At 44.9% G+C, this 115,343-nt stretch carries 111 protein-coding genes and 1 riboswitch (1 of these 112 only partly in view); of the genes, 9 read left to right on the forward strand and 102 right to left on the reverse strand.

What is annotated here, in order from left to right; all coding sequences use genetic code 11:
* Nucleotides 1–381: 381 nt before the first annotated feature.
* The 7 genes from ccsB to L7D49_RS18865 form a co-directional block, all read right to left on the reverse strand.
* Nucleotides 382–1,569: a c-type cytochrome biogenesis protein CcsB gene (gene ccsB / locus L7D49_RS18835; protein WP_238083839.1), complete on the reverse strand. Its 1,188-nt coding sequence runs from the start codon at nucleotides 1,567–1,569 to the stop codon at nucleotides 382–384.
* The gene (gene resB / locus L7D49_RS18840) at nucleotides 1,569–3,230 is read right to left on the reverse strand and encodes a cytochrome c biogenesis protein ResB (protein ID WP_238083841.1); all 1,662 of its coding nucleotides are present in this window, start codon (nucleotides 3,228–3,230) and stop codon (nucleotides 1,569–1,571) included. Before resB ends, ccsB begins: the two co-directional genes overlap by 1 nt.
* Before the next feature lie 17 nt (nucleotides 3,231–3,247).
* Nucleotides 3,248–3,778, reverse strand: coding sequence for a thiol-disulfide oxidoreductase ResA (gene resA, locus L7D49_RS18845; RefSeq protein WP_238083843.1), 531 nt, complete (start codon nucleotides 3,776–3,778; stop codon nucleotides 3,248–3,250).
* 103 nt (nucleotides 3,779–3,881) lie between these two features.
* A complete protein-coding gene (locus L7D49_RS18850) occupies nucleotides 3,882–4,616 on the reverse strand; it encodes a pseudouridine synthase (RefSeq protein ID WP_238083846.1) in 735 nt (244 codons plus the stop codon).
* Between the two features lie 150 nt (nucleotides 4,617–4,766).
* Entirely contained in the window at nucleotides 4,767–5,765 is a 999-nt protein-coding gene (locus L7D49_RS18855; RefSeq protein ID WP_238083848.1) for a D-alanyl-D-alanine carboxypeptidase family protein, read from the reverse strand.
* Nucleotides 5,762–6,373 carry an SMC-Scp complex subunit ScpB gene (gene scpB / locus L7D49_RS18860; protein WP_238083850.1) on the reverse strand — a complete coding sequence of 204 codons (612 nt, stop codon included), beginning with the start codon at nucleotides 6,371–6,373 and terminating at the stop codon, nucleotides 5,762–5,764. Before scpB ends, L7D49_RS18855 begins: the two co-directional genes overlap by 4 nt.
* Nucleotides 6,366–7,124, reverse strand: coding sequence for a segregation/condensation protein A (locus L7D49_RS18865; RefSeq protein WP_238083852.1), 759 nt, complete (start codon nucleotides 7,122–7,124; stop codon nucleotides 6,366–6,368). Before L7D49_RS18865 ends, scpB begins: the two co-directional genes overlap by 8 nt.
* 56 nt (nucleotides 7,125–7,180) lie before the next feature.
* On the opposite strand from L7D49_RS18865, the gene L7D49_RS18870 reads away from it, so the two are divergent.
* The gene (locus L7D49_RS18870; RefSeq protein WP_238083855.1) at nucleotides 7,181–7,684 is read left to right on the forward strand and encodes a DUF309 domain-containing protein; all 504 of its coding nucleotides are present in this window, start codon (nucleotides 7,181–7,183) and stop codon (nucleotides 7,682–7,684) included.
* Here the strand turns inward: L7D49_RS18870 and L7D49_RS18875 are convergent.
* The 12 genes from L7D49_RS18875 to L7D49_RS18930 all read right to left on the reverse strand — a co-directional run bounded on the left by L7D49_RS18875 (nucleotide 7,681) and on the right by L7D49_RS18930 (nucleotide 18,849).
* Complete coding sequence (locus tag L7D49_RS18875) at nucleotides 7,681–8,043, reverse strand: GNAT family N-acetyltransferase (RefSeq protein WP_272493186.1); 363 nt, start codon at nucleotides 8,041–8,043, stop codon at nucleotides 7,681–7,683. The genes L7D49_RS18870 and L7D49_RS18875 overlap by 4 nt on opposite strands.
* A 352-nt stretch (nucleotides 8,044–8,395) precedes the next feature.
* Nucleotides 8,396–9,724 carry a diaminopimelate decarboxylase gene (gene lysA / locus L7D49_RS18880; RefSeq protein ID WP_238083856.1) on the reverse strand — a complete coding sequence of 443 codons (1,329 nt, stop codon included), beginning with the start codon at nucleotides 9,722–9,724 and terminating at the stop codon, nucleotides 8,396–8,398.
* 79 nt (nucleotides 9,725–9,803) lie between these two features.
* Nucleotides 9,804–11,252 carry a spore germination protein gene (locus L7D49_RS18885; RefSeq protein ID WP_238083858.1) on the reverse strand — a complete coding sequence of 483 codons (1,449 nt, stop codon included), beginning with the start codon at nucleotides 11,250–11,252 and terminating at the stop codon, nucleotides 9,804–9,806.
* A gap of 3 nt (nucleotides 11,253–11,255) precedes the next feature.
* Entirely contained in the window at nucleotides 11,256–12,053 is a 798-nt protein-coding gene (locus L7D49_RS18890) for a SigF/SigG family RNA polymerase sporulation sigma factor (RefSeq protein WP_238083860.1), read from the reverse strand.
* Between the two features lie 3 nt (nucleotides 12,054–12,056).
* On the reverse strand, nucleotides 12,057–12,503 hold the full coding sequence (gene spoIIAB / locus L7D49_RS18895; RefSeq protein WP_238083862.1) for an anti-sigma F factor: 447 nt from the start codon (nucleotides 12,501–12,503) through the stop codon (nucleotides 12,057–12,059).
* Nucleotides 12,493–12,843: an STAS domain-containing protein gene (locus tag L7D49_RS18900; protein WP_238083864.1), complete on the reverse strand. Its 351-nt coding sequence runs from the start codon at nucleotides 12,841–12,843 to the stop codon at nucleotides 12,493–12,495. Before L7D49_RS18900 ends, spoIIAB begins: the two co-directional genes overlap by 11 nt.
* A 657-nt stretch (nucleotides 12,844–13,500) precedes the next feature.
* Entirely contained in the window at nucleotides 13,501–14,799 is a 1,299-nt protein-coding gene (locus tag L7D49_RS18905) for a pyrimidine-nucleoside phosphorylase (protein ID WP_238084339.1), read from the reverse strand.
* A gap of 14 nt (nucleotides 14,800–14,813) precedes the next feature.
* Nucleotides 14,814–16,007, reverse strand: a complete 1,194-nt coding sequence (deoB, locus tag L7D49_RS18910; protein ID WP_238083865.1) for a phosphopentomutase — start codon at nucleotides 16,005–16,007, stop codon at nucleotides 14,814–14,816.
* Between the two features lie 106 nt (nucleotides 16,008–16,113).
* Nucleotides 16,114–17,010, reverse strand: a complete 897-nt coding sequence (gene xerD / locus L7D49_RS18915; protein WP_238084341.1) for a site-specific tyrosine recombinase XerD — start codon at nucleotides 17,008–17,010, stop codon at nucleotides 16,114–16,116.
* 184 nt (nucleotides 17,011–17,194) lie between these two features.
* Entirely contained in the window at nucleotides 17,195–17,653 is a 459-nt protein-coding gene (gene fur, locus L7D49_RS18920; protein WP_184206555.1) for a ferric iron uptake transcriptional regulator, read from the reverse strand.
* Nucleotides 17,654–17,741: 88 nt separating this feature from the next.
* Nucleotides 17,742–18,254 (reverse strand): hypothetical protein, encoded by a 513-nt coding sequence (locus L7D49_RS18925; RefSeq protein ID WP_238083867.1) that lies wholly within the window; start codon nucleotides 18,252–18,254, stop codon nucleotides 17,742–17,744.
* Between the two features lie 58 nt (nucleotides 18,255–18,312).
* On the reverse strand, nucleotides 18,313–18,849 hold the full coding sequence (locus tag L7D49_RS18930) for an NUDIX hydrolase (RefSeq protein WP_238083869.1): 537 nt from the start codon (nucleotides 18,847–18,849) through the stop codon (nucleotides 18,313–18,315).
* 90 nt (nucleotides 18,850–18,939) lie between these two features.
* Between L7D49_RS18930 and L7D49_RS18935 the strand changes: the two genes are divergently transcribed.
* Both L7D49_RS18935 and L7D49_RS18940 read left to right on the forward strand, forming a co-directional pair.
* Nucleotides 18,940–19,842, forward strand: a complete 903-nt coding sequence (locus tag L7D49_RS18935) for an aldo/keto reductase (RefSeq protein ID WP_238083871.1) — start codon at nucleotides 18,940–18,942, stop codon at nucleotides 19,840–19,842.
* Nucleotides 19,843–19,973: 131 nt separating this feature from the next.
* On the forward strand, nucleotides 19,974–20,252 hold the full coding sequence (locus L7D49_RS18940) for a hypothetical protein (protein ID WP_238083873.1): 279 nt from the start codon (nucleotides 19,974–19,976) through the stop codon (nucleotides 20,250–20,252).
* A gap of 87 nt (nucleotides 20,253–20,339) precedes the next feature.
* Here L7D49_RS18940 and L7D49_RS18945 read toward each other — a convergent pair whose 3' ends face one another.
* Nucleotides 20,340–21,653: a nucleobase:cation symporter-2 family protein gene (locus tag L7D49_RS18945; protein ID WP_238083875.1), complete on the reverse strand. Its 1,314-nt coding sequence runs from the start codon at nucleotides 21,651–21,653 to the stop codon at nucleotides 20,340–20,342.
* Nucleotides 21,650–22,234, reverse strand: a complete 585-nt coding sequence (locus tag L7D49_RS18950; RefSeq protein ID WP_238083876.1) for a xanthine phosphoribosyltransferase — start codon at nucleotides 22,232–22,234, stop codon at nucleotides 21,650–21,652. The genes L7D49_RS18945 and L7D49_RS18950 overlap by 4 nt, the downstream gene beginning before the upstream one ends.
* 133 nt (nucleotides 22,235–22,367) lie before the next feature.
* Nucleotides 22,368–22,469: riboswitch (purine riboswitch) on the reverse strand.
* A gap of 230 nt (nucleotides 22,470–22,699) precedes the next feature.
* Between L7D49_RS18950 and L7D49_RS18955 the strand changes: the two genes are divergently transcribed.
* A complete protein-coding gene (locus L7D49_RS18955; RefSeq protein WP_238083878.1) occupies nucleotides 22,700–22,999 on the forward strand; it encodes a KGG domain-containing protein in 300 nt (99 codons plus the stop codon).
* Between the two features lie 55 nt (nucleotides 23,000–23,054).
* Here L7D49_RS18955 and L7D49_RS18960 read toward each other — a convergent pair whose 3' ends face one another.
* On the reverse strand, nucleotides 23,055–23,810 hold the full coding sequence (locus tag L7D49_RS18960; protein ID WP_238083880.1) for an exodeoxyribonuclease III: 756 nt from the start codon (nucleotides 23,808–23,810) through the stop codon (nucleotides 23,055–23,057).
* A 27-nt stretch (nucleotides 23,811–23,837) separates the two neighbouring features.
* Nucleotides 23,838–24,950, reverse strand: a complete 1,113-nt coding sequence (locus L7D49_RS18965; RefSeq protein ID WP_238083881.1) for an NAD(P)/FAD-dependent oxidoreductase — start codon at nucleotides 24,948–24,950, stop codon at nucleotides 23,838–23,840.
* 232 nt (nucleotides 24,951–25,182) lie between these two features.
* On the opposite strand from L7D49_RS18965, the gene L7D49_RS18970 reads away from it, so the two are divergent.
* Nucleotides 25,183–26,277 (forward strand): branched-chain amino acid aminotransferase, encoded by a 1,095-nt coding sequence (locus L7D49_RS18970; protein WP_238084343.1) that lies wholly within the window; start codon nucleotides 25,183–25,185, stop codon nucleotides 26,275–26,277.
* A 78-nt stretch (nucleotides 26,278–26,355) separates the two neighbouring features.
* On the opposite strand, the gene L7D49_RS18975 is transcribed toward L7D49_RS18970, so the two are convergent.
* From L7D49_RS18975 to L7D49_RS18995, 5 genes are all read right to left on the reverse strand, one after another.
* Complete coding sequence (locus L7D49_RS18975; protein ID WP_238083883.1) at nucleotides 26,356–26,517, reverse strand: aspartyl-phosphate phosphatase Spo0E family protein; 162 nt, start codon at nucleotides 26,515–26,517, stop codon at nucleotides 26,356–26,358.
* Nucleotides 26,518–26,717: 200 nt separating this feature from the next.
* Nucleotides 26,718–26,984, reverse strand: coding sequence for a hypothetical protein (locus L7D49_RS18980; protein WP_238083885.1), 267 nt, complete (start codon nucleotides 26,982–26,984; stop codon nucleotides 26,718–26,720).
* Nucleotides 26,985–27,491: 507 nt separating this feature from the next.
* A complete protein-coding gene (locus L7D49_RS18985) occupies nucleotides 27,492–28,316 on the reverse strand; it encodes an ankyrin repeat domain-containing protein (RefSeq protein WP_238083887.1) in 825 nt (274 codons plus the stop codon).
* 158 nt (nucleotides 28,317–28,474) lie between these two features.
* Entirely contained in the window at nucleotides 28,475–28,732 is a 258-nt protein-coding gene (locus tag L7D49_RS18990; RefSeq protein WP_238083889.1) for a YqkE family protein, read from the reverse strand.
* A 23-nt stretch (nucleotides 28,733–28,755) separates the two neighbouring features.
* Nucleotides 28,756–29,940 carry an acetyl-CoA C-acetyltransferase gene (locus L7D49_RS18995; protein WP_238083891.1) on the reverse strand — a complete coding sequence of 395 codons (1,185 nt, stop codon included), beginning with the start codon at nucleotides 29,938–29,940 and terminating at the stop codon, nucleotides 28,756–28,758.
* 109 nt (nucleotides 29,941–30,049) lie between these two features.
* Here L7D49_RS18995 and L7D49_RS19000 point away from each other — a divergent pair, with 109 nt between their 5' ends.
* A complete protein-coding gene (locus L7D49_RS19000) occupies nucleotides 30,050–30,952 on the forward strand; it encodes a hydroxymethylglutaryl-CoA lyase (RefSeq protein WP_238083893.1) in 903 nt (300 codons plus the stop codon).
* Between the two features lie 14 nt (nucleotides 30,953–30,966).
* Nucleotides 30,967–31,899, forward strand: a complete 933-nt coding sequence (locus L7D49_RS19005) for an alpha/beta hydrolase (RefSeq protein WP_238083894.1) — start codon at nucleotides 30,967–30,969, stop codon at nucleotides 31,897–31,899.
* A 194-nt stretch (nucleotides 31,900–32,093) separates the two neighbouring features.
* On the opposite strand, the gene L7D49_RS19010 is transcribed toward L7D49_RS19005, so the two are convergent.
* From L7D49_RS19010 to yneA, 6 genes are all read right to left on the reverse strand, one after another.
* Nucleotides 32,094–32,318: a YneF family protein gene (locus L7D49_RS19010; RefSeq protein ID WP_238083897.1), complete on the reverse strand. Its 225-nt coding sequence runs from the start codon at nucleotides 32,316–32,318 to the stop codon at nucleotides 32,094–32,096.
* Between the two features lie 221 nt (nucleotides 32,319–32,539).
* Nucleotides 32,540–32,989, reverse strand: a complete 450-nt coding sequence (sirA, locus tag L7D49_RS19015) for a sporulation inhibitor of replication protein SirA (protein WP_238083899.1) — start codon at nucleotides 32,987–32,989, stop codon at nucleotides 32,540–32,542.
* 211 nt (nucleotides 32,990–33,200) lie between these two features.
* Nucleotides 33,201–35,204 carry a transketolase gene (gene tkt / locus L7D49_RS19020; protein WP_238083902.1) on the reverse strand — a complete coding sequence of 668 codons (2,004 nt, stop codon included), beginning with the start codon at nucleotides 35,202–35,204 and terminating at the stop codon, nucleotides 33,201–33,203.
* Between the two features lie 165 nt (nucleotides 35,205–35,369).
* Complete coding sequence (locus L7D49_RS19025) at nucleotides 35,370–35,603, reverse strand: DUF896 domain-containing protein (RefSeq protein ID WP_238083905.1); 234 nt, start codon at nucleotides 35,601–35,603, stop codon at nucleotides 35,370–35,372.
* 75 nt (nucleotides 35,604–35,678) lie between these two features.
* Nucleotides 35,679–36,326: a YneB family resolvase-like protein gene (locus L7D49_RS19030; RefSeq protein WP_238083907.1), complete on the reverse strand. Its 648-nt coding sequence runs from the start codon at nucleotides 36,324–36,326 to the stop codon at nucleotides 35,679–35,681.
* 11 nt (nucleotides 36,327–36,337) lie between these two features.
* Complete coding sequence (yneA, locus tag L7D49_RS19035) at nucleotides 36,338–36,652, reverse strand: cell division suppressor protein YneA (protein ID WP_238083909.1); 315 nt, start codon at nucleotides 36,650–36,652, stop codon at nucleotides 36,338–36,340.
* 191 nt (nucleotides 36,653–36,843) lie between these two features.
* On the opposite strand from yneA, the gene lexA reads away from it, so the two are divergent.
* A complete protein-coding gene (lexA, locus tag L7D49_RS19040) occupies nucleotides 36,844–37,464 on the forward strand; it encodes a transcriptional repressor LexA (protein ID WP_184206596.1) in 621 nt (206 codons plus the stop codon).
* A 39-nt stretch (nucleotides 37,465–37,503) separates the two neighbouring features.
* Here the strand turns inward: lexA and L7D49_RS19045 are convergent, their stop codons facing one another.
* On the reverse strand, nucleotides 37,504–38,763 hold the full coding sequence (locus L7D49_RS19045) for a methionine gamma-lyase family protein (RefSeq protein ID WP_238083911.1): 1,260 nt from the start codon (nucleotides 38,761–38,763) through the stop codon (nucleotides 37,504–37,506).
* 116 nt (nucleotides 38,764–38,879) lie between these two features.
* Here L7D49_RS19045 and L7D49_RS19050 point away from each other — a divergent pair, with 116 nt between their 5' ends.
* Nucleotides 38,880–39,482 carry a trimeric intracellular cation channel family protein gene (locus L7D49_RS19050; protein ID WP_238083913.1) on the forward strand — a complete coding sequence of 201 codons (603 nt, stop codon included), beginning with the start codon at nucleotides 38,880–38,882 and terminating at the stop codon, nucleotides 39,480–39,482.
* Nucleotides 39,483–39,549: 67 nt separating this feature from the next.
* Here L7D49_RS19050 and hfq read toward each other — a convergent pair whose 3' ends face one another.
* The 67 genes from hfq to flhB form a co-directional block, all read right to left on the reverse strand.
* Nucleotides 39,550–39,774 carry an RNA chaperone Hfq gene (hfq, locus tag L7D49_RS19055; protein WP_238083915.1) on the reverse strand — a complete coding sequence of 75 codons (225 nt, stop codon included), beginning with the start codon at nucleotides 39,772–39,774 and terminating at the stop codon, nucleotides 39,550–39,552.
* Between the two features lie 25 nt (nucleotides 39,775–39,799).
* On the reverse strand, nucleotides 39,800–40,759 hold the full coding sequence (gene miaA / locus L7D49_RS19060; RefSeq protein ID WP_238083918.1) for a tRNA (adenosine(37)-N6)-dimethylallyltransferase MiaA: 960 nt from the start codon (nucleotides 40,757–40,759) through the stop codon (nucleotides 39,800–39,802).
* A complete protein-coding gene (locus L7D49_RS19065) occupies nucleotides 40,756–41,667 on the reverse strand; it encodes an alpha/beta fold hydrolase (RefSeq protein WP_238083920.1) in 912 nt (303 codons plus the stop codon). Before L7D49_RS19065 ends, miaA begins: the two co-directional genes overlap by 4 nt.
* Entirely contained in the window at nucleotides 41,648–43,309 is a 1,662-nt protein-coding gene (locus L7D49_RS19070; protein ID WP_238083922.1) for a glycerol-3-phosphate dehydrogenase/oxidase, read from the reverse strand. Before L7D49_RS19070 ends, L7D49_RS19065 begins: the two co-directional genes overlap by 20 nt.
* A gap of 14 nt (nucleotides 43,310–43,323) precedes the next feature.
* Entirely contained in the window at nucleotides 43,324–44,817 is a 1,494-nt protein-coding gene (gene glpK / locus L7D49_RS19075; protein ID WP_238083924.1) for a glycerol kinase GlpK, read from the reverse strand.
* Nucleotides 44,818–44,836: 19 nt separating this feature from the next.
* The gene (mutL, locus tag L7D49_RS19080) at nucleotides 44,837–46,762 is read right to left on the reverse strand and encodes a DNA mismatch repair endonuclease MutL (RefSeq protein WP_336246409.1); all 1,926 of its coding nucleotides are present in this window, start codon (nucleotides 46,760–46,762) and stop codon (nucleotides 44,837–44,839) included.
* A 26-nt stretch (nucleotides 46,763–46,788) separates the two neighbouring features.
* Nucleotides 46,789–49,350 (reverse strand): DNA mismatch repair protein MutS, encoded by a 2,562-nt coding sequence (gene mutS, locus L7D49_RS19085; protein ID WP_238083926.1) that lies wholly within the window; start codon nucleotides 49,348–49,350, stop codon nucleotides 46,789–46,791.
* A 353-nt stretch (nucleotides 49,351–49,703) separates the two neighbouring features.
* The gene (gene cotE, locus L7D49_RS19090) at nucleotides 49,704–50,273 is read right to left on the reverse strand and encodes an outer spore coat protein CotE (protein WP_309295951.1); all 570 of its coding nucleotides are present in this window, start codon (nucleotides 50,271–50,273) and stop codon (nucleotides 49,704–49,706) included.
* A 72-nt stretch (nucleotides 50,274–50,345) separates the two neighbouring features.
* The gene (locus tag L7D49_RS19095) at nucleotides 50,346–50,780 is read right to left on the reverse strand and encodes a YlbF/YmcA family competence regulator (protein WP_238083929.1); all 435 of its coding nucleotides are present in this window, start codon (nucleotides 50,778–50,780) and stop codon (nucleotides 50,346–50,348) included.
* Entirely contained in the window at nucleotides 50,780–52,330 is a 1,551-nt protein-coding gene (miaB, locus tag L7D49_RS19100; RefSeq protein WP_238084349.1) for a tRNA (N6-isopentenyl adenosine(37)-C2)-methylthiotransferase MiaB, read from the reverse strand. The genes L7D49_RS19095 and miaB overlap by 1 nt, the downstream gene beginning before the upstream one ends.
* Nucleotides 52,331–52,590: 260 nt before the next feature.
* Nucleotides 52,591–52,860: a stage V sporulation protein S gene (locus L7D49_RS19105; protein WP_207961955.1), complete on the reverse strand. Its 270-nt coding sequence runs from the start codon at nucleotides 52,858–52,860 to the stop codon at nucleotides 52,591–52,593.
* Between the two features lie 88 nt (nucleotides 52,861–52,948).
* Nucleotides 52,949–53,746 carry a TIGR00282 family metallophosphoesterase gene (locus L7D49_RS19110; protein ID WP_238083931.1) on the reverse strand — a complete coding sequence of 266 codons (798 nt, stop codon included), beginning with the start codon at nucleotides 53,744–53,746 and terminating at the stop codon, nucleotides 52,949–52,951.
* Nucleotides 53,747–53,809: 63 nt separating this feature from the next.
* Nucleotides 53,810–55,366, reverse strand: a complete 1,557-nt coding sequence (rny, locus tag L7D49_RS19115; protein WP_238083933.1) for a ribonuclease Y — start codon at nucleotides 55,364–55,366, stop codon at nucleotides 53,810–53,812.
* A 328-nt stretch (nucleotides 55,367–55,694) separates the two neighbouring features.
* Entirely contained in the window at nucleotides 55,695–56,756 is a 1,062-nt protein-coding gene (gene recA / locus L7D49_RS19120; RefSeq protein ID WP_269136064.1) for a recombinase RecA, read from the reverse strand.
* A 211-nt stretch (nucleotides 56,757–56,967) separates the two neighbouring features.
* Nucleotides 56,968–58,203: a competence/damage-inducible protein A gene (locus tag L7D49_RS19125; RefSeq protein ID WP_238083936.1), complete on the reverse strand. Its 1,236-nt coding sequence runs from the start codon at nucleotides 58,201–58,203 to the stop codon at nucleotides 56,968–56,970.
* A 17-nt stretch (nucleotides 58,204–58,220) separates the two neighbouring features.
* On the reverse strand, nucleotides 58,221–58,799 hold the full coding sequence (gene pgsA / locus L7D49_RS19130; protein WP_238083938.1) for a CDP-diacylglycerol--glycerol-3-phosphate 3-phosphatidyltransferase: 579 nt from the start codon (nucleotides 58,797–58,799) through the stop codon (nucleotides 58,221–58,223).
* A 68-nt stretch (nucleotides 58,800–58,867) separates the two neighbouring features.
* On the reverse strand, nucleotides 58,868–59,755 hold the full coding sequence (locus L7D49_RS19135; protein ID WP_238083940.1) for a RodZ domain-containing protein: 888 nt from the start codon (nucleotides 59,753–59,755) through the stop codon (nucleotides 58,868–58,870).
* A 20-nt stretch (nucleotides 59,756–59,775) separates the two neighbouring features.
* Nucleotides 59,776–60,573 carry a YmfK family protein gene (locus L7D49_RS19140; protein ID WP_238083942.1) on the reverse strand — a complete coding sequence of 266 codons (798 nt, stop codon included), beginning with the start codon at nucleotides 60,571–60,573 and terminating at the stop codon, nucleotides 59,776–59,778.
* A gap of 131 nt (nucleotides 60,574–60,704) precedes the next feature.
* On the reverse strand, nucleotides 60,705–61,430 hold the full coding sequence (ymfI, locus tag L7D49_RS19145) for an elongation factor P 5-aminopentanone reductase (RefSeq protein WP_238083945.1): 726 nt from the start codon (nucleotides 61,428–61,430) through the stop codon (nucleotides 60,705–60,707).
* Nucleotides 61,431–61,434: 4 nt separating this feature from the next.
* Nucleotides 61,435–62,733, reverse strand: a complete 1,299-nt coding sequence (gene yfmH, locus L7D49_RS19150) for an EF-P 5-aminopentanol modification-associated protein YfmH (RefSeq protein WP_238084353.1) — start codon at nucleotides 62,731–62,733, stop codon at nucleotides 61,435–61,437.
* Nucleotides 62,733–64,004: an EF-P 5-aminopentanol modification-associated protein YfmF gene (yfmF, locus tag L7D49_RS19155; RefSeq protein ID WP_238083947.1), complete on the reverse strand. Its 1,272-nt coding sequence runs from the start codon at nucleotides 64,002–64,004 to the stop codon at nucleotides 62,733–62,735. Before yfmF ends, yfmH begins: the two co-directional genes overlap by 1 nt.
* A gap of 230 nt (nucleotides 64,005–64,234) precedes the next feature.
* Nucleotides 64,235–65,200 carry an ABC transporter permease gene (locus L7D49_RS19160; RefSeq protein WP_238083950.1) on the reverse strand — a complete coding sequence of 322 codons (966 nt, stop codon included), beginning with the start codon at nucleotides 65,198–65,200 and terminating at the stop codon, nucleotides 64,235–64,237.
* 1 nt (nucleotide 65,201) lies between these two features.
* Nucleotides 65,202–66,248, reverse strand: coding sequence for an ABC transporter permease (locus L7D49_RS19165; protein WP_238083953.1), 1,047 nt, complete (start codon nucleotides 66,246–66,248; stop codon nucleotides 65,202–65,204).
* Nucleotides 66,238–67,806, reverse strand: a complete 1,569-nt coding sequence (locus L7D49_RS19170) for an ABC transporter ATP-binding protein (RefSeq protein ID WP_238083954.1) — start codon at nucleotides 67,804–67,806, stop codon at nucleotides 66,238–66,240. The genes L7D49_RS19165 and L7D49_RS19170 overlap by 11 nt, the downstream gene beginning before the upstream one ends.
* A 153-nt stretch (nucleotides 67,807–67,959) precedes the next feature.
* Nucleotides 67,960–69,030 carry a BMP family lipoprotein gene (locus tag L7D49_RS19175; protein ID WP_238083957.1) on the reverse strand — a complete coding sequence of 357 codons (1,071 nt, stop codon included), beginning with the start codon at nucleotides 69,028–69,030 and terminating at the stop codon, nucleotides 67,960–67,962.
* Nucleotides 69,031–69,120: 90 nt separating this feature from the next.
* Nucleotides 69,121–69,849 (reverse strand): GntR family transcriptional regulator, encoded by a 729-nt coding sequence (locus L7D49_RS19180; protein ID WP_238083960.1) that lies wholly within the window; start codon nucleotides 69,847–69,849, stop codon nucleotides 69,121–69,123.
* A 142-nt stretch (nucleotides 69,850–69,991) separates the two neighbouring features.
* Nucleotides 69,992–72,340 carry a DNA translocase FtsK gene (locus L7D49_RS19185; RefSeq protein ID WP_238083961.1) on the reverse strand — a complete coding sequence of 783 codons (2,349 nt, stop codon included), beginning with the start codon at nucleotides 72,338–72,340 and terminating at the stop codon, nucleotides 69,992–69,994.
* Nucleotides 72,341–72,451: 111 nt separating this feature from the next.
* A complete protein-coding gene (locus L7D49_RS19190; protein WP_238083963.1) occupies nucleotides 72,452–74,119 on the reverse strand; it encodes a ribonuclease J in 1,668 nt (555 codons plus the stop codon).
* A gap of 163 nt (nucleotides 74,120–74,282) precedes the next feature.
* Entirely contained in the window at nucleotides 74,283–75,173 is an 891-nt protein-coding gene (gene dapA / locus L7D49_RS19195) for a 4-hydroxy-tetrahydrodipicolinate synthase (protein WP_238083965.1), read from the reverse strand.
* A 79-nt stretch (nucleotides 75,174–75,252) separates the two neighbouring features.
* The gene (locus L7D49_RS19200; RefSeq protein WP_238083967.1) at nucleotides 75,253–76,281 is read right to left on the reverse strand and encodes an aspartate-semialdehyde dehydrogenase; all 1,029 of its coding nucleotides are present in this window, start codon (nucleotides 76,279–76,281) and stop codon (nucleotides 75,253–75,255) included.
* A 158-nt stretch (nucleotides 76,282–76,439) separates the two neighbouring features.
* Nucleotides 76,440–77,030 (reverse strand): dipicolinate synthase subunit B, encoded by a 591-nt coding sequence (locus L7D49_RS19205; RefSeq protein WP_238083970.1) that lies wholly within the window; start codon nucleotides 77,028–77,030, stop codon nucleotides 76,440–76,442.
* Between the two features lie 19 nt (nucleotides 77,031–77,049).
* Nucleotides 77,050–77,826, reverse strand: coding sequence for an NAD(P)-dependent oxidoreductase (locus tag L7D49_RS19210; RefSeq protein WP_238083972.1), 777 nt, complete (start codon nucleotides 77,824–77,826; stop codon nucleotides 77,050–77,052).
* Nucleotides 77,810–78,088, reverse strand: coding sequence for a YlmC/YmxH family sporulation protein (locus L7D49_RS19215; protein ID WP_238083976.1), 279 nt, complete (start codon nucleotides 78,086–78,088; stop codon nucleotides 77,810–77,812). Before L7D49_RS19215 ends, L7D49_RS19210 begins: the two co-directional genes overlap by 17 nt.
* Nucleotides 78,089–78,170: 82 nt before the next feature.
* On the reverse strand, nucleotides 78,171–79,412 hold the full coding sequence (locus L7D49_RS19220) for a M16 family metallopeptidase (RefSeq protein WP_238083978.1): 1,242 nt from the start codon (nucleotides 79,410–79,412) through the stop codon (nucleotides 78,171–78,173).
* A gap of 72 nt (nucleotides 79,413–79,484) precedes the next feature.
* On the reverse strand, nucleotides 79,485–81,617 hold the full coding sequence (gene pnp / locus L7D49_RS19225) for a polyribonucleotide nucleotidyltransferase (RefSeq protein WP_238083979.1): 2,133 nt from the start codon (nucleotides 81,615–81,617) through the stop codon (nucleotides 79,485–79,487).
* A 219-nt stretch (nucleotides 81,618–81,836) separates the two neighbouring features.
* A complete protein-coding gene (gene rpsO / locus L7D49_RS19230) occupies nucleotides 81,837–82,106 on the reverse strand; it encodes a 30S ribosomal protein S15 (RefSeq protein WP_207961988.1) in 270 nt (89 codons plus the stop codon).
* 216 nt (nucleotides 82,107–82,322) lie between these two features.
* A complete protein-coding gene (locus tag L7D49_RS19235) occupies nucleotides 82,323–83,273 on the reverse strand; it encodes a bifunctional riboflavin kinase/FAD synthetase (protein WP_238083981.1) in 951 nt (316 codons plus the stop codon).
* 25 nt (nucleotides 83,274–83,298) lie between these two features.
* Nucleotides 83,299–84,210, reverse strand: a complete 912-nt coding sequence (truB, locus tag L7D49_RS19240) for a tRNA pseudouridine(55) synthase TruB (RefSeq protein ID WP_238083984.1) — start codon at nucleotides 84,208–84,210, stop codon at nucleotides 83,299–83,301.
* An 81-nt stretch (nucleotides 84,211–84,291) separates the two neighbouring features.
* Nucleotides 84,292–84,639, reverse strand: coding sequence for a 30S ribosome-binding factor RbfA (rbfA, locus tag L7D49_RS19245; protein WP_238083986.1), 348 nt, complete (start codon nucleotides 84,637–84,639; stop codon nucleotides 84,292–84,294).
* 23 nt (nucleotides 84,640–84,662) lie between these two features.
* On the reverse strand, nucleotides 84,663–84,941 hold the full coding sequence (locus tag L7D49_RS19250; protein ID WP_238083987.1) for a DUF503 domain-containing protein: 279 nt from the start codon (nucleotides 84,939–84,941) through the stop codon (nucleotides 84,663–84,665).
* Nucleotides 84,938–87,376 (reverse strand): translation initiation factor IF-2, encoded by a 2,439-nt coding sequence (gene infB / locus L7D49_RS19255; RefSeq protein WP_238083990.1) that lies wholly within the window; start codon nucleotides 87,374–87,376, stop codon nucleotides 84,938–84,940. Before infB ends, L7D49_RS19250 begins: the two co-directional genes overlap by 4 nt.
* Nucleotides 87,324–87,701 carry a YlxQ family RNA-binding protein gene (locus tag L7D49_RS19260; protein ID WP_238083992.1) on the reverse strand — a complete coding sequence of 126 codons (378 nt, stop codon included), beginning with the start codon at nucleotides 87,699–87,701 and terminating at the stop codon, nucleotides 87,324–87,326. Before L7D49_RS19260 ends, infB begins: the two co-directional genes overlap by 53 nt.
* Nucleotides 87,698–87,976, reverse strand: a complete 279-nt coding sequence (gene rnpM / locus L7D49_RS19265) for an RNase P modulator RnpM (protein WP_238083996.1) — start codon at nucleotides 87,974–87,976, stop codon at nucleotides 87,698–87,700. The genes L7D49_RS19260 and rnpM overlap by 4 nt, the downstream gene beginning before the upstream one ends.
* A 19-nt stretch (nucleotides 87,977–87,995) precedes the next feature.
* On the reverse strand, nucleotides 87,996–89,201 hold the full coding sequence (gene nusA, locus L7D49_RS19270) for a transcription termination factor NusA (protein WP_238083998.1): 1,206 nt from the start codon (nucleotides 89,199–89,201) through the stop codon (nucleotides 87,996–87,998).
* A 24-nt stretch (nucleotides 89,202–89,225) separates the two neighbouring features.
* Nucleotides 89,226–89,702 (reverse strand): ribosome maturation factor RimP, encoded by a 477-nt coding sequence (gene rimP, locus L7D49_RS19275; RefSeq protein WP_238084000.1) that lies wholly within the window; start codon nucleotides 89,700–89,702, stop codon nucleotides 89,226–89,228.
* A 260-nt stretch (nucleotides 89,703–89,962) separates the two neighbouring features.
* On the reverse strand, nucleotides 89,963–94,273 hold the full coding sequence (locus tag L7D49_RS19280) for a PolC-type DNA polymerase III (RefSeq protein WP_238084001.1): 4,311 nt from the start codon (nucleotides 94,271–94,273) through the stop codon (nucleotides 89,963–89,965).
* A gap of 265 nt (nucleotides 94,274–94,538) precedes the next feature.
* The gene (locus tag L7D49_RS19285; RefSeq protein ID WP_238084003.1) at nucleotides 94,539–96,221 is read right to left on the reverse strand and encodes a proline--tRNA ligase; all 1,683 of its coding nucleotides are present in this window, start codon (nucleotides 96,219–96,221) and stop codon (nucleotides 94,539–94,541) included.
* A 132-nt stretch (nucleotides 96,222–96,353) separates the two neighbouring features.
* On the reverse strand, nucleotides 96,354–97,616 hold the full coding sequence (rseP, locus tag L7D49_RS19290; protein ID WP_238084004.1) for an RIP metalloprotease RseP: 1,263 nt from the start codon (nucleotides 97,614–97,616) through the stop codon (nucleotides 96,354–96,356).
* Nucleotides 97,617–97,716: 100 nt separating this feature from the next.
* Nucleotides 97,717–98,874, reverse strand: a complete 1,158-nt coding sequence (locus L7D49_RS19295) for a 1-deoxy-D-xylulose-5-phosphate reductoisomerase (RefSeq protein WP_238084006.1) — start codon at nucleotides 98,872–98,874, stop codon at nucleotides 97,717–97,719.
* A 22-nt stretch (nucleotides 98,875–98,896) separates the two neighbouring features.
* Nucleotides 98,897–99,691, reverse strand: a complete 795-nt coding sequence (locus L7D49_RS19300; RefSeq protein ID WP_238084008.1) for a phosphatidate cytidylyltransferase — start codon at nucleotides 99,689–99,691, stop codon at nucleotides 98,897–98,899.
* A complete protein-coding gene (locus L7D49_RS19305; RefSeq protein WP_238084010.1) occupies nucleotides 99,688–100,482 on the reverse strand; it encodes an isoprenyl transferase in 795 nt (264 codons plus the stop codon). The genes L7D49_RS19300 and L7D49_RS19305 overlap by 4 nt, the downstream gene beginning before the upstream one ends.
* A gap of 365 nt (nucleotides 100,483–100,847) precedes the next feature.
* Nucleotides 100,848–101,405: a ribosome recycling factor gene (gene frr, locus L7D49_RS19310; protein ID WP_238084013.1), complete on the reverse strand. Its 558-nt coding sequence runs from the start codon at nucleotides 101,403–101,405 to the stop codon at nucleotides 100,848–100,850.
* The gene (pyrH, locus tag L7D49_RS19315) at nucleotides 101,405–102,130 is read right to left on the reverse strand and encodes a UMP kinase (RefSeq protein WP_238084016.1); all 726 of its coding nucleotides are present in this window, start codon (nucleotides 102,128–102,130) and stop codon (nucleotides 101,405–101,407) included. Before pyrH ends, frr begins: the two co-directional genes overlap by 1 nt.
* Nucleotides 102,131–102,229: 99 nt before the next feature.
* Complete coding sequence (gene tsf / locus L7D49_RS19320; RefSeq protein ID WP_238084019.1) at nucleotides 102,230–103,114, reverse strand: translation elongation factor Ts; 885 nt, start codon at nucleotides 103,112–103,114, stop codon at nucleotides 102,230–102,232.
* 94 nt (nucleotides 103,115–103,208) lie between these two features.
* On the reverse strand, nucleotides 103,209–103,943 hold the full coding sequence (gene rpsB / locus L7D49_RS19325; RefSeq protein WP_238084021.1) for a 30S ribosomal protein S2: 735 nt from the start codon (nucleotides 103,941–103,943) through the stop codon (nucleotides 103,209–103,211).
* A 143-nt stretch (nucleotides 103,944–104,086) separates the two neighbouring features.
* The gene (locus L7D49_RS19330) at nucleotides 104,087–104,578 is read right to left on the reverse strand and encodes a DUF6115 domain-containing protein (protein ID WP_238084024.1); all 492 of its coding nucleotides are present in this window, start codon (nucleotides 104,576–104,578) and stop codon (nucleotides 104,087–104,089) included.
* Between the two features lie 6 nt (nucleotides 104,579–104,584).
* Nucleotides 104,585–104,893: an RNA polymerase subunit sigma gene (locus tag L7D49_RS19335; protein ID WP_238084027.1), complete on the reverse strand. Its 309-nt coding sequence runs from the start codon at nucleotides 104,891–104,893 to the stop codon at nucleotides 104,585–104,587.
* Entirely contained in the window at nucleotides 104,890–105,669 is a 780-nt protein-coding gene (locus L7D49_RS19340; RefSeq protein ID WP_238084029.1) for a FliA/WhiG family RNA polymerase sigma factor, read from the reverse strand. The genes L7D49_RS19335 and L7D49_RS19340 overlap by 4 nt, the downstream gene beginning before the upstream one ends.
* Before the next feature lie 127 nt (nucleotides 105,670–105,796).
* Nucleotides 105,797–106,291 carry a chemotaxis protein CheD gene (locus L7D49_RS19345; RefSeq protein ID WP_238084031.1) on the reverse strand — a complete coding sequence of 165 codons (495 nt, stop codon included), beginning with the start codon at nucleotides 106,289–106,291 and terminating at the stop codon, nucleotides 105,797–105,799.
* 1 nt (nucleotide 106,292) lies between these two features.
* Nucleotides 106,293–106,925, reverse strand: coding sequence for a chemotaxis protein CheC (locus L7D49_RS19350; RefSeq protein WP_238084035.1), 633 nt, complete (start codon nucleotides 106,923–106,925; stop codon nucleotides 106,293–106,295).
* Nucleotides 106,915–107,382, reverse strand: a complete 468-nt coding sequence (locus tag L7D49_RS19355; RefSeq protein ID WP_238084038.1) for a chemotaxis protein CheW — start codon at nucleotides 107,380–107,382, stop codon at nucleotides 106,915–106,917. Before L7D49_RS19355 ends, L7D49_RS19350 begins: the two co-directional genes overlap by 11 nt.
* 15 nt (nucleotides 107,383–107,397) lie before the next feature.
* On the reverse strand, nucleotides 107,398–109,461 hold the full coding sequence (locus tag L7D49_RS19360) for a chemotaxis protein CheA (protein WP_238084041.1): 2,064 nt from the start codon (nucleotides 109,459–109,461) through the stop codon (nucleotides 107,398–107,400).
* A 14-nt stretch (nucleotides 109,462–109,475) separates the two neighbouring features.
* Nucleotides 109,476–110,600, reverse strand: coding sequence for a protein-glutamate methylesterase/protein-glutamine glutaminase (locus L7D49_RS19365; protein WP_238084043.1), 1,125 nt, complete (start codon nucleotides 110,598–110,600; stop codon nucleotides 109,476–109,478).
* Between the two features lies 1 nt (nucleotide 110,601).
* Nucleotides 110,602–111,468: a MinD/ParA family protein gene (locus L7D49_RS19370; RefSeq protein WP_238084045.1), complete on the reverse strand. Its 867-nt coding sequence runs from the start codon at nucleotides 111,466–111,468 to the stop codon at nucleotides 110,602–110,604.
* On the reverse strand, nucleotides 111,461–112,576 hold the full coding sequence (flhF, locus tag L7D49_RS19375) for a flagellar biosynthesis protein FlhF (RefSeq protein WP_238084047.1): 1,116 nt from the start codon (nucleotides 112,574–112,576) through the stop codon (nucleotides 111,461–111,463). The genes L7D49_RS19370 and flhF overlap by 8 nt, the downstream gene beginning before the upstream one ends.
* Complete coding sequence (flhA, locus tag L7D49_RS19380) at nucleotides 112,576–114,606, reverse strand: flagellar biosynthesis protein FlhA (RefSeq protein WP_238084049.1); 2,031 nt, start codon at nucleotides 114,604–114,606, stop codon at nucleotides 112,576–112,578. Before flhA ends, flhF begins: the two co-directional genes overlap by 1 nt.
* Before the next feature lie 26 nt (nucleotides 114,607–114,632).
* Nucleotides 114,633–115,343 carry the 3' portion of a flagellar biosynthesis protein FlhB gene (gene flhB, locus L7D49_RS19385; protein ID WP_238084051.1) on the reverse strand. It continues 381 nt past the right edge of the window, so 711 of the gene's 1,092 nt are visible here — the last part of the coding sequence; its start codon lies beyond the right edge, outside the window; it ends in the stop codon at nucleotides 114,633–114,635.

Below are 115,343 nucleotides of genomic sequence, written 5' to 3' on the forward strand. Positions count from 1 at the left end.
CTTTTGTGGCTTATCGACTTAGCACTCCTTGGTCAGCAATCTCCTTTTAAAGCCGATAGAAAATGTGCTCAAACAGGTCCATGCATGTTCATGCTGGTTAATCTGATTTTCCTTCATCTATCACCGCATTTATTTTTAAAGAAAAACTGTTGATTAGAGCGAATGCTAGCTACTTCAGCGGGACCATGGTCGGTGCATAGCAAAAGCCGTGACGAAGAACGGCTTTTGCGACAAAAAGCAGAGCGTTTGTAGCAAGAGCTGTTCGATTGGCTGAAGCCGTGACCGCGGAAAGCATCCAGCCGTAGCGGAAATCAACTTTTCTATTTGTTCTTTCATTATAAAAAAGGACTGCACAGCTTTTACACTGCACAGTCCGTTTAATTATTTCGCGTAGGAATGCAATCCGGCGAGAATGAAGTTTACGAAGATCAGGTTGAACATGATGATGATGAAACCGATCACCGCCAGCCAAGCTGAATTTTTCCCTTCCCATCCGCGGGATAAGCGGAGATGGAGGAATGCTGCGTAAAACAGCCAAGTGATGAGGGCCCATACTTCTTTCGGGTCCCAACCCCAGAATCTTGACCAAGCTTCATGTGCCCAGATCATTGCAAAGATTAATGCTCCCAAAGTGAATACAGGGAAGCCGATTAAAACAGAACGATACCCGATTTCATCCATGAGCTGTGAGTTAGCTCTCTTCGCAAGCGGCTGGACGAACTCAGCAAGCCGTTTCCTTACAATTAGACGGAGCAGCCCATAGAGGATAGAACCAATGAACAGAGACCAAACGAATGTCGTCAATGTTTTACCATTTAGAATAGCCGGTAATTCCACCCACGGTTTCATCGTATCAGGCGATTTGGCTACCGATTCATTCATCCCGAAAAGAGGCGGATAATTGTATACGATAGAAGCAGGTTTGTCGTTTTTATCGATGTAATCAAATTCCGCTTCATAGCCGGCCAATTTAAATGTACTCGAAGATAAGACAAATCCAATAACTAACATGATGACAAACATGACAAACTCGATCCAGAAGCGTTGTCTGGACTTCTTAGACATATCAATGTTCTTCAGCAAGTAAATCAAACCTGCAACGGCACTGATAGCCAAGATGGATTCACCAAGCGCTGCGGTAATAACGTGAATCGTCAGCCAATGACTTTGCAAAGCAGGAATCAAAGGCGTTACTTCTTTCGGGAACATGCTTGCATAAGCAATGATTAAAATCGCGATCGGCAAGGCAAACAGTCCAAGCGATGGTGTCCGGTATAAGAAAAAGATAAGGATGAATGCACCGACTAACATCATCCCGAACGCCGTCGTAAATTCGAACATATTACTGACCGGGGCATGCCCCCCTGCTATCCATCTCGTAATGAAATAGCCGACATGCGTCAGGAATCCGATGATCGTTATGAAGATTCCGATGGTACCCCATTTATTATTCCTATAGGAAGCCTCCGATTTAGCTCCCTTGACCGCTCCTCCGAAGAAAGCGGTCGCAATTAAATAGGCGATAAAGGAAATTTCAAGTAAAGTCGCACTGATATTAGCTAATCCCATTATGATTCAGCTCCTTCCTCTTGCTCTTCTTTCGACTCTTTATCCTGTCGATCTATATAAGCAGGCAACTCGGATGTTTCTTTTACTATGTCTAATTCCTTTTTCAAAGAAAACCAGTTCTTATTCGTATGGGCTGCGACCATTACTTGCTGGTCTGCCCCTTTTTGAATCCAAATTCTTCGATGATTCCAATAAGAACCCATAATGACGCCAATCATAAAGATGATTCCGCCCAATAGCAAGATATATAATGTCTTGTCCTTGCGTATTGTAAACCCTGAAATATCGCGAGTATCCGCGCTCACAAATTTCACTTTATAAGCGTTTTCTTCGGTTTCCAGCGTCTGCCGGATGGCCACGAAACTTTTTTCACCCTCCGGTTTTTCCGGAGTCGACATTTTAAAGATGAATGCGGGATTGTTCGGAATCGGCGATTTTGAAACCGGTTCTCCGTCTTTGATTCCATCATAATCCGCATAGTACTCCAGCAATTCCACTTTCGCGCCGTTGTCTAATTCGTATGTTCCTTTAGGATCATCTAAATCGATTGTAAACTCTCCGAATGACTTATCTGTCGATTTCTCAATCAATTGCATCGTCATGGATTTCAATTCACTTAAGCGATAATCCATTTGGAATACATTATACCCATCGAATTTAAGTGGTTTATTCACAACAATCGAATAATCTTTTACAAACTCCAGGTCCTCAGAACCAGGCAAGGATCCTTCTTTTTCTTTATAAAGCGTAACGTCCGTCTGGAAGTTCTTCACGATGGGACCAACGCGATCAAGGGCTTCCCCGAAAACTGCATTGGCATCCTCTTTCGTATACGTTTCTAAAATGAAATCATTGCTTTTCAAGAAGTAGCCAGGCGCACCAGTAATATTGCGCAATTCTCCTTCCCGAATCCACATCGTCTCGTCCACATAAAATCCTGGGATGCCGCGTAACAATACGCCGAATAAGAAGATAATAAGTCCGGTATGATTTACGTAAGGACCCCAGCGTGAAAAACGGTTCTTCTCAGCGAGAATTGCTCCGTCTTCGGCCTTGACGTTATATTTCATTTCCTTCAAGGCAACTTCCGCTTTTTTCAACGAATCCTCTGGATCGGCCGCTTTGCCCTCACCAAAGATACGCTGACGCTTCATAAAGGACACATGGCGTTTCGTCCGCTGCTTTTTTAAGGATTTATAGAGCGGAACGACACGGTCGATACTTGCGATAATGATGGATGTCCCCAGCATGCCGATAAGAATTTTAAACCACCAGCTGTTGTACATATCATAAAAACCAAGTTTATAATACAAGGTTCCAAAGATCTTATATGTCTTTTCATAATACGCCAAATATTCCGCATCCGTGGCATTAACCGAACTAACCGGTGCGTACAATTTCTGCGGGAAAATCGTACCGATAGCGGAAGTGCTCAATACTAAAACAATGATAGTGACTCCAACTTTGACGCTCGAGAAAAAATTCCAGATCTTATCAATGATCGACTTGTTATACGTCTGAGATCTTCTTGCCGATCCTTCATATCTCATATCGACCACTTGACTTTTTTCTGCCTCTTCGGTCAACGGCCGGCCACAAGCCTCGCATAAGACCGTACCAAATGGGTTTTCATGGCCGCATTGACATTTGATTTTGCTCATAGCTAACGTACTCCTTATCAGGGTTGGATACTTTCCATATACGACTTGATTTCCTCCTTGGACATTTCACTCTTTAGAATTTTGACGATCTTGCCGTTTTTATCAATCAAGAAAGTCGTTGGAAGCGGCTGGATATTGTATGCTTCCTTCACATCTTTTGTCTTGTCAATCAAGACCGGGAATGTCAAATCGTACTGATTACGGAATGAATCCACCTTCAGTTTTGGCTCTCCGACATTAACGGATAACACGTGAACTCCCTTGTCCTTGAATTCCTTGTAATAATCTTCAATAAATGGCATCTCTTTTTTACAAGGAGGACACCAAGTTCCCCAAAAATTCAGGAACACTCCTTGTCCTTCATAGTCAGACAGGCGGTGTTTATTGCCTTCCAAGTCAACGAGCTCAAAGTCAGGAGCTTTGTCCCCTACTTCCAGTACTTTGACTTTGTCTTTCGAAACGATGGAAAAAATAATTGCCGATGCCAGCAATATGAGGACGACAGCTCTGATGATCAAGCGTTTCGTTTTTTTATTCGCCTTGGCCACTGTTCAGCCTCCTAACGATAAATGAGTTCTAAATTCGATTATAACAAATGAAACCTGTTAAAAAACTTGAAGTCGTGATAGCTTTGTGAACATTTCGGGAAACTCAGTTACCGATTTTGCCTGTCTCCGCAAGGACTCGCAGCTGTTTCACTTCATGGGTTGTCAATTCGCGCGCTTCGCCCGCATTTAAGCCATAGGTCGTTAACGTGCCGAATGACTCCCTCTTCAATTTCAGAACAGGGCAGCCGATTGCTTCGAACATACGGCGCACTTGCCGGTTTCTGCCTTCATGAATGGTAATTTCAATAATGGCAGTACCTGTTTTTTTGTCTACTGACTGCATTTTCAACTTTGCAGGAGCTGTCATTCCATCTTCGAGTTCAATGCCCCGCTCCAATTTTTTCAGCAGTTCCCGGTTCGGGATGCCTTTTACCTTCGCCACATATGTCTTATGGATTTTAAATTTCGGATGCGTCATCAAGTACGAGAACTCTCCGTCATTGGTCAACACAATGACTCCTGATGTATCATAATCCAGTCTTCCGACAGGGAAAATACGTTCTTCGACATGTGGGAGCAAGTCCAGTACCGTCTTTCTTCCTTTGTCATCTTCAACCGTTGAGATATAGCCGCGAGGTTTATAAAGCAAATAATAAACATTCCGTTCTTTAACTAGCTCTACGCCTTCCACTTCGACAGAATCGGATTTGGAAACCTTCGTTCCGAGTTCCCTAATGACAACTCCGTTCACTTTCACTTTACCTTCCAGTATGAGTGTCTCCGCTTTTCTGCGAGAAGCGACTCCTGCCTGCGCCAATACTTTTTGTAGTCTTTCCAAACTTCGTCACCTTCCTTCTTTCCTCAAAAAATTATGTCACACTTCCATGAAAATGAAAAGAAGACTGTCCTAAAGAAGGCAGTCTTACGGAATTTGTCATAATTACGACGTATTTAAGTAAGTTGTATTGATTAGATGTCCATTTAATTATTATTGATGAATAGTAATGTCGGTTGTGATGATCGGCTGATTATCAAACGAAACTGTCCATGAGCCGGTGCTGATTTTCTCTTTACCGCGAGGTATCCTGACAAAATGGGTGATCCGTTCTTTTTCATCCGGCGATAAAAGTACTTTGATCGGCTCATCCAATTGTCCCTCTACGCCAGGCAGTATGGAATATTTCCCTTTCTTGGCGACCGTCACTAAATCATAATCCTTGAATGTCTGATTGGCGAGATCCGTGTGATCCTTCCAGTCGTCCCCGTCATTCAAAGTTACGATAATTATTTTCTTTCCATCCCTCTCGAAGTAAGTGGCCAATGTCCGGCCTGCCACTTTCGTGAAGCCGGTCTTCCCAGCCACGACATCAGGATTTGTATGAATGAGGCGATGTTTGTTGCTCCAGCTCCGAACATCCCCATCCTTCCCTTTGTAAATATAGGATTTGGAAGAGGCGATTTTCTTGAATTCATCATTTTGCATGGCGAAATAAAGCATTTTTGCTGTGTCATAAGCTGTTGATAGATGTTCCTCATGGTGAAGACCGGATGGATTCATGAATTTCGTATCCTTCAGTCCAAAATAAAGGGCTTTTTCATTCATCATATCGACAAAGCCCTCCAACGAGCCCCCCGCATGTTCCGCAAGGGCATAGGCCGCGTCATTGCCTGACCTTAGCATAAGGCCGTGCAGCAATGCTTCGCTTGGCATCTTAGCCCCCTGCACTGTGTAGATGGATGAGCCCTCGGCAGAAGCTGCTTCCGGTGAAATGGTAATATCGCCAGAAGCCCCGCTTTCTACAATCGTGAAGGCAGTCCAAATTTTTGTCAAACTTGCAATCGGCAATCTCGCATTCTCGTTGTGGCCTTGCAATAGTCTTCCCGTCTCTGCGTCAATTACCGCCCACGCCTGCCCTGAGGCCGCTTCCTTCGGTGTTGCAGCAAAAAGAACAACTAGAAAAAGCACGACAGCAAATGCTCGCCTCAATCCATGATTCCCCCTTCATCTTCTTGCATATTAAACGCTTCTTGGAATTTCGTCATGAATAAATCGGTATCTTCCTGCTCCCCTTCCTCCGCTTCGGTCAGCGGCGGCAGTCCGTCGATGGACTCCAGCCCAAAACGGTCCAGAAACAGCTCGGTCGTCCCATAGAGAATTGGACGGCCGCTTCCTTCCAGTCTCCCTTTTTCCATAATGAGCCCCTTGGCCACCAATGTCTGCAACGGACCTTCCGACTTGACCCCGCGCAAATCATCTATTTCCACACGGGTGACCGGCTGCTTATAAGCGATGATGGCCAGCACTTCCATTGAAGCTTGTGTCATGGATTTAGGCGAAGGATTTTCAAGCATCTTGGTGATGTCGCCTGCAAATTCTCCTTTTGTGACTAGTCTGTACCTCCCTCCATATTTCCGCAAGGTGATACCAGCATCCTGGCGATTTTCATAACGATCCTGCAATTGATCAAGCAGCGTTTCTGCGTTCGCTTTCGTGGAATCTATAATTGCTGCTATTTGATCGGGTGCTAGCCCGTCATCACCGGCAACAAATAGTAAACTTTCAATTCTTCCGAGCATCACTTCGTCTTCATTCATTTCCGCTGCCCTCCTGTCCAAAAGAAATTGTTAATTGCTGAAAGTTTTCATTCTGCCAAACTAGCACGTCCATACGCTTCATCAGCTCGAGCAAGGACAGAAAAGAAACGACCAGATCCGTCAGATCCCCTTCAACAAATAGTTCATCAAAATAGCAAGTCCCACCTTTTTTCTTCAGTATGGCGACAATGTCATCCATTTTCTCATCTACGGATAACTCCGCCTTGGTAATACTGGCGGTAAGCGGCACCCGCAGCCGTTTCCGTTGTAGCATTTTCTGAAACGCTCCAATCAGATCAAACACATTCAGCTGTTCATCTGGTGGAGGAGCAGCCACTTCCCCGTAATGAGACAGATCTTCGGGCATTTTCGTGAAATGTACGGCCCGTTCGTCAGCAGACTCCTTTAAATGATTTGCCGCTTCCTTATATTTCTTATACTCCATCAGCCGGGCAACCAATTCTTCCCGCGGATCTTCTTCAAACTCGAAATCCTGATGTTCGTCCAGTCCATCTTCCTCGTGGACCGGCAATAGCATTTTACTCTTGATTTCAATCAATGTTGCTGCCAATACTAGGTATTCACTTAATTCATCCAATTGAAGGACTCGCATCGTATGTATGTGTTCGATGTATTGGTTCGTCAATTCCGCCATCGGGATATCATAGATATCTATTTCAAGTCGGTTGATTAAATGCAATAATAGATCAAGAGGCCCTTCAAAAACCTCTAGCTTTACTTTATAGGCCATATGCCCATCCCACCCTAATTACGAAATTGATAGATGTACCGGAAGGGAGAAGTACAATGCACCCATACCATCATCCACTGTTTATACATTTTATTGTTTATTTCAACCGGAATCAAGATTACTTTGAATGTCATGAAGTACTTGAGGAATATTGGAAATCCATTCCTGAAGCTGACAAAGAGCATCCTCTCACCGCTTACATCCTTCTGGCAACTGGTTTATATCATTGGCGGCGGGGCAATTTAAAGGGGGCCATCCGCACACTCGTCAAAGCAGAAAGACGAATGCTTGCATTCCCTCCTTTATTTCGCCAAGAAATTGATTTTGAACAGCTTTTGCACGATCTGAAGCATTCGATCGAGTCCGTTCGCGCGGAAAAACCATTCAGCGCATTTCCACTCCATCTGCACTCCAGCATGCTGCTTACAAGTACCACGATGGCCGCATCTCAAATGGATCTGTTGCCTGCTGGCAGCAATACTATCATTCATAAACATATGCTGAGAGACAGGACTGATATTCTCATAAGCAGACAAAAAAAGAAAAGGGGCAGAAATTAATCTGCTCCTTCCTTTTCCATACACTTTTTCATGAATCGTTCTGTCTGCTCAGTGCTTCTGCATTCCAAATCCGGAAAAAGTTCATGCAGCTTGGACACCATCGCTGTGCCAATTCCTTCTCCCCGGTAGGATGGATTAACAGAAAGATGCTTCACCGTGTAGGCGTCATCTTCCAATTCAATCCCTATCACACCGATATAATCGTCATGATCTTTCAATAAAAATAACTGAGATTGTTCATCCGTTTCATATTGCTGCATCGTTTCCTGCAGTTTTTTAACGGATTTCTCACCCGGCATATAGGACAGTAAACCCATGGCGATTTTCTCATGTGCTTTTTTATACCGCAAAAGTATCAATTGAATCCCTTCTTTTCAAAAATCCTTTGTCTTTCTACAGATAAAAATAAACCCCGGTCAACAATCGGGAGTTCAACAGGCATTGTCGAATGCAAATCGCCCACCTTATCGCCTGCTTCGCTTTCCACTTTGTTTCCTACGACCACTTTCTTAGATGTTTTACTGGATGCCTACAAACAGATTATGGAATTTATTAAGTTCATTTTATCGTACAAGAATGGCAAAGGTTTTTCAATGAGCGAGAACGTTCATTTATTCGGTCCGGCAAAAGGGGCAATAAAGTACCAGTACACGACACCCCAAATGGCCGCTGCCAAAATGATGAAAAGAAAAAGCATGACATTACGGCGTCTCATATTCTTTCCTCACGCCCAACCTTCTGAAGTGGAATATCCAAACGGATAATATCTTCATAAGTCTCCCGGCGCACAACAAGCTGATGTTCCCCATTCTCACAGAAGATAATTGCCGGCCGTTGAAGACGATTGTAATTGCTTGCCATTGAATAGGTATAGGCGCCTGTACAAAAAACCGCTACAAGATCGCCTTCCTCCAGCTCAGCAAGATATGCATCCTCAATCAGCTTATCTCCTGATTCACAACATTTTCCGGCAATCGTCACCTTATCGGTGTGCGGCTCCAGCATTTTATTCGCCGTTGCTGCTGAATATTTTGCGCCGTACAACGCAGGCCGGATGTTGTCGGACATGCCGCCATCCACTGCCACATAAGTGCGGACATTCGGTACTTCTTTTCGGCTTCCCGCCGTATAGAGTGTCGTGCCTGCATCCCCTACTAAAGAGCGTCCCGGTTCGATCCAGACTTCTGGAAGCGGGTACTGATGCTTCCTTGTCATTGAAAGAATGACGGATTCCATTTCTTCAACATATTGAGATGGATGCAGTGGCGCATCTTCCTCCGTATACCGGATACCGAAACCGCCGCCGAGGTTTAATACGGGACAAATGAACTTGAAACGCTCCCGCCACTCGACCATCTTATTCATCAATGCTTCCGCCGCCAGACGGAACGCATCTGTTTCAAAAATTTGAGAACCAATGTGGCAGTGCATGCCTAACATCGTAAGATAAGGATGATTATATAGCTGCAAAAATGCATCCTCAGCCTGTCCATTATTCAAATCAAAACCAAATTTAGAGTCTTCTTGCCCAGTCGTAATATAATCATGTGTGGAAGCATGGATGCCAGGCGTTACACGCAATAGTACATTCATGTTTTGTTGTCTGGATTCGGAAATTTCCTTCAGCAATTCAATTTCTGAAAAATTATCGACGACAATGCAGCCGATCTTTTCGTCAAATGCAAATTGCAGTTCGGTATAGCTCTTGTTGTTCCCGTGAAAATGAATCCGTTGCCGTGGAAAATCAGCTGCCACTGCCGTATACAGTTCTCCGCCCGATACTACGTCGAGTGAGAGGCCGAGTTCAGCAGCAATTTCGTATATCGCGATAGACGAAAATGCTTTACTCGCATAAGCAACTTGCGCAGGAATCCCCATTTTTTTGAATGAATCAATGAATGCGGCTGCCCGTTCCTTAAACAATTCAATATCATAGATGACGAGCGGGGTGCCATACGTATGAGCTGCGTCGACTGTATCGACCCCGCCAATCGTCAAATGCCCTTTTTCATTAACCGATTGCGTTCCATAAAGATGCATATCACATTCCTCCCGTCTTTTTGTTTCTCCTTACTAAACCATAGAGAAACTTTACCATAACAGAGAGGGAAGAAGCAATCTACGATAGCCTATTTCGATTCGGAGAATCCGTAATGAACGGCCTTGGCGCATCGTTCGTCATCGGATATCGGATCAGCACCCGTTTCATCGCATTCGGGAAGAATGGGACAAGCGGCCACATGTATGGCATGCGCATTGGATGCAAAGAACATAAATAATAAAAGACAGCTGCGACGCCAAGGAAGAATCCTGGAGCTCCCAATATGGCGGTGCATATTAAAAGGAACAGGCGGAAGATTTTCGTCGTAATACTTAATTCATAGGAAGGAATCGCAAATGTCAGTATGGCACAGACGGCCACATAGAGAACCACTTCTGCTGTAAATAAACCGACATCGATTGCCACCTGTCCAATTACGATTGCAGCGACCAATCCCATGGCCGTTGTCATCGGAGAAGGAGTATGGATGGCTGCCATCCGTAATATTTCGATTCCTACGTCAGCAATTAGTATTTGTACGAACAGGGGAATTTCCCCCGCATCATTTGGGCCAATATAGTTTAAGGCGGCAGGCAAGTAATGCTGCCTGCTGGCCAGTAAGTACCAGAAAGGCAATAGGAACAGACTGGCTGCCGTCCCAATAAGCCGCAGCCATCTGACGAATGTTCCAATGAACGGCGCTTGCCGGTATTCCTCCGCGTGTTGTAAGTGGTGAAACAAAGTGATCGGGACCATTATGACGGAAGGAGATGTATCGACAATAATGGCGATATGGCCTTCCAGCAAATGGGCGGAACAAATATCCGGACGTTCAGTGTACCGGACGAATGGCATTGGATGAAATCTTTGTTTAAACAAAAACTCCTCCAATTCCTTATCCGTCATAGTCAGCCCGTCATGTTTCACTTTGTCCAGCCGTTCCCGAACATAATTCAGATGTTCTTCACTCACCGCCCCCTTAATGAAAGCGATGGCGATATCCGTTTTGCCATTTGTAGAAGTGTGATGCATCTCGAATCGGAGATTTTCCGTTCGCAGCCTTCTGCGAATTAAAGCGGTGTTTAATACGATATTTTCTGTAAATCCGTCTCTCGATCCACGAATCACTTTTTCGGTATCCGGCTCTTCCGGCTGTCGGCCGGGATAGCTGCGAATATCTCCAATGAAGGCGAATCCATCCGGCATGACAAAGCCCACTTGGCCACTCAAAATAGCAGTCAAAAATTCATCGCGGTCTTTGGCATCTGTCAATGCATGGTACGGAAAATAAGTTAAAAATCCTTTTGGATCTTCCCTATGGGCTTCTCCCGTCTCATAATTTTGCTGCATCTCTGTTAAAAGAGTGGTAATAATCGAACCGTCAACAAGGCCATTAATATAAAATATTAACGTTTTCATTCCCCAAAGATGAACCGTTTTTGCTGTTGCGTCATATGTCTCTTCTACGCCAAACAATTCCTGGAACCATTGCTCGCCTTCTTTAGTCGATTCGAATAATTTTGACATTCTTTAGTCTGCCCTCACTTTTAATTCCTGCTCCTCCGACTGTGATAGTACGGGGCCCATCCAATTTTTTAACTGGGCCAGAATTTTCTTTTCCAGGCGGGATACCTGCACTTGTGAAATCCCGATCCGTTCTGCAATATCACTTTGGGTATAATCCAAGTAATAACGCATGTAAATGATTGTCTGATCCCGCTTGCTCAATTTTGACACGACATCACGAAGTGGAATATGATCAAAAACCCGTTCAGACCGGTCATCACGCAATTGATCCATCAACGTGAGGCTGTCCCCTTCATTTTCATATAATTGTTCGTGCAATGATGCTGGATCACGAAGTGCATCTGATGCAAGGATGACTTCATCAACTGTAACATCAAGCACTTCCGCAATATCGGAAATGGATGGTGATTTTCCATGGTTTTTAATGAAGTTATCCGTCGCATGCCGTATTTTAAAACTGAGCTCCCGGATGGATCGGCTCACTTTCACCATTCCATCATCACGAAGAAAACGCTGGATCTCCCCGACAATCATCGGCACAGCATACGTAGAAAATTTAACATCATACGAGAGGTCGAATTTATCAATTGATTTCATAAGGCCGATACATCCAATTTGGAACAAATCCTCCAAATCTGCCCCTCGGGAAGCAAAGCGCTGGACAATGGACCAGACGAGCCTCGTATTTCCTTCCACCATGAGCCGGCGCGCATCTTTATTGCCATTCTGTGATTCTTGAATGAGCAACCTCATTTTTTCCTGGGTCAGCAGCGTGTCTTGTTTTTCAAGGGAAACGTCCATAGGTCACCTCATACTGCTTGCTTCCGTCACCGGAGAAAATGTTTTTTCGAACTTCACGACAGTTCCATGACCTACCGTAGATTCGACGGTTAATTGATCCGAGAAGCTTTCCATGATCGTAAAGCCCATTCCGGATCTTTCCATCATAGGCTTGGTTGTGAACATCGGTTCCATCGCCTGCTCCACATCAAATATTCCGTTACCTTCATCTTGAACAGTCATTGTCACCTTGTTTTCATCCATAATGGCATGGATTGTCACTAAGCTTGTGCCATCGCATTCATACCCATGAATAATCGCATTGGTCACCGCTTCTGATACGATAGTCTTAAACTCTGAAATCTCTTCAAGAGTCGGATCAAGCGGCGTAATGAAACAGGTCATTGCCATTCGAGCCAGCGCCTCGTTTTCCTCAATTGCGACAAAAGATAATGTCATTTCATTTCTCATGTAAAACCCCTCCGATTTCACCTAGTGCAGTCTCCACCGTGCAATGTTTGATCATTGAACCTAAACCGGAAAAATTGAATATCTTTTCCATTGTGGCTGACGGATTCAGAATGACGGTCTCTCCGTTATACGGCACCAGGTCCCGCATTCTTCCGAGAATCAGGCCGATCCCCGCGCTGTCCATGAATGCTAACCTTTCCAAGTTCCAGATAATCGCTCGTACTTGTCCGGCATAAATCGAAGAGGAGATCGTCGAACGGATCCGGTTTGCCTCATGATTGTCCAACTCTCCAGATAATGTAACCACAACAATTCCATCAATAGTATTAATCTCAGCCATGCTGAATCCCTCCTTGTAGCGGAACATTCAACATCCGTCAGGCGAAATCCTTCCACGTGACAGAACTAGTCATACTACTTTCCAACCTTCTATATTTCGACACGAATCTGTTACGTATTCAAGCATGTCCATTTCCTAAATCTTTTACACATGTTGGGAAAGAAATTGGAACTTATTGAATATCTGCCGTTAGGACGCTTTTTAAAAGCAGTTATGCAGCCATGGAAATCTCATCGACTGCGCAAGTCGGCAAGGTGCAATAGATAAGATTGGTGTCGAAGGATGGATTTTTGTCCAATCAGAAAAACTGTGATGCATATAATGTGCCATCACAGTCCAGATCGTAGAGATAAGCTATTAATTTGTTGTGACATTTAAAATATCATACAGCCGTTACCTACATTGGATTTCTACTAAAGTTGATCTCCCCTCCTGGTGGTCGCTTTCCGGTCCGTGCGGTGAACCACTTGAACAACGAAGTGTACGATTGGATGAAGCCGTGACGGATAAATGCATCCAGCCACATATAATTGACTTTTTCTTGTTGATCTTACTTGGTAAACGGAAAAAGACTGCAGGCAAACTCCGAAATTACAGGAGTTTGCCTACAGTCTAAACTGAGGAACACAATGTGTCTTCACAGTTTCCAATCACTCTTTAGTTCATAATGGTTTTATATATTAATGTCGGTCTATCGACTTGCTCCTGGCCGATATGGATATGTTTTTGAAGCATCTCAAGTGAAGATGTGACATCTGTCCGGTTGGAATGGATAATCGCGAGAGGTTCGCCTTTTTCCACATGATCACCGATCTTCTTATTTAAGACAATTCCTACAGCTAAGTCAATTTCATCTTCTTTTGTCGCTCTTCCTGCACCCAGCAGCATCGCCGCCACTCCGATTTCGTCGGCTTCCATCTTAGTAATATAACCTGCCGCTGGTGCAGGCACTTCAATTTGGTACTTCGCCTTAGGCATTAGCTCCGGATTGTGTACAATTTCAGAATTTCCGCCTTGCGCTGCAATCATTTCGCTGAAGAGTTTAAGAGCTGAGCCATCTTTAATGACTTTCTCCAGCATCGTTTTCGCTTCTTCCATGGAAGATGCTTTTCCGCCTGCCATGATCATTTTGGAACCGAGAGCGATGCATAGCTCCGTCAGATCATCCGGCCCTTCCCCCTTTAGCGTATCGATCGCTTCTTTTACTTCCAGCGCATTGCCGATCGCGTAGCCAAGGGGCTGATTCATATCCGAAATGACCGCCATGGTCTCTCTGCCCACCTGCTTGCCAATTGCAACCATCGCAGAAGCAAGCTTCTCAGCATCTTCCAGCGTTTTCATAAATGCGCCTTCACCTGTCTTGACGTCTAAGACAATCGCGTCAGCTCCAGCTGCAATTTTCTTGCTCATGATTGAGCTTGCGATCAGTGCAATACTTTCCACTGTCGCTGTGACATCCCGAAGAGCATATAGTTTCTTGTCTGCCGGTGTCAAGTTACCGCTTTGCCCGATCACCGCCAGTTTCAATTGATTTACTTGGTTGACAAATTGATCTTCCGTCAACTCAATATGGAATCCTTCAATCGACTCCAGTTTATCCAGCGTACCGCCCGTATGGCCCAGTCCACGCCCGCTCATCTTGGCTACCGGAACACCGCATGCCGCTACTAACGGGGCAAGGATCAGTGTCGTCGTATCTCCAACACCGCCAGTTGAATGCTTGTCGACTTTGATCCCTTCAATAGCAGACAAATCAATCTGATCGCCTGATTCTACCATCGCCATCGTTAAGAAGCCTTGTTCTTCGGCATTCATCCCTGAGAAGTAAATCGCCATCAAAAAGGCACTCGCCTGATAATCTGGAATGGAACCATTCGTATAGCCTGTCACAAAAAATGTAATCTCTTCTTTTGAAAGGACTTCTCCATTTCGTTTCCTTTCAATTATATCCACCATCCTGAACAATCGAATCACACCTTTTCAATTAATGAAGATAAGAAACTATCGCCGAACTCAGGCAGCTTGACGCCGAAATTCTCTGCAATTGTCGCACCGACATCAGAAAAAGTATTGCGAAGCGGCAATTCTGCCCCAGAAGCAAATGATGGCGAATAAACTAACAATGGAACAAATTCTCTCGTATGGTCTGTGCCGCTATGGACAGGATCATTGCCATGGTCCGCTGTGATGATTAATAAATCGTTCTCACGGAGTGCACTGAAGATTTCCGGCATACGGGCATCGAAATCCTGCAATGCGTTACCATAGCCAATCGGATCTCTCCGGTGACCGAATAAGGCATCAAAGTCAACTAAATTCGTGAAGCTCAGTCCGCTGAAGTCCTGATTCATTTCTTCCACGAGCTTATCGACACCATCCATATTGCTTGTCGTACGGACAGCTTTCGTCACGCCTTCGCCATTAAAAATATCAGAGATTTTACCGACTGCCACGACATCATAACCTGCATCCTTCAATTCATTCATCACAGTTCGGCCAAACGGTTTCAGTGCATAGTCATGCCGATTGGAAGTCCGAGTAAAATTACCAGGCTGGCCAACGAACGGGCGGGCAATGATGCGTCCAACTAGGAATTCCGGCTGCAGTGTCAATTCCCTTGCAATTTCACAAATACGGTACTGTTCCTCGATTGGAATGATTTCCTCATGGGCAGCTATTTGCAGCACAGGGTCAGCAGATGTGTAGACAATAATTGCCCCTGTTTTCATATGCTCCTCACCAAGCTCATCTATAATAGCCGTACCGCTTGCCGGTTTGTTTCCTATTACCTTACGTCCTGTTCTTTCTTCCAGCTCGTTAATGAGTACTTCCGGGAAGCCTTCCGGATACACTTTAAATGGCTTATCGATATTGAGACCCATCAATTCCCAGTGACCTGTCATCGTATCTTTACCTACAGAAGCCTCCTGCATCTTTCCATAGAAAGCAGTAGGCGATTCCACTGTTGGAACCCCTTCAATCTCTTTAATATTAGATAATCCCATTTCAGCCATATAAGGCATATTTAATCCGCCCATGCGTTCCGCGATATGGCCGAGAGTATCTGCTCCAACATCTCCGAATTCCGCGGCATCCGGAGCTTCACCTATACCAACAGAGTCAAGAACAATCAGGTGTATTCTTCCAAATTTCCTGTTTTCCATATAATAACATCCTCCTATGAATACTGTTTCTGTTTTACGATAAATCGCTTTCATAACGAATATAATCTTCTCCTAAATGCACTGCTTCAACCGTTCACAATTTATATTAGGCACGGGGATGGTACTTGACGTAGACATCCTTCAGTCTGGCCCTGCTGACATGTGTGTAGATTTGAGTCGTTGATATATCCGAATGACCTAACATTTCCTGCACCGCCCGCAAATCAGCCCCATTTTCAATTAGATGAGTCGCAAAAGAGTGTCGCAAAATATGGGGTGTTAATTCTTGCTGGATACCTGCCTCCAATGCATGGCCCTTTAGTATCTTCCAGCATCCTTGACGGGTCAACCGGGTGCCTCGCATGTTCAAAAACAGCGCATCGGCTTTTTTTTCCTTCAATAACTCAGGACGAGCCATCTCCACATACATCTGGCAAGCCCGGATTGCTCCTGACCCTAACGGGACAATTCTCTCCTTCGAACCTTTCCCAAAGATCCTGACAAATCCCATGGATAAATGAAGATCTTCCATATTAAGTCCAATCAATTCGCTGACCCGCATCCCGGTCCCATACATCAATTCGAGCAGAGCGACATCCCGTTTTCCCAGTGGTTTCGAAGAATCAGGTGAATTGATCAGCGCATCAATTTCTGATATTGAAAGGACACGAGGCAATTTTTGTTCCAATTTCGGCATTTCCAAGTGGACAGTAGGGTCATGTGATGATACTTTCTCCCTTACAAGAAATTGATGAAAGGAGCGGATGGAAGAAATATGTCGCGATATGGTTCTTGTCGACTTTCCAAGGTCTTTTAGCTTCTGAAGATAAAGAAGGATAACTGCCCGGTCAATCTGTTCAATTGATTCGTACCCCTGCCCTTCCAAATGGAGGATATAATCCAGCAAATCTCGTTGATAGGATACGAGAGTGTTTTTCGCAAGCTGCCTTTCTACCCGCAGGAAATGTAAATAGTCCTCTAAAGCAAATCTGGCATCTTTCAAAATAGCTCCGGCTGTTTCCAATGATATCCCTCCTTTTTTCCTAAAATAAGTGAAGGCCATGAACTCCAGTGGCACGCACGAGCTTTGCTTGCTCTACTGGAAAACAAGAGCCTTGTCCGCTACTTAGGCGCAAATGGAATTACAGTATGAAACGACAAAAGGGACAGCATAACGCCATCCCATATCACTTCTTTTTGTCGGGGCCTGCAGTTCGGCATCTTTTACATATGCCATGGAATGTAAGCCAATGATCTTTTACGTTGAAGCCATATCGGCTTTCCACGATCTTCTCGACATCTCCTAATAAATCTTCTTGGATTTCGTCCACTTTACCGCATTCAAGACATATTAAATGATGATGAAAACGAGAGGCACCTTCCTGGCGCAGATCGTAACGCGAGACCCCATCTCCAAAATTTATTTTATCGACGATTTTCAGTTCAGTTAACAATTCCAATGTACGGTATACTGTAGCAAGGCCAATTTCAGGTGCTTTTTCTTTTACTAGAAGAAATACGTCCTCTGCACTTAAATGATCTTCTTCGTTTTCCAAAAGGACCATAACGGTCGCTTCCCGCTGTGGCGTCAACTTATAGCTGGCCCCGTGCAGTTGTTTTTTTATCCGTTCTATCCGGCTTTCCATACGACGCCCCCCTCAACACTGAAACCATTATAGCAAATGGTCAATCCGTGTGACAACAGAAAGGAAAACACCAGGACAGGATGACAATCTATTTAATGAAGATTTGGTAAATAAGCGCCTCCACAATTTGAATACAAACAAAAAATGTGAGCAAAACTGGCAGCGGACGTAGATTCCGACGCTTGCGGGAATGCATTCTCTCAAAGTATGGTGGGCTTAGCACCACACAATATATTAATAGCAGAAAGCATATGATGAATTGGAAAGGAAACCACCAAACGGCATACTGGAACATGCCCATACCTGTTGATAGCAAGTATGAGGATGATAACCCAAAGATAACACCCTTCAATGCGCCAATCAGCAAAACAATGGGACGAGTCTTACGCTGGATCGAGAAAAGATAAGCGACAGCGAAGAACATTACAACCGACAGCAAGGTCCATAAAATAGACGCTTCCTGATCAATAATCCTTCTATCTAGGAAATATAATAAGCTTTCTGATGCTTCTACACTAATTTCCCGGAAAAGCAAAGCACCTCCGATATAACCAATGGACAGAATGACGAATAAATGGATGAGAGATAAGGAGCGGACCATGAGATGCACCTCCGTTTCATTTGTACACCTTATGCTTGTCCGACCTCAAATAACCCACCTATTTCATATTTTTCGCATATAGAATTGCATATAGCGTTTTAGCATCGAAAACTTGTCCATCTGACACCAGCTGTTCGGCTTCTTCTATTGTACATTCCAAAATATCGATAAACTCATCTTCATCCCCCGCTGCAGGGTTTTCGACTTTTTTCAGATCCGTTGCGACATATAAATGAATGACTTCGTCCGCGAACCCTGGAGAAGTCGCAAAGGATTGGATGTATTCGAATTGTTCAGCCCTGTACCCCGTTTCTTCCTCCAATTCCCGGATAGCCGTGATCCGCTTGTCCTCTCCGGGCTCAATCTTCCCAGCCGGTATTTCTACAAGTGTCCGCTCAAGCGCTTTTCTGAACTGCCTCACTAAGACCAGTTTACCTTCCGCTGTAACAGCTAAAATAGCCACTGCTCCGGGGTGTTTTACAAGTTCCCTTTTCGCCAGCTTGCCATCTGGCAATTCAACATCCTCTACACGGAGAGAAATGACCCTTCCTTCATAAATCGTCCTGCTGGTAACCGTCTTCTCAGTATGACTCATCGTTTCACACATCCTTTCTTATTCATCAAGCATGCTTCTTTTCCTTTTTACATTGACATTGTAACATGAACAAAACGGGAGGTGCTTTTATTGAAAAAAAGAAGATTAGGAAATAGTGAATTGTATGTTTCAGAACTCGGACTAGGCTGCATGTCCCTTCCTCAAGACAAAAGGGAAGCTTCGGAAATTATCGAGACCGCCTTGGAGGCAGGCATGAATTTTTTTGATACTGCCGACCTCTATGATGACGGGGACAACGAACAGCTTCTCGGCAATTTACTTTCATCTAAACGCGACCAAATTATTCTGGCGACCAAAGTGGGCAATCAAATGAATTCTGATGGCAGCAGCTGGACATGGAACCCGTCAAAAGCTCATATTATGAATGCAGTAAAAGACAGCCTGCAGCGTCTCGGTACTGATTATATTGATCTGTATCAATTGCATGGAGGTACAATGGAAGACGATGTTGACGATACAATCGATGCGATGGAGACGTTAAAAAAAGAAGGGATTATTAGGCAATACGGCATCTCATCGATACGCCCCAATGTCATTGAACGCTTCCTTAAAAAAAGCGCTGCGGTTTCTGTAATGATGCAATACAGCCTCCTCGACAGACGCCCGGAAGAATGGTTCAAGCTGATTTCGGACTTTGGCGTGTCAGTTATTACGAGAGGAACGCTGGCTAAAGGTTTCCTGACGATGGATGGTTTACAACGCGCAGAGAATTCTAATGGTTTTGTCACGTATTCAGCTAATGATCTATACGAAACACTTACCCTATTGAATAAGAAGACAGAAGATATTCATGCAGCCTCGATCGCTTTCAATTTAACTGAACCAGCTGTATCCAGTGTACTCGTTGGAGCCAGTTCTAAAAAACAATTGCTCGATTCGATCGTCTCATATGAAAAAGAAATGGACAACAAGGTTCTCGACGACTTAAGAAATTCCGTCAGAAAGGATCGTTATCAAGAACACCGAGTCTGATAAATAAAGCATTCACAGCTTGTAATCTTCTCGAAATACTTTTGTAATGATTAAGGTTAGTAATTATGGGTATCCAATAGAATAGCAACATCTACTACAATTACTAACTAAGGATTACGGAGGAGATTACGATGAAATTTACAATTACAAATGATAAGAAGTGGTTGAAACTTGGCGCGGCAGCTTTACTATCTGTTTCCATGCTAGCGGCATGCGGCGATGATGACGATGATGATACAAACCTGGATGTAAACAACCCGCCAGCTGAAACGGATGACGGTACAGGCACTGATACGAACGTGGATTTGGATACTGATATGGACACGGACACAGACGGAACAGATACTGAAACTGACGATACTACTGACACGGATACAGACACTAGCACTGATACAGACAGCAGCAAATAAGCAGTACGTATAGGTTGCTACCATAAGGAAAAAGGCGAAGGGAATCAACTGATTCCCTTCGCCTTTTTCATGTAATCATACTCTATTTTATTGCAAGTGAGCCACTTCAGCGTCTTTCTCTACAGCAGGTCGTGTCACTTTTTTATTCTTTTTAACTGGCAGCATGTTAAAGAGGATGTTGAGAACAATTGCTGTCAAACTTCCTGTCACAATGCCATTGCTAGTCAAGATTTGAACTTCTTCAGGAAACATGCTAAATAAATCCGGTACGACAGAGACGCCTAGTCCGATACCTACTGAACACGCAATGATCATTGCATTTTCCTGTGACTCCATAACCACTTTGCTCAACATTTTAATCCCTTGAGAAATAACCATACCAAACATGGCTACCATCGCTCCACCAAGAACGGAGGTCGGAATTACTGTCGTAATCGCAGCGATTTTTGGCATTAGTCCAAGAGTAATGAGCATGATGGCCGTAATCAAAATGATTTTTCTCGATTTTACACCCGATAATTGCATGAGGCCGACATTTTGAGAAAATGTCGTATAAGGAAAGGCATTGAATATCCCGCCGATAACGGATGCCAAGCCTTCCGAACGATACCCTTTTGCCAAATCCTCTTTTGTTATTTCCTTTTCACAAATATCGCTCAATGCAAAATAGGTGCCCGTAGATTCAACAAGGGAAACCATTGCCACAAGTGTCATCGTAATGATTGGAAGCAAATGGAATGAAGGCATACCGAGTTTAAATGGTACAACGACATGTAACATGGATGCTTCATGGACATTTGTAAAATCCACTACCCCCATAAAAATCGCTGCTACTGTTCCAGCTGCAAGCCCAAGCAAGATGGATATCGAACGGATAAACCCTGTTGAAAATTTGTAGATCAAAATAATACATAACAATGTGCCAAATGACAACAAAACATTGGCAGTGGAACCGAAATCAGGTGAATCCAAACCTCCAGCCATATTGTTAATGGCAACTGGAATAAGTGTCACTCCAATAATCGTTACAACAGAACCTGTGACAACCGGCGGGAAAAACTTTACTAGCATCCCAAAATACCGGCTAATCAATACAATAATCACACCTGATGCGATGACGGATCCATAAATTGCAGAAACATCATATTTTGCCCCGATTGAAATCATCGGTCCAACCGCTGTGAATGTACAGCCGAGGACAACCGGCAAACCAATTCCAAAGAAACGGTTGGTCATAATTTGAAGCAATGTTGCAATACCGCACATAAAAATATCGATAGACACTAAATATGTCAGCTGTTTTGGCGTGAGGCCAATTGCATCTCCGACAATCAAGGGAACGAGAATCGCTCCTGCATACATGGCAAGTAAATGTTGGAATCCAAGCAACGCGGATTTCATAGAGTTGACACCTCTGCAAAGGTGACTTTACCATTTTCCAACGACTGAATAATGGCCAATGACTCCACACGGATGTCGCGATTCCGTAACATCTCGCCGCCTGGCTGAAATCCTTTTTCGATCACAATTCCAACGCCGGCTAAACTTGCCCCTGCCTGTTCCACAATGGACAATAGTCCTTCAACAGCTTGGCCATTCGCCAAAAAGTCATCTATTAAAAGAACATGATCATCTTGTGATAGATAATCTTTGGATACTGAAATTTCATTTTTTTCTTCTTTAGTAAAGGAGTGAACGCTAGCCGAATATAGTTCGTTAATCAAAGTAAGAGACTTTCTCTTTCTTGCAAACACTACGGGAACACCTAACACCAGTCCAGTCATCATCGCAGGTGCAATTCCAGAGGACTCCAAAGTGACAATTTTCGTAATCCCTTCCCCTTTGAATTTTTCCGCAAATTCATTCCCGATTTCTTGCATAAGAACAGGATCGATTTGGTGATTCAAAAATGAGTCTACTTTCAAGATTTGATCTGACAGTACTTTGCCATCCTTGCTGATTTTGTCTTCTAGCTTCTTCACGTATACTTCCTCCTATTTGTTTCACAATCAACAAAAAAGCCCGTTGACCGTGCATCCAATCATGACATGAGTGGAGCAGGGCCTCCGGGCTAATAGCCGAACGAAGTATAAAGGACATACCAAATGGTACGCCTTCTTCCCATTGCTTCCTCATAGTCGATTTGTTTACGGCAAATCGGTAGAAACTTGCAGGCCATATCCCCGCGATTATATGAGTGGATGTTTTAGAATGTTTTCAGTATAACATGTGAAATCGAAATTTCAACAGGGGAATAAATAGAAGATGATTTTTTATTTTTCGAAAAACAATCGGTAAACATTACGTCTTCGTTACTTTTTCATCACAAAAATAACAAATGCACTGAACTTCATTTTGATGTAAAAAAGTAGTTTAGAAAATTCATATCAGGCTATATAAGAAGTGTAAGATACAACAACAAATTAAAACAAAGGAGACGATGTAAAATGGCTAGAAACAACGAAAATAATAACGAAAACAGAGGAAAAATGTCACTAGAGGAAGCAGGTCGCAAAGGCGGAGAAGCTACTGCAAAAAACCATGACCGTGACTTCTACGAAGAAATCGGCCGTAAAGGCGGAGAAGCTACTGCTAAGAAACACGACCGTGATTTCTACGAAGAAATTGGTCGTAAAGGCGGAGAAGCTACTGCTAAAAATCATGACCGCGATTTCTACGAAGAAATTGGCCGCAAAGGCGGAGAAGCTCGCGCTAAACAAGACGGCAATAACAATTACAACAACTAATTCTATTATCCAACCTATAAAACGGCAGACAACAAGTACATGTTGTCTGCCGTTTTTATATTTCCAGCTCAAGAACAATAGGACAATGATCGCTCCCCATGATATGGTGGTCGATGCCGGCTCCTTTCATCATCTTCTGTAAATGTTCAGAAACGAGAAAATAATCGATACGCCAGCCGATATTTCGTTCTCTCACCTTATTCATGTACGACCACCAAGTATATGCCCCTTCCCTGTCCGGATAAAAACGCCTGAATGAATCAATAAAACCTGCCTTCAGCAACAAGTCCATCTTGCTTCGTTCTTCGTAGGTGAATCCAGAATTGCCGATATTCGATTTCACATTCTTTATATCCAGTTCCTGATGGGCCACATTCAAATCGCCACAATAGATGACCGGCTTCCGATCAAGCAGTTTTGTCAGATGCTCTCTTATTTTATCTTCCCAAGCTAATCGAAAAGGAAGACGTGCCAAATCTCGCTGAGAATTGGGAACATAAGCATTCACCAGAATAAAATCCTCGAATTCTGCTGTTATGATGCGCCCTTCCGCTTCGCCCTCTTCCTCACCAATGCCATAATAGACTGCGAGGGGTTTTTCCTTAGTAAAAACAGCAGTACCGGAATAACCTTTTTTCAAGGCATAGTTCCAATATTGATAATATCCTTCCAACGGCAAATCAATTTGCCCTTCTTGTAATTTCGTCTCTTGCACACAAAAAATATCTGCATTTACTTCGGCAAAGTAATCGAGAAAACCCTTTTTTACGCAAGCCCGTAATCCGTTCACATTCCAAGAAACCAGTTTCATTTCCATCCCTACTATTCTATCTGTAAATTAATGGAGCGTATTTTCGACTGCATAGTTTGATACGTCAATCTCCACTTCTTCCTCAAGTGCCATATGAGCCAGCTGCTTCCCTAAAAATGGCCCAACTGTCAAACCTGATGCGCCAAGGCCATTGGCAAATAAAACATTCGAAGCATCCGGCAGCTTTCCGATCACTGGCAAAAAGCCAGCAGTGAATGGACGAAAACCGACTCTAGTCTCGATATATTCAGCATCACTCAATGCAGGTGCAATGTCTAACGCTTTATTCAATACTTCATGAATGCCGCCTGCTGTCGGCTTTCCATTCATACCATGTTCATCATCGTGGGTTGCGCCTGCCACTATCTTTCCATTAGGAAAGGCCAGCATATATTGGTCATTGGGAGGCATGACGACGGGCCATGTAGCAGTTTCCGCATCTGCTATCTTCATATGGGCGATTTGAGCTTTTTGGCCTCTCACTTCAATTGGTATGCCAATTTGACGGGCCAGCTCACCAGCCCAGCACCCTGCCGTGATGATAACCTGTTTCGCTTCTATTTTTTCGCCATCGATCCGGACTTCCACATTTCCTTCTGCGTCTTTCTGAAGGGATGCGGAACCATTTATGATTTTTAGCCCTTTCAGTTCGGCTCCTTTTAGCAATGCATCACGCAGCATCCGGCCATCAACCCGCGCCGCGCCACTCACATACAAAGAAGAATACCGGTTGGAGAGATACGGGAATAAAGATACCGTTTCCTTTTCATCCAACTGTCGCAAATCACCGATTTCAGGAGCTTCCTCCCTGCGCCAAAGTGCACGTTCCTCCATCTTTGCCAGTTTCTCTGGATCGGTATGGATACTGATGGCCCCTACTTTTCTGTAACCCGTCTCCAAGCCTTTTGATTCAAGCATTGGAATAAGTTCATGATAATAGGCTGCACCCGCCTTTGCCAGCGAATACCACGCTTTGTTTCTGCGCTGGGACAACCAGGGACAAATGATTCCAGCAGCGGCATCTGTCGCCTGGCCGGAATCCTTTCGATCTATGAGCGTGACATCCCTTCCTCGTCCGCTCAAATGATAGGCCGCGGAAGCACCGAGAATGCCTCCTCCAATAATAACAATTTGATCCATTTAACCACCCAATTTTACACTTTTCTTTATTGTACTTGCGTTTTAAGCGAATTACAAACCAGCTTTTTGAAAACGCTTTCAAAATTAAATAAATAATTTTACTATTCAGCTCTTTCTTTTTTCGAAAAAAGCAGTATAATGATTCTATTCGATAATTACGAGACACGAACCATTATGGTGATTGGCATTAGGCTGGAAAACTATTAGATAATGTTAAGGAGATTTGATGATTATGACGAGAACGCCCATCCAAGTAAAACTAGCAGAAACTAAAAAAGAGAAACCGAATGCGGAGACGCTTGTATTCGGTAGAACGTTCACGGATCATATGTTCGTTGCGGATTACGAAGAAGGAAAAGGTTGGCATAGCCACCGAATTGTCCCGTACGAACCAATTTCCTTAGATCCCGCCTCAATTGTGTTCCACTACGGACAGACCGTTTTTGAAGGCATGAAAGCATATCGAAATGAAGAAGGTGTGATTCGGCTCTTCAGACCTGAAGAAAATATGAAACGGTTAAACCTTTCCTTAGACCGTTTATGCATGCCAACAATTGATGAGCAATCTGCATTGCACGGGTTGACCGAACTTTTACGAATTGAGAAAGACTGGATTCCGACAATGGAAGGCACATCATTGTATATCCGACCGTTCGTCATTGCGACAGAAGCGTTTCTCGGAGTTGCTCCGGCAAGAAAGTATCAGTTCATCATTATCCTTTCCCCTGTCGGCTCTTATTACAAAGAAGGGATCCACCCTGTCAAGATCCTTGTGGAAAATGAATTTGTCCGTGCAGTTAAAGGGGGGACCGGCGGCGCAAAGACAGCTGGAAATTACGCAGCTGGACTGAAGGCTCAAGAAGTGGCAGATCAGCAAGGCTATTCCCAAGTCCTTTGGCTAGATGGAGTGGAACGAAAATATGTTGAAGAAGTAGGAAGCATGAACATCTTCTTTAAAATTAACGGAGAAATCGTCACACCCGCCATTAATGGCAGCATTTTAGAAGGGATAACACGAAAATCCATTCTTGATTTGCTTCGTCATTGGGAGATTCCAGTCTCTGAAAGAAAAATTTCGATGGAAGAGATTCGGGACGCGTACGAAAAGGGAATTCTGGAAGAAGTGTTCGGTACAGGTACCGCCGCTGTCATCTCCCCTGTAGGTGAATTAAATTGGGATGGCTATAAAATGATCGTTAATAACGGAAAAACAGGCGACCTTTCCATGAAGCTATACAATACATTGACTAATATTCAAACTGGCAAAGAAGAAGACCCTTTCAATTGGGTTCAAAAAATTGTTCAAGAATATGCGAAACTGGCATGATAATGAAAAAGACGTCCACTCCATTTTTGGAATAGACGTCTTTTTTTCTTCGGCTTAACAGCTTCCGAATGTATGTTTCTAGGCAATTTTTTGATAACGGTTTAAAAGCTTGTCTAAATCTTGACTGCATGCTATGACATCTGGGTGTGTAAATCCATTCCGCTTCGCCATTTTGTACATCATGATCCGCTTCATCTGAATTTGTAATGACAACAACTCTTTTTGCAAATTGTCTTTCACGACCCGCTTCCTCCATACTTTTCAATGTTTTTTTCACACTTGTCCTATCGTACTTCATTATATTTAAAAAGAATGTCGGATTTTGATCAGATTGCCTAATTTTTATTGCGCGTTCACAAATTTGTCACAAATACATTTGTTTTTTCGTACTTTTGGTGTGTGAGATGACAATAGATGCTTTGATTTGACTTACGGTTGCTTCATTTTTTGCAGGAATGAAGTTGCAGTACCTTGCCGCTTGGAAGGCAATACGTTTTCCAGTCCTCCACAACTTGTGACCAAGCGACTGCTCGTATATTCGAGGTAACTGCTCGTATATACGCGAGAGTGCTCGTATGTTCGTGGTAACGGCTCATATAATCTGAGAAGTGCTCGAATAACTCGGTATCCGCTCGTATGTTCAGCGAAACTGCTTGTATATCACAGCAAGCAGTCGACAGCTCGTGTGCCTCTAGTTTGTAAATCAACCGATCATCCGTTCCTTGGAACTGCTTATTTGTAGATTTCGCATCTTTTATTCAACGATTATGCATAGCTATATTTCCTATTAAGTGTACGTATTATCAATGCAAGTATAAGATCATGAAACTCTCAAATGATCCACCATACGTACACAAAGCGAACCGATTGTCTGTTTTGATCACTCAACTATACCGAGAATCACTAATTTGATGACTGCGACCTCAAGTATACCCAACACTTTGCTCTAATACCTGGGAATTTCTCTAATTTTGACACACAATCGACATGATTTTAAGACACCTGCTAGTGTTTCTCGTTTCAAGCGCACCCTTAAAATCACATGGCGCCCCCTCACTTGCTGGCTATACAAACTCAATAAAATGGCGGAGAAATGGTCACAAAACATAAAAACAGAGGAAAAATGGTCACAAAAAAAAGCTCAAACAGATAACGCCTGTATCTAATCCTTTCATTAAGGCAGTATGCAGGCGCTTTTATAATTTATTGGAGGGTTAATTAAGATATTTTTCGTAATCCAATGTCCACAACATGTGTTGAATGTCATTATTTGAAATACTCGCCGCCTTCATTTCGGCAGAACTGGGTCGTTCTCCTAGACTGAGTAAATAAGCAACGACTGTTGTTCTCGCAGCCCTTATTGCGATTTCGAGTGCTGATTTGTCGCTTTGAGATTCGCCGACCTTTCCTAGCCCTGCTGACAGGCACCTTCTAACCCCTTCTACGTTAGAATCTATAATGCATCTATAAAGAATAGAATAGCTAGGTCGTGTCTTCTTCGCACCAGCACTCACGAGGATATCTGCCGCCTTATCATACCCCGAGTAGTTGGCATAAGCATAAGCCGTATCACCGTATTCACTTACAAAATTAATGTTTGCCCCACTTTCAACCAGTTTCCTTACCAATTCACTGTTCCCATTTCTTGCTGCGCATAGAAGTGGCGTCAAACCAGATGCGTTCACCCCATTGATATCCGGTCGTTTCCGCAAGAGGGTAAGAGCTTTCTGCGTATTACCATTGGAAACAGCAATAATAAAATCATTATCTACCTTTTTTCTGTACTTCTTATGAAATATATATATCAATATCAATGTAAGGAAAGACAAGATTGTAAGTACCCCAAAGCCAATAACAGCCCAGCCAATTTTATTAGCTAGGTTATTTATTGCTTGAAGTGCCTTCTGACTGGTCAAAAAAAGTATTGTTAGAAACGCTAGTCCGAAAATGGAAGCTATACAACCTCTTGATGCCTCCCCAACCTTGTCTGCGCCAAAAACCAGAACTAAGAGAATTAAAATTAACAGTGTCGTAGTCATCGATGTTCTCCTATAGATATATGTCTTGTCTATTATTATTTCGGCTTTCCTAGCCAGTTTTTAACTGGTAAATGATTAATTTGCTTCTATCCCTAATTGAAAGACTGTCCAGCAATTCAGTTTACACTGATTACTGGACAGTCTTTCTACGTTTTTTATTAAAATTTAGACCCTGCGTCGCCGTATTCATCAAGCAGTTCGGCGAAACTCTTATTCTTCTCTTTTTCCCGTCGTTCCCGCTTCAATTGTTCTTGTCTTTTTTCCTCTTCTGCTTTTTCTTTAGCAGACAGTTCCATCTTTGTCGCTTTTAACTTCGCTAATATGTCCTCATTTAACGAGTCTGACAGCGTCAGTTTTTCTTCTTTTTCTTTTTTGGGTGCGTGTGATTGAGTTTGTTTCTGTCTCTTTTTTGCCATATCCGTTCATGTCCCTTTCTCTATTAAGGACGCTGGACAATCGTAGCAACGCCTTGTCCGCCACCAATGCATAATGTGGCAAGTCCCGTTTTCGCGTCACGGCGTTTCATCTCGTGAAGCAATGTCACGAGTATGCGCGCACCGCTCGCACCAATCGGATGGCCGAGGGCAATTGCGCCGCCATTGACATTTAGTTTTTCTTTATTGAATGACAACTCTCGGTCAACCGCCAAGGATTGAGCCGCAAATGCCTCATTGGCTTCGATCAGGTCAATTTCATCTAAACCAATCCCCGCCCGATCCAGTACATTCCTTACTGCTTGGACAGGACCAATTCCCATGATGGAAGGGTCTACGCCCGCATTTGCATTTGCTGTAATGACAGCAAGTGGTTGAATACCGAGTTCCTCTGCCTTTTCTTTCGACATGATGACAAAGGCGGCTGCACCGTCATTGATTCCCGAGGCATTGCCTGCCGTCACGCTTCCCTCTTTTTTGAAAGCCGGGCGCAGCTTGGATAATTTCTCAGCCGTTGTTCCTGCTTTAACATATTCGTCCGTCTCAAAGATGATCGGATCGCCTTTCCGCTGTGGAATTGGAACAGGAACAATTTCTTCTTTAAACCGGCCGCTTTCTACTGCCGCTGCAGCTTTCGCCTGTGAGTCCGCCGCGAATGCATCCTGCTCTTCGCGTGAGATGGTGTAACGGTCGCATAGATTTTCGGCTGTCATACCCATATGGTAATCATTGAAAACGCACCAAAGTCCATCCGCTATCATACTATCTACTAGTTTTTGATCTCCCATTTTGAATCCTTCTCTTGCATTTTTCATTAAGAAAGGTGCCTGGCTCATGTTTTCCATGCCGCCTGCTACAATAATATCCGCATCGCCTGACACGATGGCCTGTCTCGCCAGATGGACTGCTTTCAGTCCGGAACCGCAAACTTTATTGATCGTCATGGCAGGCACGGTCTCAGGCAGTCCTGCTTTTACCGCAGCTTGCCTTGCCGGATTTTGGCCATTCCCAGCTTGAAGCACATTCCCCATAATGACCTCATCAACATGCTCAGGCTTGATGTTCGCCCGCTCGACTGCCTCCTTAATAACAATGGATCCGAGTTCTGCAGCCGAAACGTCTTTCAATGATCCTAAAAAAGATCCGATTGCTGTACGGACCGCACTAACAATTACTACCTCTTTCGTCATGAAAAATCCCCCTCATTCTCTTTCACTTTTCCCCTACCCCGCTTTCCAAGACCTTCCTAATTGCCGTCCCCTTTCGACGTCAAGTACAATGAAAGCGGGAGGGGAAGTTATGTTCATTTTACCAAAGAAAGTGACGATTATCGAGGTTGGACCTCGGGATGGCCTGCAAAATGAAAAAAGACAGGTGGATACCGGTGACAAGTTGGCCTTTATAGACCGTCTGCAGCAGGCTGGCATTGACGAAATGGAACTCACTTCATTTGTATCGCCGAAATGGGTGCCGCAAATGTCGGACGCCAAGGAGATTGTTGCTCAAACAAATCAAGTCGGTCGGCAATTTGTGCTGGCGCCGAATGAAAAAGGGTCACAGTTGGCACTTGAAGCGGGAGCCAAAAGCATTGCTGTCTTTGTCGGGGTAAGTGATTCATTCAATCAAAAAAATATTAACCGCCCGACAAAAGATGCTGTTTTGGCACTTGAGCCTGTCATTAAAAACTTGAAATTGCAAAATATCTTTGTCAGAGCGTGCATTTCCACCGCATTTTATTGTCCGTACGAGGGTAAAATCAATAGCAAGGATGTCCAATCGTTATGTGGCGACTTCGTTTCCATGGGAGTCGATGAATTAAGCGTCGCAGATACGATTGGCAGAGCAAATCCATTGGAGTGCTACGAATTGTTCATGTTATTGAAAGAAACATTTTCCGATGTTTTATTGACTGCTCATTTTCACGATACGAGGAAAATGGCACTCGCTAACATTTTTGCATCCCTGCAAGCGGGTATCAACCGTTTCGATACTTCCGCAGGCGGGTTAGGCGGCTGTCCGTTCGCTCCTGGGGCTACTGGCAATGTAGCAACTGAAGATGTTGTGCATATGCTTGATACTTTAGGCATTCAAACAGGAGTGGATATTAAAAAAGTTTGTGAAGCGGTCGATCTTATTGCTCCGCATGTTTCAAGACCGATCGATTCAGGAATGTATAGATTGTATAAGAACGGCCAGTTGTAAAAGGAGCTGAGGGATTGAAGAGGCGTATCGTATATATCACCGGGTTGATCGGTAGTGTCACGACAGCCCTGCTTTCCATACTTGGTTTCGTCGCCACGAATCGCCTGATGTATATGAAATTAAAAGACAGCGATGTCATTTTGAAGCGGGAAGTGGGCGCGAAACGGTTTGATGAGCATTGGTATGAAACTGTCCGGAAAGAAGACCTATGGATTGATTCCCCAAATGGGTATCCGCTGCGAGCCGTCTTCCTGAAACCTCTTGATACCAAGAAGACTGTCATCATTTGCCACGGCGTCACGGAAAATAAAATCAATTCCATGAAATATGCCCGGCTGTTTGAAAGGCTCGGTTTTAATTCTGTCGTCTATGACCATCGCCGGCATGGCGACTCAGGAGGTAAAACGACGAGCTTCGGGTATTATGAAAAGCAGGACTTGCAAGCAATTGTCCATGCTGTCCGGGAACAAATCGGCAGCGAGGCGATTCTAGGCATTCATGGTGAATCCATGGGCGCTGCCACTACTATTTTGTATGGCGGAGAATTTGAAGAAGAAGCCGACTTTTATATCGTAGACTGTCCGTTTTCCGATTTCTCGGAGCAAATTCTTCATATCCTCCGAATTAACACACCACTTCGTTCTCGAATGACACTGCGCATCGCCAATCTATTTTTAAAAATTCGTGATGGCTATACGACCACCTTGGTCTCACCTCGTGAAGTGATCAGAAATGTGACGAAGCCGATGCTATTCATCCATAGCCTGGAGGATGATTTTATTTTGCCCGAGATGACAAAAGAGTTGTACGAATTAAAGCCTGACCGGAAGAGAATGAAACTTTTTGAAAAAGGCGCACATGCCAAATCGTTCAATGAAAATCCGGAAGCCTACGAAGAAACGCTACAACGTTTTTTAACGGAATACCATTTGATAAACCCGTCCTAATTAGGGCGGGTTTCTTGTGTGTAACCACATTCAGGGCAATCAAAAAGCCATCCTCCTTATCAATAATTACGATAAGAAAGATGACTTGTCCAAATTAATTGAATTATGCCAAGAAAGATATATCCATTTTATGAACACGAACAAGCATTCAAAGTGCAGATCTTCATCAAATCGCTTCCTATCCACGATTTAAATCATTTCTTATCATTCAACTTGTTCATTTGTGCCATCATCTGATTAATCTTCTTTTGTGAAGGTTTTTGTCCCATTTGCATCATCATCATGCGCAGCATTTGCTCATTGATTGGCGGGTTTTCTTTCAGATATTTCATCATGTATTGACGTGCCATGAAAAATCCAAGGGCCACACCAGCAATTAATGCGACGACAGCAATTAGGATTACCCAAATCGTGCCCATCCGCTTTTACCTCCTTCACTTACCAAAATCAAGTTTACTCCACCATGATGGATTATACAACATCAGGATGCAATATGGCAATGACTCCATGCAAAATCGTTATTTTCCTTTCTTATACCTCTCATTTATTTTTCCTCGCAAACACAAAGGCCGTCCCTGAAATGCACCTTATAAATGGGATGCATTTCAGGGACGGCCTTTTTAACTTGGTTCATATATCACTAAAATGAAATCATCTTTTCGGATACTAAGTGATTGGCATGTTTGACAGGCTTGAGCCATCCCCATTCCCCAACACCTTCCATGACCGCAAAGTATCGGTCATGTGAACCGGACAATGCGACAAACAGATCCAAATCGAGCATTCTCGAGCCATCGCAATAAGCTTGTACAGAATAAGGGGACACCGAGATATAGATGGAACCTTTCATGGGATGCGTTAATCGATAGGAACCTTCCTCTGCCTCTACAGATGAAAAGTTTTTGACTAGATGATCCATGATGGCCTGGTCAATTGTCAGTTCCTCAATATGGTCACATAAGTATTGGATCTCTTGAGCTGGTTGCCGATGATTTGTTTCTTCCCGTAACAGATCATAGAGCAAACGTTCCCGCCCAATAATAAATGATAAATATTCATTTTTCACTTTGTAAATTTCGTAAGATCTCACAACCATCACCCCCTTTGCTCTATCCTACACAATGTCTTATGAAAAACTTGTCAGTTTGTGTTAAATAATTTCACTATTATTGTCGTATGAATGTGATTATTCAATCAATTTTAATTACTCTTCTATACCCATTTCATGTAAATTCAAACGATGTGTATGGATACATAAAGAAAAAGCGAAGGGATCTTAGTCCCAACGCTTTTCTTCATTATTAACCAATTAGCTTTTTAACTTTATTTACAACATTCTCAACTGTAAAGCCATATTGCTCAATTACTGTGTCTCCAGGAGCACTTGCGCCAAATGTATCGATTCCGAGGACATCCCCTTCAGTGCCTGTATACTTATGCCAGCCGAGGGAAGATCCCATCTCAATAGCCAAGCGTTTCGTTATGGATTTAGGCAATACGGTTTCCTTATATGCTTCATCTTGCTGATCAAACAGATTCCAGGAAGGCATGGAAACGACGGATACTTCGATTCCTTCGTTCTTTAGGCTTTCTTGTGCTTTGACTGCCAATCCTACTTCAGAACCCGTTGCGATCAAAATAGCATCTGCGGTTTCTTTGCCTGCAGGCGAAACGACATATGCACCTTTTTTCACTTGTTCCATCGCCAATTCACCGGACTTTTCGAGAACCGGCAAGTTTTGACGGGAAAGTACGAGTAATGTCGGTGTGTCTTGTGATGTGACTGCGATATTCCAGGCAGCTGAAGTTTCGTTACCGTCTGCTGGACGAATAACATTCAGTCCTGGCATCGCACGGTAGGAAGCCAAGTGCTCTACCGGCTCATGTGTCGGTCCATCTTCCCCTACAGCGATGCTGTCATGCGTGAAGACGTATGTGACCGGCAAGCCCATTAGCGCTGAAAGTCTAATAGCAGGTCGAACATAATCACTAAAGACAAAGAACGTACCGCCAAACACATTTAAACCGCCATGTAGCGCCATACCATTGAGTGCGGCACCCATTCCAAACTCACGAACACCAAACCAGATATTTCGGCCAGCATAGTTTCCTGGCAGGAAGTCGCCTTCCCCTTTCATTGACGTTTTGTTAGAACCGGCCAAATCGGCACTTCCGCCAAAGAAGGATGGAAGCTTCTTGGCAATTGCATTGATAGCATCACCTGAAGCGGAGCGGGTCGCAACCGATTTGCCTGCTTCATAAGAAGGCAATGCTTCCGTGACTTCGCTTGGACTTTCGTTTTGGATCGCCCGTTTCAATTGCTGCGCAAGATCTCCGTGTTCTGCTTCATATTGAGCAAAAAGGTCATTCCAGCTTTGTTCTTCTTGCACGCCGAGACGGTCCGTCGCTTCTTTAAACGCTTCATAAACGCCATCCGGAACGTGGAAGTCTTCCTCGTATGTCCATTTGTAATATTCTTTTGTCAACTTCATTTCATCTTCGCCAAGCGGTGCACCATGGACATCCGCTTTGCCGGATTTATTCGGGGAGCCGTAGCCGATAACAGTTTTCACTTCGATAATCGTCGGTCCGCCAGAATTCGATTTCGCCTGTTCAATTGCTTTGGACACTAAACCGATATTGTTGCCGTTCTCGACCCGGATATAATTCCAGCCGTATGATTCAAAACGTTTTTGGATATTTTCAGTGAAGGACATATCCAGCTCGCCATCCAAAGAAATGTCATTGCTGTCATAAAGGACGATGAGTTTATCTAACTGGAGGTGGCCAGCCAATGAGATTGATTCGGCTGCTACCCCTTCCATCAGGTCTCCGTCGCCACAAAGAGCATACGTATAATGGTCGATTACATCGTAGCCTGGTTTGTTATATGTGGCTGCTAGGTGCTTTTCAGCCATCGCCATACCTACCGCCATTCCGATTCCTTGACCGAGCGGGCCAGTAGTTGCTTCGACGCCTGCTGTATGTCCATACTCAGGATGTCCTGGCGTCTTGGAGCCCCATTGTCTGAAGTTCTTAATTTCATCCATCGAGAGTCCGTATCCGCTAAGATGGAGCAAGCTGTAAAGCAGCATGGAGCCATGCCCTGCAGAGAGGACAAAACGATCCCGGTTGAACCATTCTGGATTTGATGGGTTATGTTTCATATGTTTCGTCCAAAGAGTGTATGCCATCGGAGCAGCGCCCATCGGCAATCCAGGGTGTCCTGAATTTGCTTTTTCAATCGCATCAATTGATAATGTGCGAATGGTATTAATGGCTAGTTGATCGATTTGTTCGGTCATGTCTGTCATCCTTCCCGTTTCCATCTCTAGTAGATCGTATTAAAGTATTCCCACTCTAGTGTAGTCAAAATGAAGGAGAAATACAAATCGAGTTTGTCCGTCTTGCCGTAAAACTCAATTTCTATCACTTTATCTCAATTCAACGTTACTTAGTTTTTCATCTTATCAATTCGGAAACTTTTTATTGCGGGCATCTTTGACCTTTTGAGGTGTCACGTCGTTCCCTTCCGGATCAATTACTTTCACACTCTCAATCGTATTTCTCATGGAAGTCCGCAATGATTGCAAGTACTCCTTACGTAAAGCCGTTTGTTCCTTTGCCTCTTCTATCGATAAGCCTGTTGTCTTTGATTTGTTCGAAAGCTCGTTGATTCGTTTAATTTTGTCTTCTGATAGCATTTCTGTGGTCCTCCTAAAAATTCGAATATACCGCTATCATAAAAAGTATACAAAAACAGCAGGAAGTGCAACCATTCAGCCTTCCTGCTGTTCTTCATATTCTTTATATCTCCGGTGGACTGTCGCTTTACTGATGGAATGGCCAAGCCCTTTCAAAATACCCGTGATTTCTTCGAAGGTCAGACCTTTTTTTCGCAGCGAAACAATTTCTTCCGTCGGAACGTCCAAGCGCTCACGGCCTTCGCTGTTCCCTTTGTTCTTTAAGTTCTTTTCCGGTCGGTATCCTTGTTTAACTGCTCTTTTCATACCACGCCTAATTTTCGCATTATGAATTTTTCGCTGGTATTCTTCCACAATAGATAATATTTCTAATAACATCGTATCCATCTCATTCAATTGCAGCGGGCCGCTGTCATGATTTGTAATGACAGTCGTATTTGTCTTCGCAAGCAAATGTAAAATAGCAACTCTGGCATTCCCTCTTCCCAGCCGTGTCTCGTCCTGGATCAGAACAGCTTCAATGCCTTCCCGCTTTACAGATTCAAGAAGGCTGAGCAGACCTTCCCTGTCAATATCATAGCCGCTATGCTTATCAGAGAAAGTGTGTACCAGCTCATATCCCAACTGTGCGGCTAGTGCTGCCAACTCTTCTTGTTGCCTTACAAGGGAAATTTCCTGCTCATTTTTTTCCGTACTCACACGAGTATATATTACGCAACGCATCCCGGCCCGCATTATTTTCCTTCTCCAGCGAGCTCGAAATGATCCATCTCGACAGGAGCCGTTTTAACTTGAGGCACTTTCAACCGATCGCCCGTTCGGATGAAAGATGAATCCAAATCATTCATAGCCATCACATCATCGATCCACTTATCAATTCTCTTGCCGTCGGATAGGTCGGTAGCCAGTTGCCATAGCGTGTCGCCTTCCGATACTGTGATTTCTTTAAATACTGCTGGTTCCTTATGTTTGTATGTTCCGATCCATGTGAATGCAATGCTTGTCGCCATGATTAAAATTAGAAATATGTATTTTTGTATGAATCTCATTAAAATGCCCTCCTAGAATGTCTGTTCGGAATGTTTGTTCTCATTATAGGATAGGGAATTTCCCTTGTCAACCTATTTTCGAACCTCTGTTTGCCATTTAACCGAACACCTGTTATACTATCGGTAAGGAATCATTCGGTCATGTGCGTTAGCAATCTTTCGAGTATGACTAGATTAGAGGGGTGAGACGTTTGAAGAAAATTTCTAAGAGACAGCAGGACATTTTGACATTTATTAAAGAAGAAGTTCGGTTAAAAGGGTACCCGCCATCCGTACGGGAAATCGGAGAAGCGGTCGGCCTTGCTTCCAGTTCAACCGTTCATGGCCACTTGGCCAGGCTAGAGAGCAAAGGGTTCATCAGACGGGATCCGACAAAACCAAGAGCAATTGAAATATTGGATCCGGAGGGGCTTGATGCTTTGAAGCCTGGCGTTCTCCATGTTCCATTAGTCGGAAAGGTTACAGCAGGACAACCTATTACGGCAATTGAAAATATAGAAGAGTACTTTCCACTTCCGGAGACGTACGGCACGTCAGATGACCAATTGTTCATGCTGGAAATTGTCGGTGACAGTATGATTGAAGCCGGCATTCTGAATGGTGACTATGTTGTCGTGAAACAACAGCACACTGCCAATAATGGCGAAATCGTCGTAGCAATGACAGAAGAAGATGAAGCGACTGTTAAGCGGTTCTATAAAGAAAAAGATTACTTCCGCCTGCAACCAGAAAATTCATCTATGGAACCGATTATCGTCAATGCCGTGTCCATACTGGGCAAGGTAATCGGCGTCTATCGGCTGATTCATTAAAAAAGCTGTTCCCGTTGGAAATACGGGAACAGCTTTTTGTTATTCTATCAATCCAGCTTTGGAAAGTTTAGCAACGGATGCGATGATTGCCGCTTTTACATGTTCATATGTCAATCCACCTTGCACGTATGCGGTGTATGGGGGACGAATCGGGCCATCGGCAGTCAATTCGATGCTGGAGCCTTGTATGAATGTACCCGCCGCCATAATGACGTCGTCTTCATATCCAGGCATATAGGACGGTTCCGGTGAATAGTGGGCATTGATCGGCGAGTTCTCTTGGATTGTTTTACAGAAAGCGATCATCTGGTCAGCCGTTTTAAAATTGACTGATTGGATTAAATCCGTTCGCTTCACCCCGTAATGCGGAGTTGTGTCAAATCCGAAACTCTCCAAAAATGCGGATGTGAATAAAGCTCCCTTGACTGCTTGGCTCACTACGTGAGGAGCAAGGAAAAATCCTTGGTACATCTCCAATAACGTATCGAGGGAAGCTCCTGCTTCTGCCCCGAGTCCAGGTGAAGTCATACGGTACGCACATTTCTCAATTAGATCCGCTCGACCTGCAATGTAGCCGCCTGTCCGGGCAAGCCCGCCCCCGGGATTTTTTATGAGTGATCCTGCCATCAGATCTGCACCGATTTCCGTCGGCTCTTTTGTTTCTACAAACTCACCGTAGCAGTTGTCGACAAACACGACGAGCTCATTATTTATCGATTTAACGAAAGAAATCATCTCTTCAATCTCATCAATTTTATATGAAGGGCGGCTTGAGTACCCTTTTGAACGCTGAATCCCGATCATTTTTGTTTTCGGGCCAATTTGTCTTGCAATTTCATCGTAATCCACTGTTCCATCGCTCTGTAAGTCAACATGTTTATAGGCAATGCCAAAGTCTGCAAGAGATCCTGTATCTTTTCCTTTGCCTGAAACAATTGACTCTAAAGTATCGTATGGTTTGCCTGTTATATACAAGAGCTCGTCGCCTGGACGCAGCACGCCGAATAAACTGATGGAGATAGCATGCGTTCCTGATATGATTTGATTGCGAACCAGGCACGCCTCCGCTCCAAATACATCCGCGTATACTTGTTCTAGGACATCACGGCCCGTATCGTCATAGCCATAGCCCGTTGAACCGGTTAGATGGAAATCGCTGACCGAATTGGAGCGGAAAGCAGCCAACACTTTTTTCTGATTAATAAAAGCGTTCTGTTCCACGACTTTCACATATGGAGCTATCATTCCCTCCACTTCTTCGGCACGCTGCATTAAAGTTGTTTCATCATAGGTCGTCATTTTTCTTCCTCATTCCGTTAGTATTCACTACATTATCTTAACAGTCTAGTTGCGCACGTCAAATAGAAACGGCATAATACGTAGGGGCCTGTTTAATTTTTTAAGGAGGAGAAAAAATGGCGTGGGAAGTTTTCAGCTTCATCGGCACAGCAGCATTCGCCATTTCCGGCGCTTTGGTCGCAATGGAAGAGGATTATGATCTATTTGGTGTCTATATATTAGGAATGGTTACTGCTTTTGGAGGAGGCGCGGTTCGGAATCTCTTAATTGGCGTTCCGATTTCGGTGCTATGGGATCAACATTTCTTATTTATTGTCGCAACTGTACTAATCTTAATCGTATTTTTCTTTTTAAAGTATATCCTGCACCACTGGAATCGATGGGGCACTTATTTTGATGCAATTGGCCTCGCTGCTTTTGCCATTCAAGGGGCCATGCTTGCTGTCCGTTTGGATATGACCTTGTTTGCTGTTGCTGTGGCAGCGGTTCTTACAGGGGCTGGAGGAGGGGTAATCAGGGATGTTCTTGCAGGGAGGAGACCGCTCGTTTTTAAAAAGGACATATATGCCGTTTGGGCAGCTGTCGCAGGGATCATTGTCGGGCTTGGCGCCTATCGTTATGACACGGCCCTGTATGCTCTTCTCGTCCTGACTGCGGGTCTTCGTATCCTGTCCTATTTATTCCATTGGAGGCTGCCGCATGGCAAATATCATCATTGAGCATTAAAGAGCATGACAAAAAAAGACTGTAGAAGGATCTATCAATACCTTCTACAGTCGCTTTGGTTTACTCTTCTTCTTTTAGAATGACAGGTTTTGAAGGAACATATGTGGAAATGGCATGTTTGTAAATTAATTGTTGTTTCCCGTCTGACTCAAGTAAAACCGTATAATTATCATACGATTTGACGAGCCCTTTCAATTGAAACCCGTTCAATAGGAACACGGTAACGAAGGTATTGTTTTTTCGCAGTGAATTTAAAAATACTTCTTGCATATTTCCCTGTGACATTTGCCCATCCTCCAGTTCTATTTTTCTAACTCTCTTTTTTATTATTCGGCTCCTCTGCTTGAAAACCCTTTAATAATGTCAAAATTCCATCTATCATTTCTTGACGATCCTCTGTCGCATTAAACCAGGATATTTGCAATTTATTCCTCAAATAGGTCAATTGCCGTTTGGCATAGTTTCTTGTGTTTTTCTTCACAAGCTCGACTGCTTCTTCGAGGGAAAGAAACCCGTCTAAATAGAGATACAGCTCTTTGTAACCAATTGCCTGAACCGCCTGAGTATCTCGGATTCCCTGCTCCCAAAGAGCTCGCACCTCATCCACCAGACCTTGTTCGACCATCGCGTCCACACGCCGGTCAATCCGCTCATAAAGCAGTTCCCTCGGAAGATCCAATCCTATCAGCAGATGTGGGTAGAGTGCCTTATCGCCTTTCCCCTGCTCATGATCCACCTTTGATTTCCCAGTCACTTCAATAATTTCTAATGCTCGGATAACTCGTCTCGTATTATTGGGATGGATTTTCTCCGCACTTTCGGGATCGAGCTGTTTTAGCCTGTCATAAAGGGATTGACTCCCTTGTTCTGCGGCCTCTTGTTCCAGTTTGTTACGGACAGCCGGATCCCCCGCCTGTTCGGTAAAGCGAAAATCAAAGAGGACCGCTTGTATGTACAATCCAGTGCCCCCAACGATAATCGGTTGTTTTCCTCTTGAGGAAATCTCTTCAATGCAGCTTCTGACATCATTCTGATAATCCGCTACCGAATAATCTTCAGACGGTTTTTTCGTATCAAAAAGATGGTGTGGAATTCCACCCATCTCGTCTTCTGTAATTTTTGCAGTTCCAATATCAAGTCCTTGGTAGACTTGCATGGAATCTCCATTAATAATTTCGCCATCCAGTAGTGAAGCCAATTCGACACTTAACGCTGTCTTCCCCGACGCAGTCGGTCCTACGATAGCAATTACTGTTTTTTTCTGATTCATTTTCCCTCTATCCAATCCACGATGAAATGAAATACTTCCTGCCGATTTTGTTCTTGCAGCATTTCGTGACGGCCTTCGTCATACAACATCACAGTAATCTGTTTTATTCCGGCTTCTTCGTATTGCCGGGCAGCTTCCCAAACCCCTTTACCTTTCCTCCCGACCGGATCTTCACTTCCCGAAAGGAAAAGAATTGGTAGTTGTTCTTTGATTGCTTTATGGAGCTGTATATTGTTCGCTTTTTTCAGTCCTGTAAATAACTCCAGGAAAAATTTTGTCGTTGGCACTGCACCGCAAAGCGGATCCTCGATATATTCCCGGACCGACTGAGAATTGGTGGACAACCAATCAAAAGGAGTCATCGCTTGAGGAACGGATTTTGAAAATGCACCAAAGACAAGTTTATTCAACAAAGGATCGCGCGTATCAAATCGACCCAGCCGGCCGGTAATCCGGGCAAGCCCGATTCCAGCTGCGCCGCCTATGCCCGGATCACCACCAGTTCCCGACAAAATAAGCCGGTCTATATTTTGATGAAGCTGCACATATCTTCTGGCAATAAATGATCCCATACTATGACCGAACAAGATAGAATTCTCGCCCGGCACCTCTCTGCGAAACAACGAAATTACTTCATGGGCATCATGTACAATCTGGTCAAATGTTACGTCATCTCCGAAATGACCGAGAAAACCATTTAACGATGCTGTTTTTCCGTGGCCTCGATGGTCGTGCCCTGAAACGACATACCCTTGTGAAGCGAGGAAAGTCATAAATTCTTCGTAACGGCCGATATGTTCGGACATCCCATGCAAAATATGAATGTGGCCAATCGGTTTTATCGACGGTTGGACCATACAGGCATGAATGCTCGTTCCATCTTCCATCTCAATTGTTCGAATGTGCATGACTGTCCCCCTTCACTTGAGCCAGTTCAATCTGCTGCTCCAATTCTCGCAAATACCTTGTTTTCTCCTCAGCCGAATACGCCAGCAAACGTGACATATAGTCTGTCACATCCTCTTTGTATTCTTTCACCTTGGCGATATTAAAATACAAATCCCCTGTGCGGCGGATGAAGAAGTCAGATGGTGTCATCGCCATCTCGTAATGGACGGCATATAAGATCTCCGCTTTCAAGACAGCCGGCAGAACGCTTTTCTCAGCAGTCATCGCATGCGCGTAATTGAACAGAATGTCCACATTCGTGCCATACGTGGCTGCAAGGCGCCTACCTTCATCTTTTAATATGCCGAATAATACAGCCTCATTTGCTTTGCTTTCCTGGAACGCCTTAAATTGTTCTTCATTTTCAAATTCGCCCCCGGATAAACGCAGATGCTCCGTGACACAAGGGCCAAATTCCTTCTTCGAAAACTTCTTTGCCACACGGTCAACAACGGTTTCCGCCATCTTCCGGTAGCCAGTCAATTTGCCGCCCGCGATGGTGATCAAACCAGTCTCCGACTCCCATATTTCATCTTTCCGAGATATTTCTGAAGCTTTTTTTCCTTCTTCGTAGATGAGAGGACGAACACCCGCCCACGTTGACTCCACATGCTGACGATCAACAGCAACAGAGGGAAACATATAATGAACAGCCTCGAGCAAATATGCCACGTCTTCTTCCGTGGCAGCCGGATTGGAGCGGTCTTCGTCAAAAAATGTATCCGTCGTGCCAATATACGCTTTTCTGCCTCGCGGGATGGCAAATATCATGCGGCCATCCGGGGCATCAAAATAAATCGCTTGCCGTAAAGGGAAAACCGATTGGTCGATGACAATATGAATCCCTTTTGTCAGGCGCAACCGTTTGTCATTGGAGATGGCGTCCTTCTTTCGAACTTCATCCACCCAAGGTCCCGTCGCATTGACGATAACGGATGCATTCACAGAAAAATAGTCGCCGTCCAGCATATCCCACACGGCTGCGCCGGACAATTTGCCGTCCTCGTCATAGTTGAAATGTTCGACTTTCATATAATTTAAGCAGACCGCACCTTTTTCTGCCGCTTTTTTCAGCGCTTCCATCGTCAGTCTGGCATCGTCTGTCCGATACTCTACATAATGCCCTCCGCCAAGCAAACCTTCCTTTCTCACTAAAGGCTCCATTTGAATCACTTCGTCTGAAGTCAGCATCTCCCGGCGTTCTTCTCTCCGAACTCCCGCCAGCTTATCGTACGCGAAAAGGCCGGCTGAAGTAGTAAATCGGCCAAAAGTGCCTCCTTTATGGAATGGGAGAAGCATCCGTTCCGGTTCTGTGACATGCAGTGCATTGTTATAGACAATTTCCCGCTCTTTGCCTGTTTCAGCAACGATTTTAATATCCAATTGTTTTAAATAACGCAATCCGCCATGAACCAGTTTCGTTGACCGGCTGGATGTCCCTGCGGCATAATCCTGCATTTCGACGAGAGCGACGGAGAGTCCTCTCGTCACGGCATCAAGCGCAATTCCTGCCCCTGTAATCCCGCCTCCTACGACGAGCAGATCGAAATGATACTCCTGCAAAAACTGTTTGAATTTAGGCCTTTCCAATGCTGATAGCATACGTCTCACTCCTTTTACGGTTTAAAGACTCTTGTCGCTTCCACAGCTTTCTTCCAACCCGTATACAAACGGTCTCTTTCACTGACATCCATCTTTGGTGAATATGTTCTTTCCTTCGACCATAACTTCTCCAGCTCTTCTAAAGAGCTGTAAAACCCAGTTGCCAGTCCAGCTAAATAAGCTGCCCCCAGCGCAGTCGTCTCCAAATATTTGGAACGCTCCACTTCAATTTGCAACAGGTCACTCTGAAACTGCATTAGAAATTCATTGGAGACCGCTCCGCCGTCGACTCGCAAAACATTCAGCCCGGTGCCGGAGTCTTTCTCCATCGTCAACAGGACATCTTTGGACTGATATGCAAGCGCCTCGATAGTTGCACGAACGAAATGCTCCTTCGTTGTCCCTCTCGTCAGCCCGAAAACGGCTCCTCTGGCGTCCGAATCCCAATACGGGGTGCCGAGTCCAACAAAAGCAGGAACGACGTAGACACCGTCAGAAGAAGCGACACGCGCAGCATAAGCCTCGGAATCAGATGCTTTTTGGAACATCCGCAACCCGTCCCGCAGCCATTGGATGGCAGATCCTGCAACAAACACACTGCCTTCCAGGGCATAGGTCACGTTATCCCCAAGTCCCCATGCGACAGTCGTCAGCAGCCCATTTTCAGAGCGAACCATTTTATCTCCTGTATTCAAAAGCATGAAGCAGCCTGTGCCATACGTGTTTTTCGCCATGCCCTCATGGAAACAGGCCTGGCCGAACAATGCACATTGCTGATCACCTGCCGCACCGGCAATCGGAATTTTTGCGCCGAAAAATTCAGCAGGGTCTGTATGTGCGTAGACTTCGGAGGATGGTCTGATTTCAGGCAACAGCTGCATGGGCACTTCGAATTTTTTACAGAGATCTTCATCCCAAGCAAGCGTTTCAAGGTTAAAGAGCATCGTCCTGGATGCATTGGAATAGTCGGTAACATGCACAGCCCCTCCGGAAAGCTTCCAAATCAAAAACGTTTCCATCGTGCCAAAGAGCAGCTCCCCTTGTTCTGCCCGCTCTCTCGCTCCTTGCACATGATCCAATATCCATTTCACTTTGGAAGCAGAGAAATAAGGATCCAGTTGGAGTCCGGTTTTATTTCTGATTTCCGCTTCCCATCCTTCTCGCTTCCATTCATCAATGATGCCCTGGGTTTGTCTGGATTGCCATACAACGGCATGGTAAATAGGCTGCCCCGTCTGCTTATCCCAGATGACCGTCGTCTCCCGCTGGTTCGTGATCCCGATTCCCGCGATGTCCTCGGGCCGGCTCCCGCTTTCCGTCAATACGGATGCGATCACAGATAAGACAGAACCCCAAATCTCGTTCGCATTATGTTCTACCCAGCCGGGTTGAGGGTAGAATTGTTTGAACTCCCGTTGAGAGACATGGGCAATTTCCCCTTGCTTGTTAAATAAAATCGCTCTTGTGCTTGTTGTGCCCTGGTCGATCGCTAGTATAAATTTCCCCATTCACCATCACTCCCTTGATTCACATTACCCGTTTAAACATCTTTTCAATTTCATACGTTGAAAAATGAATAAGGACCGGTCTGCCATGCGGACAAGTATATGGATTTTCAGCTTTCGATAAATCGGACAGCAATCTCTCCATATCCGAGAATGTCAAATAATGATTGGCCTTAATTGACTTTTTGCAGCTCATCATAATGGCCGATTCCTCACGCAGCTTTCCGATGTTGATCTGTTTATTCGTCAACACTTGCTCGATAATATCTTCGATAATGGCTGTCTCTTCTCCTGCTGGAAACCAGGAAGGATACTCTCGTACTGTATAAGACGAGGGGCCGAATTCCTCTAAAAAGATTCCGACGGCGTGCAGCATTTCCATATGCTCCTCAATCGCGGTTTTGTCACTGCCAGAGTAATGAAAGATCAGCGGCATGAGCAGCAGCTGACGCTCCTCGTGATCGACTTTCGCTACTTTATCTCTAAAGTATTCATATTTTATCCGTTCCTGTGCGGCATGCTGGTCAATCATATAAAAGCCATCTTCGTTTTGCGCTATGATGTATGTTCCATGCACTTGGCCAACCGGAACGAGAGAAGGAAAACGTTTTTCCGGCTTCTTTTCATCCGCCAGCCCTTGTTCAATTTCAGGCAGCGTTTCATTTTCCAGTTGTTCTCTATCTTCCGGCATATTTTCTTGTACGGCTAATTCCTCTGTCACCGCTAAAGCGGGCTCCTCCGCCATCGTTTCCATCACGGTCTCGTTATTCCCTCGCTCCGGCTGAATATAGGTGTTCGGTGCAGAAGATACACCCGTCTCCTTTTTCGGCCAGAAAGGTTTTTGAATCGGTTCAGGCGATGCCGGTTCCTGAGCGGTTGTCCGGGCTTGCATATTCCATATTATCGTTTGCTCGGATGGCCGTTTGATAGCCGGCTCTTTTTTGATTGCATCCGGAATAATAATATGATTGCGGATTGCTTCATGGATGGATGTTTTGATGAGCGCCAGCAATTCCCCTTCTTTGCTGACACGGATCTGCTGCTTGGAAGGGTGAACATTGACGTCTGTCAAATAGGGATCCGCCTCCACATTAATGACCGCGATCGGATAACGGCCAATGGGCAGATACGTATGCATGCCGTCCAATATCGCTTGATTGACAGCGTAACTTTTGACCCACCTGCCGTTGACGATAAGTGTCATGTAATTTTTTGAGGCTCTTGTCATTTCCGGCAATGTGACGAACCCTTGGATCGTATAGTCGGCATTGTCGCCTTTAAAAGGAATCATTTTACGAGCGACATCCACGCTATAAATTTCAGCCAATACTCTTCGCTGATCCCCATTGCCCGCCGTATGCAGTATTTTATAGTTTTCGTGCATTAACTGGAAAGCAATATGAGGATGGCTCAAAGCGAGCCGGTTCACCAAATCAATCGTATGACCCAGTTCGGTTTGGATCGTTTTCATATATTTCAATCGGGCAGGCGTATTGAAAAACAACTGGCTGACAATAATGTCCGTTCCTTTTCGGAAGGCGGCATTATCATGTTTAATCACCCGGCCGCCTTCCAATTGCACTTCGGTGCCTTCCGATTCGCCATCGGATGTCCATAGCTGGATTTTCGCAACAGACGCGATACTTGCAAGCGCCTCTCCGCGAAATCCGAGCGTCCGGATTCTGAATAAATCATGCTCATTGCTAATTTTGCTTGTGGCATGCCTCTCGAACGCCAACACAGCGTCCTTTCGTGACATGCCCTTCCCGTTATCGGTAACACGGATTGAAGTGAGTCCTGCTTCCTCTAAAGCAATTTCAATCGTCGTACTGCCAGCATCTATAGCATTTTCCACTAATTCCTTTACGATCGATGCAGGCCGTTCAACCACTTCGCCTGCCGCGATCTTGTTTGATAATGCATCATCCATTACCGTAATGATATCCACTCAGCCTCATCCTTTCCGTAAAGTCCTTATTTCTGTTGTGATTTGCCAACTTTCCAATCATATAAAGTTTGCAGTGCTTGCATCGGCGTTAGCTGGAGAACATCCAATTGGCTGAACGCATCCAAGAGGGCTCTCTCCTCCGCCGTAATCTGATTGGAGTCCTGCTGCAAATCAAAAAATGATATTTGCTCCGACACCGCCTGAGGCACTTCGGTAGTTGCCGCGCTCTCAAATTCTCTCAACAGATTTTTTGCACGTTCCAATATATCCTCCGGCAGGCCGGCAAGCTCTGCTACGTGGATCCCATAGCTTTTATCCGCCGCTCCCGGCATAACCTTATGAAGGAAAACTACTTTCCCGTCCTGCTCCATTGCGGCTACATGGACATTTACTAACCGTTCCAAATACTCATCTAAATTCGTCAATTCGTGATAGTGGGTCGAGAATAAAGTATTGGCACCGATTTTATCATGGATATATTCCATCATGGACTGCGCCAGAGACATGCCGTCGTACGTAGAAGTCCCTCTCCCGATTTCATCAAACAGAAGCAGACTCCGGTTTGTCGCATTCATGATCGCATTTTGTGATTCCATCATTTCCATCATGAACGTACTTTGCCCGGAAGCCAGATCATCCGCCGCCCCAATGCGGGTGAAAATCTGGTCGGTGATCGGCAATGTCGCCGATTCACACGGGACGTAACTGCCGATTTGCGCCATGACAACAATTAATGCCACCTGTCGCATGTATGTACTCTTACCGGACATGTTAGGCCCGGTGATGAGCAGCATGTTCGATTCCTCCGTCAGTGTGCAGCTGTTTGGTATATAAAGGGAGTGATCCATCATCTTTTCAACGACCGGATGTCGACCGTTTTTAATCTCCAAACCAGTTCCTGTATGAAATACCGGTTTCGTATACTTATGTTTCTCTGCCACAACCGAGAAAGAGAGAAGGACATCCAACTCCGCCAGAACACTTGCTAGTTGTTGGATTGGTTGGATATGTTCTTTCATCGTTTCTCGAATGCTTGAAAATAATTGATACTCCAGTTCCTGTCCATCCGCTTCCGCATTTAGGATCAGTTCTTCCTTTTCCTTCAGCTCGGGCGTAATATATCTTTCTGCATTAGCCAGTGTCTGCTTTCTTTCATATCGAGTCAAATCCGCATATTGAATATTGGATTTCGTAATTTCAATGAAGTAGCCAAATATCCGGTTGTAGCCTATTTTTAATGATTTGACACCCGTCCGTTCCCGTTCGAGCCGTTCCAAATCGGCAAGCCACGCTTTTCCGTTCTTCGAAGCATCTCTGTATTGATCCAGCTTTTCATCATAGCCGTCTTTAATGATTCCACCTTCTTTAACTGATAAAGGGGGCTGTTCGGCAATGGATGCTTCGAGCATGCTGCAAGCTTCGATGCAAGGATTGATTCGTTCCGCAAATTGGCGTAATGCGGCATGGGAAGAATTCGCAAGATGGCTCTTAATTTCCGGCACATTTCGCAATGAATTCCTTAGCTGCGCCAAATCCCTACCAGAAGCGCTACCCATCGAAATACGTCCTGCCAGTCTTTCGAGATCGTAGACGTTTCGAAGCGCATTGGAAAGGTCTTCACGTAAAAAGAAGTCTTCTAAGAAGGACGCGACGATATTCTGCCTCTCCGTAATGGCTTGCTCGTCCGCTAAAGGCTGGCGAATCCACATTTTCAGCTTTCGTGCACCCATAGCTGTAACCGTTTCATCCAAAAGCCAGTACAGTGTGCCTTCCTTCGTCCCTGTCCGAATGGATTGGATCAATTCCAAATTGCGCATGGAGTTGGCATCGATTGAGAGCTTCGTATTTTTCCTGATAAATTCAAAAGGCTTCAAGTGGGAAAGGGACGTCTTCTGCATGTTGCGTAAATAGGAATACAACATGTGGCACGTCTCTTTCAGCGTTTCTGGAAGATGTATAGATAATTCTTCAGGAACAGCATCTGTCCTTCCGGTTTCCATCGATAACACAATGTTCCGCTTGGCCATGCTGTCATTGAGCGCGATGTGCAGGCGTTCACCGACAACAATCTCTTTAATGCTCAGCGCTTCCACCTCTGCAATAAAGGATCGCTCATCACCATATATGATCTCTGCCTTTCCTTCTCCTGTGGCCAAGTCCAAATACGCAAAGCCATATTGCTGATCCCCTAGATATTCGGCAGCACCGATAAAATGATTGGTATGCGAATCAATCGTCTTTCCTTCCGTTATCGTCCCGGGCGTGATGATTTTAACAACTTCCCGCTTCACGATGCCCTTCGCACTCCGCGGATCTTCCGTCTGCTCACAGATTGCCACCTTATGTCCGTTTTGGACGAGCGTCTCAATATAGCCTTCCGCTGAATGATATGGAACGCCGCACATCGGAATTTTATCGGCTGCTCCGCCGTCCCGGCTCGTTAGCGTAATCTCCAAAATATTGGACGCATTAATGGCATCATCAAAAAACATTTCATAAAAATCGCCCAGGCGGAAAAAGAGGAACGCATCCTGGTGCTGCGCCTTCACTTGTAAATATTGTTGGATCATCGGTGTATATGTACTCATTCTGTAACCTCGCATTTATATTTCTTATATGTAGTAGTATACCAGAAGTGAAAAAGCGGCGAGTGGTTCGGGTAATAATTTCCACGTAAAAAGACAATACGCGGAAAATAGTCTTTGTTCCTTTCATTCGGATATCTCTTGATGTAGACCGGTGCGATGGAGCTAGAGTGAGCGGTAGAAATTCGGTTTAAGGACCAGTTAACGCCAGTATATCAAGCTGAACGCCAGATTAATGAAACGAACGCCAGTATATCAAACTGAACGCCAGATTAAATTGAACCCCAGTAAACCAATTTAATAAAACTAAATCACGATCTGCAAGCATCAAAAAAAGCCGGCTGCTTGAACCGGCTTTAGCGTGAGGATTCGCTTCCTTTGGCTTCTGCATTTTCCGCTCCACTTGCGTGAGAGGAGGATTCGTCTTGCAGCGCCCATTCTTCTTCAAATTGGTGCGGGTGGACGGTAATGCATACTTTTGTTTCTCCGACGACCTCGGCTACCAATTCGCGCTCGACTTTGATGACAAATTTCTCTCCGCAATCTGAGATGACCGCTTCCGTGCAATTTGGATGTTGAACGACATTGACGATTACTTCTTCCTGTCCAGAAGTCGGCTCATCCCGATAATTGAGTCGAATGCGATCCTTGTAGGAAATGCATTCTGTGTAAACGGATGTCTTGGAATGATCGTGGTGGGAGTACCAGACATTCACATCGAACTTTCCGCTTACTTCCACATACCGGCCAGCTTTTTTCGCTTGGTGCGTATGATTGATCACCCAGCAGCCGAGTATGCTTGACGGACGATTCGTCGGCTTTAATGAGACCTCGGATTCGGTCCGTTTCTTCCCCTTTGCGATAACTGCCTTTGTAACAATCTGCCGTAAATTTTTCAGCTCTTTTCCTCCTTCGTTGACTTCTATTCATCCTATGCAACAAACGCCCAGAAAGTGAAAAAAAATCGGCAAGGATTTTATCCTCACCGATTCTATGTGTTAGGCTAGCGGTTTATGCTTTGTGTTTTCTACGTATGATCCTGTTTCGCCGCGCAATAAATCGCCGCCTGTGGATTCGATAATTTCATTCGTTACATTATTGGCAATCGTATTGGAGACCAATTGAAGTAGTGTATTCACTTCCATTTGAGATTGCTTAAATTCTTGGACGATTGGAACCTCGTCAATTTCTTGTTGGATCGTTTCGATTTTTCCTTCAATGATTTGCAGTGCCCGTTCCTTTTCATAATGCTGAAAATTAACTGCCTGTGTTTGAAGGGATTTCAAGCTGGCGATTTTTTCACGGACTTTCTGATTTTCATTGATTTGCGCCTCTGCCCGTTTGAAGAATTCCACTTCTTCGGTATTAGCAATCATATGCGCAATCTCGCGCGCTTTTGCGATGATTTCATCTTTTGTATACATTTTTTCCATTACACTGTCACCTTTTCCTGTTTCACTACGCCGATGAATTCACCGTCGAGCGACCATGTTTTTGCATCTGTAATTTTCACTTCGACAATTTCACCGATCACCGAGCGAGGGGCTCTGAAGTTGACGAGTTTGTTTTTCTCCGTGTAGCCGGAAAGCACATCCGGATTTTTCTTACTTTCTCCTTCTACGAGGACTTTCACGGTTTTGCCTTTGTATGGTTTCATCGCTTCAGCCGACATGTCATTGACGAGCTTATTCAAGCGTTGGAGCCTGTCCCGCTTCACTTCCATTGGTACATTGTCTTTCATTTTCGCAGCCGGCGTGCCTTCCCGTGGTGAATAGATATACGTATAGGCCATTTCAAAACCGACTTCTTTGTATAACGATAGAGTTTCTTCGAACTGCTCATCCGTTTCATTTGGAAAACCGACAATGATATCCGTTGTGAGCGTTACATTCGGGATGGCGGCTTTAATTTTACTGACCAGTTCCAAATATTGCTCACGGGAATATTTACGTGCCATGATTTTCAATATATCACTTGAACCAGATTGGACTGGCAGGTGGATATGATCGAGAAGATTTCCACCTTTCGCCAGCACTTCGATCAAGTGATCGTCGAAATCGCGCGGATGGCTTGTTGTAAACCTGATCCTTGGGATATCGATTTTCCGCAGATCATCCATCAAATCACCAAGGCGGTAGTCGAGATCTTCGAAATCTTTGCCGTATGCATTGACGTTTTGACCGAGAAGCATGATTTCCTTATATCCTTGAGACGCCAAATGGCGAACTTCCTGGATAATATCCTCCGGCCGTCTGCTTCGCTCTTTGCCTCGTGTGTACGGTACGATGCAATAGGTGCAGAACTTGTCGCAGCCGTACATGATGTTAACCCAAGCCTTGATATTGCCGTGCCTTACTTTTGGAAGGTTTTCAATGATATCTCCTTCCTTTGACCAAACTTCTATTACCATTTCTTTTGATAGATAGGCTTCATTCAAAATATTAGGAAGACGGTGGATATTGTGCGTTCCGAATATCATATCGACCTGATCATAGGTTTTTAATATTTTCTTAACAACCGATTCCTCCTGCGACATACAACCGCAGACCCCAATGAGCAAATTTGGATTTTCCAGTTTAAGAGGCTTTAGATGGCCAAGCTCTCCAAACACTTTGTTTTCCGCATTTTCCCGGATCGCGCATGTGTTCAGCAAAATGACATCAGCCGTATCAACTGAATCTGTCGGTTCATATCCAAGCTCCATGAAAATGCCTGCCATAACTTCTGTATCATGCTCGTTCATCTGACAGCCGTATGTGCGGATGTAGAACTTCTTGCCTTGTCCCATTCCACGAAACTGTTCTTCAATGGAGAAATCATGATGGTATTCGATATCCTCTTTGCCCCGCTTTTTAGCGTCTTTCAACGAAGGCGGTGTATAGACAGATTGAAAATATTGGCTATAATCCTTTTCCTCTTTATGGGCAGGTTTCGTAATTCCTGGTTTCAAAAGCCCGTTTTCCAGGCGTTGTTCTTCATTCAAATTAGTCGTCCCCTTTCCTGCAAGCATCGGGAATTTACTCCATACTGACTCCATTATATCGAAAGAGCCCCTTGCTTTACAAGGAGTGGATAGATTGTTGGATGTTTGTCACAATAAAACCAGAAACGGAGATCCCTCCCCTTTTCCGCTCCACCCATTTCGCTCTCTATTTGATCTCATAAAAAAAGAAAAACGGCGAGGAAAACTCTCTGTTTTTCTTCGCCATTTCTATTTACGTTATTAGGACTGCCGTCACCTTACTATTGACGGATACGTTTTTCGACTAGCAGCTTCAGCGCGGTGCGCCCTTCACCATTAATTTGGATATCAGTGAATGCTGGAGCACAGACAAGATCTCCGCCACTCGGAGCGACAAAGCCCCGGGCAATGGCAACTGCTTTGATTGCCTGGTTCAGAGCACCGGCCCCTACTGCTTGCATTTCAGCGTAGCCTTGATCCCGAATGACCGCTACGAGTGCTCCGGCGACTGAGTTCGGATTCGAGCGGGATGATACTTTTAACGGACTCACCATGTTTCCTCCTTATTTTGCGATGTCTATGGAATGAAATTATCCATAGACCATCCTATGAAAACGGAGGGCTTTTTAGACGCGCCTTTTAGACGATGAATGGGCGGTCTTCATTAATGGAAATCCGGCTTACTGATTTCGCTTTACCTGAGTTGTCATCCAATTCGGCAAAAATAGCATTAAGTTGAGTCCTGCCTTTTTTCGGCACTTCAAACCGGACTGGCAGATTGGTACGGAACCGGTAGAGTACATCCTCTTTTTTCATGCCGAGAATTTCATCATACGGACCTGTCATGCCGACATCCGTAATGTAGGCAGTACCTTGTGGCAAGATTCGTTCATCGGCCGTTTGAACATGGGTATGGGTGCCGACGACGACTGATGCTCTTCCATCTAAATGCCAGCCCATTGCGATTTTCTCGCTCGTCGCCTCCGCGTGGAAATCAACGAAAACGAGAGGGGAAATTTGTTTGGCTTCATTCAACAATTCATCGGCGGCTTCAAATGGATCATCATGCGGCGGCAGGAATGTCCGCCCATGCAAGTTAATGACGGATAATGTGACACCGTTCCGCGTTACCGTCGTCATCCCTTTACCAGGCGCTTCTTTGGAAAAATTCGCTGGACGTATCAAATAATCCGTGTCATCGATGAAATCAAAAATCTCTTTGTGATCCCATGTATGATTTCCCATCGTGACAACATCCACGCCTGCACGGAGCAGGTCATCGAAAATGGCTTTGGTAATACCTCTTCCTGATGCTGCATTTTCACCATTGGCAATAATGACATCCGGCTCATATTTCCTCTTTAAGCGCGGCAAATAATCAAATACCATATCCCGGCCCGGGGACCCCACAATATCCCCAATAAATAATACTTTCATCTATAGTCCTCCATAAAAAGAAAAAGACTTCCTAACCGAAGTACAGGAAGCCTGATTCCAACATTATTTTGCGTATTCCACAGCCCGTGTTTCACGGATAACGGTCACTTTGATGTGACCCGGATAATCGAGCTCTTCCTCGATTCTCTTACGAATATCGCGTGCCAATCGATGAGCTGTAATGTCATCGATTTGGTCAGGACGCACAATGATGCGCACTTCCCTGCCGGCCTGGATGGCAAATGATTTCTCAACGCCATCATACGACTCTGAAATCTCTTCAAGTTTTTGTAGCCTGCGGATGTAATTTTCCAGTGTTTCACTGCGTGCACCTGGACGGGCAGCAGATAACGCATCCGCTGCAGCGACAAGCACTGCGATGACCGATGTCGCCTCTTCATCGCCATGGTGCGAAGCAATACTGTTAATGACGACCGGGTGTTCTTTGTATTTCGTAGCGAGTTCCACGCCAATTTGGACGTGGCTGCCTTCCACTTCATGGTCAATCGCTTTCCCGATGTCATGAAGCAATCCGGCACGTCTTGCCAGCGTGACGTCCTCGCCAACTTCTGCAGCCAATAATCCGGCTAAATATGCGACCTCCGTCGAGTGTTTCAAGACGTTTTGTCCATAGCTTGTCCGGAAATGAAGCCGGCCGAGAATTTTGATCAAATCTGGATGGAGATTATGCACACCGATATCGAATGTGGTCTGTTCCCCTTTTTCCCTGATCAGTTCGTCAACTTCACGTCTCGCCTTATCCACCATTTCCTCAATCCGGGCTGGGTGAATCCTGCCGTCTTGTACAAGCTTTTCGAGCGCAAGACGGGCAATTTCCCGGCGGACCGGATCAAAGCCTGATAGAATTACCGCTTCTGGCGTATCATCAATAATCAAATCGATTCCCGTCAACGTTTCAAGTGTACGGATATTGCGTCCTTCCCGACCGATGATTCGACCTTTCATCTCGTCATTTGGCAAATTGACTACTGAGACAGTCGTTTCAGCTACATGGTCAGCAGCAAATCGTTGTAATGCGAGTGATAGGATTTCACGTGCTTTCTTTTCGGACTCTTCCTTCGCACGCTGTTCCGACTCCTTCGTCATTACCGCAATATCTGTGGAAAGCTCGTTCTCGACCTCATCCAGGATAATTCGTTTCGCTTCATCCCGGGTCAGAGCCGAAATCCTCTCCAGTTCTACTTGCTGAACGGTAACGAGTTCTTCCGCCTTGCGTTCCATCTGTTCAATATGCTGTTGTCTTCCTGAAAGCGCTTCATCCTTGCGCTCCAGTCCCGCTTCTCTTTTGTTGAGAGCATCATCCTTGCGGTCAAGATTTTCTTCCCGTTGCAAAAGGCGATTTTCCTGCTTCTGCAGTTCCGCTCTTCTTTCACGGATTTCCGTTTCCGCTTCAATTCTCAATTTGTGATTTTCATCTTTCGCTTCCAACAGTGCCTCTTTTTTCAAAGCCTCCGCTTCACGTTTCGCCTCTTCGACGATCATTTCAGCTGAGTTTTTGGCACCCGTCACTTTTGAATCATTCACTTTTTTCATAACTGAGTAGATAACAACTGCACCGACGATCAGACCGAGCAAAGCGGAGATGATTATTTCAAACATCTAGGTCACCTCCTCCTGCTTATTCTTTTCGTTTTCAGTCGGCACGTATATCAAAACGCAACATACTGCCATAATCATTTCATTGGTGTGAAATTATACAATTCTAATTGTATCCATGAAAATTTGACATGTCAAGGATTCACGAGCCTAACTCACCATAATTTAACGGCTTGTTTTACATGTCAGCTCACACCCATGCGTATTGTGAGTGAATTTTAGAAATAAAATATCAAAATAACTTTCTAACTATTGAATGTCTCTATTAATTTGCAGCAGGATTGAAATAAAACCGACCTTCACGAAATGGAAGATCGGCTGCTATTATTTCTTATTCTTCTTTTTCAAGGAAGAGTTCCAATTCTTCTTCTTCCTCTTCATCATGGCCGGCAATCACGTAATTTGCGCTTGCCAATCCATACGAGTCACGAATTTTATTTGCAATTTCAGCCCGGATATCGGGATTTTCCTTCAAGAACTGCTTCGCATTTTCACGGCCTTGACCGAGTCGCTCCCCTTCATAGGAATACCAAGCCCCGCTCTTTTGGACAACTTCCAATTCGGCGCCAAGATCCACGATCTCGCCTTCTTTGGAAATCCCTTCACCGTACATGATATCGACTTCAGCTGTCCGGAATGGCGGTGCCACTTTGTTTTTTACTACACGGATCCGCGTTTTGTTACCGTTAATATCGTTTCCGGACTTGATCGCTTCCCCTCTGCGCACTTCAAGACGCACGGAGGAATAGAATTTTAGTGCACGGCCACCTGGCGTAACTTCGGGATTCCCGAACATCACACCGACTTTTTCACGGATTTGGTTAATGAAGACTGCGATTGTCTTCGATTTGTTAATAGCACCTGACAACTTACGGAGTGCCTGGGACATGAGACGCGCTTGCAACCCGACATGCGAGTCACCCATTTCCCCTTCAATTTCCGCCTTCGGCACAAGGGCAGCGACAGAGTCGATAACGATAATGTCAATCGCTCCACTGCGCACTAGCGCCTCTGCGATTTCAAGCGCCTGCTCGCCCGTGTCCGGCTGGGATAAGAGCAATTCATCGATGTTGACGCCTAGTTTTTGGGCATAGACTGGATCCAGCGCATGCTCTGCGTCGATAAATGCAGCTTGTCCTCCTGATGCTTGGACTTCCGCAATCGCATGAAGTGCAACAGTTGTCTTACCCGAACTTTCAGGGCCGTATATTTCGATGACACGGCCACGTGGATATCCGCCTACTCCTAGTGCGGCATCCAGTGCCAATGATCCTGATGATGATGTGGAAATTTGACGGTCAGTCTGTTCCCCCAGTTTCATGACTGAACCTTTGCCGAATTGTTTTTCAATTTGTTTCAAAGCTTGGTCTAACGCAGCTTTACGATCGCTCAAAATGATTCCTCCCCTAAAAGGTGTTGTTCTTTTTCTTCCTGTCTCTACTATACTCCTTTTTTGAGAAATACTCAAATAAAAAACGAACGGATATTCGATTTTTTTCTTCAAATCCAGATTTTAATTGAGAATAAGGGGTAAATCCTAGTTTTAATTGAGAAACGGGCCCGAAATAACAAGTTTGGCCCGTTTCAAAAACTGAGATATTTATTTACTGCAGATGCTTAATTAAATAGTATAAAGCGTAGTGGGCAGCTCGCTTGCGATTGGCATTTCTTGAACCCGATAATGATAGGTTATAAGTTTCAACCGTGCCATCTTGCAGTGCGATGCCGATCCATACGGTTCCGACAGGTTCGTTATCGTGCGGATCAGGTCCCGCCACGCCAGTCAAACCGATGCCTATGTCTGAATTGAATTTTCTTTTAACATGCAAAGCTAAGGCAGCGGCGCATTCCTTGCTTACTACACCGAATTCATTGAACAAGGAAGGAGAAATTTCAAGCTGTTCCACTTTAGCCTGTTCATTGTAAACAATCACGCCGCCTTTTAAGGAAGCACTGATGCCTGCTTCACCCGCAAGCTCAGCTAGAAACAATCCGGCAGTCAGGCTTTCAGCCGCAGAAATGGTCAGTCCTTTGTTCAAAAGCAATTCAGCAGCCTTTGAAGACAATGTATCCTCATTCATCCCGTAAATAAAGTCTCCGACAATCGCCCGTATTTCCTCTTCCACTGGATCCATCAGCTGCTCCGCTGCATCGCGGGACGCTGCCTTCGCCGTCAGTCTCAATGTAACAGCGTCAGGAGAGGCAAGCGGCGCGACAGTCGGATTTGTCTGTTTGTCGAGGATCGCCTGAACCCGGTCTTCCAGTTCCGCTTCGCCGATTCCGTAAAATTTTAGTACTCTGGATGCGATCACGTCATTCGTCCCCAGCACGCCAAGCAGAAAAGGGATCGCTTCCTTTTCAAACATAGGTTTCATTTCATGTGGCGGGCCGGGCAGTAATATGTAACGAATACCGTCCTTTTCCATTGCCATGCCAGGCGCCATGCCGTGCCTGTTCGGCAACACATGAGACCCATCCAGCACGAGCGCCTGCTTTTTATTATTTTCCGTCATATGGCGGCCCGTGCGTTTGAAATACGCTTGGATTTCAGTAAGAGCTTCCTCATTGCTAACTAGGGAGACACCTAATCTTGCAGCGATTGTTTCCTTCGTCAAGTCATCCTTTGTCGGGCCGAGTCCCCCGGTGAAAATGATCGTATTTGCACGTTGCTGAGCAATGGCGATCGCCTCGTCCAGCCGCTTTGGATTGTCACCGACTACTGTGTGATAATGGATATCGACTCCAATTTCCGCTAACTTTTGTGAAATGAATGCCCCGTTTGTATTTGTAATCTGGCCTAAGAGCAATTCAGATCCGACTGCAATAATTTCAGCTTTCATGACTCATCCGCTCCCATTTACATCGAATCCAGGAGGACCCGTCTATTTTTATAGAAATAGTCAGCACCTGACCAAATGGTGAAAACAAGAGCGATATAGAGCATGATCGTCCCAAATGGAACATTGATGGCCTCAAAGAAGATGTTGTTCAGCAAGAGGGATGCGATACCGACAAGCTGAGTAGCCGTTTTTATTTTTCCAAGCTGGTTTGCCGCAACTACTTCACCGCCGCCTGCCAGGACTAAACGCAATCCGGTCACAGCAAATTCACGGCTAATAATGATGATGACAACCCAGGAGGGAGCCAAGCCCATTTCGACAAGAATAATCAAAGCCGCAGAAACAAGCAGCTTGTCCGCAAGAGGGTCAAGAAATTTCCCCATATTGGTGACCAAATTATGCTTGCGGGCCAGATGGCCGTCAAACCAATCTGTTGCCGCAGCGATAATAAAGATAAGAGCGCCAATCAATTGTTCAACAGACAGCTCGGTTCCGCCTACTGCCACATTTCCCATGCCGAAATCGACCAGCATGAATATCATGAAAATCGGGATGAGCACGATTCGCGCAACAGTAATCTTATTAGGTAAATTCACAGCTCTCACCTGTCCTTTACAACATTTATGTATTGAAAGAAAATAGTCATCCGCAAAGATGACTATTTTTATTTCTTGTATTCAATAATGATATTTTGCGTCACACGATCAGAAGGATATTTGAGAAGTTCTCCATTTACATAAATCTCAGTATTGATAGTCCTTCCAACCCGGATGCGCACAGATTCTGTATCGGAAACATCTACTTCCAATACTTCGCCCGCTTTTCTAATATCCGCCTTCGGTGTCCGTTCCTGTTGGTCGCTATCCGTAACTGCAATCCAGGAATCGCCGTTTGTCTTAATTTCAAGGTTGAACTTTTCAGCATTCGTCAAGGTATAGGTTGAGGTCTCACCTGCCGTATTCACAAAGGCGAGTTCCTGTACTACGGTTTCTTCAGCGGGCGGTTCTTCGGTCGCCGCTCCATCCTCTTCAGAAGTGCTGTCATTACCTTTTTCTGCATCTCCATCCGCTTTGCCAGGCTTGGAGCTATCCTCTACAGGCGGTTTGCTCTCCATCGTGACGCCTGCTCCTGAGTCTGGTTCCACAAACGGTTTCTCCGGTCTCTTTTGGTATAGAGTCCAGATGACGACGATAATAACAAGAATGAATAACGCCACAATAATCTTCGGAGCCATTTCATTAAACCGGTTGCTCGTACGGAAACTTCGCTTTCTCGACATAGGGGGAGAAGCGACTTGTCCTTCCTCTTCCGGCTTCACATGTGGAGCGGAATCTTTGTAAAGCGCCAGCATTTCATCCGCATCTAATCCGACTGCTTCAGCATATTGCTTAATAAAAGCACGGACATAAAAAGATCCTGGCATCATGCTGTAATCTTCATTCTCAATACCGGAAAGGTACCGTTTCTGAATTTTAGTTAATGATTGCAAGTCATCCAATGAATATCCCTTAGCTGTTCTCGCCTCTTTGAGACGATCACCTAATCCGGTCACTCATATCACCTACCTAAACATTAGAAATTAAACATTCCAAATCCGCCCATCGGTCCGCTGTCGGACATCATATGGTTCTTTTCCATCATTTCATATGTAATTTCTTGATCTGGATCTGTTCGTAATTCGATGATGTAGTCAAAATCCTCCATGTCGTACTCGGAATGCTGCACGAACATGTCAGGATGTTCAACAACCTTGATGGAAGGCATCCGCATCATCTCTCGGACTAGCTGCATATGTCGTTCATCACCGGATTTTCGGGTTACAATACCGTCTAGGATGAAGATATTATCTTTGGAAAACTCATCCCCGGCCAAATTGCTGCGTACCGTCTGTTTAATCATAGTAGACGATAAAAATATCCATTTTTTATTCGCACAAACACTGGCCGCCACTACAGATTCCGTTTTGCCGACGCGCGGCATTCCTCGGATTCCGATTAGCTTATGGCCTTCCTGCTTGAATAATTCAGCCATGAAATCAACTAGAACGCCGAGTTCACTTCGGAGGAAACGGAACGTCTTCCGGTCATCCACATCCCGCTGGATATACCTGCCGTGTCTCACAGCTAAAATGTCACGCAGCTTCGGTTCGCGTATTTTTTTCACTTGGATCGTTTCCATCGTGGATGCAATCAATTCAAAGCGTTTGATTTGATCATCGTTTTCGGTTCGAACGAGCATTCCACGGTGCCCGCCATCCACTCCGTTAATCGTTATGATATTGACGCGCAACATCCCTAATAGGGAAGCGATATCGCCTAGAAGTCCTGGCCGGTTTACTTGAATTTCGTATTCCACATACCATTCACCCATTCAACTTCCCTCCATCCTTCATAGCAGCCTTAAATAGGACGCATTAGATGCAACATAGTTCTATCATAGCGGATTCCCAACATGAATTAAAGCAAAAATGAAAAGTGGACGCAACCCGTCTCTTTCTTCCTTTATATGTACCAACCGCCATTTAATTTTAAAATTTCCCCTGTCATATAATCCGCTTTGCCGCTGATCAGGAAATCTGCCAGATCGGCCACTTGCTCGGGCGTTCCTGTTTGCCTTAACGGAATCTGATCGATTACCATCTGCTTCTCTTCGTCTGAAAGGACGCTATTCATGTCCGTTTCAATCCATCCAGGTGCAATGGCATTGACATTGATGCCTGAATAGGCGGCTTCTTTGGCATAAGCTTTGACAAAGGCGTGCTGAGCTCCCTTCACAGCAGAATACATTACCTCTCCTGCTGCTCCAGTATTTCCCCAGATGGATCCAATGAAAACCACATAAGAATGATCAAAACTCCTCAGCTGAGGAGACAGCAGGCTAATCAAGGCTGCGGGGTTTTTGACATGAACATTCCACAGTGCATCCATTTCAGACAAGGTGGTGTCAGTCAGCAATTTCATGACGGTCTGGCCGCTGGAAACGATAACGGCTTGCACATGACCGACTTGCTGAGACAGAATGTCCGCTCCGTCATTTTGGGAAAGGTCTGCATGCACCAGAATAAATTCACTATCAGGATAGGTGGCCCCGAGCTCCCTTTGAAGAGAAACGGCTGCCGATTTGCCAGTATGATAATGCAGAAACAGCGACCAGCCGGAAGATGCGAGCTTCCGGCTGATCGCCCTGCCGATGCCTCCCGAAGCACCTAAAATGACAGCATGCTTCATTGTGTTATTTCGCTTGGCCAGCAGGGATAATTTTAAAGACAGTATGGCTCTTTGGATCTGCTATAGTTCCGAATGCCTCTTTCAAGTCGTCTCCATCCAGCTGTTCAAGTACCGGCAAGATATCAAATAAATTCATGTCATTAAAAAGATAATGGGTAAACTGGTTGGCGATGAATTCAATCGAGTTCAAGGAGCGCATATATTGTCCGATTCGTTTCTTGCGCGCTCTTTCCAAATCTTCGTCGCTGATGGACCAATTGCCTGCAGTCGACTGAATTGTCGTGTTGATCAACTGCTCCAGTTCATCCATGTGCTCTGTGTCCGAACTAATGACCGCAAAGCCGAAGCTTTTTTCTAAATTGAATTCATATCCATACGATTCATCGATCCATCCTTCGGCATATGCTTTTGAATAAAAATCAGATGATCTGCCGAAAAGGATATCCATTGCTAAACTGACTGCCAGCTCTTGACGAAGCAATTCATCGCCATTCAAATCAGTCCGGTCACATTTCATGCCGTAGCTGAACTTCGGTTTAGTTACGTCCATGCTAATCGATTTACTTGGAATGCCGGCCTCGGACGGTTCCTCATGTTTATCACGCACCACTTCTTCCGGCTCAGAAAATGTTTTAGACGATTGATCTTTTTTCACAAATTCAATCATTTCTTCCGGATCGACCGCTCCGATTGCAAAAAAGACCATATTGGAAGGATGATAAAATGTTTCGTAGCATTCATATAGGTGTTCTGCTGTGATTTTATCTATCGAATCGTACGTTCCAAGAATGTCAATATGAATCGGATGCTGCTTATATAGGTTTTGAATCGTCCCTAAATAGAGGCGCCAATCCGGATTATCCTCATACATCGTAATCTCCTGGCCAATGATCCCTTTCTCTTTTTCGACGGTCTGTTCCGTAAAGTAAGGCTGCTGAACAAAGTCCAACAAGACTTTCGTATTGTCATACAATTTTTCAGTCGTCGAAAACAGATAGGATGTGCGAGTATAGGAAGTGAACGCATTGGCGGAAGCTCCATTTTCACCGAACTTCTGGAAAACGTCCCCCTCTTCCTTTTCAAACATCTTATGCTCCAGGAAATGTGCGATTCCATCAGGCACCCGTACCATTTCCTCTTTACCTCGAGGCACGAATACACTGTCGATCGAACCGTATTTCGTCGTAAACGTTACATACGTCTTGGAGAAGCCTCTTTTAGGCAGAACGTAGACATCCAATCCATTTTCCAACTTCTCATGGTAGAGAGTTTCCTGCAAGTTTTCAAACGTAATTTTTTCCATCATTCAGTCGCCTCTCTTCCCGATAACAAGTAAACCAATTCCAGCTTAATATTGCATGCCATTTTTGTGACATCTTCTTTTGTGACAGTTGCCCACTTGGAAATTAAATTGTCTGCATTAAAATGCTCGTCTAATTGCTTATATTGATCAAACACTTCAATTTGTCCCTTGGCGGAATCGAATGAGCTTCGGATGCTATTGGAAAGAAGCGCAACCGTTTGAGTGATTTCCAAATCCGAAATGTCTCCATTGCGCATTGCCTCGAGCTGCTCTTCAATTAACTTGACCGCTTTTTCTTCCAGCTCCGCATCAATTCCAGCAAGCACATAAATAAGCCCATAATGTGCTGCGTAGGCGCTGTTGACGTAATAAGCCATACTTTCCTTTTCACGTACATTCATGAATAGCTTGCTGTGTGCAAAGCCCCCAAGCACCCCGTTGGCAACTTGCATCTTAATGAAGTCAGGATGAGTAAAAGTTATGGGTGTCTGATAGCCGACTTGCAATTTCCCTTGCTTCATTTCTTGCTTCTCACGTACACGACGCACTTCTTTTACGTCAGGAGCGGAAGTTTCCGTCACTTGCCGGTCAATTGTACGGCCTTTTAATCCAATTAAAGAAGATATTTTTTGGATCAGCTCATCTTCATTGATATCTCCAACTACATAAATATCCACTTCATCCGATGCAAGCATCTCATTGTAAGCGGTTGTAAGTGACTTGGCAGATATTTGATCAACAGCCGATTCAGTGCCGTAAGCAGAAATAGAAGCGGGTTGATCTGGTCTCATCAATTCAAGCATCCGTTTTTGTGCATATCTGGTCTTGTCATCATAGACAGATCGGATTCTTTCTTTCACAACGCGTTTCTCCCGTTGCACCACGTCTTCAGCGAACGAACTATTTTCAAAATTAGGTTCGAACAGGACAACGCGCATCAAATTAAGAATCTCTTCGAACACACCCTGTTCCTTCAAATATTCATCATTGACGCATTCCGTGTTGATCGACAGGATATGTACGTCTCCTCGCTTCGTTACGTCCGTATAATAGACGGTTCCATAAAGAGTATCGAGCGCCCTTTGGAATTCGCTTTGAGATCTGTAAACTGCATTCGAGTCCTGCATGACATTAGCCAAGACTGCACGGTTTGCGTTTTTATCCACATTCAAATCGGATTTGAACTTAATTGATAAATTGATTGTTTTAAACTGCTTCGTATTTCGGACATACAGTGTAACGCCTTCTTGCAGAACTGTTTTCCTAAACATATGAACACCTCTTGTTTTCCTAATATTCCAAGTACCCTATTTCACTATACATTCTTATGATCCTGCGTTGCAAAGTAAACGCATCCTGATTGCATAATGTTAGTGTATCCGAAATACAATAGAAAAACCGTCTGGATGAAGTGAATCTTTCCAGACGGTTTTCCGTTTAGGAGCATAATGCCGAAGCGTTGTATGAATGACTCATGCTTCAGACGACCTAAACATTTTTATTATCTGCTGCCTTTGATATATGGAGTACCGCTCGCTTTCGGTGCGTTCGCTTTTCCGATGAAACCAGCCAATGCCAAAATAGTAAGGGCATACGGCAGGATCAGGAAGACGACGGATGGAATCTTTTGAATGAATTCCACATCGATCGAACCCGCACTGATCGCAAGTGCTTGGGCAAAACCGAAGAACAATGCCGCAGCCATTGCACCAATCGGATGCCATTTACCAAAGATCATTGCTGCTAATGCCATGAACCCTTGTCCATTAATCGTCGCGTGGCCGAAATCGCCAGTCATCGTTTGCGAATAAACCGCCCCACCAATACCAGCTAATCCACCTGAGATAATAACAGCGACGTAACGGATTTTCGTTACATTGATACCCATTGTGTCTGCAGCCATCGGATGTTCCCCGACAGAGCGGAGACGCAGGCCGAATGGCGTCTTATAAATGACAAACCAAGCGAGAATCGCCACTGCAATGGCAAGGATAGAAGAACCGTAAACTGATTTGAAGAACATAGGACCAAGAACCGGGATATCCTGTAAGAACGGTATATTAATACGTGGAATCTTTTCTTGGATAAAATCCGTCTGTCCCTTGCCAAAAATCATTTTCACTGTAAACAAAGCAATCGCGATCCCAAGCATGTTGATCGCTACCCCGGATACAACCTGATCCGCGCGGAACGAGATCGATGCCACAGCGTGCATGACGGAGAATAGCGCCGATACAACCATTGCTACGAGCAAGGCGACCCAAGGTGTCCAGCTTCCAAAGGTATCTACAAAAAATAGATTGAACACGATACCGATAAACGCACCCATGACCATGAGACCTTCCAAACCGATGTTTACAACACCGGAACGTTCGGAGAATACCCCTCCGATAGCCGTAAAGATCAATGGAGCCGCATATGCGATGGTCGTTGGAATGATGAAATAGAGAACTTCCAAGAAGCTCATATCATTTCGCCTCCTTTTTCTTTGCCAACCGTTGTAAACCAACACGGATGATGTAACCCGAGGCTACGAAGAAAATGATGAGTGCTATGACAATCGAAACAATCTCCAAAGGAATATTCGCCGCATTCGGCATATTATTCGCACCGTATTTCAAGGAACCGAATAAGGATGCGCCAAAGATAACGCCAAGCGGTGAATTTGCACCTAGCAAGGCAACGGCGATACCGTCAAAACCAATTCCAGTGAAGCCACCGCGGGAAGTCATGTTCCCGAAAGTGCCGAGAGCTTCCATCGCTCCGCCAAGACCTGCGAATGCACCTGATATTACCATCGCAAGAATAATGTTTTTATTGACGTTCATACCAGCATATTGAGACGCATGATCGTTAAAACCAACAGACTTCAGCTCATAGCCCGTTTTTGTTTTCTCAAGAATGAACCACGTTACAATGACCATCGCCAGGGCAACGAAAATTCCATAGTGCAATGTTGAGAAATCAGTTAACTGGGATAAGAAGTCCGAACGCAAAGAAGCGGTCGGTTGAATCTTGTCAGTTTTGTAGCCTCCGCCGGACACCGCTTTAATTAAGGCGTTGACTGTATGGAGAGCTATGTAGTTCATCATGATCGTTACAATAACTTCATGAACGCGCAAAGTCGCTTTCAAAAGCCCTGGAATAAGGCCCCATAGTGCACCTGCGACTGCTGCTGCGAGCAATGACAATGGCAAATGAATGATCATCGGCAGTTCAAATGTAGAACCGACATATGCGGCAGCGAACCAGCCGACCATTAATTGGCCTTCTACTCCGATGTTGAACAAGCCTGTCCGGAAAGCGAACGCCACAGCAAGTCCAGCCAAAATATATGGACTAATTTGACGGATCGTTTCACCGATTGCATATGAATCACCGAAGATACCGTTCCATAAAGCAATATAACCAGCGACTGGATCATATCCGCTCACCAGCATGACGATTGCCCCAACGATGAGGCCTAAAATAATGGAAATGACAGGAACGAGTATATTGACAACCCTATTTGACATCGTCGTCACCTTCTTTCACAACGGCATTTTCCCCGTCTGTCACGATTTTGTCCCTTGAATGGCCCGCCATGAGCAAACCAAGCTCCTGCTCAGACGTTTCGGCCGGTGTGACCGTATCAATTATTTGTCCATCGTGGATTACTGCAATCCGGTCTGAGACATTCATGACTTCATCCAATTCAAACGAGATGAGGAAGACTGCTTTCCCATTATCTCTTTGCTCAATTAAACGTTTATGGATGAATTCAATTGCCCCAACATCCAAGCCGCGCGTCGGCAATGCCGCAATGAGAAGATCCGGATTCCGCTTCACTTCCCTGCCGATGATCAGCTTCTGCTGGTTCCCTCCTGACAAGGCGCGTGCCAGTTCGTGCTCGCCCTGTGTCCGAACGTCAAATTCTTCAATGATTTGCTTCGCATGCGAAGAAATCACTTTATAGTTCATAATGCCATTTTTGGAATATGGCTCGTGGTAGTACTCTTGCAAAGCGGCGTTGTATCCGACTGAAAAGTCAAGAACCAAGCCGTGCTTATGACGGTCCTGCGGGATATGCCCTACGCCTGATTCGGTAATTTCACGAGGCTTTTTCCCAGTGATATTCTTTCCATTAATGCTGATCTTACCGCTCTTCACCTTGCGCAGACCGGTAATCGCTTCTATCAGCTCCGACTGTCCGTTTCCGTCAATCCCGGCAAGCCCGACAATTTCGCCAGCTCGGATCGACAAGTTTAAGCCTTTAACCTTTTCAATGCCCCGGTTATCCGTTACCACAAGGTTTTCCACATGCAACACTTCATCTTTTGGATGGGAAGGCCCTTTTTCGGTTTTAAATGTCACTTGCCGGCCAACCATCAATGTGGCAAGCTCTTCAGGATTCGTCTCAGCCGTAATGACAGTACCGATCCCTTTCCCTTTTCGGATAACAGTGACGCGATCGGAAACATCCATGATTTCCTGAAGTTTATGTGTAATCAAGATAATGGATTTGCCTTCAGCAATCAGTTTCTTCATGATGGCAATCAATTCTTCGATTTCCTGTGGTGTCAAGGAAGCGGTCGGCTCGTCAAAAATAAGGATTTCCGCACCGCGATAAAGCGTTTTCAGAATTTCCACACGTTGCTGCATACCAACGGAAATATCCTCAATCTTCGCATTTGGATCCACATTCAAACCATATAATTTTGAAATCTCGGCAACCTTTTTAGCAGCATCTTTAATATTGACGGTTCCCATTTTCGTTGGCTCACTGCCTAGAATAATGTTTTCAGTAACCGTTAGGTTTTCAACGAGCATAAAGTGCTGGTGAACCATCCCAATTCCAAGGTCATTCGCAATATTAGGATTCGAAATATTCACTTTCTTGCCCTTAACCCGGATCTCGCCTTCCTCAGGCTGATACAAGCCAAAGAGCACGTTCATCAACGTTGACTTGCCCGCACCATTCTCTCCTAAGAGTGCATGAATTTCTCCTTGCCTCAGTTGAAGAGTGATGTTGTCATTCGCGAAGAAATTACCGAACTGCTTTGAAATATTCAGCATTTCAATGACGTATTCCAATCGTTTCACTTCCTCATGTGATTTATTTAAGGTGTTTCAGTTAATTGACACAATAAAAGATTTTTAAGCAAAAATCTTTTACTCTATCAATTCAATTCTATAACCAAATGATAAAGGCCGGACTTAACCGGCCCATACCATTCGTACATCAAATTACTTTGTGAATTCAGGAACTTCGATTTCACCATCAGCAATTTTCTTTGCATACTCGTCAACTTGTTTCAAGACATCTTCAGGAATTGCACCACGGGAGTCCGCAAGGGATACACCATCGTCATGCAAACCGTAAATTTTTGTTTCTCCACCTGGGAATTTACCTTCTTTCGCCAAGTTGGAAATATCTTGAACCGCTACGTCAACACGCTTCAACATAGAAGTCAATGTAACGTTGTCGTCACCGACTTTACCTTCTTCATACTGGTCGGAGTCAACACCGATTACCCAAACATAAGCATCTTTGTCTGCTTTTTTACGTTCTTTTGCTTCCGTGAATACACCGTTACCAGAACCGCCTGCAGCGTGGAAAATGATATCTACGCCAGAAGAATACATACGGCCTGCAGCAGCTTTACCAAGTTCCGCTTTGTCAAACGCACCTGTGTATTGAACATCAACTTTGATATCAGGTTTTACAGCAGCGACACCAGCTTCAAAGCCAGCTTGGAAACGTTCGATAACCGGAATTTCCATACCGCCGACAAATCCGATTTTATCAGACTTAGTCATCAATGCAGCAGCAACTCCTGCTAAGAAAGCGCCTTCTTGCTCTTTGAACAGAACGCTTGCCACGTTTGGTTGATCAACTACACCGTCAATGATGGCGAAGTTTGTTTCAGTTTGTTGAGAAGCAATTGTATCAATCGCATCTTCCATTAAGAAACCTACACCGAAAACAAGATTAAAATCACGGCGAGTAAGAGCGTTCAAATTGGACGTATAGTCAGACTCGTCTTTTGATTGAAGATAAGCGTAACCGCCGTCACCTTCGCTCATTTTGTTATCTTCACCAAACTTTTTGATTCCTTCCCAAGCGGATTGGTTGAACGATTTGTCGTCAATTCCGCCTACGTCAGTAACCATTGCTACGGAGAATTCGGATTGATTTCCACCGCTTGAAGATGTGTTGTTCTCTTTCTCTTTGTCTTTGTCCGTTCCGCAAGCCCCTAAAATCGTACCGGCAGCAAGAACCAATGATAACGCAAGACCGTATTTACGTTTGCTCACTGTGTGGACCTCCCTGTTTTTTATAATTTGGTATTTATGCGACGTACTAAACGTCTTGCAAAGTGTACCCGGATTTTTCCGGATCCCACCTTATACCCTTTTCCTTACAACATGAAAGCTGAATTTATCCGCTCTGAAATAGTTTTTCGAGAACAGGACCATTTCACCCTCCTCGCTGTAATGATGTTGCAGCAGAACGAGCAATGGCACATCGACACCGCAGCGTAAGATGCTAGAAGCCTCGTCATCATAGCCAACTGGTTCAATATTCGCAATTGCTTGGACAATCCGGATGTCACCTGATTGCTCAATCGCATCAAAAATGGATTCATTGGCAAGTACATCTTGTCCATTCGGCAGATGTTTAGCCAAGACATGATCAATGCAATATACGACTGGATCTCCATCAGCGGTGCGTACCCGTTTGATAGTGATAAGATTGTCTCCTGCACCACAGTCAAACTTGTTCATCATTTCGTCATTTGGCAGCACAGTATCCACTTCTTTAAATATCGTCCCAGGCTCCATGCCAGCATCCGATATCATGGAAGATACGCTGGATAACTGTTCGATGCCTGATGTGAATAACGGCTTGGAGTTGACGAATGTACCAACCCCGTGCTTCCTGACAATGATTTTCTCTTCTTCCAGGACACGCAGCGCTTCTCGAAGCGTAGCTCTGCTAACGCCAAGGGATCGGGACAGTTCAAATTCAGAAGGGAATTTTTCATTCTCTTTGAAGATTCCATCCTCGATATCCTGTTTTAGCCGCTCAATCACTTGAACATATAAATGTCTTGGATCCGCTTTTATCATCACTGCATTCCTCCCTCCAGAAGAGGTTAGACCTCTGATGTGTGACATCGTGACTAATCATCCATACTATATCATTTTCACCATACAAAATAAACACCCGATTTTGAAAGCAGAAGAAAAAGAAAAGACTGATAACTATTTCCATTTATGAATGAATATCGGCTTCGCTTCTATCTATTAGGACTTGACGGGGTTTACTGCCTTCGGAAGGCCCAACAACACCGCGCATTTCCATCTGATCAATGATTCTCGCGGCTCTTGAATATCCGATACGGAATCTTCGCTGAAGCATGGAAACAGAAGCTGTCTGCATTTCCAAAATCAAGTTCACGGCTTCGTCATAAAGTTCATCTGTCTCTTCGTGAGGGGCGATTTCTTCAATTTCCGTCGGAATCATATCCTCCTGATACTGCGCCTTCTGCTGCTCGATGACAAAATCAACAACCGCCTCGACCTCTTGATCGGAAACGAAAGCACCTTGGATCCTTACAGGCTTCGAGGCACCCGCCGGAAGGAATAGCATATCTCCGCGTCCCAGAAGCTTTTCTGCGCCGACTCCATCCAAGATGGTTCTTGAATCGACTGCCGAAGAAACGGCAAACGCAATTCTGGATGGGATATTTGCTTTAATAATTCCTGTAATAACGTCCACGCTTGGCCGCTGGGTCGCAATGATCAGATGGATGCCTGCGGCTCTGGCCATTTGGGCGAGCCTCGTAATGGAATCCTCCACATCATTGGAAGCGACCATCATCAAATCTGCCAATTCATCGACAATGACGACGATATAAGGCATCTTCGGATGTTTCTCCTCGTTCTCTTCATTCCATTGCTCAATATGTTCATTATAGCCTTCAATATTACGAGTGCCCGTATGGGAGAACAGTTCGTAACGACGTTCCATTTCCGATACGACTTTTTTCAATGCCTGGGATGCCTTTCTCGGATCAGTTACTACAGGTGCCAATAAATGCGGAATTCCATTATAGACATTTAATTCAACCATTTTCGGATCAATCATCATCATTTTTACTTCATGCGGTTTTGCGCGCAATAAAATACTAATGATGATCCCATTGATGCAAACGCTCTTCCCGCTGCCTGTTGATCCGGCAACGAGAACATGCGGCATTTTATTCAGCTCTGCCAGCATCGCTTGGCCGGTGACATCTCGTCCGAGCGCAATCATCAGCTTGGAATCAGGGCGGTTGTTTTCCTTTGCCTCAATGACTTCCCGGAGACTGACGACAGCCACTGCATTATTCGGAACTTCAATGCCTACCGCGGATTTACCTGGGATCGGCGCTTCAATCCGTATATCCCGAGCTGCCAGCGCTAGCGCAATATCATCCGACAGGCTGACGATCCGGCTCACTTTTACACCTGTATCCGGAAGCACTTCATATTTTGTTACGGCCGGCCCAAGATGGACTTGTGTCACTCTCGCCTTGACGCCAAAACTTAAAAACGTCCGCTCCAGTTTCTGGGCATTGGCTTGAATGGAATTCAATTCCCCTGATTGGTCGTTCTCGGGAGTTTCCTTTAGGAGCCCAGAGGACGGCAATATATAAGAAGTATTCTCCTCTTCTCCGGCAACTCCGTCGTATGGGCTCGCAGGCTCGTCTTTCCCCTCAGTAGCAGGTGTTTCTTGCGGTTCCTGCTGCGCAACTGGCCGGCTTTCTTCTTCAGGCGTTTCCGTCCGGCGTTCGTTGAATGCGGAGATAATCGGCTGCGAAACAACCTCTTCTGCCTCAAACGTGGCTAATGTTTCCTCCGGCTGCTTTTCAATACTCTCGCTGATCTGTTTTTTGGACCTTGACATTCGAGTATCCGCATTCTTCTTACCGGCAGGGACAGACTTTGGTTTCTTAGCTAACCGCTCGCGCATGGAGGCCCAAGCTTTCGGATATGCCTCCACTAAAATCGGAACGAGCGCTTTGCCTGTGAGCAGCACGATACCAATCAATAATAAGAGGATACCTGCAACCGTAGCACCTGCCGAATCAAACAATGAGTGGAACATAGCGAAAAGGATGGCACCCGCCATGCCGCCGCCTAATGCCCCGGTTCTCGATTGAATCCCTTCATTAGTGACTAATACCTTCCATGTTTCTTTTAAGGCCGAGTTTGAAAGCAGTGTATGGCTATTGTGCAGTTCCTTAAATAAGTGAATATGACTGAACAGCAGCAGACTAGCCAGAACGAATAGGCTGCCTGCAACGATCCGATTTTTCCAGCCGCCTGCCTTCCGTTTGATCATGAATAGCAGTGCTTGGACAATTAATAAGAAAGGAACAGCACTATGCCAATTTCCGAAGAGGAATCTTGCAAATGATGCCAGCCCTCTGCCCACAATGCCGAATTCGAAAATGATAATGATGGCCAGTCCAATCATCGTTAAGCCCGACACTTCATAAATCAGCGGGTGCAGTCCGTCCTCTTTTTTCTTTTTAGAAGACGCGCCTTTCTTTTTCTTCTTCGTTTTCTTGGACATGTTCCTCCTCCTTTCAAAAAAGGATTTCCCGCCGCTCGGGTCGGCACGGAAATCCTTTTCAGCATATCATCAGTCACTATGACTGTTCTGTTCGGTTTTCGCCGGCAAAAATTAATATTCCATAATAATTGGGATAATCATCGGGCGTCTCTTCGTTTGTTGGAACAAATAGGAACTTAACGTATCACGAATCTCTTGTTTTATGTTTGTCCATTCAAACGTATCTTTATTCACATATTTCTCGACAATTCCTCTGACGAGCTTCTTGGACTCTTCCAGTAATTCCTCTGATTCGCGGACATAAACGAAACCTCTCGAAACGATTTCAGGCCCTGCCGCAATCCTTTTCTGCTTCCGGCTCAATGTAATGACAACTGTGAAAATACCGTCCTGGGACAGCAACTTGCGGTCACGCAATACGATATTGCCTACATCTCCCACGCCAATTCCGTCAATGAGTACGTTGCCTGCTTGTACACGTCCGCTCATGCGCATCTTATTATTTTTATATTCTACAATATCCCCTTTATCCGCTATGAATATTTGGGATTTTGCAAGACCGACCTGCTGCGCCAGCTTGGAATGGGCAATCAGCATCTTATACTCGCCTTGGATTGGAATGAAATATTTCGGTCTCATCAAGTTGATCATCATCTTTAAGTCTTCTTGGCTTCCATGTCCAGAAACATGGACCTTTTTTGTCGATGTAAGAACATTAGCTCCAGCTTTCGAAATTTCATTCATCATCTGGAACATTGAAATTTCCATGCCCGGTGATGGCGTGAATGTGATCAGTACTGTATCAGAGCTTTTCATTTTAATTTCACGGTGATGATTGCGCACGATTTTTTCAAGCGCGTCGAGCGGCTCTCCTTTATTACCAGTCACGATAATGACGATATCCTTATCCTCATACTTTCCGATTTCTTTAATCGGAATGACCATCTCTTCATCAACCTGCAAGTAACCTAACCGCATGCCTACTTCGAAATAGCTTTCCAAACTCTTGCCGACGACCGCGACTTTTTTTCCGGTTTCCGCTGCTTTGTCGAAGACTTGCTGAATCCGGATGAAGTTTGATGCATAAAGTGCAACAAGCAATCTTCCTTCTGCAGCGTAGAAAGTGCTAGAGAGCTGTTCTTCAATAACCGATTCGGAAGTCGTGTAGCCAGGACGCTCCGCTTCATTGGAATCAGACATCAAAATGAAAACGCCGTCCTCGCCAAGGTTCGCCATGCGTGAAAGGTCTGGGCGATATTTACCTTTGGCAGACTGGTCGAATTTGAACTCTCCTGTATGCACGATTGCGCCTTCACTAGTATGGAAGACGATTCCTAACGAATCAGGTATGCTGTGCGTTGTATGGAAGAATGTGACATGCGTCCGTTTAAAATTCATCCGGCTTTTATTTGTCACTTCAAAGAATTTGACTGGCGCAGGTGCCGGCATTTCCTTTAAATGTTCTTTGGCAAGCGCTAACGTAAGCTTCGACCCGTAGACTGGCGCTTGTACTTTTTGAAGGAGATATGCAATAGAACCGATCGCATCTTCATGCCCGTGTGTCAAGAAAATGCCTTTGACCCGTTCTTTGTTTTCTTCGATGTATGACATATCAGGAATGACGATATCAATGCCGAGCATCTCACCTTCCGGAAACATCAGTCCTGCATCGACGATGAACAACTCTTCATCTATTTCTACAACATACATCGCTTTCCCTATCTCACCGACTCCACCGAGCGGGATGATTCTAATCAATTCATTTTTTGTCTTTGTCACAATGTTTCCTCCTATTATAAATTCCCGTCCATTACGACTATGTTTCATTATACGTGACGAAACCCCTTAAGCACAAACAAAAAAAGCCGGTTGCAAAGACCGGCTCTGATTCGGCTCTTATGATATTTCACCACATGGCTTATAAAAGCGCTAAGCCACTTCGTTAAACGAATAGTTTCTGACTTTGCTTAAATTCATCCCAGATAATGTCGAATTGTCTGGCATCTTCACCAAACTCCCTAAGCGGCAGTCGGACGCCTCCCGTTTCAATGCCTATTTTTTGCAATGCATACTTTACAGGCACCGGATTTGGGGCAGAAAACAAGGCTGAGAAAAGTGGAACGAGCGCACGATGCATCGCTCCCGCCTGGTCCTGATTTCCTTGCTTAAACGAGTTGATCATCAATTGCATCTCCGGCCCAACTACATGGGACGCAACAGATATAATCCCTTTCCCGCCAATTGCAAGCACCGGCAGTGTCAGTGCATCATCACCGCTATATACAGAGAAGCCAGCGTCTGTCCCGGAAATGATTTCGGCCATTTGATCAAGACTTCCACTTGCCTCTTTGACAGCACGGATATTTTTTATTTTCGATAACTCAATGACCGTGGCGGCATGCATATTAACAGCAGACCGTCCTGGAATGTTGTACAGCATGATCGGAAGGGATGTTTCGGTTGCAATATAGGAAAAATGTGCGAACATTCCTTTTTGATCAGGTTTATTATAGTAAGGGGCGACGAGCATGATGCCATCCGCCCCCAATCGTTCCGCCTGTTTCGTCAAATACACGGTTTCAGCGGTATTAAACGTTCCCGTTCCCGCTATGACAGGAATCCGCTTTTTCACAATATCAATCGAAAATTTTAGCAGATCTGCCTTTTCTGCATGTGTTAATGTGGGCGATTCACCCGTTGTCCCACAAACGACGAGGGAATCTGTACCGCTCTGGATCAAATGCTCGATCAATTTTTCTGTTCTTTCGTAATCGATGTCCCCTGCTTGTGAAAAAGGAGTAACCATCGCTGTTCCAATTTGTCCAAGTTCCATTCTGACCATCCCTTTATTCGTAATACCCTGGTTATCCATCTTGTTACGAATAGGCTGCAGATAATGGAAAACTGATTTCTTAGCGCTCCAATAACTTTTCGGCGATTTGCACGGAATTTAATGCGGCACCCTTCAGCAAGTTATCAGAGACAATCCACATATGAAAACCTTTAGCTTCGTTCGGGTCTTTTCTAACTCGGCCGACGAAAACATCATCCTCATCCTCTGCAAAGAGAGGCATTGGATAAAGCTGAGTGGACGGGTTATCCTGCAAGGTAACTCCAGGTGCGTCAGCCATTGCCTGATGAAGATCCTCTACAGTGACCCCTTCTTTTTCAACTTCGATATAAACTGATTCTGAGTGACCAGAGACTACCGGCAAACGGACGCAAGTAGCAGACACTGAAATAGAATCGTCACCGAAGATCTTTTTCGTTTCGTTCATCATTTTCCATTCTTCCAACGTATATCCAGCCTCGCCGAACATATCGATTTGTGGAATGGCATTAAACGCGATCGGATAATGCTTTTCCGCAGATGCAGAAGGCAGAATGGCCGCTTCAATGTTTTTTCTATCGGTAAATTGACGGCTTTGTTCCTGTAACTCATCGATCGCTTCCGCACCTGCACCGGAAACCGCCTGGTATGTCGAAACAATAATCCGCTTTAATCCGAATTTTTCCCGAATCGGCTGAAGCGCAGCGACCATTTGGATCGTTGAGCAGTTCGGATTGGCAATGATGCCTTGATGCTTCTGCAATGTATGCGGGTTTACTTCCGGAACGACAAGAGGCGTCTCAGGATCCATACGGAATGCACTAGTATTATCGATAACGACCGCCCCGCGGGCAACCGCTTCTTTAGCGAATTTTTGTGAGACAGATCCACCTGCACTGAAAAATGCAATATCCACCGACTCGAAGGATTCGGGTACTGTTTCCTCTACGATATATGTTTGGTCTCCCACTTTGATCTCAGTGCCTGCTGATCTTGCGGAAGCCAATAGTTTCACGGATTCCATAGGAAAATTCCGTTCCACCAGCTTTTCAAGAATTTTTGTTCCAACTGCTCCCGTTGCTCCGACTATTGCAATATTCTTCTTTGTCATCTCTATCTCCCTTTCGAAAAAAGGATTGGGATCAGGGTTGCATGCATCCTATATACAGAAATAACCAATAGGAAGGCACGCACCCGCTTTCATCCATTCATCCTTATCAATTCATTGGAGGAATTATATCATATTTAAAATATTTCGGTAGTGAATTTTTATTTTTTCTCGTGAATAATTAATAATGGCTGCAGCTGTCTTTTTTCAAGTGCTGCGGCTGTGGCGGGAACCATGAGAGTGAAATCGGAGATTAACGAGTTCGGCTTCTTATGCGGGTCATCCTGTCCGAACGGGATAAAATAGATATTTTTGGTATTGAGCAGCTTCATAATATTCATTCCGTTCAATCCGAGCGCATCATTCGTTGAAATCCCGAGCAATAAGGGAGATCCATTGCGCAATGTTGCTTTCGCTGCCATTAAGACCGGTGAGTCTGTGGCAGCATTGGCCAGCTTGCTAATTGAGTTTCCAGTCATCGGAGCAATAATCATGCAGTCGACCGGTGACGATGGCCCGAATGGTTCTGCTCCCACTATTGTCGAAATCACTTTCTCACCGGTCGCCTCTTCAATTCGCTGAATCCATTCCTCACCCGTCCCAAATCTGGTGGCGGCAGTCAATACCGAGTGAGTAATCACTGGAACGACTGTCGCTCCAGCATCTTGCAATTCCTGTATGACCGGCAGGATTTGATCATAGGTGCAGTGCGAAGCGGTAATCCCTAAACCGATCCTTTTACCTTGCAGCATCCAATTCCCCTTTCGTCCGCTATTCCATCCTTAGAAGTGCTTCTGCCAATACTTGCGCGGCATCATCCGGGAAATGTTTCCCGGGCAACCCAAGGTGTATTGTATAGTATTCAGCAAAAGAACCGGGCTTTAGGCACCCCGGAGCGGACGCTAAGTCATAGACACGGAGCGGTGAATGGTTTTGCAGGAATAGCCATTGTGCGGGAATGGTGTTCACAAGAACTGTATCCTCTTCACTAAAGTCTTTCTGGATGGATTGAATGGAATACCCTAACGAGACGGCTTCGCTTAATTGTGCTTCAGACCTTGCAACGACAGTCACTTTTCCTCCTAAGGCTTGGATCGCTTTGGCTGTCATCTTTCCGACTTTGCCAAACCCTGTGACATAAAAGTGCTTTCCATTTATGCAACGATTTGAGCCGTTGTAAAACTCACGGAGAAACCCTTCAGCAGTGAGAATTGCATTTTCCCAAATGAACAGCTCCTCCTGCAAATATCGGACGACCTGGTAACCACTCGATTGATAAATGTCGGCCCATTGTTCCGAAGCCACGCCAACATATAGCTTGGTCCCGGTCGCCAACAATTCTGGCGGTATGTTCCCTTGCATTTCTAATATAGGAAAAACGATATGTCCCGGTTGAAACGATGCGATCAGCTGCCCTAATTCTTCGCTATATGCATTCGAATTGAAATGGGCGGATGGAATGCCCATCCCCTCGAAAAGCTTGCTGCAAATTTCCAATCTCCGGTCACTGCCAATAAACAGCCACTTCTCTTTATGAATAGTCTTCAATATCGAAATCCCCCAGATGATGCGTTTTTCCAAAAAGAATACGATTTTCGCCAATTAACACGATTTCACTCCAAGGAATGAATTCAGCCGGCTGTTGGTCGCGATTTTTGAATGGATTCTTGCCAAACTTCTTCCTAATTTCAAAACCAAGTATTTCTCCTGTCTTTTTATTGAAAATCATATCGGTCTCAGCTAAAAAGCCGTAACGAATTCCTTCCTCCACCTGGATCAATTCTTTCTGGGCGAGCTCTGACAGTAACATTTTCTCTCCCCTTTCCGCATATTCCCTCTATCATATGAGTCAATTAAGAAAAAACTGCCGGGAAAAGGGATTTTCTATAAAATTATCGACTTTCCAAAATCAGTTGCGGTCCGAGTATGGAGACTGCTTTTTGACCCTTAAGCAGCTTGCATGCCATAGCATTTACCTTTTCCACTGTTACCTCGTCAATTAAGCTGACGACTTCATCAATCGATTTATGGTCTTCCAGAATCAGTTCCTGCTTGCCATTCCGATGCATAATTGCCTCGGTACTTTCCAGGCCAAGCAAAAAGCTCCCCTTCAACTGCTCTTTCGCATTCAGCAGCTCCCGCTCGGAGATTCCATTGTCAGCGATGTCGCAGAGGATGTCTTCAACTGTCTCCATCGCTTCTTGCAGTCGTTCTGGCGAGGTTCCCCCGTATACGACAAAAGCACCTGTAGATTCGTAAGCGGAATAATAGGAATAAACCGAGTACGCCAACCCTCTCTCTTCTCGGATTTCTTGAAATAACCTGGATGACATCGTCCCGCCAATTATACTGTCCAGCAAAATGAGATCATGAAGCTGTGGATCCCGGATCGTCAAACCGGGAAAACCGATGCAAAAATGCGCTTGTTCAATATCTTTCACTTTCTTTCTGGCAGCGGATTGAAAGAGCGGTGTTTCCGTCATGGCAGGCACAACAGTTCTCTGCTTACTTGTATAGGACCCGAAAAGTTTAATAACAGTCTGCAGCAAGCCATCATCATAATTTCCCGCTATTGAAATGACGATATTCTCGGGTACATAATGAGCATTCAAGAACTTTTGGATTTTCTCCTTCGAAAACGTGCGGATCGTCTCTTCCTTGCCGCCGACAGTCCGGCCGATAGGATGCCCGGCAAACATATCAGACCATAATAGTTCGTCGACATCCTCTTCAGGCGTGTCTTCGACTGAAGCGATTTCCTCGTATATGACCATTTTCTCCTTCTCAATTTCTTCCGGATCAAAGGAGGAATTAAAAAACATATCCGCAAGGACTGTCACTGCCTTTTCGGCGTGATGCCCTAAAACTGTTGTAAAATAGCAAGTCATCTCTTTCGATGTGAAGGCATTAATGTCGCCACCCATCAAATCAAATTGTTCCGCGATGTCCCGAGCACTGCGCTGCGCAGTTCCTTTAAACAGCATATGTTCAATAAAATGCGCCAATCCCGCTTCTGATTCGTCTTCATGCATGGATCCAGCCTTCACCCAGATACCAATTGCAGCAGAACGGACATGCGGAAGCTTTTCGTGAACGATGCGAACCCCGTTCGGGCAAGTATATTTTTCGAGCATAAGTTCCTCCTGTGACAGAACAAAAAGCCGCCATCTCACACTATGCAGGATGGGGCTTTCCGTATTGTATTATTATGATTCAGTTGTAGGGTTTTGTGCAGCTTCCCGCTCTTTCTCTTCTTTCAAAACGACTTTGCGGGACAGATTGACCCTGCCTTGGTTGTCAATTTCAATTACTTTGACGAGCAATTCATCGCCAAGCTTTAGAACGTCCTCAACTGCTTTTGTTCTCTCTTCCTGAATCTCTGAGATGTGCAGCAAGCCGTCTTTGCCAGGGAAGATTTCTAGGAAAGCACCGAACTTTTCAATCCGTTTCACTTTACCCATGTAATATTCTCCGACTTTCGCTTCTCTGACGATATCCTCGATCATTTTCTTCGCTTTCTCATTCATTTCTGAATCAGGCGAAGAAATATAGATAGTTCCATCCTGTTCCGTATCAATCTTGACGTGAGTCTCTTCGATGATTTTGTTAATGACTTTACCGCCAGGTCCGATAACATCACGGATTTTATCCGGATTAATGCGGATCATAATGATTTTCGGCGCATATTTGGAAAGCTCGCCACGCGGTACAGAAATCGTCGATAGCATATGATTTAAAATCGCGTTACGGCCAATTTTGGCTTGTGCCAATGCTTCCTCCAAAATCTGTTTGGAAAGGCCTTCAATTTTAATGTCCATCTGTAGGGCAGTAATTCCTTTTTCGGTTCCTGCCACTTTAAAGTCCATATCTCCAAGATGGTCTTCCATTCCTTGGATGTCGGATAGTATCGAGTAGTTGTCATCCTTCTTAACCAATCCCATGGCAATACCGGCAACTGGCGCTTTAATCGGAATGCCTGCATCCATCATGGCCATTGTTGATGCACAAATGGATGCCTGAGAAGAGGAACCATTCGATTCAAGGACTTCCGCAACCAAACGGATCGTATATGGGAATTCTTTTTCGTCTGGAATAACCGCTTCTAAAGCCCGCTCACCTAGCGCTCCATGTCCGATTTCCCGGCGGCCTGGTCCGCGGATTGGTCCCGTTTCCCCTACGCTGAAGTTAGGGAAGTTGTAATGGTGCATGAATCGCTTGGATTCTTCCAGGCCAAGCCCGTCTATAATCTGCACTTCGCCAAGTGCGCCAAGTGTACAAACACTCAATGCCTGTGTCTGTCCTCGTGTGAACAATCCAGAGCCATGCGTTCTTTGAAGAATGCCGACTTCTGAAGACAACGGACGAATTTCTTCCAGTTTCCGGCCGTCCGGACGGATTTTTTCGTCTGTAATAAGACGGCGTACTTCGTCCTTGATGAGCTTTTCCAAAACATTTTTCACTTGTTTTAGTGTCTCATCGTCCGCTTCATTTTCCGTATATTCGTCAATGACACGAGCTTTCACTTCGTTAATGGCATCTTCTCTAGCGTGTTTCTCTTCAGTTTGGATCGCGCTGATCAGATCTTTTTCGCATTTTTCCTTAATGACAGCCATTAATTGCTCGTCTAGCTCAAACAGTTCGATCTCCATCTTTTGCTTGCCGACTTCCGCGACAATCTTTTCTTGGAATTCGATCAATTTCTTGATTTCTTCGTGGCCGAACATAATTGCTTCTAAGATAATATCTTCCGAAACTTCTTTCGCTCCGGCTTCTACCATGTTGATGGCATCTTTTGTCCCGGCAACAACTAGATCGAGCTCACTTGCTTCCAGCTGTTCAGGCGTCGGGTTGATGATGAATTCCCCATTGAGGCGTCCAATATGGACACCGGCGATCGGGCCTTCAAACGGAATGTCCGAAATGGACAATGCGAGCGAGGAGCCTAGCATAGCAGCCATTTCAGAGGAACAATTTTGATCGACTGACATGACAAGGGAAATGACTTGTACATCGTTACGGAATCCATCCGCAAATAATGGACGAATCGGACGGTCAATCAGACGGCTTGTCAAAACCGCTTTTTCGGACGGACGCCCTTCCCGCTTGATAAAGCCTCCTGGAATTTTACCGACCGCATATAAACGTTCTTCATAATTGACAGTCAATGGGAAGAAATCAAGTGCTTTTGGATTTTTCGATGCTGTTGCTGTCGAAAGTACAGTTGTTTCACCGTATCTGACGAGCACTGCACCATTCGCCTGCTTTGCAAGCTGGCCGGTTTCGATTGTGAGCGGTCTTCCCGCCCAATCGAGGGTGTATACCTTTTTCTGTTCTGTCATGAATGGAACCCCTTTCTAATGTAACAATAAAAGTTCATACGTAGTATGTATTAAGTAGTAGTGTATCAAAAAAGGAAACGTTATGCGAAGTATTTAAAATAATATTGTAAAAGCAGGGGGATGCAGACTGGATAACGGGTATCACAATCTGTCCGCCTCCATGGAAGTTTATTTTTCATAGAAAAAAGCGGGCAAGGCCCGCTTTTCGTATTTGTCTTATTAACGGCGAAGGCCGAGTTTTGCAATAAGATCACGGTACCGTTGAACATCAGTTTCGCGTAGATACTTAAGAAGTCTACGGCGTGTACCGACCATTTTGTAAAGGCCACGACGAGAGTGGTGATCCTTTTTATGCGTACGCAAATGGCTGTTCAAGTTGTTGATCTCTTCTGTAAGGATAGCGATCTGTACTTCAGCAGATCCTGTATCGTTTTCATGAACTTTGTACTCGTTGATCAATTCATGTTTACGTTCTTGTGTAATTGCCATCCTTTTCACCTCCTAATTAATAAAGAATATCCCCAAATCCCGAGCAATCGTTGGTGAATCGATTTGCCGAGGAACGGTTTGTGCTACTAAGCACTGATTCATCATATCATGGCGGCATCATATATGCAACTTTCAACTAGTTGAGCACGTAAATGATGTCATTTAACAATTTCTTTTCCAAAGGCTGCTAGCAAAAGCGGAAACAGGCACAACAGATTATGAAGTGATGTTTCCCAATAACTTGCGTGCCGTTTCCTTATCCCGCCCGATTTGCGCGACGAGTTCGTCGACGGAAGCAAATTTTTGTTCATTGCGAATCGAAGCAATCCAATCGACCGAGCCAACCTGATCATATAAATCGCCATCAAAATCCAACACATGCACTTCAATAAGCGGCTTCATTTCACCTGGATTTTTAAAGGTGGGCTTAATGCCGACATTGCAAACGCCAAGGTGTTTCTCTGATTGAACGGTAAAAAATACAGCATATACCCCGTTTTTAGGCAGGATCGTTTCTTCGTCTGTTTCAATATTGGCAGTCGGGAAACCTAGAAGCCGTCCCCTCTTTTCACCATGGATCACTTTCCCTGTTGTACGGAAAGGACGCCCAAGCAATTCCGCCGTCTTTTCGACATTTCCTTCCGCAAGCAGTGTTCGTATGCGGGTAGAAGAGATTTTCTCGTTCGCCTCTTCCACTCTTTCGATTACCGTAGTGCCGTATGAACCTTCTGAGAGAAGAGCCATATGCTCCATCGTTCCGGCGCCTTTTGAGCCAAATGTGAAATCAAATCCGGCCGTGACATGTTTGACATGTAAACCTTTTATGAAAATATTTACAAATTGCTCAGGTGATAAGGATGCCAATTCCCAATCAAATCGGACGATGAATAAGGTGTCTACCCCCAAAGTTTCTAGCACTTTCACTTTTTCTTCATAAGGTGTTATGTAACCGACTTTTTCTTTGCCTTTGCCAAAAAGATGGGATGGATGTGGATTGAATGTCATGACTGCAGAATGGATACCAAGTTCCTTTGCTTTTTGAACAGCACTCTCAATGACCTGCTGGTGTCCTTTGTGCAAACCATCAAAAAAACCGATGGCTAAGGAGTACTCATCCTGCCCGTCTACTGCTGTATTGTTAGGATAGTCCAACTCAAAGATTTCCATTTCGATCCTCCTTTCTGGATAGGTATTACGATTGAAAAGCAAACATCTTTTCCGGTTTCATCATGCCAGCTTTTGCCGGATGATTTTTATAGACGGCCACAGCTTTTCCTTCATGTGTAAAAACAACTCTCTCATGATCTTCAAGCAATGCTATGCGCTGTAATACTTGACCGTTCCTAATGTTGCCGAGCAAGCCGGCATCCAGTTCAACAGTAGGAAACTCAGCCAAGGCATCTTCAAGAGGTCTGATGAATGCATCAAGCGATCCTTTGAGGAATTGTTCTCTCGTCTCTTCCAGCGTCAAACATTCAGACTTTGTAAAAGTTCCCGACATGGTACGCACGAGTGAAGACATATGAGCGGGATATCCGAGCAACTCGCCGATCTGAACAGCAAGTGTACGAATATAAGTACCCTTTCCGCATGCAACCTTAATCATGAATGTAATCTCTTCCCCGTCAAATTGCGCACGTTCATCCAGCAGTTCAATGTCATAAATCATGACTCTCCGCTCGGGTCGTTCCACTTCAAGACCTTTTCGGGCATATTCATACAGTCTGCGGCCATTCACCTTGACGGCAGAATACATCGGGGGCACCTGGGTAATCTCACCGGTCAGTTGCTTCAAGGCGTGCTCTACGGATGCTCTTGAAATGGATTTAAAAGAGCTGTCCACTGCTACTTTCTCTCCGTCTGCGTCCTCTGTTTCCGTTGAGGAGCCGATACTCACCTCAGCAATATATTCCTTCCCGGCATCTGTAATATATTCGGCCACTTTCGTCGCCTGTCCAAGACAAATAGGAAGGACGCCTTCCACACTCGGATCCAGCGTTCCCGTATGGCCGATCCGCTTCATGCCCAGTATTTTGCGCAATTTAAATACGCAGTCATGAGACGTCATCCCTTTTTCTTTCCACAATGGAAGAATTCCATCCATGACGTTCCTCCTCGCCAACAGCTCGTATGTAGTAAATAGAGGAAGCCGAAAGCCTCAATGGCGACGACTTCCTCCACTCAATTATTGTTCGTCATCCCGCACTTGGCGGAGCAAAGATTCAATCCGATTTCCGTATTCTACAGAATCGTCAAACGCAAATTCGATTTCAGGTGTTTTCCGTAGCCGGATCCTCTGTCCGATCTCCGAACGAATGAATCCCTTTGCTTTAGAAAGACCTTTTAACGTTTCTTCCTTTTTATAATCGCTGCCTAGTACAGAGATGAATACAGTCGCTTGTTGTAGATCACCAGTAACATCGACGTCTGTGACAGTCACAAATCCGATTCTCGGATCCTTCAACTTTTGGCCGATGATTTCGCCAAGTTCCTTCTTCATCTGCTCAGCAACTCGGTTCGATCGCATTGTCATGCACGCTCACCCCGATTCTAAATTCAATAGTATTCCAGCTGAAGATCTGTCAGTTCCCATTCCGGATTGGATTCCAAGAAACGTATGGCTCTCCTGACTTCTCCCTCTGCAGGTTCTTTTGCTGAAGCGACACAAACGAGTGCAATGACCGTCCGCTGCCATAGATCTTGGTAATCTACTTCTGCGACGGATACATTGAAATCATTTTTCACACGTTCCATCATGCGTTGCAGGACAGAGCGCTTTCCCTTCAGCGAGCTGATGTCAGGAATGAAGAATGAACATTCCGCATAGACAATCATACCCGTTTGACTTCCTCCATTACGTAGGCTTCGATGATGTCGCCTTCTTTAATGTCATTAAAGTTCTTAATCGTAATACCGCATTCGTAGCCTTTCGCCACTTCTTTCACATCGTCCTTGAAGCGTTTCAATGTGTCCAATTCACCTTCAAAGACAACAATGTTGTCACGGACAATACGTACACCAGAATCTCTTGTGATTTTGCCGTCAATGACATAGCTGCCGGCAATCGTTCCGATTTTCGATACTTTGAAAGTCTCACGCACTTCTGCCTGACCAATGACTTTTTCCACATATTCCGGATCCAGCATACCTTTCATGGCTGCTTCGATTTCCTCGATTACTTTATAAATGACGCGGTGCAATCGAATGTCGACGCCTTCCTCTTCCGCTGCACGCTTCGCATTGACGTCAGGACGGACATTAAATCCGATGACGATGGCATTGGATGCCGCAGCAAGTGAAATGTCAGATTCATTAATAGCACCTGCACCCGTATGGATGATCTTGACGTTAACCCCTTCTACATCGATTTTCATCAATGAAGCTGCCATTGCTTCGACCGTACCTTGGACGTCTGCTTTGACAATCAGGTTAAGCTCTTTCATTTCGCCTTGTTTCATCTGATCGAATAAGTTATCTAGCGTTACACGCGTTTTTTCAACGCGTTGCTCTTGAAGAGCGTCTCCCGCTCTCGATTCCCCGATTTGACGGGCTGTCTTCTCGTCTTCGAAGACGACAAAACGGTCACCTGCCTGCGGAACATCGTTCAAGCCAGTAATTTCGACTGGAGTCGATGGTCCCGCTTCTTTTACCCGGCGTCCTACATCATTGATCATCGCACGAACACGGCCGAATGTATTTCCGACAACAATTGGATCTCCTACATGCAATGTACCATTTTGTACTAGCAAGGTTGCAACAGAGCCGCGTCCACGATCCAATTGAGCTTCGATGACTGAACCACGCGCACGGATTCCAGGATTTGCTTTCAATTCTGCCACCTCAGAGACAAGGAGGACCATTTCAAGCAACTGTTCAATCCCTTCGCCTTTTAATGCGGAAATCGGAACGAAGATTGTGTCGCCACCCCAATCTTCCGCAACGAGGCCATGCTCGGTAAGCTCTTGCATAACACGATCCGGGTTAGCACTTGGCTTATCCATTTTATTTACTGCGACGATGATTGGAACTTCCGCAGCTTTTGCATGGTTGATCGCCTCAATGGTTTGAGGCATAACGCCGTCATCCGCGGCAACAACGAGGATGGTAATATCCGTCACGCTGGCACCGCGTGCACGCATCGTTGTGAAGGCTTCGTGACCCGGAGTATCAAGGAAGGTGATTTTCTTCCCTGCTTCCTCGATTTGATAAGCACCAATATGCTGCGTGATGCCTCCTGCTTCCCCTTGTGTCACTTTTGTATCACGGATGGAGTCCAATAATGTTGTTTTACCATGGTCGACGTGACCCATGATTGTAACGACAGGAGGGCGTTCCGTTTCACCGGATTCCACTTCCTCATTTTCTTCAAAATAAATTTCAAGATCGGTCACATCGATGCGGATTTCTTCCTCAACCTCCACACCATAGTCTGCGCAGATCAATTCGATTGCATCCTTATCCAGCTCTTGGTTAATAGTTGCCATAACCCCAAGCATGAATAATTTCTTAATGATTTCAGACGGTTCCTTGCCTAATTTTTGAGCTAGCTCGCCAACAGAAAGCGATTCATAGAACGTAATTTTTTCCGGCAACGGTTTTTCAACTTTTGGCATTGGAGTCGTTGGACGATATCTCCGTCTTCCTTGGTTGATCCCTTTTGCTGGTGGACGACCGCCTCTTCCGCCTTGACGATTGCCACCTTGGCCACCCTGGCCACCTTGTGCTTGGTTGCGGTTGCCGCCTTGACCTTGATTTCGATTGCCGCCACCCTGGTTATTCGGACGTTGCTGGCCGGATTGCGGACGATTGCCGCCTTGGCCACCCTGGCCACCTGGTCTAGCTTGACCTTGGCCTGGTTTGTTGCCATTGCCTTGGCCAGCCGGGCGTTGTGTACCGCCTTGACCTGGACGAGGTTTATTTTGATTTTGATTTTGGTTTTGATTTTGGTTTTGGCCTTGGTTTGGTCTTCCTTGGCCATTTGAACCGGAGCGTTGGCCTGGTCGGTTTTCATTCGAATTGCGGCCTTGCTTTTGATCGCCTCGGTTTGCAGGACGCTGTGCGTTCGGTTGCTTATTTCTTGCAGGAGCGCCATTTGCAGGCTGTCCTTCATTCTTTCTGCCGAATTTCGCATCCAATTTAGCTGTCGCATCATGATCCAACATAGACATGTGATTGGAAACATTCACATTAATCTTTCCTAATTCCTCAATGACTTCTTTACTCGTCCGATTCACTTTCTTCGCGTATTCGTGTACACGTATCTTCGTCATTAGCCCACCCCCGGTTAGATTCGTTGAGGAGCCCGGATAGCTTCCCGGCAAAACCGGCATCCGTTAACGCGAGAACGACCCGCGACTCTTTACCGATAGCATGCCCAAGTTCTTCTCTGGAACCTAGGACATGCTTCTCAACGTTATAAGAATTACATTTATCCGTAATTTTTTTCATTGTATTTTTTGAAGCATCGTTCGACACGATCACCAGTTTGGCTTTGCCGTTTCTGATTTCACGAACGACCAGCTCTTCGCCTGTGACGATTTTCCTGGCACGTGCCGCCATGCCCAATGTTTGATAGATAGCCGCTGTGTGACTCATTTCAGAGCCTCTCGGCGAATGGCATGCAGTAAATCCTCATAGACCTGCTCAGGGACTGCCACGCCCAATTGCTTTTCAATTGAATGGTTACGGCGTGCTGCCTCAACAGCGGATTCCGTCTTCGACACATAGGTGCCTCTACCTGATTTCTTTCCGGTCAAATCGACCGAGACTTCGCCTTCCTTCGTACGTACGATCCGGATCATTTCCTTTTTAGGGAACATGTCTCCAGTCGCCGCACATTTGCGCAAAGGCACTTTACGATTATTCGTCATGAGAAGTCAGCCTCCCATATCAATTGTCATCATTTGTATCTGCGTAAAGATCGATCGCTTCGTCCGCTTCCGGCTCTTCCATGCTGTATGGATCGTCGGTATACACATCGTCGCCATCTTCTTCCGCGCTATATACGTCCACTTCTTCTTGGAACAAGATGTTTTGACCGGCAGAAGGATAGATTCCCATTTCGCGTGCATCTGTTTCACTCTTGATATCAATTTTCCAGCCAGTCAGCTTAGCTGCAAGGCGGGCATTTTGGCCTCTCTTCCCGATTGCAAGAGACAATTGATAGTCAGGAACGACAACAGTTGTGGATTTCTCTTCTTCATTCACTTGGACATCCAGCACTTTAGAAGGGCTCAATGCATTCGCAACGAAAACAACAGGGTCTTCAGACCACTCGACGATATCGATTTTCTCGCCGTTCAATTCGTTTGAAATGGATTGGACGCGGGCGCCTCTTGAGCCTACGCATGAGCCGACAGGATCAACTTCTTCGTTATTCGTATGGACCGAAATTTTCGAGCGGTCTCCTGCTTCCCGTGCGATGGATTTGATTTCAACTGTGCCGTCATAGATTTCAGGCACTTCCATTTCAAAAAGTCTGCGAAGCAATCCCGGATGTGTACGAGATACGAATACTTGTGGACCGCGTGATGTGCGTTCCACTTTTGTGATGTAGACTTTGATCCGGTCATGGGGCTGGTAGGATTCCGATTGAATCTGCTCTGCTACAGGAAGGACAGCCTCCACTTTGCCTAGCCCAACATAAATATTGCGCTGATCGAGCCGTTCTACAATCCCGTTGACAATATCATCTTCACGGTCCACATACTCATCGTAGATTAACCCGCGTTCCGCTTCACGGACACGCTGCGTGACAACTTGTTTCGCTGTTTGCGCTGCAATTCGTCCAAAATCACGCGGCGTCACTTCTTCCTCGACAATATCGCCGATTTCATAGGCAGGATTAATCATATGTGCATCTTCCAGCGCAATTTCAAGTCTTTCGTCTTCGACTTCTTCCACAACATCTTTGCGGGAGTAGACTTTCATCGTCCCTTTTTCAAGGTTCAAGTCAACCCGGACATTTTGCGCTTGGTTAAAATTCCGTTTGTAAGCAGTCACAAGTGCCGCTTCAATTGCTTCCACTAATACATCCCTTGAAATGCCTTTCTGTTTCTCAAGAGCTGTCAATGCATCGAGTAGATCACTACTCATTGTTCTTCACTCCCCTAAATTCAATTATGCGGAAAAATCGATTGCCAGACGTGCAAATGCAATCTTTTCCTTTTCAATTTCCACTGTTAATTTTCTCGTTTTTATTCGCATTTGGATCTCCACTTTTTCGGGAGTGTATGAAAGCAGATAGCCTTCAAACTCTTTCATGCCATTCACCGGCTCGTATGTTTTGACGAACACATATTGGCCGACAGCTCTTTGAAAATCCTCTTCTTTTTTGAGAGGACGTTCAGCCCCTGGTGAAGAAACTTCAAGGAAATAGTTTTGTGGGATTGGATCGGTCCGGTCCAACTCTTCGCTCAGCCTTTCACTGACGAGCGCACATTGTTCAATATCGATGTTCCCTTCTGGGGTATCAATATAGACACGTAAAAACCAGTCTTTTCCTTCTTTCACAAACTCGACATCGATCAGCTCCAAGCTGAAATCCTCTACAATCGGCTTGACAAGCTGTTCGACTTCTTCTGTTATTTTACTCATTTTAAACCTCCCGAACGTGAATTCTAATCGCTATCGCCCCGGCGCACCTGCCGACTCTCCGGCTTTTGTACCTGATACATGGATAGGTCAAATTCAGCCGAGCGAGGTAAAATAAGTATAGACAACAGAAAAGAGCGGGAAACCCCACTCTTTTTACGCGAGACTTATAGCAAAAGTTGCTACAATTATACCACCTGGTGCACTTCTATGCAAATAATGTGCATGGCTGGTGAATTGTAACGCGCTTTCCTGTCTGCAAATTAAAACAGTGATAGCTGGTTCGTGTCTGGCATCCCTTCCAAACAACCAAGGGTATCCATGTATTCCACGACTGTCTTCGAAACTCTCCCCCGCTGCTGTAAATCCTCTTTCGAAAGGAAAATCCCATCTTTTCGGGCTTCTACAATCATTTTGGCGACGTTTGTCCCGAGTGAAGGAATTGAATTGAACGGCGGGATGAGTTTATTATCCTCGATAATGAAATCCGTGGCATCTGACTTGTACAAATCTGGTTTCGCGAAGGAAAATCCTCTTTCACACATTTCAAGTGAAATTTCCAATACAGTCAATAAGCTTTTCTCTTTCGGCGAGGCTTCCAATCCCTTGTCATTAATCTCTTTGATTTTCGCACGGATAGAGGCCGGTCCCTTGGTCATGGTTACCAGGTCATAATCAGTCGCCCGTACCGTAAAGTACGCGGCATAATACATGATCGGGTGATGCACCTTGAAATAGGCAATTCGAAGCGCCATGAGAACGTAGGCGGCCGCATGGGCTTTCGGGAACATGTACTTGATTTTCTTACAGGAATCGATATACCAATCCGGCACGTTGTTCGCTTTCATTTCGGCTTCGAATTCAGGCGTCAGCCCTTTCCCCTTCCGAACCGATTCCATGATCTTAAAGGCGATGGACGGTTCCAGCCCTTGGTAAATCAAGTACACCATAATATCATCACGACAGCCGATTACATCAGATAATTCACAGATTTTATTTTGAATTAACTCTTGTGCATTGCCGAGCCATACATCCGTACCATGCGACAGGCCGGATATTTGAATGAGCTCAGAAAATGTCGACGGCTTCGTCTCTTCCAACATTTGACGAACAAATCGGGTACCAAACTCCGGCACGCCCAGTGTCCCTGTCTTACAGTCGATCTGTTCCTCTGTGACTCCGAGTGACGAAGTGCCGCTGAAGAGTGCCATAACCCCTTTGTCATCCGGCGGAATCGTTTTCGGGTCGATTCCTGACAAATCCTCCAGCATCTTGATCATCGTCGGATCATCGTGCCCGAGAATATCCAGTTTCAACAAGTTGTTATCAATGGAGTGGAAGTCGAAATGCGTCGTCCGCCAGCTCGAGCCGGTATCATCAGCAGGATACTGGATTGGCGTGAAATCGAAAATCTCCATATGATCCGGCACAACAATGATTCCGCCCGGGTGCTGCCCCGTATTACGTTTTACGCCGGTACAACCTTGCACAAGGCGATCGATTTCGGCACCGCGGAGGTGAAGATTATTGTCGTTCATATAGCCTCTGACATACCCATAGGCAGTTTTTTCGGCAACCGTTCCGATTGTACCCGCACGGTACACATAATCCTCACCAAAAAGTACTTTCGTGTAGTTATGTGCGTGCGCTTGATATTCTCCGCTAAAGTTCAAATCGATGTCGGGAACTTTATCACCGTTGAATCCTAGGAACGTTTCAAACGGAATATCCTGGCCATCTTTTTTGAACATCGTTCCACACGACGGACAAGCTTTATCGGGCAAGTCAAAACCAGACCCGACCGATCCGTCATCAAAGAACTCGGAAGTTTTACAAGACGGACAAATATAGTGTGGCGGCATCGGATTCACTTCTGTAATTTCCATCATGGTCGCTACTAGGGAAGAACCGACCGATCCACGGGAACCGACCAGGTACCCGTCATCCAATGATTTCTTTACCAGTTTATGTGAAATTAGATAAATAACCGCAAATCCATTACCGATAATTGAAGTCAATTCCTTCTCTATTCGTGCCTCAATAATTTCAGGGAGCTCTTCACCATATATTTTATGGGCCATATCGTATGTCAGCTGGCGTACCTCCTCATCTGCCCCTTCGATAGCGGGCGGATAGAGATCGTCTTTAATAACCTTTACGTCCCCAATGCGTTCCATAATGGCCTTAGGATTATCAATAACAATCTGCTCGGCAATCTCATCACCCAAGAATGAAAACTCATCGAGCATTTCATTCGTCGTCCTGAAGTGGACCGCAGGCAAGGAGTGGCGGTTTAATGGATTTGCGCCGCCTTGGGAACGAACAAGAACCTGCCGATACATCCCATCGTTTTCGTCAATGTAATGTACATTTCCTGTCGCACATACCGGAAGGCCCGTCTTCTTGCCCAATTTGATCATTTTCCGCATGATGTCTTCCATATTCCATTCATCGCGAATCAATTCCAGTTCGACCAAATGGGAATAGACCGGTTTCGGATGCAGTTCAAGGTAATCATAAAACTTGGCGATTTCCTCTACTTCTTCAAGCGACTTCTGCATCAGCCCTTCAAATACCTCTCCCTTATCACAGCCAGATCCGACCAGCAGGCCTTCACGGTGTTTCATCAATAACGAGCGTGGAATCCGGGGCACCCGATAGAAATAGTTAAGATGCGAGTAGGAAACGAGTTTGAACAAATTTTTCAAGCCTGTATCATTGGCAACTAACAAGGTGCAATGGGATGGTCGAGATCGCTTATAGGCATCCCCTTCTCCGATGTTCTTATTGAAGTCGTCGAGCCACTCAATTCCTTTTTCAGCGGCATCCTTCATAAGCTTCACGAATAAGTATGCGGTTGCCTCCGTGTCATAGATGGCACGGTGATGCTGTGTCAATTCAATATCAAATTTCTTGGCCAAGGTGTTGAGCCGATGATTTCGTAATTCTGGATACAGGAAGCGGGCCAGTTCCAACGTATCGATGACTGGATAGTTCTTGTCATGGACACCAGACTTTTTGCTCGCTTCGTAAAAGAAGCCCATATCGAAAGAGGCGTTATGCGCAACGAGTATGGAATCCCCAATAAACGCTTTGAAGTCACGGATAACTTCTTCCACTTCCGGTGCATCTTTCACCATGTCATCTGTAATTCCCGTCAATTCTGTTGTCGTAGAAGACAACGGATGATGCGGATTGGCAAACCGTTCAAACCGTTCGGTAATTTCCCCATTCTGCACTCTTACCGCAGCGAGTTCGATGATTGTGTCGTATACAGCAGAAAGACCTGTTGTTTCCACGTCAAACACAACATATGTATCGTCTTCCAGCTTGCGATGCTGTTCATCATATACGATTGGAACCCCATCATCGACCAAATTGGCCTCCAAACCGAAGAGGACTTTTATGCCATGCTTTTTCCCGGCCGAATAAGCTTCAGGGAACGATTGGACATTGGCGTGATCCGTTATGGCAACAGCAGGATGGCCCCATTTCGCAGCCTGGGCTACGAGTGCGGATGCGGATGTTACTCCATCCATTTGGCTCATATTCGTATGCGCATGCAATTCAATCCGTTTTCGATCTTCAGGCGCTTTGTCCTTTCTGACAATCGGCGGAACTTCCATGATATCTTGCGCCATCATGATCAGATCCCGCACAAACGTATCATTTTGTATACTTCCTCTCGCTCGGACCCACGCGCCTTTTTTCATCGTTTTCATCAATTCGGCATCTTCGTTGTCCCTGGAGAACATTTTGACGAGAATGGAATCGGTGTAATCTGTTACTTTAATTGTCAGCAAGGAACGTCCGCTTCGAAGCTCTCTCACTTCGACATCAAATACATACCCTTCAATTGTCACGCGGCGTTCTTCGTCTTGTATTGTCTTAATGTCAAGGATCGGTTCATCTGGTTTGATTGGCACACCAAGGATAAACGGCCTGTTGTTTTCAGGGCTGTCCTTCTTAGTTGTGTCGCGTTCTTGCATAGAAGCCAGCGCTTTTAGGGCATAAGCCTCTTCTTCCGCTTGCCGGGCTGCCATGAATGCGAGGCGCGCTTCTTCTTCCTCCTTGTTTTCTTCTTGCAAATGAAAATCGAATAACAGGGAAGGAAACCCGAACGTGCCATAGACATCAGCTAGCAACTTTGCATATTTATTCTTCAATGTCTGCATTTCAAACTCAGTACCCGAACCGAGCATGAGCTTTTCCCCTTTGACTTCTGGACGTTGATTGCTGAGGCGCTCACGAATCGGAGGTGACATATCTTGTATTTCTTCCAGAATCAACGGCCAATAGCTGGTGATCAGCTCTTGATCCATCCTTCTTTCCTGGCATGTAACGTGGAGCTGAATCGTCGCAATCGATGCAAAAGCATCCAAAACCCGCTGTTTGAAAGTTTTGTAGACCGCAATCGGCAATGGCTTGTCATTTACAATTTCAAACCGCCATATCCTCGATTTTTTATGAATCGCCAGCCGCTCTAACGTGGCATTCTCAAAATGCACGACAAACTGATCATCGGTCATGTTAATTTGTTGCAACAAAGTCATTAATTTCATTTTTCCGTCCATGGGACATCCTCCTTTCTGCCTGCGATCTTGTTATGCGCGAAGCAAAACATTAAAAGGAAACCGCCAGCAACTCGACATGCTTGATGTGTCTGCCCAACGCATGAACTGATCCCATCATGCTTTTCGTTTCTCCAGCTTTGCAATTTCCGCAGGATCTAATTCTATCTATTCGCTATTATGTAGAAAGCATTCATTCAGACACACTACTTATTCGGCCAGGGAAAAACAAGGGAAGCGCTGTTTCTCAGCCTTCCCTTGAGTCGAATTAAACATGGAAGAACGACTGCAATTTTTCGGTCACTTCTTCCTTCTGCCATTCTACTGTTTCTCCTGTCTCGCGGAATTTGATTTCAATTATTCCTTCCGCTGCTCTCTTTCCAACGGTCAGGCGTATGGGAACACCGATCAGATCCGCATCTGCAAATTTCACACCGGGCCGTTCTTGCCGATCATCATATAAAACTTCGTATCGATAGGTTCTCAACAGATAATAAAGTTCTTCAGACAATTGACGCTGTGTCTCATCCTCGTCATTTACGGTGAGTAAATGGATGTCAAATGGAGCAAGCTGTTTGGGCCATTTGATTCCATTGTCATCATGAAATTGTTCGACGAGCGCAGCGAGCAAGCGCGATACACCGATGTGATAGGCGCCCAAGAGATAAGGCTGGAATTCACCTTCGTTGTTTTGAAACTCAGCTTTGGCAAGTTGGCTGATTGCTGCTCCTTCTTTGGAGATACGGCCAATTTTTATTCCTTTGGCAAATTGGATGGTTCCTAATCCATCAGGAGAGGGATCGCCTTCCTGGACAAAACGCAAATCTAAATACGAATCGACCGCAAAGTCCCTTTCCGGATTCGCATGTATGAAATGAAAGCCTGTCTCATTGGCTCCACAAACACCATTGACGATGGAGCCGACAGCGAGATCCGCGACAACTCTCACACCTATTGGCAGTTTAACTGGGCCGATCGATCCCGGTTCAGCCGAAAAAAGACGCTGCACTTCCTCCGGTGTGGCCAGACTGACTCGCATGGCCTTCATATGATGTGTCAATTTCCGATCGTTAATTTCATGATCTCCTCTGCATAGCACGGCTACCATTTCGTCATCAATTGTATAAAGTAATGTTTTAATAATATGGGATGGTAGAACTTTAAGGAAATCCGCCACTTCACGCACTTTATGCACATTCGGCGTAGCGACTCGTTCCATCTCCTTCATCCGAATCTCACTTGTCTGTTCTTCAGGCTTCGTTTCCGCCCACTCTAAACTGGCAGCATAAGAAGATGAATCACTGTAAGCGATAATATCGTCCCCAATGGATGACATCGCAATGAATTCGATGGAACTTCCCTGTTCCGCATCCATCCCTATTTGAGCATTCACTACTCTGTAGTTCAATCCCAATCTAGTGAAAATGTTTGAGTATGCCTGATTAAATTGCTCATACATGTCATGCAAACTAGTAGGTTCCGCATGAAAGGAGTGAGCGTCCAACGAAACGAATTCCCTGCTATGCAGCAATCCAAATCTCGGACGCTGAATATCGCGAAACTGCTTTTGAATTTGATAAAGCGTTACAGGGAGCTGCTTGTAGGAAGCAATATGATCCTGAATGAGTGCAGTAATTGAATTTTGGTCAGATGAACGAAGAGCATACTCCCTTCCTTGGTGATCTTGCAGAGTAAAAGCATCATCGCCAAAGGCATCGCCAGGATGTTGCAGTATCGGCATAACCATTTCTGCAGCCTCTATCTTTTCCATTTCTTCATGAATTACATTTTCGATCTTGCGTAATACCTTTTGGGCTAAAGGCAGAAATGTAAAAACACCACTTGCATTCGTACGGATATAGCCTGCTCTTACTAACAGCTGATGTGAAATGGCATCGATGTCAGCAGGTGTTTGCCTCATTGTCGGTATGAACGTTCGTGATTGTTTCATTGTACCCCACCTTTTCACCAATAACTTTGAGTTGTTTTGTTCCAATAAATCGCTTGTTTGGTCAATAAATGCAAGTTGCTCTAAAAGCGAGTAATGGAGTCCCGGAAATCCGAGACTCCACCACTTTCGATATCAGTTGAAGAAAAATTTCTGGATATCGTTCCAAGTTACGACGAGCATGAGAACCATCAGAAGCATGATGCCAACAAAATGAACCATGCCTTCCTTCTGTTTATCAACTGGTTTGCCGCGCAGCCCTTCGAACAGGAAGAACAGCAGCCGTCCGCCGTCTAGAGCCGGCAAAGGAAGCAAGTTCATGATGCCGAGATTAATGCTCAAGATCGCTGCAAAATTCATCAGGCTGTAAATCCCAAATTGTGCAACAGACTCGGTTGTTTTATAAATACCGACTGGTCCTGATAACGCATCGATACTGAATTTACCTGTCACCAGCTGACCTAGCAGCTCAAATATCCGTTTGATCCAGTAAAATGTCTGCTCTCCCCCGTAAACAAAGGACTTGACGATACTTTTTTCATAAACAGGCTCTGTGCTTACTCCGAGCTGGCCGAACTCCATTCCGGAATCTTCGATGACGGAAGGTGTAACACGCAACGTCTCTTGCTGGCCATTACGCAGTACAGTAAGCTCGAGCTCCTTGCCAGGGTTCTTTTGAACAATATCGGTAAACGCTGTCCATTTTTCAATCTTCTTCCCATTAATGCCGATTACCATGTCTCCTGCTTGCATTCCGCCACTTGCTGCAGCGGAATTCGGCATGACTTCATTGATGCGTGGTTCGTTCGTTGGAACCCCAATCAGCAAAGCAATCGCAATAAAAAGAAAGAAAGACAGGATAAAGTTGAACAAAGGACCTGCGAAAATGGTCATCGCCCGACTGCCGAGCGGCTTTGATTCGAATTGACGATCATAAGGGGCAATGATAGTCTCTTGCCCTTTCTCCAGTATGACAGCATTTCGTGCAATCGGGAATCGGACGAGTTCCTCTGAATCGTTATAACCTTCGATATAAAGCTTCTCTGATAAGTCTGCTGATTCCGTTTCAAGGAACATAATATTCGGATCCGAAACATTGCGGTTCAAATAGATCTTTTCTACTTCATCTTTGTCATTGAGAAGCAGTCCGACGCGGTAGCCCGGCTGGAGTTCAACCGTGTCGAAATCCTGGCCAGCCATCCGTACATACCCGCCAAGCGGCAACAGACGGATCGTATATAATGTTTCACCTTTTTTTGAATAAAAGATTTTTGGACCAAAACCGATTGCAAATTCCCGGACCATGATGCCCGATTTTTTCGCAAATAAAAAGTGCCCCAATTCATGAAAAAAGACGAGCGATCCAAAAATGACGATAAACGCAATAACGGTTTCCATGTAAAACCACCTTACTGGCCAAGCCGGCCTTTTAATCTGCGGGCAACCTTTTAAAAGCACAGACGGTTCCCGCTTGCTTTCCCTGCAGAAATGTAAAAGTTTACTGCAGTCTCGTAACTATATCATACACCATTTTTCGGGAGGCGGCATCTGTCTGAAGTATCGTCTCCAAATCAGGATGGGCGATTTTCTGATGCTTCGCCATGACAGTTTCAACTAGCTCCTCGATTTGAAGGAAGGAGATCCGGCCTTCCATGAATAATTGGACCGCTACTTCGTTTGCCGCATTCATCGCAGCCGGCATCGTGCCGCCTTCTCTCCCTGCATCATATGCGAGGGCCAATGCTTTAAAACGTTCAAAATCCATTTTTTCAAAATGAAGAAGCCCAATCTCCTCCAGACGAAGCCGTTTTGCATTTTTCATCGGTATTCTATCCGGATATGTCATCGCATATTGAATCGGGACTCTCATATCAGGAGAGCCTAGCTGCGCCATAATGCTTGTATCCTCAAATTCGACCATCGAATGAATGATGCTCTCTTTATGTAGCAGACAATCAATTTGATCGAACGGCATGTTAAACAGATGATGGGCCTCAATTACTTCCAGCCCTTTATTCATCATAGTGGCTGAATCGATCGTCAGCTTGTTCCCCATCGACCAGTTCGGATGAGCGAGTGCCTGCTCCACCGTGACACCTGCTAATTCATCACGCGTGCGATCTCGGAAACTGCCTCCTGAAGCCGTAAGGATCAATCGTGTGATTCGCTTCGGATTTTCCCCGTTCAAGGACTGGAACAAGGCGGAGTGTTCACTATCGACAGGCAAGATCGGAACATTTCGCTCCGCAGCCTCCCTCATAACAATTTCACCGGCTGCAACAAGCGTTTCCTTATTCGCAATGGCAATTGGAATATGAGATTGAATCGCTTTCAATGTAGGCTCTAGTCCCACACTGCCGATGACAGCGTTCACCAATAAATCCGGGCCCGCTTCGCAAGCAACGGCCATCAGCCCTTCTTTGCCGTGCATGATACGGATTTCCGGAAAATCACGCTGCAATGATTCGGCGTCTTCCGCCCGCAGGACGGAAACGATTTCTGGCTGGTGGTTTTGTGCAATTTCCCTTACTTTCGCAATGTTTGTCCCAGCTGAAAATGAAACCAGCTGGAACTTGTCCCTATTTGATTCAATGATATCTAATGTTTGGACGCCGATGGACCCCGTTGCCCCGAGTAAACTAATACGTTTTACCATGTCACTATTGTCATCCTTTCAGTTAACCGACTAGATGTAGGAAATGCAGGAGCGGTAACACGAACAGGAGACTGTCAAACCGGTCCAAAATCCCCCCATGTCCCGGGAGGATCTTTCCTGAATCTTTTACTTGATAATGCCGCTTCAATGCAGATTCAACTAAATCCCCCAACTGCCCGACGATCGACGCCACAATGGTGATGAGGATCAGGGATACATAAGACGGGGCGATTGGATAAATGGCTTGTAATATGCAGGCGAAAACGATGGCGCAGATGATTCCGCCAATAAAACCTTCTATGGTTTTATTCGGGGAAATTTCTGGCCATAATTTCCGTTTGCCTATTTTCCTGCCGATAAAATAAGCCCCCGAATCAGTGGACCAGATGACGAGCAGTGCATACATCACATACTCCAGTCCAAAAAAGCGGGTTTCAATAAGGTAATAAAATCCAATTCCCACGTACAACGCACCGAGTACGGAAAAAGAGGCATCGTCAAAAGTATAACGATTTTTAGCAATGACCGTGTAAATCAACAATAGCAGAACGAGAGCAAAGGTCATTTCCGTTTTTGTAAGGCCGATTGCCTGCTCCACGTCTGCCGCCCATTCGGACGGGATCAGCAAAATGGCCATCGCTAGCCATGTGATCAAACCTTCCACCGAGAGTATATTCATCTCTTTCATCTTGAATAACTCATATAGCCCAACAGTCGCAATCACATAAATTGCAATGGTGAATGGGAATCCCCCGATCAGCACGAGAGGAACGAATAGGGCTAACGCAACGATGGCTGTCAATATTCTCTGTTTCACTTTTCCCGTTCTCCTTCCACACTTCCAAAACGGCGGTTTCTCATTTGAAATTCTTCGATGGATTGCAGCATGCATGATTCATCGAAATCCGGCCAAAGCACATCGGTGAAGGAAAATTCAGCATAAGCCAGCTGCCAAAGCATGAAGTTGGATAATCGCACTTCGCCACTCGTCCGGATCAGCAGGTCCGGCTCCGGCAGATGTGCCGTCATCAAATGGGAATTGATCATGGACTCGTTAATATCTTCCATTCCCATCTTATCATTCTTAATCAAATCGGCAATCTCCTTCACCGCGTTGACGAGTTCCAATCTACTGCCATAATTCATTGCAAAATTAAGTATGAGACCTGTATTGTTCGAAGTTTTTTCGACAGCTGTCATAATCGCTTTCTTTGTATGATCCGGCAGGGCATCAAAGTTGCCGATCATCTCCACTTTCACATTTTGCTCAATTAGCTCGGGTAAATATGTACTTAAAAATTCGCCTGGTAACTTCATCAAAAAATCGATTTCCATCTTGGGACGTTTCCAATTTTCTGTTGAAAATGCATAAAGGGTCAGTACTTTTATTCCGATTTCATTCGCAATACGGGTGATCTTCCGGACTGTCTTCATTCCTTCATGATGGCCCGCAATACGCGGTAGATTTCGTTGCTTTGCCCATCTCCCGTTGCCGTCCATGATGATTGCGACATGCGCAGGTATCTGCCTGCTTCTTATGGCTTGCAATCGATCTGTAAGCGAAGCATCCACCTCAACCGTTTTCTTTCGCAATAATTTATCAAGCATCTCGTTTCCTCCACTCGGCAACTTTTTGAGCAAGTACACATTCTATCGTATCAAACTGGATAGGAAAATTCATTTATTAAAACTGATTGTTCCACCGTTTTTGATCCTCATACACTTCCGCCGCTTCCTCACTGCAGAGATGTAGCCATTTATAGCCGAAATGATTCATTATTAAATATGTATTTTAAGTTCTCGCCCTATTATCGTTACTCTTATTGTATGCGCAATATCATAACAATAGGAGCAATGAATGTGCAGCTTTAGCTTTCTGATTCCGTCTCTACCCTGCATGGCTCACGGCCGTATTAACAAGTGAAAAGGACGTCCTGAAAGTAGGACGTCCCGGAATATAGAAAGTTCTTCTATCAGATTTCCATAATTTCATTTTCTTTATCTTTTGCGATGCTGTCGATCTTTTCGATAAATGAATCAGTCAATTTTTGGATTTCATCACTTTCACGGCGAAGTTCGTCCTCCGTGATCTCACCGGCTTTTTCAAGCTTCTTCAATTCGTCGTTACCATCACGGCGAATATTTCGGATTGCGACTTTGGAGTCTTCTCCTTCTTTTTTAACCAATTTGACTAGTTCTTTACGGCGCTCTTCTGTCAACGCAGGTACAGCAAGACGAATAATCGATCCGTCGTTTGAAGGCGTAATTCCAATATCCGACTTCATGATTGCTTTCTCGATGTCGCCAAGGATTGACTTGTCATACGGTTGAATGACAAGCAATCTAGGTTCCGGCGTCGAAATTCCCGCCATTTGGTTCAACGGTGTTGGGGCTCCATAGTAATCGACTGTAATTCTGTCTAACAAAGATGCGTTCGCACGTCCTGCACGAATGGATGCCAGCTCTCTAGTAAGAGCAGCGATCGCCTTATCCATGCGGTCCTTCGTTTGATCCAAAACTGCTTTCGGCATTACCCTTTCCTCCTGACAACCGTACCAATCGGTTCACCGAGTACGGCTTTTTTAATATTTCCATTATCCATTATCGAGAATACTACGAGAGGGATATCATTGTCCATACATAGGGTCGACGCAGTGGAATCCATCACTTCCAACCCTTGGCTAATCACTTCCAAGTAGGAGAGCTCAGTATACTTGACAGCTGTCTCATCTTTCATCGGGTCAGCTGAATACACACCATCCACATTGTTTTTCGCCATTAAAATGACGTCTGCCTCTATTTCGGCCGCACGCAATGCGGCAGTCGTGTCTGTGGAGAAATACGGGTTCCCCGTGCCTGCTGCAAAAATGACAACACGCTTTTTCTCCAGATGCCGGATCGCCTTGCGTCGAATATATGGTTCAGCTACCTGTCTCATATCGATTGAAGAAGAAACACGTGTTTCAACTCCCAACTTTTCCAACGAGTCTTGAAGCGCCAATGAATTCATGACTGTCGCGAGCATACCCATATAATCAGCAGTGGTCCGATCCATTCCCATTTCGCTACCGACCTTGCCTCGCCAATAATTGCCGCCGCCAACAACAACTGCAACTTCAACACCTAGATCGACGACTTCTTTCACTTGTGATGCAACAGATTTCACGATTTCTGGGGAAAGACCGTAGCCTTTATCTCCCGCGAGTGCCTCTCCGCTAAGTTTCAAGACAATCCGTTTATATTTTGGGACGTTCATATGTACCCTCCATCTACTCAGTTTTCTCGAAAAATAGGGAACACATCGAAGTGTTCCCTACTCCATATAGTATATTGCGTTTCAAAGGTTTTAGACAGCTTAGTTGCCTTTTACTTGGCTCATTACTTCATCTGCAAAGTTATCTTCGCGTTTTTCGATTCCTTCACCAACTGCATAGCGGATGAATTCTTTCAATGTGCCGCCAGTTGATTTTACGAAATCGCCAACTTTTTGGTCTGAGTTTTTAACAAACGCTTGGTCAAGAACACAGATTTCTTCGAAATACTTGCCAAGACGGCCTTCTACCATTTTCGCAACGATGTTTTCAGGCTTGCCTTCGTTCAAAGCTTGTTCTGTCAAGATTTTGCGCTCATGCTCAACTTCTTCTTCAGAAACTTGGTCGCGGGAAATGTATTTAGGGTTCAATGCAGCAATATGCATCGCAACGTCTTTTGCCGCTTCTGCATCTGTAGTTCCTTCAAGAACTGTAAGAACTGCAATCCGTCCACCCATGTGAAGGTATGGACCAAATGCATCGCTGTCTGTTTTAGTGCGCACTTCAAAACGGCGAAGTGTGATTTTTTCTCCAATTTTTGCAACCGCATTAGAAATGTGGTCTGCTACAGATGAGCCATTGGACATTTTTGATTCGATTGCTTCCTCGATGGATGCAGGTTTTGCAGCCAATAGGTGCTCAGCAAGTTCTTTAACAAGTGTTTGGAAAGCTTCGTTTTTCGCAACGAAGTCAGTTTCTGCATTCACTTCAAGAATGACAGCGTCGTTACCGTCTACTAGGATATATGTTGTACCTTCAGCAGCGATACGGTCTGCTTTTTTAGCAGCGCTAGAAAGACCTTTTTCACGAAGGAAGTCTACTGCAGCATCCATGTCACCATTCACTTCAGTAAGTGCTTTTTTGCAGTCCATCATACCTGCGCCTGTTTTTTCACGCAATTCTTTAACCATTTGAGCTGTAATTGCCATTTTCCATTCCTCCTGATAGTAAGATTATCTTGCAGTTGCTCTTTAAAAAAGACGATAAGTGGGTTGGCCGCTTATCGTCTCTTCATTTGAACTATTACTCTGCAGCTACTGTTTCTGCTTCTTCTTCTGCCGTTACTTCTTCGTCTGCGCCTTGTCTTGATTCGATCAACGCATCAGCCATTTTGCTTGTAAGAAGACGAACTGCACGGATTGCATCGTCGTTCGCTGGGATGACATAATCGATTTCATCAGGATCGCAGTTTGTATCGACAATACCAACTAGCGGAATGTTCAATTTGATCGCTTCAGCAACCGCGATGCGCTCTTTGCGTGGATCTACAACAAAGATGACATCCGGTAAAGATTTCATGTCACGGATACCGCCAAGGAATTTAACAAGGCGTTCGTGTTCTTTTCTAAGTTGAGATACTTCTTTTTTAGGAAGTACTGCGAATGTGCCGTCTTCTTCCATAGCTTCGATTTTCTTCATGCGAGCAACCCGCTTTTGGATTGTGCCGAAGTTTGTAAGTGTACCACCAAGCCAGCGTTGGTTGATGTAGTACATGCCAGCGCGTTCTGCTTCTTCTTTGATCGCTTCCTGCGCTTGTTTTTTTGTACCGACGAATAGGACTTTCCCGCCGTCAGCACCAACTTGACGCATAAAGTCATATGCTTCTTCAAGTTTCTTTACAGTTTTTTGCAAGTCGATGATGTAGATACCGTTACGCTCTTGGAAAATGTATTTCTTCATTTTTGGGTTCCAACGGCGTGTTTGGTGTCCGAAATGTACACCTGCTTCAAGCAATTGCTTCATTGAAATTACAGACATTTGTTCTTCCTCCTATTTGGTTAGTTTCCTCCGCATGCTTCATCCAGCGAAGCTACCTTCCGGCACCCTCTTCGCCATCCACATACGTGTGTAGTAACACCATTTGATACTATACCATAAGCTTTTGTCGAATGCAACTCGGTTCACTTGAATTTTAATATCAATTCAATTTCCGTTTTCCCTTTTCCAAGCTCACGGGCGATTTCTTCCACAGACCAGCCGTTCTTTTGGAGATTTAAAGCTCTTGTCCGATCATCCTCTTCGTCTTGGTTGTCAGGTTCCGATGGTTTTGAGTAGGACTTATAAGACTGAAGAGCCACTTGAACCGGAATGACAGGCTTTTGATTTTGCCTCATTTCCGATGGAGCAGGAGCAGTTTGGGCCTTTACTTTTCTGATTTCCTTTTCAGACAGCTCCACCTCGTCAACCATCCGTTTTTCTAACAGGCGGATCAGCCGGTCATTCTCATCCTTTAATTCAGTTAAATAGGCTGCTATAGTATCATCCATTTCGGACATCAGCTTTTGCTGCTTCGTTTCAAGTTTGTCGAATTTGGCCATACGCATGAAAAGGAGAGCAATAAAATAAAAAGTGATAAGCTGTAAAATGAATAAGATAATTAAAAAAATGACCATATTTGATTACCCCGTAAAGTCGACGAAAGCACCTTTGTATGGATGCGCCATCTCACTTTCATTATTGTTGTTTTTCTTCTGCTGGGACTGTTCTCTTGGTGTTTGTTCCGAGTCCCCATTTTTGGAATCGGAATCGGTTTTGGCGGAGCGATCTGATTTTATTACCGTTTCCCGATTTTTGACTTGCTCTTTTTCCGTTAATACACCCGCATGGTCTTGTCCTGCTTGAATCAGCTGCTGCTTTTGCTCTGCCATTTTGCCGGCGTCGAAGGTTTTAGGAATCGCGATTTGAAGTTCTATGCCCTTAAGACTCATAGGATCCCCCCGTCAATAATTTCTGGCGACAGCAATTTCCGCAGTTTGAATAATGCCTTGGAATGGATTTGAGAAATGCGTGAAGTAGAGAGATTAAGAATTTCACCTATTTCTGTCAAGGTCATCTCTTCGGTATAAAACAAGCTTAAGACGAGTTGCTCATTTTTGTTCAGCTGCTTGATTTTCAAAGCCAGATCTCCAACCAGCTCATTCATCATGGCACTTTGCTCGGGTGTTCTTTGCGTCTCATCCTTAATGACAAACGATTTTTGGCTATCCTCTTCCTCATCGCTCATCCTTTCATCGATCGATAAGATATTGGAAAAATAATTTTCGTGGACAGTTTGGTAAACATCCTCAACCGTCAATCCCAGATGCTGAGCCACCTCTTCCGGTGTAGCATGCCGAAGCAGCTTCTGTTCAAGCCTGATAATTTCCTCTTCCATCTTCTTCGATTTCTCTCTAGCGGAACGGGGCAGCCAATCTTCTTTCCGCAGGCCATCGATAATCGTACCGCGTATTCGAAAAGAGGCATACGTATCAAATTTCAAATCGCGTCCCGGATCGAACTTTGTCAAAGCATCGAACAGGCCTTGAAATCCCAAACTTTTTATGTCGTCTCGCGAAACATTCCGCGGAAGCCCTGAGCTGATTCGCTGCACATGGTAATTAACGAGAGGAGTATACTTCCGTACGAGCATATCGCCCGCCTCGGCATCCCTATCCGTTAACCATTGCCTCCAACATTCTTCTTCTGTCATACTCTGGCTGGACATCGAACCCCTCGCTTTCCAGAATGAATCTATTAATATCACAACAATTTTTATGTATTAAGTATATCAAATCATAGCGAAAAAAGGCGACTGAATCGTTCAGCCGCCATTTACGATATAAAACATCCAATCAGATCTCATGAGTACCGGCATTCACTGTCCGGATGCTCAGGATGCTTGTAGCTGGATCGAATTCAATCGTCCGGCCGCTGGACCCGCCTGTATCTTCTGCGACAAGCGGAATAGACAGCCTGCTAAGTTCTTTTTTTACGGCTTCCACATTGCGCGGACCAATCCGGATGGTATCACTGGATCCGAATTGAAACATCTGTGCACCTCCGGCTATTTTCGCTTTCAATGCCAGCGGACGCACCCCTTCCGCTTTTAGTGCTTCCATGAGTGCATAAATTCCGGTATCCGCAAATTTCGCCATATTGATTTTGTCCGATTTGCCTAGACTGGAATCAGGCAGCATGACATGCAGCAGGCCGGCAATTCTCTTTTTTTCATCATATAGCACAACACCGACACACGAACCGAGCCCTGACGTACGGATCGTTTCCGGTTCCTTTGCAATGTTCAGATCGGCAATGCCGACCCGGACAACTCGTTTCAACGCCTCCATGTTACAACACACCTAACGAACGGAAAATGGTCAAATAGGATGGCGGATCCGGCATCAAGAAGAAATGTCCGTCCACACTCGTGGATCCGTCCTCGTCTTCTTCTTGCAGTTTTGTATTAATGACGATGACTTCATCACTGTACTGTGAAACTTCAATAAGGCCGAAGCTGACTATGGCACCTACCATGTCGACACTTAACGACGGTACAGTCGGGTAGATATTCAGCCCTGTGAAATCCGATAAGGCCGACAAGTAGGAGCCTGACAGGATGTTGCCTAATTCCTGCATCGCGGAAACGCCCATTTCAGGAATTGGATTCTGATTGAAATGAAATGATTCGTCTCCAATAAGCCTTTGAATAAAATGGTTGGCCGATTCGATAGGCAGAACGAAAAACATACTACCCGATAAATCGCCTTCGATTCGTAAATAGATGCCCGCGACAATCTTTTCGGATCCGCCAGCCATCTCAAACATGTCATCAAAAGAAACGAGCCGCACATTCGGCACATGCATATCAATTTTTCTGCCAAGCAATTGGGATAAGGAAGTAGCCGCATGGGCTGCTCCAATATTCCCAATTTCCTTTAGCACATCCAGATGCATGTCCGTGATCGGATTATTAGTATTCATCAGAAGACACCCGTTTCAACGGCTGCAGCACTTTATCTAGATTCAGCATAACTAAAAGGCGTTTATCTAACTTCACCACGCCTGAAATGAATTCAGACTCTACCGATCCGACCACTTCTGGCTGCGGTTCGATGGAACGAAGAGGGATATCGATGACATCATTCGCCGCATCTACAATCAAGCCCACTTCAAAATCCTGTAAGGAAACAATAATGATCCGGTTATTATCGTCCATCTCTTTTGTTTCCAGACCGAATCGTTCCCGCAAGTCCACTATCGGTGTGACGACACCGCGCAGATTAATAACTCCCTTTACATAAGAGGGTGTTTTCGGCACGCGGGTAATGGACATCAATTTTTCTATACCTTCTACGACATCGACTTCCATCGCATATTCCTTATCCAACAATTGAAACACGATGGATTTTACAGTATCTTGTCCGACTAACTCTGGCATGTCAGTCTCCCCTTCCTATTTTATTAGTGCATTGCAATCTACGATCAGGGCGACTTGGCCATTTCCGAGAATAGTGGCTCCAGAAATCGCGAAGACACTTTGCAAGTAGTTACCCAGGGACTTTAATACAATTTCCTGCTGGCCAATAAAGGAGTCTACGACCAATCCAGCCAGCTTCTCTCCTTTTCGGACTATGACGACAGATTGGAAGCCATCTGAACGAACATCTCCGTCTTCCATTTCGAAAATATCCTTCAGGTTGACCAACGGGACAATATTGCCTCGGAAGTCAATGACTTTTTGATTATGCGCATTCATAATATCCGATGTTTGGATGATTGCTGTTTCGATGATCGATGACAACGGAATCGCATAAATATCTTTATCCAATTCTACCAACATGACCGAAATAATCGATAACGTCAATGGCAGCTGCACTTGGAAAAGGGAACCTTGCCCCTCTTTGGAATCAATGGTAATATAGCCGCCAAGCGATTCGATTGTACTCTTTACCACATCGAGCCCGACGCCTCGGCCTGACACATCAGTAATCTTGTCTGCAGTGGAAAAACCGGAAGCCAAAATTAGTTCAGCCACTTGTTTATCCGTCATAGTTGCTGCAGATTCTTCTGTAATAATGCCTCTCTCCAACGCTTTGGCAAGGACACGCTCACGATTAACGCCAGCGCCGTCATCTTCCAGTTCGATAAAGACATGGTTTCCTGAATGGTACGCACGCAGCGTGACAGTTCCCTCTTCAGGCTTGCCTTTTGCAATGCGCTCTGCGGGGCTTTCAACTCCATGGTCCAAAGCATTACGGATAAGATGGACGAGCGGATCTCCAATTTCGTCGATTACAGTCCGATCCAACTCCGTTTCCGCACCGATGATTTCCAATTTGATCTTTTTGTCCAAGTCCCTTGCCAATTGTCTAACCATTTTAGGGAATCGATTAAATACCGTTTCAACTGGGATCATCCGCATATTCAAGATGATATTTTGGAGATCTCCGGAAACCCGTGTCATTCTTTCCACTGTTTCATTTAAATCCGGATTATGCAGTTCAGTTGCAATGGACTGCAGACGCCCACGGTCAATGACCAATTCTTCGAATAGGTTCATTAATACATCCAGGCGATCGATATTCACACGGATTGTTTTATTGGAATGGCTCGAAGCAGTGCTTCTTTTGCTTTGCTGTTTAGCTGTTTCTTCTTTCGCCGGCTTTTGCGTAGTTTCATTCTCGGTTGCAACTACCTTGGAAGCTTTATCTTCTTTAGCACGCTTTTCTTCTTTGATAGCATCCACATAAATCGGCAGCACTTGAACATGTTCAACTTCAGAAACTTTCATCACTTTGGCGGAAATAGTACCGACATCTTCTTTTGTCAATAAAACAACAGTGAATTTTTCATCAAAATCTTCATTCTCCAATTGTTCAACATTGGGAATGGACTTGATTACTTCACCGGACTTCTCCAATATTTCAAAGACCATAAAGACACGGGCCGCTTTGAGAAGGCAGTCTTCCCGCAATTCAACGGTTACTTCATACGCTGTAAACCCTTGTTCTGCCGATTGGCCGATAACTGTTAATTCGAATTCATCATAATACATAGCTGGAGCCGCCGGAATATCCGTTGCTTCCTCTAAGACAGCGGCTGCAGTTTCAGCTACCGAAGGCGCTTCAGCTGCAGGTTCCCCCGCTTCGATTCGATTGAGTATGGAGACGAGCTCTGATACATCCTTCTTGCCTGTACCGCCGGCTTCAATATCCAGCACCATTTCTTCTAGATAATCAACTGCTTTAAACACAACATCCAAGATTTCGGTCGTCACTTCAATTTTAGAATTCCGAATTGCATCCAAAACGTTTTCCATTTTATGAGTCAAATCGGCAATGTCTTCGTATCCCATTGTTGCAGACATGCCTTTCAATGTATGAGCAGATCGGAAGACTTCATTTACAATCGCCAAATCTTGAGGATTGTTTTCGAGTTCCAGCAAATGTTCGTTGCATGATTGAAGATGCTCTTTACTTTCGTCCAGAAACATTTCCAAATATTGATTCGTTTCCATCACTAAATGCCCCCTTATTGTTTTAGGCTTTCCACGATTGTCGATGCAATGTTTTGTAAATCAACAACTTGATCGGCAAGTCCTGATTCAATGATCGCTTTTGGCATCCCATAAATGACAGAAGTTTTCTCTGACTCGGCTATGCAAATAGCATTCCTGCTCTTTTTTAATATTTGCATGCCTGCTTTTCCATCATGGCCCATGCCTGTCATAACGACGGCGACAAATCGGGCATCCTGGATTGCGGCGGCTGATTCGAACAAAACATCCACGGATGGACGATGTCCCATTCTCGGCAGTTCCTCAGAATCAAGACGGACACAAAAAGCGGTACCAACTTTTACGATTTTTAAATGTTTACCACCGGGAGCAATATATGCCGTTCCTGCAGAAAGCAACTCTCCGTCTGCAGCCTCTTTGACATGAATGCTGCTGAGACCATCCAAGCGATCTGCTAAAGACTTCGTAAATCCGGGCGGCATATGCTGCACTACTAAAATAGGCACACCTATATCGGAAGGGAGTTTTGTCAGAACTTCTTGTAGGGCTCTCGGCCCACCGGTCGATGTACCTATTATAACAAAAGTATTAGTTGGTTTGGTAATCTTTTTCTTTAGTACTGCCGAATTCCACTGCTCTTCTTTAGGAACATGTGCCTCCTGTACAAGCGGGGGCACCTTTTCCGGCGAATTCTGCTGGCTGCCGCCTGCCTTTTGGGTCAATGTGGTGATTTTCACCTTGGAAGCAGCTACGACTTTTTCGATAATTTCTCTCTCTACATCTTTTAAATTCAAAGAAATCGGCCCGCCAGGCTTGGCAACAAAGTCGACAGCTCCATATTCCATAGCTGTCATCGTGTTGGCCGCCCCTATTTCTGTCGTACTGGAAAGCATGACAATCGGTACCGGATTCGTTTCCATAATTCGTTTCAACGCTTGCAAACCATTCAGAACGGGCATTTCTATGTCCATGGATACGACATCAGGTTTCAATAATTGAACTTTTTCCAACGCATCTTTGCCATTTCGGGCAGTTGCGATTACTTCGAGATCAGGATGGGAAGAAAGCATTTCTGATATCAATTTCCTCATAAAAGCGGAATCATCGACAACGAGCACTTTTTTCCGAAAGTCTCGCATTCTATCCACGCCCTCTCGAAAAAAGACTTTTTAATCTGCCAAGAAAACTTTGCTCCCTTGAAGTCTCTAGTTCCCTTGTAATCCCAGCAAATGCAGTCGCAATCGTTTTCATCTTTCTGGATACCGGGGCATCCGGATAGTAAAGAAGAAATGGCTTTTGAGCAACAACAGATGTATGAACAGCCGGATCTTCCGGCAAGAAACCTAAAATGGTTGTTTCTTTATTCAAAAATTTCGTCATTGCAAACTGCAGTCTTCTTGCGGCCTCCAACCCTTCTTCCTGCTTAGCCACGCGATTGCTGACTAAGTGGAAACGCTTCTCCGGATCCTTTAAATAGATGAATTTCATCATCGAATAGGCATCCGTGATGGAAGTAGGTTCTGTAGTCGAAATGACGATAACCTCATCAACTGCAATAATCAGATCAATTGAACTTTGGGTCGCTCCGGCCCCCATATCAAATAAGATGAAATCGTATTCTTGCTGCAATTGGCCAAAAGCTTCCAGCAACCGGTTAAACATTTCCTCTGACCAGTCCAGTACGCTATCAAGTCCGGAACCGCCCGAGATAAAAGCAAGACCTTCCGTATCCATCGTGATGACTTCTTGAAGGGTTTTCTGGCCGCTGACATAGTCTTTCAAGCTGTAGGCAGGTGAAGCGCCAAGCAAAATATGAATATTGCCCATTCCGATATCCATATCGACAATGATTACTTTTTTCCCGCAATTTTGAAGGGCGTAGGCAAAGTTAGTCGAGAAATTTGACTTGCCGACACCGCCCTTGCCGCTGACAACTGCAATGGATCGTGCCAAACCGCCCTGTGCTCTCAACATTTTAAGTCGCAATGCTTCAGCTTGATCACGCATGGGAAACACCTTTCATCAGCAGGGAAATGAGAGAATCCAAGTTAGCTTCTACAAGATCCTCAGGCACTTCCTGACCGTCCGTATAATACGCAACGCCCATCTGATATTCTTTCATTAAGTTAAAAATCGGGCCGATGGAGCCTGTCTCATCTACTTTGGTAAAGATGAAACGCTGGATCGGCAATGATTTAAATTGATCAATGATCGCTTTCATGTCTTCCTCTTTTGAGGTAACAGAAAGAACTAGATACAACTCCATTTCCAAGGAGAAATCGACAAGTGACTGAAGGTCACGGACAAATTTCTCTTCCTTGTAATTCCGGCCCGCTGTATCAATAAATAACAAATCGCGGTCATTCAGTTTTTCAACTGCCGATTGAAAATCACTCGAGTTATAAGCAACCTCAACTGGCGCTTGTAATAGATTTGCATATGTGCGCAATTGCTCAATTGCAGCAATCCGATATGTATCCGTCGTAATAAAGCCTATTTTCTTTTTACGTTCCAATAAAGCCCGGGCTGCAATTTTTGCAATCGTTGTGGTCTTGCCAACACCGGTCGGGCCCAATACATTCACATATTTCTTTGAAAAATCCGTTCCGCCGAATGGCAGCATTCCAAACTCCTCACGAAGAATCGCTTTTGTAGCTTCGACCTGCTCAGTAAGGGAAAAATCCCTTTTCTCAGCTTTCATTCTCGAGAAAATTTCATTTCCAATCCGATCAATCAAACCACGGTCTACGCCTTGACTATCCAAATGGGATAGCAGTGGTTTAAGATCATCTGGATACTGATCCATGCTACTCATTTGCTGCATTTGCTTCAGCAGACGTTTCATTTCTTTCATTTCTTTCGATAAATCGAGATCAGGTTTAGACGCCATCTCGGGAACCGCTTGCGGAACAATCGAAACTGCTGGCTGAACCGGTTTCGCAGCAGGCTCATCAAAGCCCGCCACCACTTCGACCGATTTTTTTTGAAACAGACCTAGGAAGCCTTTCGACTTCACAACAGTCGAACTCAGGATGACTGCATCCTCTCCAAAGTCCGTCCTGACTTTCTTCATCGCTTCAACCATTGTATTGGCAGTATACTTTTTCATTTTCATTAAATATCCACCACCCCAACACTTTGTACTTCTATTGAAGCCTCCAGCTCATTGTAGGATAGGACTGGAATTTGCGGAAAGTATCTTTCCGTGATTTGTCTTAAATACATACGGATTGCCGGAGAACATAGAATGATCGGTGATTGATCTAACAAAGCAACCCTCTCCACTTCCCGGGCAATCGACTCCAAAATGTTTTGGGAAACGGAAGGGTCGATCGAAAGATAATTCCCCTGTTCCGTTTGTTGAATATGGTCCGCAATCAGCTTTTCTACTTTTCCTGAGACCGTCAAAACTTTCAATGATTGGCTGGCTGTCGAATATTGGTTTGTAATTTGTCTTGCTAACGACTGGCGTACATACTCTGTCAAAAGATCCACGTCTGATGTGTACTTCGAGTAGTCGGCTAATGTTTCGAAGATGATCGGTAAATTACGGATCGATACATGTTCATTTAATAACTTAGCCAGCACTTTTTGAATCTCTCCAATGGATAAAGGAGTAGGTGTGAGTTCATCCACAAGAATCGGGTACGTTTCACGAACATGGTCAACAAGCTGCTTGGTTTCTTGCCGACCAATGAGATCTGCCGCATTTGCCCGGATTACTTCCGTCAAATGGGTAGAGACAACACTTGGCGGGTCAACAACTGTATATCCCATAATTTCGGCGTCTTCTTTAACAGATTCAGTGATCCACTTTGCCGGAAGGCCGAACGACGGTTCAATTGTATCAATGCCTTCAATGGAGTCATCTCCACCCGGGCTCATGGCCAAGTAATGATCCAACAGCAATTCTCCCCGTGCCATCTCATTTCCCTTAATCTTGATCCGATATTCGTTAGGCTGCAGTTGAATATTATCCCGAATTCGAACAACCGGGATAACGAGCCCGAGTTCCAGCGCCAGCTGTCTGCGGATCATGACTACGCGGTCGAGAAGATCTCCGCCTTGCTGGGCATCCACGAGAGGGATAAGGCCGTATCCAAATTCAAATTCAATGGGGTCGACATTCAACAAGTTCACGACATTCTCGGGACTCTTCATCCCTTCCGTCTCGACTTCTTCTTCCATCTCAAACATTTCTTCCGGATCTTCCTTAGGCTTGCGGGACATGAAATAGGCACCCGCAGCTAATGCCGCAGCGATTGGAATCGTTACAACATCATTAATAGGTGTAGCCAATCCGAGTAACGCAATGGTAGCTGCAGCGACATAGAGCAATTTCGGCTGCCCCAAAAGCTGCTTTGTAATATCCATACCAAGATTGCCTTCGGAAGCCGCTCGGGTAACTACAATACCAGTCGCAGTGGAAATAAGAAGCGCCGGAATCTGTGACACGATCCCGTCACCTACCGTCAGACGAGAAAATTGAGTAGCCGCTTCGGCAAATGGCAATCCCATTTGGGCAACACCGATAATCATCCCAACAAGCAAGTTGATCATTACGATGATGATCCCTGCTATCGCATCCCCTTTTACGAATTTGGTGGCACCGTCCATCGCTCCGTAGAAATCCGCTTCATTACTGACCTTTTCTCTTCGCATACGTGCCTCGACTTCTGAAATCATGCCTGCGTTCAAATCTGCATCAATACTCATTTGTTTACCCGGCATAGCATCGAGTGTGAAACGGGCAGCTACTTCCGAAACCCGTTCAGACCCTTTTGTAATGACGATAAACTGAATGATGATCAATATGACGAAGACGACGAGCCCGACTACAATATTGCCGCCTGTTACGAATGTTCCAAATGTATCTACAACCCCGCCGGCATCCCCTTCGGACAAAATGGCCCGCGTCGTCGACACATTCAGGCCTAGACGGAAGAGGGTCAGCAATAGTAAAAGCGAGGGGAATATCGAAAACTGCAATGCCTCTTGCATATTCATCGCTGTCAGGAGGACAAGCAAGGCTAATGTGATATTAATAATGATCAGAAAACTAAGAAGCCAAGGAGGCAACGGGATGACGAGCATAGCAACAATCATAATGACCGCTGCTAACACTCCGATATCTTTGAACTGCATGTCATCCCCACTTTCTCAAAATAATTTCATATTTTGCGTTGTATCCGGTATACATAGGCCAATATTTCGGCGACCGTCTTAAAAAATTGTTCCGGAATGCGGTCCCCGATCTCCGTTTCATCGTATAGAGCCCGTGCCAGCGGCCTGTTCTCCACCATGACAATATCATGTTCTTTGGCAATCAATTTGATCTTTTGAGCAACAAAATCAACGCCTTTTGCTACGATGACCGGCGCATCCATATCCTTGTCATCATACTTCAATGCAATTGCGTAATGGGTCGGGTTCGTAATGACGACGTCCGCTTTTGGAACTTCCTGCATCATACGCCTCATCGCCATTTCACGCTGGCGCTGCTTGATGCGAGACTTGATAATGGGATCGCCTTCCGTATTTTTATATTCATCCTTGATGTCTTGTTTTGACATGCGAAGGTTTTTTTCGTAGTCATATTTTTGATAAAAATAGTCCAAAACCGATATGAATAATAAAACAAATGATGCGACGATCCCCATAAGAGCCACTAGTTGTCCGACCGTTACGAGTGTATCGTGGGGCGTCTTGAATGCAAGCCCAAGGACTTTGTCAATGTTCATCATGACAATGAAGGTGGTGACCGAGCCGATAAACGATATTTTTAATAATGACTTCAGTAGTTCAACTAATGCTCGGACGGAAAATATTCTTTTTAGGCCCTTAATAGGATCTATTTTTTTTAGATCGAACTTCAACGGTTC

Origin of the sequence: Sporosarcina cyprini (assembly GCF_022048975.1) — a bacterium.
Lineage (GTDB): Bacteria > Bacillota > Bacilli > Bacillales_A > Planococcaceae > Sporosarcina > Sporosarcina cyprini.

Excerpts from the sequence above, each read along its gene's own strand:
- ccsB (WP_238083839.1), bottom strand. The coding sequence starts at position 1,569 with ATGGGATTAGCTAATATCAGTGCGACTTTACTTGAAATTTCCTTTATC.
- resB (WP_238083841.1), bottom strand. The coding sequence starts at position 3,230 with ATGAGCAAAATCAAATGTCAATGCGGCCATGAAAACCCATTTGGTACG.
- scpB (WP_238083850.1), bottom strand. The coding sequence starts at position 6,373 with ATGAATGAAGACGAAGTGATGCTCGGAAGAATTGAAAGTTTACTATTT.
- L7D49_RS18865 (WP_238083852.1), bottom strand. The coding sequence starts at position 7,124 with ATGGCCTATAAAGTAAAGCTAGAGGTTTTTGAAGGGCCTCTTGATCTA.
- L7D49_RS18870 (WP_238083855.1), top strand. The coding sequence starts at position 7,181 with ATGCACCCATACCATCATCCACTGTTTATACATTTTATTGTTTATTTC.
- lysA (WP_238083856.1), bottom strand. The coding sequence starts at position 9,724 with ATGCATCTTTATGGAACGCAATCGGTTAATGAAAAAGGGCATTTGACG.
- L7D49_RS18885 (WP_238083858.1), bottom strand. The coding sequence starts at position 11,252 with ATGTCAAAATTATTCGAATCGACTAAAGAAGGCGAGCAATGGTTCCAG.
- L7D49_RS18890 (WP_238083860.1), bottom strand. The coding sequence starts at position 12,053 with ATGGACGTTTCCCTTGAAAAACAAGACACGCTGCTGACCCAGGAAAAA.
- spoIIAB (WP_238083862.1), bottom strand. The coding sequence starts at position 12,503 with ATGAGAAATGAAATGACATTATCTTTTGTCGCAATTGAGGAAAACGAG.
- L7D49_RS18900 (WP_238083864.1), bottom strand. The coding sequence starts at position 12,843 with ATGGCTGAGATTAATACTATTGATGGAATTGTTGTGGTTACATTATCT.
- L7D49_RS18905 (WP_238084339.1), bottom strand. The coding sequence starts at position 14,799 with ATGGTGGATATAATTGAAAGGAAACGAAATGGAGAAGTCCTTTCAAAA.
- deoB (WP_238083865.1), bottom strand. The coding sequence starts at position 16,007 with ATGGAAAACAGGAAATTTGGAAGAATACACCTGATTGTTCTTGACTCT.
- fur (WP_184206555.1), bottom strand. The coding sequence starts at position 17,653 with ATGGAAAGCCGGATAGAACGGATAAAAAAACAACTGCACGGGGCCAGC.
- L7D49_RS18925 (WP_238083867.1), bottom strand. The coding sequence starts at position 18,254 with ATGGTCCGCTCCTTATCTCTCATCCATTTATTCGTCATTCTGTCCATT.
- L7D49_RS18930 (WP_238083869.1), bottom strand. The coding sequence starts at position 18,849 with ATGAGTCATACTGAGAAGACGGTTACCAGCAGGACGATTTATGAAGGA.
- L7D49_RS18940 (WP_238083873.1), top strand. The coding sequence starts at position 19,974 with ATGAAATTTACAATTACAAATGATAAGAAGTGGTTGAAACTTGGCGCG.
- L7D49_RS18945 (WP_238083875.1), bottom strand. The coding sequence starts at position 21,653 with ATGAAATCCGCGTTGCTTGGATTCCAACATTTACTTGCCATGTATGCA.
- L7D49_RS18955 (WP_238083878.1), top strand. The coding sequence starts at position 22,700 with ATGGCTAGAAACAACGAAAATAATAACGAAAACAGAGGAAAAATGTCA.
- L7D49_RS18960 (WP_238083880.1), bottom strand. The coding sequence starts at position 23,810 with ATGAAACTGGTTTCTTGGAATGTGAACGGATTACGGGCTTGCGTAAAA.
- L7D49_RS18965 (WP_238083881.1), bottom strand. The coding sequence starts at position 24,950 with ATGGATCAAATTGTTATTATTGGAGGAGGCATTCTCGGTGCTTCCGCG.
- L7D49_RS18970 (WP_238084343.1), top strand. The coding sequence starts at position 25,183 with ATGACGAGAACGCCCATCCAAGTAAAACTAGCAGAAACTAAAAAAGAG.
- L7D49_RS18985 (WP_238083887.1), bottom strand. The coding sequence starts at position 28,316 with ATGACTACGACACTGTTAATTTTAATTCTCTTAGTTCTGGTTTTTGGC.
- L7D49_RS18990 (WP_238083889.1), bottom strand. The coding sequence starts at position 28,732 with ATGGCAAAAAAGAGACAGAAACAAACTCAATCACACGCACCCAAAAAA.
- L7D49_RS18995 (WP_238083891.1), bottom strand. The coding sequence starts at position 29,940 with ATGACGAAAGAGGTAGTAATTGTTAGTGCGGTCCGTACAGCAATCGGA.
- L7D49_RS19000 (WP_238083893.1), top strand. The coding sequence starts at position 30,050 with ATGTTCATTTTACCAAAGAAAGTGACGATTATCGAGGTTGGACCTCGG.
- L7D49_RS19010 (WP_238083897.1), bottom strand. The coding sequence starts at position 32,318 with ATGGGCACGATTTGGGTAATCCTAATTGCTGTCGTCGCATTAATTGCT.
- tkt (WP_238083902.1), bottom strand. The coding sequence starts at position 35,204 with ATGACCGAACAAATCGATCAACTAGCCATTAATACCATTCGCACATTA.
- L7D49_RS19025 (WP_238083905.1), bottom strand. The coding sequence starts at position 35,603 with ATGCTATCAGAAGACAAAATTAAACGAATCAACGAGCTTTCGAACAAA.
- L7D49_RS19030 (WP_238083907.1), bottom strand. The coding sequence starts at position 36,326 with ATGCGTTGCGTAATATATACTCGTGTGAGTACGGAAAAAAATGAGCAG.
- yneA (WP_238083909.1), bottom strand. The coding sequence starts at position 36,652 with ATGAGATTCATACAAAAATACATATTTCTAATTTTAATCATGGCGACA.
- L7D49_RS19045 (WP_238083911.1), bottom strand. The coding sequence starts at position 38,763 with ATGACGACCTATGATGAAACAACTTTAATGCAGCGTGCCGAAGAAGTG.
- L7D49_RS19050 (WP_238083913.1), top strand. The coding sequence starts at position 38,880 with ATGGCGTGGGAAGTTTTCAGCTTCATCGGCACAGCAGCATTCGCCATT.
- hfq (WP_238083915.1), bottom strand. The coding sequence starts at position 39,774 with ATGTCACAGGGAAATATGCAAGAAGTATTTTTAAATTCACTGCGAAAA.
- miaA (WP_238083918.1), bottom strand. The coding sequence starts at position 40,759 with ATGAATCAGAAAAAAACAGTAATTGCTATCGTAGGACCGACTGCGTCG.
- L7D49_RS19065 (WP_238083920.1), bottom strand. The coding sequence starts at position 41,667 with ATGCACATTCGAACAATTGAGATGGAAGATGGAACGAGCATTCATGCC.
- L7D49_RS19070 (WP_238083922.1), bottom strand. The coding sequence starts at position 43,309 with ATGCTATCAGCATTGGAAAGGCCTAAATTCAAACAGTTTTTGCAGGAG.
- glpK (WP_238083924.1), bottom strand. The coding sequence starts at position 44,817 with ATGGGGAAATTTATACTAGCGATCGACCAGGGCACAACAAGCACAAGA.
- mutS (WP_238083926.1), bottom strand. The coding sequence starts at position 49,350 with ATGAGTACATATACACCGATGATCCAACAATATTTACAAGTGAAGGCG.
- L7D49_RS19095 (WP_238083929.1), bottom strand. The coding sequence starts at position 50,780 with ATGGAAAAAATGTATACAAAAGATGAAATCATCGCAAAAGCGCGCGAG.
- L7D49_RS19110 (WP_238083931.1), bottom strand. The coding sequence starts at position 53,746 with ATGAAAGTATTATTTATTGGGGATATTGTGGGGTCCCCGGGCCGGGAT.
- rny (WP_238083933.1), bottom strand. The coding sequence starts at position 55,366 with ATGTTTGAAATAATCATCTCCGCTTTGCTCGGTCTGATCGTCGGTGCA.
- L7D49_RS19125 (WP_238083936.1), bottom strand. The coding sequence starts at position 58,203 with ATGAAAGCTGAAATTATTGCAGTCGGATCTGAATTGCTCTTAGGCCAG.
- L7D49_RS19140 (WP_238083942.1), bottom strand. The coding sequence starts at position 60,573 with ATGGGTGAATGGTATGTGGAATACGAAATTCAAGTAAACCGGCCAGGA.
- ymfI (WP_238083945.1), bottom strand. The coding sequence starts at position 61,430 with ATGAAGCATGCTGTCATTTTAGGTGCTTCGGGAGGCATCGGCAGGGCG.
- yfmH (WP_238084353.1), bottom strand. The coding sequence starts at position 62,733 with ATGGAAAAAATTACGTTTGAAAACTTGCAGGAAACTCTCTACCATGAG.
- yfmF (WP_238083947.1), bottom strand. The coding sequence starts at position 64,004 with ATGTTTAGGAAAACAGTTCTGCAAGAAGGCGTTACACTGTATGTCCGA.
- L7D49_RS19160 (WP_238083950.1), bottom strand. The coding sequence starts at position 65,200 with ATGAGCTTCTTGGAAGTTCTCTATTTCATCATTCCAACGACCATCGCA.
- L7D49_RS19165 (WP_238083953.1), bottom strand. The coding sequence starts at position 66,248 with ATGTCAAATAGGGTTGTCAATATACTCGTTCCTGTCATTTCCATTATT.
- L7D49_RS19185 (WP_238083961.1), bottom strand. The coding sequence starts at position 72,340 with ATGTCCAAGAAAACGAAGAAGAAAAAGAAAGGCGCGTCTTCTAAAAAG.
- dapA (WP_238083965.1), bottom strand. The coding sequence starts at position 75,173 with ATGGAACTTGGACAAATTGGAACAGCGATGGTTACTCCTTTTTCACAA.
- L7D49_RS19200 (WP_238083967.1), bottom strand. The coding sequence starts at position 76,281 with ATGACAAAGAAGAATATTGCAATAGTCGGAGCAACGGGAGCAGTTGGA.
- L7D49_RS19205 (WP_238083970.1), bottom strand. The coding sequence starts at position 77,030 with ATGCTGCAAGGTAAAAGGATCGGTTTAGGGATTACCGCTTCGCACTGC.
- L7D49_RS19215 (WP_238083976.1), bottom strand. The coding sequence starts at position 78,088 with ATGTTACTGTCAGAGCTCGCCCAGAAAGAATTGATCCAGGTGGAGGAA.
- L7D49_RS19220 (WP_238083978.1), bottom strand. The coding sequence starts at position 79,412 with ATGCTCGAAAAATATACTTGCCCGAACGGGGTTCGCATCGTTCACGAA.
- pnp (WP_238083979.1), bottom strand. The coding sequence starts at position 81,617 with ATGACAGAACAGAAAAAGGTATACACCCTCGATTGGGCGGGAAGACCG.
- rpsO (WP_207961988.1), bottom strand. The coding sequence starts at position 82,106 with ATGGCAATTACACAAGAACGTAAACATGAATTGATCAACGAGTACAAA.
- L7D49_RS19235 (WP_238083981.1), bottom strand. The coding sequence starts at position 83,273 with ATGGAAATCTTTGAGTTGGACTATCCTAACAATACAGCAGTAGACGGG.
- truB (WP_238083984.1), bottom strand. The coding sequence starts at position 84,210 with ATGGATGGAATTCTTCCATTGTGGAAAGAAAAAGGGATGACGTCTCAT.
- rbfA (WP_238083986.1), bottom strand. The coding sequence starts at position 84,639 with ATGACAATGCGATCGAACCGAGTTGCTGAGCAGATGAAGAAGGAACTT.
- L7D49_RS19250 (WP_238083987.1), bottom strand. The coding sequence starts at position 84,941 with ATGATTGTCTATGCGGAATGTTCATTCTTCATTCCTGACATCAGCTCG.
- infB (WP_238083990.1), bottom strand. The coding sequence starts at position 87,376 with ATGACGAAGATACGTGTACACGAATACGCGAAGAAAGTGAATCGGACG.
- L7D49_RS19260 (WP_238083992.1), bottom strand. The coding sequence starts at position 87,701 with ATGAGTCACACAGCGGCTATCTATCAAACATTGGGCATGGCGGCACGT.
- rnpM (WP_238083996.1), bottom strand. The coding sequence starts at position 87,976 with ATGACGAATAATCGTAAAGTGCCTTTGCGCAAATGTGCGGCGACTGGA.
- nusA (WP_238083998.1), bottom strand. The coding sequence starts at position 89,201 with ATGAGTAGTGATCTACTCGATGCATTGACAGCTCTTGAGAAACAGAAA.
- rimP (WP_238084000.1), bottom strand. The coding sequence starts at position 89,702 with ATGAGTAAAATAACAGAAGAAGTCGAACAGCTTGTCAAGCCGATTGTA.
- L7D49_RS19280 (WP_238084001.1), bottom strand. The coding sequence starts at position 94,273 with ATGGACGGAAAAATGAAATTAATGACTTTGTTGCAACAAATTAACATG.
- L7D49_RS19285 (WP_238084003.1), bottom strand. The coding sequence starts at position 96,221 with ATGAAACAATCACGAACGTTCATACCGACAATGAGGCAAACACCTGCT.
- rseP (WP_238084004.1), bottom strand. The coding sequence starts at position 97,616 with ATGGAAACCGTTATTGCGTTTATCGTCATTTTTGGATCGCTCGTCTTT.
- L7D49_RS19295 (WP_238084006.1), bottom strand. The coding sequence starts at position 98,874 with ATGGTAAAACGTATTAGTTTACTCGGGGCAACGGGGTCCATCGGCGTC.
- L7D49_RS19305 (WP_238084010.1), bottom strand. The coding sequence starts at position 100,482 with ATGCTTGATAAATTATTGCGAAAGAAAACGGTTGAGGTGGATGCTTCG.
- frr (WP_238084013.1), bottom strand. The coding sequence starts at position 101,405 with ATGCCGAAAGCAGTTTTGGATCAAACGAAGGACCGCATGGATAAGGCG.
- pyrH (WP_238084016.1), bottom strand. The coding sequence starts at position 102,130 with ATGAACGTCCCAAAATATAAACGGATTGTCTTGAAACTTAGCGGAGAG.
- tsf (WP_238084019.1), bottom strand. The coding sequence starts at position 103,114 with ATGGCAATTACAGCTCAAATGGTTAAAGAATTGCGTGAAAAAACAGGC.
- rpsB (WP_238084021.1), bottom strand. The coding sequence starts at position 103,943 with ATGTCTGTAATTTCAATGAAGCAATTGCTTGAAGCAGGTGTACATTTC.
- L7D49_RS19330 (WP_238084024.1), bottom strand. The coding sequence starts at position 104,578 with ATGGTCATTTTTTTAATTATCTTATTCATTTTACAGCTTATCACTTTT.
- L7D49_RS19335 (WP_238084027.1), bottom strand. The coding sequence starts at position 104,893 with ATGAGTCTTAAGGGCATAGAACTTCAAATCGCGATTCCTAAAACCTTC.
- L7D49_RS19340 (WP_238084029.1), bottom strand. The coding sequence starts at position 105,669 with ATGTCCAGCCAGAGTATGACAGAAGAAGAATGTTGGAGGCAATGGTTA.
- L7D49_RS19345 (WP_238084031.1), bottom strand. The coding sequence starts at position 106,291 with ATGGAGGCGTTGAAACGAGTTGTCCGGGTCGGCATTGCCGATCTGAAC.
- L7D49_RS19350 (WP_238084035.1), bottom strand. The coding sequence starts at position 106,925 with ATGAATACTAATAATCCGATCACGGACATGCATCTGGATGTGCTAAAG.
- L7D49_RS19355 (WP_238084038.1), bottom strand. The coding sequence starts at position 107,382 with ATGCCAGAGTTAGTCGGACAAGATACTGTAAAATCCATCGTGTTTCAA.
- L7D49_RS19360 (WP_238084041.1), bottom strand. The coding sequence starts at position 109,461 with ATGGAAACGAATCAATATTTGGAAATGTTTCTGGACGAAAGTAAAGAG.
- L7D49_RS19365 (WP_238084043.1), bottom strand. The coding sequence starts at position 110,600 with ATGCGAGACTTTCGGAAAAAAGTGCTCGTTGTCGATGATTCCGCTTTT.
- L7D49_RS19370 (WP_238084045.1), bottom strand. The coding sequence starts at position 111,468 with ATGCGTGATCAAGCTGAAGCATTGCGACTTAAAATGTTGAGAGCACAG.
- flhF (WP_238084047.1), bottom strand. The coding sequence starts at position 112,576 with ATGAAAATGAAAAAGTATACTGCCAATACAATGGTTGAAGCGATGAAG.
- flhA (WP_238084049.1), bottom strand. The coding sequence starts at position 114,606 with ATGCAGTTCAAAGATATCGGAGTGTTAGCAGCGGTCATTATGATTGTT.